Here is a 113,576-nt window from a genome sequence, read left to right as displayed (position 1 = left end):
ATCAACGACGACGGGTCAGCAGCGGCCCACCTTCTGGACCTCGCCACCGAGATCGGTGCCGCCTTGGTCAAGCAGCACGACGACGGAGCCGCCGACGTCGCGGTGGGGGTGCTCGACGAGCTGGCCGAACTGGTGGACGCCGTGGCCGACCGCATCGAGGACGACGGCTGGAGCATCTGCCCCTGCGGAGAGGACCACGACCAGGGGAAGGTCGACGTTGGCACCCTGCCGGTCATGCGTCGGCATGCCGCGCTGGCCCGCGGTCTTGACGACCAGGTAGATGGATAGCGCCGGCTCGCACCACCCCTATCCTCGTCTTCACTTATGAGATGAGGGGGGCGTCAGGTCGATGTCCATAAGTCCGTTCGGCCCTGCGGCAGACAGGGCCCGTGATGAAGGAACCCGCGCCGAGGTGAGCCGCCTGTTGGAGGAGGCTGCCGAGGCGGGCAAGCAGCTCGTCGAGCTCTACAAGAAGGAAGCAGCCAAGTACAAGCGGCTTGCTGAGACGGAGCGAGACCGGCGCCGCGAGGTCGAGGCCCAGTTGCGGGCCTGCACCAAGCTGCTCGACGAAGGGCCGGACCTTGAGGCGAAGCTCAACTCCATGGTCCCCGATCTGGTACGAGCAGCAGCGAGCCTTCCGGCGCCGCCTGAGGTGTCCGAACTTCAGGCGCAGCTTGAGGCAACGGAGAAGGACCGAGACACGTTCGCCGAGTTGCTGGACACCGCGACGAAGGAACGGGACGCGGCACTGCGCGCCCGTGACGCCGCTATTGCCCGGCTGCAGACCCGCCAGAACGACGAGCAACCTCCAGGAGAGGCGGAGGCGTTGAGAGCGCGGCTGGACGCCCCCACTCTCCGTGGCGTGCTTGAACAAGCTCAGTGGCACTGCTCGTCGCTCGTCATTACAGCAGACCTGGACGGGACAAAGAAGCTGGAGCATCACCAGAAGGCTCCGCACTGGCGGAACCGTCTGGCCGCCACGCTGGCCACCATGCAGGCGTACGCCGAGACCAAGGACCTCGCGCGGGCGCGCGGCGGCAAGGCCGGCCCTGAGCTGGCCAATCTCAAGGCGTACTGCGCGACCCAGCCGTTCTCTCTGCTGGCGGAGGGCAAGGTGGTCGTCAGCGAGGGGCAGACCGCCAGCAGCAGCCCGCGAGGCAAGGCCCAGCGAACCCTCCGCGTCCCTGAGCACATCGACCCCTCGGGGAAGGCTGTGATGCTGGAACACATCCGCATCGGCGACGGCGCTCCTCCGGCGCCGCGACTGCACTATCTCGATGACACCGACAGAAGCGGGACGGTCGTCATCGGGTTCTTCGGCGACCACCTGTACAACGCCGGAACCAACTGAGCGCCGAACGCACAGCTCGGACGCAGACGAAGGCCGGGCTCAACCGCGCTGTGGCTGAGCCCGGCCGGAGCTGTCGGAGGGGTGGCGTGCGCGCTATGCCGTGAGCGTCTGACGGTCGGCGGCACCGCACGTGCACGAGCAGGTGCACCCGCTCGTGACCTTGATGGGAGCAGTAGGCCGAGCCGCGTGCTGTTCGATCGCAGAGCGAACCGCACGCGGGGCGCGGGGAACGAGCTTGACGACCGCCGCCGCTGCGGCGTGGGCGAGGTCGTCGAGGACGGACTGGTAGATGTCCCGGGTGATGCGGGAATCGCTGTGCCCGAGAGTCTCCGAGACGACCTTGATGTCGACGCCGGCGGCGAGCATGAGCGTCGCGGCACCGTGGCGCAGGTCGTGGAGTCGGATGGGCGGCAGGCCGGCCTCGGCGACGAGGCGATCGAACAGGTCGGAGATCCTGCCCGGGTGGAGCAGGGAGCCGTCCTCTTCGGTGAAGATGCGGCCAGTGTCCTTCCAAGCGTCACCCCACTTGCGCTTCTCCTCCTCCTGGGCGATCCGGCGTCGCTCGATGAGTTCGACCGTCTCGTCGTCCAACGCGACGGAGCGGATCCCGCTGTTGGTCTTGGGCAGCCCTTCGAGGACCTGCCAGCCGTCTTGGACGAGCTGGGTGGCGATCTCCAGCGAGCGGTTCTTCTTCGAGTAGTCGACCCAGCGAGGTCCGCATCCCTCACCTCGGCGTAGGCCACGGAAGGCGATCATTCGCCACATACCCTCCAGGCGGTCCCCGAAGACGTGGTCAAGGAACGCGCCGGTCTGCTCCGGTGTCCAGACCATCACGGGGCTGGGCTTCTCGCCGGTGGCCCGCCAGCGGGCGACGCGCTCGTCGGTCCACACGAGGGCCTTCGGCTTGGTGCCGGGTTCCAGCTCGACGTGCTCGGCCGGGTTGTAGTTGGGGATGATCCGCTGTGCGATAGCCGTGTTGAGGGCCGCGCGCAGGGTGGCCTTGATGTGGTGCTGGGTATTGACGCTGGTCACCCGGCGGAACGGCGGCATCTGGTCGATGGCCGACTTCAGCCACTTGCGACGAGCTCGATTTTCCAAGCCCTTCCACGGGATGGCGTTCAACTCGTCGAGTGCTGCACGCCGTTGAGCGTTCTGCTCCTGGATCTCGATGTTCGCCTCGTTGATGGCGTCGAACATCCGGTCCAGGTGCGGCACGTTGAGCTTGTCGAGGCGTATCTCGCCCAGGTGCGGCTTGAGGTGAACGCGCACGTCCACGTCGTACCGCTTGTGGCCGCTGACCCGGAGGCGCTTCTTGCCTCCGAGCCACAGGTCGAGCCACTCGGCGACCGCCATCTTGGGGTTGAGGGCCTGGCCGGCCGCCAGACGCCGCCGGGTCTCGTCGTAGTCCGGCAGGGGTTCCTTGTTCTTGGCGCAGGACTCCAGCATGTCGCTGATCGCGAGGTGCCCTGCGGGGTCATCCTCGTCCGGGATAGCCAGCAGGGCCCGGACCTTGCTGAGTTCCTTAGTGGCCTCGGTCGAGGACTCGAAGCCGCTGCGGCGGAACTCCCGGCGGGTGCCGTCGGGTCGGTTGGTCAGTTCGTGGCGTATGGACCAGTTGCCGTGACGCCGGTTGGTCAGCTTGGGGCATGACTTGCCGTAGTTCTTGCCGGTCTCGGGGTTGCGGCAGGAGCAGCGGCGCGTGACGGTGCCGCCGGACGTGGTGGTGCCGCCAGACGTGGTGGTGCTTGGCAACGCTAGTCCTCGGGGTTGTCGACGAACGTGAGGTCGGTGGGGAGAGCGGGGGGAATCAGCCCGCGCTCCCGCATCGCGTCGCGGAACCCACGCAGTTCTCTGCAGTCGTCGAAGGCGAGCTGTTCGTACGAGGCCGCGGCTTCGAGGAGGGCGTCACGGCGGGCGGCGTCGAGGGTGACGCTGGCTTTCCGGCGCCGTTCCTTCGCCAGCCGACTGGACGCCAGGGCGGTGGCCACGGCGTCGCTGTGCGCGCGATAGGTGTCGAGCACGTCCCGGGCGGACCCCTCGGGGGCGGGCTTGTCGAGGGGAGTCTCACCGGTGAACCAGGAGACCGCCTCCCACGTCGGGACCTCCCTGTCGGGGAGCACGGCTACCGAGGCGTCGGTGCCCAGAGGGAACAGCAGACTGACCGGGGGGACCTTGTAGACCTCGGCCAGGACGAGGAACTCCGCCAGGTCGATCGAGCTGCGGCGTCTGGTCTCCAGGTTCGTGATCGTCGTCTTCGGGACCGGGAGCCCCAGGGTGGCGCACGCCTCGCCGGCCTCCGCCACCGTGAGGCCGGCGGCCTTACGGGCCCGGCGCATCTGCTCGGCGACGCGGGCGGTGAAGCTCGGGGACCAATCAGAGTTCGTCATAGCTGCAACTTACGCTGTCAAAATATGTGGCTGCAACATTCGTGATACTCGTTCTGTCGTCAGAACAACTTTTTCCGATGGGATGCGTCATGGGTACGTGTAAGGCTGTCAGGGGGATGGCCCGCGAGGAACTGCTCGCTCTGCCTGTCGCCGTCGACCTCGACACGGCGAACAAGGCACTGACGATCGGCCGCAGCACGGGTTACGCGCTGGCGAAGCGGGGCGAGTACCCGGTCACAGTCCTCAAGCTCGGCAACGCGTATCGCGTGGTCACGGCGGACCTGCACCGCCTGCTGGGTATCACCGTGGGCGGTGGCGCAGGGGAGGCCAGGCTCGCGGCGTGAGCCGGGCGCGCGAGTGGTGCTCGTACGCGCCCCGGCACTCACGCTGAATACCTAGAGGCCGGGCATATGGGACTTTCAGCAGGGCGTCTCACCCAAGAGGAATCGTGACCGCGAGGTCGGCATCAGACTCGTACCCGGCGCCGACATCCGCCGTCGCTCGCACACCCCTGAGTGATTACGCATACGCACGAAGTGACGGGGTGGTGGGCAGGACGTTAGGGCTGCTGACAGCGCGGCCCGCGAGTGCCTGTACGTGTGCTCTGTCAGGCGGATTGACCGCCGGGCCTCAGCGAGACGCCTTCTCCGGCCTCCTGCCGAGGGGTTGTGACAGGTCGTTCTTCGGATGAGCCGGGTTGAGGAACCACTTGCGGGCGGAGACGAGCCACCAGGTCCCGGCGAAGGCGAGCACCACGCCGACCGCGACGGGGGCGTAGTTGAAGGTGTCGACGGTCACCGGGGCGGACTGGGGCAGCATGAACAGCACGGTGATCACCGCGACCCACGCGACTGCGAGCATGCCGACGGGCTTGGACCAGCGGCCCAGGTGCCAGGGGCCGCGCTGGAAGAGCTCGCCTTGGCGAAGGCGGAGGAAGGTGGGGATGACGTAGGCGATGTACAAGCCGATCGTCGCGATCGACGTCACGGCGGCGTAGGCCGTGCTGTTGAAGAGGTAGGGCAGACCGAGGACGAACGCGCCGCCGGCGGCCAGCCAGACCGCGTTGGTCGGCGTGCGCGTCCCGGGGTTGAGCTTGTGCCACACCGTGGAGAAGGGCAGCGCGCCGTCGCGGGAGAAGGCGTAGATCATGCGGGAGTTGGCGGTGACGGAGGCCATGCCGCAGAACAGCTGGGCGCCGATGACGATGAGCAGCATCAGCTTGCCTGTGCTCGCGCCGAGCGCGTCGAGGAAGATCTGTGCGGGAGGCACTCCTGTCCCGGACTCGAGGGCGTCGGTGTACGACTGGATGGCGAAGGTCAGGCCGAAGAGCAGGACGAAGCCGGCGGCCCACGAGGCGAGGATGGAGCGGACGATCCCCTTCGGCCCCTCGACGGAGGCGTTCTTCGTCTCCTCCGTCATGTGAGCGGACGCGTCGTACCCGGTGAACGTGTACTGGGCCATCAGCAGGCCGATGAGAGCGACGTAGACGGCGGAGCCCCAGCCCGTGTTGTTGACGAACTCGGTGAACACGAAGCCGGGGGACTGGTGCCTGTCAGGGACGGCGAGCAGTGCGCTGACGATCACCACCACGCCGATCAGGTGCCACCAGACGGACACGGTGTTGAAGAAGCCCACGATCCGCACGCGGAAGGTGTTCACGACGGCGTGGAGCAGCAGGATGAGGCCGAAGAGGATGATTGTGTGGCCGGGCGTGGCGGCGTAGCCGAATTCGAGGTTCAGGTACGCGTTGAGGAACGAGGCGGCGCCGAAGTCGATGCCCGCGGTGACGGCGACCTGCCCGAGCGTGTTGAACCAGCCGGTGAACCAGGCCCATGCCGGAGCCGACCTGCGCGGGGCGAGCTTGTGGGCCCAGAAGTAGAGGCCGGCGGACGTCGGGTAGGAGGAGCAGACCTCCGCCAAGGACAGCCCGACGAAGAGGGTCATCAGGCCGACGAACGCCCAGCCCCACATGATCAGGGCCGGCCCGCCGGCGTTCATGCCGAACCCGTACATGGTCAGGCAGCCGGACAGGATGCTGATGATCGTGAACGAGACGGCGAAGTTCTGCTTCCCGGACATGGAGCGGTCCAGGGTCTGGGTGATGCCGAGCTCGGCGAGGCGCTCCTCCTCGGAGGGAGTCACGCTGGGTATGTCCAAAGGCATAGGGGTGCCCTCTCGTGTTCGGTGATTCAGGGGATTCGGCGTGAGTGTTGGGTGATCAGCGCCGCTGGGGGTACGGTGCGGACGCTTTCACCGCCCAGCCGCGGTGCCGCGTGAACAGCGTCCGGGCGTCGCCGCAGTAGCTCCACGGCGCATCGGTGGCGTACGGGCCGATGGCGTCGAAGACCTCGGCGGCTTCCCTGTGCCGGTTCGCGAACGACAGTGCGTGGGCGAGGTAGTTGGCGTCCTCGTGGAAGCCGGCGTGTAGGCGGGTGGGGGCCCGGTAGGCCCACCAGTTCTCCCACGCCTGCCAGGTGGACGGGTTGTCCGTCCACGGATGGACGGTCAGCCCGTATCGATGCCCGTCCTTCTCCATCCGTTGCCGGTGGGACTCGGCGAGGGCGACCAAGGGGAGGACGTGCAGCGGCAGCCCCCGGGGCGCGTGCGCGCACCGCTCCTGAGCCCAGTGGAACATTTCCCCGCCCGTGCCGTGCCAGGCGGGGAACATGTAGGTGAGCAGCTCGTGGTGCGCCTCGCGGCTCCACCGGTCCCGTTGCTCCACCTGCTCCCACACCTGCCGCACCGTGGCCCGCCACGCCGGATCGCGGTCGGGAGAGTGGAAGCGGATCAGAGCGAGCATGACGATGTACGGCGACGGGTCCGGCGGCAGGGCGTCGGCAGCGGCGTCGCACGCCTCCCACGCCCGTTCCATCGCCTCGCTGCGGCCACGCCCTCGCCCGCCGGCCATCGACCGCAGGGCCTGAACATGGGCGAGCAGGGCAAAAGCGTGCGGCGAGCGGGGCTCGGCCTGCGCCCACGTGTCCGCGAACGTCAGCCGCGCTCCGGCGCGGGCGAGGACCTGGAGCCGGAAGACACGCCGGTCCCAGTCCGCCCCCGTCGCGGCCAGGAGCTCCCGGGCGCCTTCCCAGCGGCCCATCGCCGCGTCCTCGACCACCCTCCGCAGGGGGCGGTCGTCGAACGCCGGATTCCGGTCAAAGGCGGGTCGGGGGCTCACAGCTGCCTCACTCGGCCGGCCTCGGACGAGCAGGGCAGCGCTTCCGCAGACGCGGCGGTGGTGTCGGCTGTCACCTTCGTACCTCCGGAAAGGGAGTCCGCCGGTCGGGGCGGTAGCTGAGATAGGGCGAGCGGTTCGGGGAAGGGCGGAATGGCCTCTCGCCACGAGATCGGGCACAGCCGAGGTGAGCCCTTCAGAAGCGGATCCCGCCGATCATCCGGGCCACGCTGGTGGCGGCTTCCCCGATCGGCGGAGCGAGCGACGAACCGGCGAGGTAGAAGCCGAGCAGCGTGCAGACGATGGCGTGACCGACCTTGAGCCCCGCCTTCTTGACGAACAGGAAGGTGAGGAACGAGAGAAGCACGACGGCGGAGATGCTGACGGTCACCGTGTCCCCTCCGCCGGGCGCATGCTCCCGCTGCTGGCGACGGACCGTGCGGCACCGAGCCGCGTGGGAACAAATGCTGTCGGCGGCGGGATTCCCGCCAACTCTGCCTGCCTGGCCGAGGACACTCTGGACTCCGTGGAAGAGACGGCGAAGAGCGGATGTTCCACCGCAGGTCCACCCACTCAGGACCGCCCGAATGATCACACTCTCGGGTCGTTCGTCTAAGCCGCTGACCTGCCGTGCGCTCCCAGACTGATGGCCGAATACCCGGTGCACACATTCCCCGGGTGATATCACTGGAGTAATTCCAGCTTCACCAGGGGTAGTTGAATCTGCACGCTCTCGCTCAACGGGGAGGCAAGAGGTGCTCCAGCAGTCGCCGAGGCACTGTGATCGATGCGGCTGCCGTCTGAGCCAGTACAACTCCGACGCCCTGTGCGCCGCATGTGCCCGCGCGCATGCTCTCGATCGCCACACTCCGACCGTGCCGGCCCGCGTATGGCGAGACCCTGATGTGCGCCAGGCGCTCGCGGCCTGGGACTTCGGCCGAGCCAGCCGACTGGTCCGACAGCGAGGATCCCTTCGACAAGAGGATCTCGCGCAACTCACCGGACTCAGCCAGGCGTTCCTGTCCATGCTCGAAGCGGGGAGCCGGCGCCTCACCAACATCGACAAGATCGTCGAGTTCCTGGCCGGCCTCGGCGTACCCGCCGAACTCGTACCGCTCCCACTGCCGCGCCCGGCAACCGCTCTGTCGCCGCTGCCCGACCTGGTCGCCGACGACCTGGACCCGCTCCTGCCGTGGACAGCGGCCCGTATGGTGACGGCACTGGGCGCAGCGGTTGGAGGCAGTGCGATGGACCGTCGTCGATTCCTCGGTGCGAGCGGCATCGCGCTCACTGCCTTCGTGCACCAATGGGACACTGCCGAAGTCGAGCCGCTCGTGCGAGCGGCAGACGGAAGTCAGCTCACGAACGAGCTTCTTGACAGCCTGCAGCGGACGACGGACAGCCTCCGCGTGATGGACGCGAGCACGGGCAGCGGCACCCTCGCCGAGCTCGGCGACGCACACCTCGCGTTCCTCAAGCGCCTCGTCCAGCATGCGTCGTACGACGAGGAGAAAGGCCGACGCCTCGCCTCGATCATCGCCGACACCGCCACCCAGACAGGCTGGTTCACCTTCGACTCCGGGAACCACGACGGCACGCAGGTGTACCTGCTCGCCGCGCTCCGCGCCGCGAAGGCTTCGGGGGATGCCCGGCTGGGAGCCGGCGCACTCTCCTACCTGGCCATCCACGGCTACTCCACTGGATCTCCCCGCAGCGCGGTGATCGCGGCATCAGCGGCACGCGAGAAGATCAGGAACCTGGACGCGCCGGCCCTGGAGGCCATGCTGCTGACCCGCCAAGCGCGGGGGCACGCGAAGCTCGGCGAGCAGGACGAGGCAGTTGCGGCGCTCGACCGCGCCGCGGAACTCTGCGCCCGAGGCCGATCCGACAACGACCCCGCCTGGCTGTACTGGATCAACACAGGCGAGATCCACGGACAGTCCGGCAGCTGCTACCTCGACCTCGGCGAGCCCGACAAGGCCGTGACCAGCTTCGCCCAGGCGCGGAAGGCGCTCAACCCGGCTGACCAGCGCACCCGTGGCCTGTTCCTCACCCGCGCCGCATCCGCCCACCTCCGGGAAGGTGACGTCGACGCCGGATGCGCCACGGCGCACGAAGTACTCGACCTCGCCGAGCAGCTCCAGTCCGCCCGGCTGAACGATCACATCCAGAACATGCTGGCCGAGCTGCAGCCGGTCAGACACACCCCATACGCTCGGGACCTGCAGGAGCGGGCCGCCGCTGTGATGGGAACGAGGAGCCGAACGTGACGCAGGCCGAGCAGGTTCTGATCCTGTGGGACATCGACCGTACGTTGCTGTACGTCGGCGACATCGACCGGCAGGTCTACCGTGAAGCCTTCGCCGAGGTTGTCGGTCGCCCGGCTGAGCACCTCCCGGCTCGCGGTACGGGTGTGACGATGCCCCTCGCGATTCGAGTCCTCCTCCTGGACAACGGCGTCCCGGAGGACGACGTCCCCGAGCTGCTGCCGCGGATGGTGGACCTTGTTCCCCAACGCCTCGCCGCCCATACGGATGACCTGCGGGAGCATGGCGTCCTCATGCCCGGCGCTATCGAGGCGCTGCGATCGGTCCACGAGCGCCCCGAATACGTTCCGACCGTCGTCACGGGCAACCTCAAGCCGAACGCTCTGCTGAAGCTCGCGGCCTTTGACCTCGGAGGCTACGTCGAAACAGAGATCGGCGGGTTCGCCTCAGACGATCAGCACCGGCCGGCGCTCGTCGGCATCGCGCAGAAGCGCGCTCAGGCCAAGCACGGGACGATCTTCACCCGCTCCAACACCGTCATCATCGGCGACTCGCTGGAGGACGTCCGCACAGGTCTCGAAGGCGGCGCCGCGGTCGTCGCGGTCGCCTCTGGGAAGACCGCGGCTCCCGCCCTGAGAGACGCAGGGGCCGATGTGGTTCTCGAGACTCTGGAAGACGTCCAGGAACTGCATGACGCCATAGCAAGCCGGTGTCGGTGAACGCGACAGCGCCCCCCGCCACGCTTGCCGGTGGCGCTGCGCATGGGTGTCCTCCGTACGGTCGGCTGCGGCATGGTGCGCGGTGCGTGAGCGGGTGCCGCAGCCTACCGTCGGCGGTCGATGCTCAGGTGTTCCTGATGAGCTCCTCGGGCAGGAGTGATCCGGTCCAGCAGTCCCGAAGGCGGCCCTGGGATGCGATGCGCAGGCGCAGGGTGCCCTCCATCTTGAAACCGGTCTTCACGGCGACGGCGCGGGAGGCTTCGTTGCCGACGTTGGCGGTCCACACGATGATCGGTGCGCCGAGATCGTCGACGGCCCAGCGGCAGATCCGTGCCAGGGCTTCGGTCGCGATCCCTTGGCCGCGGGCGTTCTTCCCGATCCAGTAGCCCACGCTGGGGGCGTGCTTGGGGCGCTGGTGCAGGCTGATGACGCCCAGGCGCTGTCCGGTGTGGGTGTGGGTGATCACGAACGTCTTGGGCATTTCGTCGGTGTTGGCCTTGTCGACGAAGTGCTCGGCGTCGGTGCGGTGGTAGGGGCTGGGGATGGTGGTGTTCCGCTGGATCTCCGGATCCTGTGCTTCGGCCGTCACCCAGTCGATGTCGTCGGCTTGGGGGCGGCGCAGGGTCAGGCGGCGGCTGGTGAGGATCACAGGGTGTGCCCTACGTACTGGAACTGCCACTGGCCGGCCCGGTAGGTGTCGATCACGGTGGGCAATTCGGTCGGGAAGGTGGTGGGCACCATCAGCAGGGTGGGGACCTTGGTGATGGGGACCCATTCGACGCCGGTCTGTGCCTGGTCGTGGTGGTGGCCGCCGAGGGCGGCGGGCTCGTCGAGGATGTCGCACCAGAACAGGGCATCGACCCTGTGGCTGATCGTGCCGTTGCGGGGCTCGCAGTTGGGGTCGCGGCCCGGGATGTACTCGCGGATACGCATCAGGTCGACGGCGCGGCCTCGGACGCCGGTTTCCTCCAGCAGTTCCCGTTCGACGCATTCGGCCCAGGTCTCGCCAGGTTCCTGTCCGCCGCCAGGTAGCGACCAGGTGCCGGGCCATGGGAAGTCGCCGATGGTCAGCAGGACGTGGTCGTCCTTGACGACGAGGGCGCTGGTGGCGGGGCGTAAGCGGCTGATGTTCACGGTGCCTCCAGATCGGGGAGAGCGGTGAGCGGTGAAGCGTAGTCGCGACCCAGATGGGATGGCATTCGTTTTCCTGGGGCTGTCGGGCCGTACTCCTTCATCGGGTGCTCCGCTTCCCGAGCACTGCATTGCAGGTTCGGCAGGGTCCGCAGACCCTTGGGGGTGGGCAGCCTTGGCTGCCCACCCCCGGTGGAACTGGTGATTCCGTCTACGGACGAACCTGCGGCTCGGGTAACGGCGCCGACCCGGACGGGTGGGTCGGCGCCGGGCTTGATCTCAGACGTCGATGCGGGCGACCTTACGGCCCACCTTGAGGTACAGCTCGGCGCCGTCGAGTGTCCCGAGCTCGCTCACGATCGCGCTGAGCGTCTGCTGGACGGAAGCCTCCGAGAGCTGCGTGGTCTGCTGGTCTCCATCGGATTCGCGGATCAGGCGGAGACCGTTCTGCTGGGCCACGCGGCGCACGGCGGACATGCTGGGAGCGAAGTCCAGCGTGTGGCTGATCAGCGCCCCGAGGGTGTCCTCCGCATGGTCCTTCAGGACGACGACGGGGAGGTTCTGGGTGTCGCCGAAAGAGCGCTTGGAGAAGCGCGCCGTGAACTCGGCGCGGGCGGCGGCAGCGGCGTCGAGGCCGTGGAGGGCAGCCACCACCTCGCCGGCGAGGATCCGCTTGACCGCCATCGGGTGCGCGGTCCCCTCCTCCAGACGCTTGGTGATCACGCGGATTTCGTCGTCGGTCCACTCGGTGAGCAGCTGGAGGTACGGCTCGGTGAGGTGGTCGGGGATGGACATCAGCTGGCCGTAGACGTCATCAGGGGCCGCCGTCAGCCCCACGTAGTTGCCCTTGCTCTTGCTCATCTTCGTGCCCGTGCCGTCGGTGCCCTCGATGAGCGGGGTGGTGATGACCACCTCGGGGGTCTGGTCCGAGATCTCCATGACCTTGCGGCACATCTGGAGGTTCAGCAGCTGATCCACGCCGCCGAGCTCGACGTCGGCGTCGATGGCCACGGAGTCCCACGCCATGACGACGGAGTAGACGAACTCGGCGACGGACAGCCCATGGCCCTCAGCGAGCCGGGTGCGGAAGTCCTCGCGCTGGAGCGACATGGAGACCGGTACCCGGGCGAGGACGCCGACGAGCTCAGGCAGGGTGATCTTGTTCAGCCACTCGCCGTTGAAGCGCAGGTCGGCACGCTCGAAGTCGATGAACGGGGTGACCTGCTGCTGGTAGCCGCTGAGGTTGCGGGCGATGTCCTCGTCGGTGAGGGCCGGCCGTTCCGAGGAGCGGCCGGACGGGTCGCCGATCTTGGCCGTGACGTCGCCGATGATGAAGACGACGTGGTGACCCATCCGCTGGAACCGGCTGGCGATGATGATCGGCACCGCGTGGCCGAGGTGGACATCCGGGGAGGTCGGGTCGATGCCGTACTTGACGACGGACGGCCGTCCCGCCGCCTGCGCGGCCTCGATCTTCTCCGCCAGCACCGCTGCCGAGGGGATCAGGTGATTCGTGCGCCCCTCGACCAGGGCGGCCTGCTCCTTCGGGGAGAGGTCGGAGAGGTCGAGGGAGCGCCGCGCTGTTGTCTCGCCGAGCAGCTGCGCGACCGTATAGTCCGCGCCCAGGTCCGCTCCATCGAGGATGTGCATGACACGCGTGACGGACTCACTCAAACGGCTCATGGCGCCTATACGCTCCTGCGTCGAACAACTGGCCGAACTGGTATGCAGATTGGGAAACGGCGAGTCTATCGTCGCCTCCTTCGGAGCGTAGTTGGATTAATCATGAATGAGCCTGCCGTCCCCAGCCGGCCGCATCAACGGGCGACCCGCGATCATGCTTGAGAGGGAGCCGCACCCGGTGCGTACAGGTGAACGAGGGCCCGAGGGGCAAAGCCCACTGCCGGCCTCACGCAATGCGTGCAAGAAGATCTGGCCGCTGGCCGGCAGGGGCCGAGGGCTGTCTCTGGTGACCGGTCCGGCACGCGGGGTTCCGGGGGTGGCTGCGTGTACCCTGCTAGGTGCCCCGGTGCCGCGTTTCACCTGGGATGGTAGGGCTCACGACAATAGGTATTTCAGCTTGGAGGACGGGTGGCGGTACAGCGGATCACGACCCGCAATGCCCGTTTCCAGCAGCTGGAGACGCTGCTCAACAATCGCACCAAGCGAGGGCGCGCGAAGGAATTCCTGGTTCAGGGCGTGCGGCCGATCACGATGGCTGTGGAACACGGCTGGACGATTCGCTCCCTGCTGTACGACGCCAGCCGCCCGCTGTCGCGCTGGGCCGAGGAACTGCTGCGCGGAAACGGTGCCGAGCGCGTTGCGATGGCACCACAACTCCTCGCGGAGCTCAGCGAGAAGGCCGACGGGGCAGCGGAGATCCTTGCTGTCGTCGAGATGCCGCCGGACAGCCTGTCTCGGATCAAGGTCCACGACTCCTTCCTCGGTCTGGTCTTCGACCGTCCGACGCAGCCCGGCAACATCGGAAGCATCGTGCGGTCGGCCGACGCCTTCGGTGCTGACGGGCTCATCGTGACGGGCCACGCTGCGGATCCGTACGACCCCAAGTCGGTACGTTCCTCCACCGGCTCCTTCTTCTCCGTTCCTGTGGTGCGCAGCCAGTCGCACCACGAAGTCATGGAGTGGCTGGAGAAGGAGCGCGCTCAGGGGCGGCCAGTGGCCATCGTCGGTACGGACGAGAACGGTGACGCCGACGTCTCGGAATTCGACCTGACCCAGCCGGTCATGCTGCTGATCGGCAACGAGACCGCCGGCCTCAGTGCTGCGTGGCGTGAACTCTGTGACCATGTGATCAGCATTCCTATGACCGGCTCGGCCAGCTCCCTGAACGCGTCGAACGCCGCCTCCGTCGTCCTCTACGAGGCGCGCCGCCAGCGTCTCGCGAAGCAGCGCACGACGTAACCCGCCGACGTCACCTCCAGACCTCGCCGCTGACCGCTCTCTTATAGACCGCCAGGTACTGGTGAGCGATGGTGTGGTGACCCCATCGGTCCAACGCTGTCTTGCGGACGGCCTGGGCTGTGGGCAGCGACGCCAGCACCCGCCTCGCGTCGCTGGGTTTGACCTCCCGGCCGGCGGGCAGCACCGCCCCGACGCCGGGGACGATCTCGGGCAGGCAACCGTTGTCGCTGGCGATCACTGGGGTGCCGCTGGCGGCGGCTTCCGAGACGACGGTGGCGCCGGGCTCGATCCATCGTCCGCCGAACGGTCCTCCCCAGGGCTGGGACAGAACGAGCTGCGCTCGGGCGCGTGCGATCAGTCGGGTACGAGCGCTGCCGCCGACCTCGCCCACGTAGCGGACGGTGTGTGGGAAGTCCGCCAGTAGATCGTCAAGGTAGTCCTTCTCCCAGGCTGGTCCGGCGACCGTCAGCGGCAGGCCGGCGGCGTGCGCGAATGCCGCCGCCTCGCGTACGCCCTTGTGTGCGGAGACCCGCCCCAGGAAGAGGAAGTAGTCGTCCTTCGCCTCCTGGAACGGATACCGGGAGGGGTTGACCGGAAGCCGGATCACCGGAGCCGATATGGACCCCGCTGCGGTGCGTTGGGCGCGGGAGAGGTAGATGCCGTTCCTCCGGCGCTCTGGCACGCCGTTGAGGTGGTGCGTGCTTACGGTCGGCCTGAGCCCGCCGGGAGGAAGAGCGGCGGTGTTCGAATGGTCGTGGACGATGTCCGGGGCGAATGCCTCGATGGCGGCGTGAATGTCGGCTGTCTCGACTGCGGCGGACACCGTGACACCTTCCTGGACGGGGCTTCCAGGGGCTCCAAGAAGCAGGATCTCGCACCCGGCCTCCAGCAGCCCGTCCATGAGCGTGGCAACGACCCACTGGATGCCGCCGTAGCCCTGGGGTGGCACGGTAATCCACTGGGTGGGATCGACCCCATACCGATACGGCGGAATGACTATGGCCACCTTCATCAGTCACCCCTTTTGGTCTCGTCATCGATGGCGCTGGCCTGGTGCCCCGTGATGACCTCCCAGCAGACGCCGAGGAGGACGCTGGCGGTGTAGAGCATCGCCAGGGCGGTCCGCACTCGACGGACGCCGTCCCCTGACCGGTTACGGCCCCATTCCTTCGCGATTCCTCGCCGCGCGTCGTTGCGCCGTGCTTCGCTGCGCCCCTGCCAGAAGGCGCGGCGCAGCAGGTAGGACAGGGTCAGCCGGTGGGTGGGGATCAGGTGTTGGACGTCAGCGCCGTGCAGGATCGTCGCGGTGGCGCCGCCTGTGGTCATCTCCCGTACGAAGGTGGTGTCCTCGGCGGAGGTGAGGGAGCTGCCGATCCGGCCGAGACGTTCGTCGAAGCCCACACCCAGCAGCCGGGCGTGCTCTACGTCGATGGCGAAGCTGCCGCCCCAGATCGATGCCGGACGGGAAGGGGCGTGGGAGCCGAGGTAGTGCAGCTGGCCCGAGGTCAGGAACCACGGGCGACGGTGCCCTTGGAGATGGGCGGTGATCCTCGTCCCCGTCACATGTGCCCCAGCAGCCAAGGCCCCCCGCATCTCGTCGAGAGCGTGAGCGTTGGGGACGATGTCGTCGTCGAGGAAGACAAGGTGCCGGGTAGGGGATTCCTTCATGGCCTTGTTGCGGCTGTAAGCAAGCCCACGGTTGGCCTCGTTGCAGATCACGCGGAATCGGGAAGGGGTCGGGGAGACATCCTCGGGCAGTAGGGGCAGTTGGTGCGTCGGCATGTCCGCGATGATCAGCATGGAGTCCCGGGGGCCCATCGCAGGGGTGATGCGGGCGATCGCCCCCGGCAGGCTGTCCGGGCGGTTGCTGCACACGGCGATGGTGAGCGGGAGAGTAGCGCTGGGGGTCACGGGTGCACCTTTCGGTCGCCCCTGGGGCCGTGCTGGTCGCGGTCGAAGGCCTGCAGCACATCGGACAGATCCCCGAGCGTGGCGAGCGCCCAGTACCCCGTGCTTTGGCCTCTCGTACGATCTCGCCGGCCTCGCAGATCGCGGTACGCGGTCACGATCTCGGGAGCCACTTCGGAAGGAGCGCTCCATCCGTCATCCACGCTGACGATCGCGGCCGAGCAGCCGAGGGCCAGTGCGGGAATGGCGTCGTGGTCGAGTCGGTCTCCGACGACCACGGTGTGGTCCAGCTTCCAACCCAGCTGGTCCAGTGCCCACGTGAAGAGACGGGGGTCGGGCTTGGCGTAGCCGACGAGCGAGTCGAGCGCGACGAGGCGGACTTGGCGCTCGATGCCCAGCGTGCGAAGGGCGGCGAGGCATTCCGGGGGCTGGTTGGCGACGACGCACACCTCGTAGGTCCCGGCGAGCCCGGTGAGCGCGTCGACTGCTCCGGGGATCGGCTGGACGAGCGAGGTCCAGCGGGCGCGGACGCGCTGCCAGCTCTTCGTGCCGTTGGGCGGGAAGAGACTGGGCGGCGGCGAGCCGGGCGTGCGGTCCTGGTAGAAGGTGCGCATGGCCTGGAGGAAGGCGTCCATGGTGAGCGCGGGCTCGTCCGCCCGCGAGAGTTCCCAGACGCCTTGGAGCCATGCGAGGTCGAACGGCTCGTCGTAGTAGAGGACTCCGCCGATATCGATGGCGAGGGTGTGCGCGGTCATGACGTGACCGCCCGTCCGGAGGCCCACGTGAGCCACTCGGGCTTGTCCGCTGCGTCGTTCTCGATGGTGAGGGAGGTCGTGGGTTCCACGGGGCCGTGTTCGCGGGCCCAGCCCGCAGTATGGCGCAGCCCTTGGGTGAGCGGGGTGTCGGCCCAGTCGCCGAGCATCGTACGGGCGAGGGTGTTGTCGGTGTAGGCGGCGTGGACCTCGTCGCGGGCAGCCAGGTGAATGATCGGGTGGTCGGGCACGCCCATCGCGGTGCGCACGGCGTGCGCCATTTCCAGCACGGTGGTGGTCTGCGAGGAGCCGACGTTGAACACCTGGCCCCAGGCGCTGGGCTGGTCGGCGGCGGCGAGGAAGGTGCCGACGATGTCCGGGGCGTAGGTGAAGGCACGGATCTGGCTGCCGTCTCCGTACACGCTGATGGGTTCGCCCCGCATGATCTGGTTGAGGAAGATGGCGACGGCGTTGCGGTAGGGATCGCCCATGTTCTGCCGCTCGCCGTAGACGTTGTGCATCCGCATCGCGAAGTACGGCAGGCCCTGCAAATGCATGGTGACGGCGAGCTCACGCTCGACCGCGAGCTTCGCATTGCCGTAACTGTCCGCCGGCGTGGGCTGCTCGTCCTCGCGCATGGGTACGTGCCCGTGTCCGTAGACCGCGACCGACGAGGCGAAGCCGAAGAACTGGACCTTCGCGGCCAGCGAGGCGTTGATCAGGTTGATGCTGCCGAGCAGGTTCACGGAGTAGTTGTGGTGCTTGACGGCGTGGCTGATGCCTTCGGCGGCGAAGGCGGCCAGGTGATAGACGCCGTCGAAGCGGTACGAGGCGAAGAGCTCGGTGACTGCGGCTTGGTCGGCCACCGAGCCGACGACGAGGGTCGCGCCGGCGGGTACGTTCTCGGTCTTGCCGCCGTCGAGGTTGTCCAGGACGACGACGTCGTCGCCGCGCTCGATCAAGGATGCGGCCAGGTGGGACCCGATGAAACCGGCGCCGCCGGTCACCAGATGCGTAGGCATGACTGATCTGTCTCCTCTTGCCTGAGTGGGGTCCACCCGTGGACCGGGATTGTCCATCTGCGGGTGGTCGTACGAGCTACTGCGCCGGCGCCTGGGGGCTTCAGGCACCGAGGAGCTTGCGGATCCGGGCGAAGTCGTCGTGTGCGCGATCGGTGATCAGCGGGAGTCGCTGCCGCAGGATGGCGCGCAGCCCGGCCGCGTCGGTGTCATTGACGAGCCGGTCGATGACGGAGGGGTCCTCGGCAAAGGCCCGGACGTCCATGTGAATGCCGGCCACGTCGACCGAGTCTCCGTAGGTCTCGGCCAGGACGCCGTTGAACTTGTGCGAGTGACCGATGGCGACAGCCGGCACTCCGCTGGACAGCGCGCCGATCGCGGCATGCAGGCGCTCGGAGACGACGAGCTCGGCCCGCGCCAGGATGCCCTTGTAGTCGGATGCGGACAGCGCACCGGGCAGCACCTTGACCTGGGGCGAGCCGAACGCTTCCGCGATGCGGGCGGCGAGGATGCGGTCGTCGTTGTGCGACCGGGAGTCGTGGCAGTGCGGCACGAGCAGGACCGGCATGTCCCAAGTCCGTACGAAGGAGGTGACGAGCCGTGTCAGCGCCGCGAGGTGTCGCGCCTCCTCCAGGGTGCTGAAGCGGGTGATGCCCTGGCTCGGAGCGACGCAGACGTACGGCTCGCCGGGGGTAAGCCCCAGGTGGCTGAGCACGGCGGACACGCCCTCGCTGGTGGCAGCCGACAGCAGGAAGGCGGGGTCGGAGGAGAGACTCACCCTCTGCTCCGGTAGGCCGAGCTTGTCCACGACGTAGCGGTGGGAGACGCTTTCCCGGACGGTGAGAAGCTGGAGGCGGTCGGCCACCGTCAGCCACGCTTCCGCGTCGGAGGAGCCGTCGAAGGGGCCGACGGACTGGCCGATCATCACCGTAGGGATGCCCCGCTGCTGGGCGGCGATCAGGGCGCGGAGGTAGGGCGTGGAGACTCCGTAGTCGGAGGTGTGCAAGTCGCCCCCGGTGGCGATGACCAGGTCCGTGTCGGCGAGCAGTCGTTCGCGGCGGGCGCTCAGCTCGGACGGGCTCTCCTGGGGACGCATCTGCTGCCAGGAGCGGGAGACGACGAACGGATCGGCCGCGCAGTCGGCACCGGTGGGGGCGAGGGCTTCCTTGTCGAGCGCCGGGGTCTGGGTGAGGACGGTGACCTGGTGAGCGCCCATGACGCCGTGGGGATTCAACTGCTCGACGATGGATCGGGCCAGGGCCTCGACACCTCGGCTCTCGCAGCTGGTGATGCCGGTTATGAGGATGTTGGGCACAACGGACCTCCCAGAGGTCATAAGGCGAACTGGATGAGTTCGGCCAGTACGGTGCGGTAGTTGAAGCGCTCGTGCACTCGGCGTTGGATGGCAGCCAGCGGTCTGCGGTACCGACCTGGATCACGGAGCATCTGGGCGAGGGTGTCGGCCGGATCGCCGCCCAGCAGAAACAGCTCGACGTCATCGCCGTAGAGGGCGGAGAGGTGGCCCAAGTCCGGCCAGAGCACGGGGATGCTGCCCGAAGCCAATGTTTCGAACATGCGTGGGGTCAGCAGTTCCATCCGCGCGAGAAGCGGTCGTGCGAGCACGGGCGTGATCGCCGCCTGAGCCATGGCGGAGACCACCTGCCCGAACGGCACGGGCGGCGCCACCTCGACGCCGTGCTCCTCCATCCAGCCGTGCTCGTTGGCGGTCGCGAGAAGGTGGTCGGGATGCGGATCGCCGGTCCACCAGCGTCCGCACACCCGAATGCGGCGGATCGGCGGCCGACTGGCGCCTGCGGCATGCAGCAGGCTGGTCATCTCCTTCCAGCGCCACCAGTTCGCGCCGACGTACTGCAGCTCGTACGGCATCGTCCGCGGGTTCGGGTAGTCGGTGGCGAGGCGGTGGATGTCCGGCATCCCGAAGTAGCTGAAGAACTGGGCGCCGTCGGGGAGGTGCTCGCCGAGGCGCGGCTGGAGGATCACATCGCTCAGGTCGGCGTAGAGCTTGTGCCAGGAATCGATGGTGTCCACGCCGGCGTTGTTGTCGACCCCGGCGCACACCTGCGGCCCCCAGTGACCGTCGGGGTCGAGCACGATTCGCCGCTGGCGCGGCACGACCTCGCACAGTTCACGCTGTTGGAGGGAAAGGAACTGGGCGTTCTCGAAGACGAGGACGAGGTGGGTGGCCCAGGTGATGTCGTCCACGACGGGCAGGTGGGCGTTCACCGTGCCGTCGAGCCGCGACAGCTGGCTCGAGACCCCGACTTCGCATCCGACGGCCTGAGCAACCCGGGCGTACTCGGCGATCATGTGGCTGGAGCCCGCGTTCCAGTGGAAGACACCGGCGAACAGGATCCGGGGCGTGGTCATCGCGTGCTCCTTGCCTGCTGTGCCGCGTAGTCGGCCACCTGTCGGCCGAGCTGGCGGTGGGCACGTCGGCGGGCCCGGATCAGCGGTACGCGCCGCCCAAGCCACCACACGGCCTCGGTGGTCTCCCACGTCCCGCGCCACCAGGTGGTCTCGCCCCCGACGCCGCGTCCGCGCAGATCGTCTCTCAGCCACCGGCTCGCCAACCGCAGCGTGGGAAGTGGGCGCCAGTCGATGTCGGTGAGCAGGTAGTAGTAGCGGTTGCGGCGCATTTGGACGCGCCGGTAGCGGCTGCCCGCAGTTCCCCCGCCGCCGAAGTGCTGGATGCCGACATCAAGCAGGAGGGCAACGCGCCAGCCGGCCCAACGGGCGCGGCGGCACAGGTCGGTCTCCTCGTAGTACGTGTGGAAGACCTCGTCGAAGAGGCCGACGGTACGCAGCAGTGTGGTGCGGACGAAGAAGGCGGCCCCTTGGACGTAGGCGTGCTCCAGGGTGTGCGGGGCCCTGCCTTCGAGCGGGCCGGCAGGTGAGGGGTGGTTCGGCCAGTCCCCGGCGAAGGCGTGCTGCTCGCCCCAGCGCAGTGCGGTCTTCGACCAGTTGTTGTGGGCGCCGAGCGCGGTGTTGCCCGACTCGTCGTACTCGTACTGCATGGGGCCGACCACGCCGTAGCCGGTCCAGGTCTCCATAAACTCGACCAGGTCGCGCAGCAGGGAGTTCGGCGTCTGGGTGTCCGGGTTCACGAGGAAGACATAGTCCGCGCCGTCTTCGAGTGCCGCGCGCATCCCGATGTTGTTGGCGCGGGCGAAGCCGACGTTGCTGTCGTTCTGGATGATCCGCACCCGCGGGAAGCGCTTCTGCACGAAGGCTGCGCTGCCGTCGTGGGAGTCGTTGTCGACGTACCAGATGGTCAGGTCGAACCCCGCGGCGTCACTTTCGAGGAGCGAGGCGAAGCAGGGCTCCAGCCAGCTGAGCTCGTTGGTGCCCACGGTGATCGCCGCCACCCGTACGCGTCGCACTGGTCCGATGGGGGCGGAGCTGGTCACGGCAGCTCCATCTCGACCGGGGCGAACTCGATGACGATGCTGCGCCGGATGCGTGCGGAGGTGTTACGGCGTGATGCGTGGGCGACACGTACGTCATGGACGCCGACGTCGCCGGCCGCGAGCGAGAGCGCGCGGACGGGGCCACGTGCTTGAAGCGCTTCCGTGTCCATCTCGTCGGGCAGCAGGTGCGATCCGGGGACGAACTCCAGACAGCCGTTGGCCGGGTCGGAGTCGTCGAGGAAGAGGCTCAGGTTGCACACGGTGTGGGCAGGCACCGTGGTCCGGTCGCGGTGCCAGGGCACGGGGGCGGCCACCTCAGGCAGTTTGACGATCATGGCGCAGGCGGTGGCGCGGACCGGGCAGCCCAGGATGGCCGCAGCCAAGGGGTGCAGGAGACCGTCGGCACCGTAGAGGCGCGCAGTCGCGGGCGCCTCCTGGTTCTGCAGGTTGTGGATCCGGTAGAGGACGGAGGTACTGGTGCCGGCGGGTGTGAAGTGCCAGTAGTCGGGCGACCGGAAGCCGTCGTGCGTGAAGCGACGGATCAGGTGGTCAGCCTCGGCACGGAGGGTCTTGAGCGCGTCTCCCCCGATCTGCTGGGAGAGGGCGGCGTAGCCGTCCTCACGAAAGTCCCGGAGCACCCCGTCGGCAAGCGGCGCAGAGGGACCGCCAGTCGGGCTCTGTGCCTGCTGTGTCATCGTTCCCCCGCTGCGGTGTGGTGGAGCTGCGTGGCGAACCAGTCGATGGTGGTGCTCAACCCCTTGCGGGGCTCGGTCTCCGGCCTCCAGCCGAACTTGTCCCAGGCCAGGGTGATATCCGGCTTGCGGCGACCCGGATCGTCGACCGGGCGGTCTACGAATTCGATCGGCGAGGCGGAACCGCACAGCTCGCCAACCAGGTGAGCGAGCTCCAGGACCGTGGTCTCGGCGGAGTTGCCCAGGTTCACGGGGCCGGTGTGCCGACCCGAGGCGACGGCGAGGATGCCCCGGACGGTGTCGTCCACGTAGCACAAAGACCGCGTCTGCGAGCCATCGCCGGTGACGGTCAGCGGTTCTCCCGCCAGCGCCTGGCGGACAAAGGTCGGCACCGCTCGCCCGTCGTCGGCCCGCATCCGGGGGCCGAAGGTGTTGAAGATCCGTACGATCGCGGTGTCGACGCCGTGCTCGGTGCGGTAGGCGGTCGTCGCCGCCTCGGCGAACCGCTTCGCCTCGTCGTAGACGCTGCGCGGCCCGACCGGGTTGACGTTGCCCCAGTACGACTCGCGCTGCGGGTGCTGGAGAGGGTCGCCGTACACCTCGGAGGTGGAGGCGAGCACGAAGCGGGCCTTCTTCTGCCTGGCCAGCTCCAGCGCGTTGAACGTTCCCTGCGCCCCGGCCTGAAGGGTCTCGATCGGCAGGCGCAGGTAGTCCTGCGGGGAGGCCGGCGAAGCGAGGTGGAGAACGAGGTCAACCCCACCCGACACCGGGATCGGGGTCGTGACATCGTGCACCAGCAGTTCGAACCGGTCGTCGGCCCGCCGATGCACGACGTTGTCGGCCGTGCCCGTGAGGAAGTTGTCGACGCAGACAACCTCGACGCCGCTGTCGAGCAGCAGGTCACACAGATGGGAGCCGACGAACCCGCAGCCGCCGGTGACGACGGCTCGACGGAAAGGGACCTGGCCCGTTGCCATGGCTGTTCCATGCAAAGAGGTGCTCATAATGCCTCTTTCTCGGCAATTCGAATGAAAATCGACATGCTTGTGCCCTCCTCGGGCGTCACGAGAGGCTGGGATTCAGCAGGGTGTGGCGGAGCTGGTCTCCGAGCAGGCGGAGCTCGCGCTGATGAGTCCCCATACGGCCTTGCCTCCGGGAACCGGGGTCCATCCCCAGTCCCGGGTGAGCTCTTGGACCAGCAGCAGTCCCCGGCCGGTCTCGGCATCCTGGTCGTCGGCTGACTTCTTCGGCTCGCCGTCGGCCTGGTCGATCACCTGGAGGACGACATCCCCGTTGTCCAGCCATGCACCGAACTCCACGGAACCGGAATCCCCCGTTGCCGTGACGGCGTTGGCGACGAGTTCGGTTATGACCAGGCCGACGTCGGCGATGACGCTCGCGCTCAGCTGGCCGGCGAAGCAGGCGCTCACGAGATGGCGCGCCACCCGGGCGGCGACGGGCTCGGCCGCGAGAGCGCAGCGCATTCGGGGCGTCCGTGTGGACTGCCCGGTCGTGATCAACAAGGTCATCGCCTGGCCCTCGCCATGCGTGGTCCCCTGGCCCAACACGGTGTCACCTCCGCTGAGAGCCGCCGCCGTGGCACATGGAGTGCATGCGGTCGGCCCGCACTCCACGATGACGTCGAACCGCGCCCTCGCTTATGAGCGTTTATGAGAGCGCAGCTTCGTCCAGCCCTACTGGCCTTACAGGGGCTCTGGTCTGCCGCTCGGTGGCCCCCATCTCACCTCCTGTGGCGCCGTCGGGGTATCACGTGGGACTGCTCGTTCCGCTCGCCCGACGCCGTCACTTCTTTTCAACATCCGCTTACACATGGGCTCATGAGAGGGAGACTTAGGGTCCGGATCATGTCGAGAAGCGAAGAGGCGGTACGTGGCGTGGGAAAGATCCGCGTCGGCTGGCGGCCGGAGGTTCTCCGGGCGCGGCGTGAGGCACACGGCCTGACGCTCGAGGGTGCGGGCGAGAAACTGCGCGCTGTGGCTGCGGCGGCCGGACTGACCGTCCCGGCCGCGAACTTTCAGACGCTGTGGCAGCACGAGCAGGGCGAGATCTATCCCGGCCCGCACTATCGCCGCGCGTACTGCCTTCTCTACCGGGCTACAGAGCCCGAACTCGGCTTCCGGCAGGCACTACCCGGCGAAACCACGGGCGTGCAGCTCGCCCCCTACTCCGAGCCGCTCGCCGGTGCACACGTCCTGGCGGTGGAGCGCGCTCTGCTGCAGATCGCTCCAGGCCGGCCCGACTCGCCCAGCGACGATCTGCAGCATCGGATAATGGATGCCTGGAAGCGTCGGCACACCGGTGGCGACCCGAATCGCCCCACCCTTGTCCTGGTCGGCGGTCTCGCGGGCAGCGGGAAGTCGGAGTTCGCACGGTTCATCTCGCAGCTGACCGGATGGCCGGTGCTCGACAAGGACCCGATCACGCGCCCCCTCGCGGAGCGGCTGCTCTCCGAGCTCGGGTGCGACCCGAACGACCGGCACAGCGCGCTCTACCGAGAGAAGGTGCGCCCCCTGGAGTACCAGTGCCTCCTGGAGGCCGCGTACGCCAACGTTGACTGCTCGATCAGCACTGTGGTCACCGCGCCGTTCATCGCGGAACTTAGCGACCCGCGGTGGGTTCAGCGCCTGGTGAACCGGTGCGAAGCACGAGGGGTGTCAGTCTCCGTCATGTGGATCCAGTGCGACCTCGACACCATGCGGGAGTACATCACGTTCCGCTCAGCGGCCCGGGACTCGTGGAAGATCCAGAACTGGGACGAGTACGCTGCCACGGTCGATCCGGAGCTGCGTCCCTCCGTCCCGCACCTGGTGGTCGACAACCGCCTGGGCGCTGCTATCTCCCTTACCGACCAGGTACGCCAAGTCTTCGGGACGGTTCACTGATGAACACCGGAATCCTCCTATACGGGCCGCCGGCCTCCGGCAAGGACACCGTCACGGCTGCGCTCACCGCCCTCGATGCGTCGTATGCGCCCTTCGCGAGGCTGAAGATCGGCACCGGTCGTACGCATGGCTACCGCATGGGTACGCGCGACCAGTTGGCCGAGCTGGAGGAACGCGGCGAGGTCATCTACCGCAACGACCGTTACGACAGCACGTACGTCGTCGACCAGCCCGGTCTGGACAAGGCGATGGACGGCGGTCAGGTTCCGATCGTGCACCTGGGCCAGGTCGAAGGCGTACAACGGGTCGCGGACGGCTACGCCGCCCGGTGGTGGCGGGTGCTGTTGTGGTGTCCCCGCGATGTCACGGCACTTCGGTCCGTGGGGCGGGGCGATGCCGATACCCCAGCCCGCCTGGCAGCCTGGGACGCGACCGAGCGCGACCTCGACCTGCACCCCGGTGTCACCTGGGATCTGACGATCCACACCGATCGCGTACAGGTGCAGGACGCCGCCGCTGAGATCCACGCGCTGGTTGGGGCCCGGTCATAGCCCGCGGTCGCCCTCGGACTGCAGCAGGGCCAAGGCGTCCTCGACGGTGAGATCGGCGCCCCGAGCCTCATCCCAAAGGGCAAGGACGGCTACGACGGCATGCATGAGGTCGTCCGGTAGGCCCGCGTCAGCGAGAAGGGCCGCCGCTTCCTCCATCTCCGGCCCCCAGCGCCACGCGCGTGCGGCGGTCTTGGGGATGTAGTCGGTCTCAACGAGGTAGCTGCGGCTTCGCTGGCTGGCGACATCGAGCAGCTCCTCGCCCACGCCGTACGCTTCGGCAAGGCCGTACGAGAGGGCCGCCAGGACGCGTGATGCCTTTTGGTAGCTGGAGTAGGTCAGCTTGAGCGCGGAGGCTCGACCAAGCTCGGTGCCCAGAGACCGTACCCGCACGTCCGTCCCGGCGAAGAGCTTCTCGAGCAGGGCGACAGGATCGGCTGCGCCCGCGACGTAGAGGCGGGGCTGCTTCCCGCCGACCGGCGGGGACCCGATGACCGCCGCGTCGATGACCACGGTGTCCGGCAGGATCTGCGAGATCCACCCCACGCGCTGCGGAGTGATCGCGTTCGCCTCCACATAGATCTTGTCCGCGAAGCCGTACTCCGCGACCATCTCCGCCACGCTCTCGGCGGCGCCCGGCGGGCACAGCGACAGGACGAGATCCGCGCGCTCAAGGAGCTCGCCGAGGTCATCCACGGCCGCCAGATCGGCATCGACCGCCCGCTGTGCTGTGGCGCGGCTTCGCCCGGTCGGGCACCACAAGACGTCCGTCCCCTGTCGACGCAACTGGCCGCCCACCGCGGCTCCCATGCTGCCGGGGTGCAGAAGTCCCACGGTCATGCGGGGACTGGTCATCGTGGCTCCCTTTCTGGGGCTGCGGCCGCCAACAGGTCAATCGCGGCGCGAGCACCGCTCACCTCATGGTCGGGTGCGAGACATCCGTCCGGCCAGACGACGCCCCGGTTGATCCACACTGTCCTGAGACCGGCATCACGGCCGCCGTCGATGTCGGTGACGGGGTTGTCGCCGACTATCCAGCCGGTACCGCCGGCGTCACCCTTGCACCGGCGGATCGCTTCCAGGAAGAAGACTCGGTCCGGCTTGCGGGCGCCGGCCTCCTCGGAGATGCACACGGCGTCGACGCGCCTGGCGATCCCCGTGGCCCGCAGCTTGGCCCACTGGATGTCTGCCGCCCCGTTCGTCGCGATGCCGATGCGCCAGCCCGCAGCCCTGAGCTCGTCCAGGCCGACGAGGACGTCCGAGGGACAGTGCACTGAGGCGGCGATATCAGAGCAGTAATCCCTCCATAGTTGCTCAGCGGGTTCAGCGAAGCCGAACCGTTCACGTACCTCCACGAACTGCCCAGGCCCCGCCCGGTCCTTGAACAACTGGTGGACCCACTCGGCCTCCTGCGTACCGAGGCCCCTCAGAGCGCAGAACTCGGCTGCCCATTCCACGAGGGCGAGCTTGCGGTCGATGAGCGTGTTGTCCAGGTCAAACAGGACGAAGGGCTTCATGATGTCCGTCTGTCATCGGCACGCCAGGACGCCGCCTCTACTCGCCGAAGGTGAGCAGGGGTACGTCGTAGAGTGCGGGGTTGCGTGGCCTAGTCATGGTCGGCGAGACGACCTCCACGACGAAGAGCTCGCTGAGGAACTGGACCTTGGCGCTCAGAAGGTGGCTGGTGCGGCCGTCGGCCGACTGAGCCTTCAGGCCGGCGGACACGTGGATGTGCGGCAGGATGCCGCCGGTCAGAGGATCGTGGGCGAGCGTGCCCGCGCCGAATGCTTCGACGTTAGTGACGTAGGTCTTGGCCCAGACCGGGGCGTCGGGATCTTCGAGTTTCTCGCAAGCGCCGACGATTTCGGCTTCGGCGAACGCGCCGATGAACGAGGGAATGTAGCCCTGTCGTACCCCGTGGTCGCGACAGAACGCGGAGAGTGCGTCGAAGAAGTCCTCGCCGTGGTCGAAGGTAACGCCGAAGGTTCGGCCGATGGTCAGTTCATGGGCGCGCACGGGTGTCCTTTCGAGGGGGTGACGTGTGTGACTCAGTGCGCGAAGACGGCGAACTGCTTGGTGATCGTCTCGCGGTCCGCGTGTTGGGCGAGCAGCGCTTGGAGCAGGAGACGAGCCTGGTAGGGACCGAGGTCGCCGGCCGGGATGAGCCCGCGGTTGATCAGGTCCTTCTCCGAGCCGGGGAAGCCGTACGTGCTGGTGAGGACAGGGCCGTTGCCGATGCGCGAGGCGAGGACCACGGGGATGCTCGCGGCGAGCCGGTCGATACTCTCGACCAGTCGCTGAGGAACATGTCCCACGCCGAACGCGGCGACGACAAGCCCGTCACAACTGCCGTCCCATGCCGCGAGCAGTGTGCCGTCGTCGCCGAGGCAGACCGTGTACAAGCCCACACGCGCGTCACGGTTCGGCGGCGCCAGGGGACCGAATCGGCGGGGCAGCGGCCCGGTCAACCGCACACGGTCCTCCGCAACCCGGCCGATGGGCCCGGTCCCGGGGGACGCGAAGGCGGCGGGGCTGGTGGTGTGGGACTTGCGGACATGTCGCGCGGCGTGGATCTCGTCGTTCAGGACGACCAACGCCCCGGCTCCGTGCAGCTGCGGGTCAGCTGCGGCGACGACCGCCGCGTACAGGTTGGCGGGTCCGTCGGGTCCGGCCATGGTGGGGTTGCGCATGGCGCCGGTAACGATGACCGGCTGGTCGTGACCGTGGTGGAGGTCGAGGTAGAACGCGGTTTCCTCGATAGTGTCGGTGCCCTGAGTGATCACGACCCCGTCGACGCCGCCGCCGTCGAGGGTCCTACCGATCGCCGCCCCGAGCTCCGTGAGGTCCTTGAACGTGAGCGACGCGCCGGGCACCCGGCGAAAGTCGTGCACGCGCAGGTCGATGCCGCGACCGGCCAAGCCGGGGACGGCCGCGAGAAGGTCATGGGCAGAGAGAGCCGGGACGACTCCACCGGTCGCCGGATCGGCAGTCATGGCGATGGTGCCGCCAAGAGAATAGACAGCCACCGTGCGTGTCGCGCCCACCATTGCCCCCAACTTCCCTTCCGTCTCTCACCTATTGGATCTCACGCTCGGAGATCGTTCCCTGCAGGCTATCGGGTAGCCCCCACAAGGTCACCAGCCTCGGACCGCAGCTCGGCGGCCACGTATGCGCAGGCCCGGTCCAAGGCGCCGAGGCTGAGATGCCGGCTCCGGGGCCTGGCGAGTCTGGTGGTCCCCACAGCAGCGAGCTGTCCACAACGGCGAATCAACCAGGGGCGATCGAGGCCCAGATAGTCGGCAGTTGCCGACAGCCGAACCCCAGGCGTGGGGCCCGTGGTCATCGTGTGCGCTTTCGCGTGGCCGGTGATGTCCGCAAAGGCCCGGAGGGAACGCGCCCCGCCGGTAATGGCTGTCTGGGGGACGGGAGCAGCCCGTACCCAGGTCGCGATGGCAGCCCTGTGCCCTGGCACGAGCACGAAGCCATCCGTCTGCTGAAGGTCCGGTTCGTCGGTCAGCCAGGTCGTGACGCCGTACGACTCCATCAGCGCGATAGCGAGGAACAGCAGCACGCGCTCGTATGCGGGCGAAGCAACGACTTCTGGGCCGGGAATGCAGAAGGCGCGCCCCACGCCACTGTGCTCGCGCTCGGGAGCCATCATCTGGAGGTACCGGTGCTTGTGTTCGAAGAGCAGCCAGGTCGCAGCCTCCTCGCCGCGCTGTTCCCGGGTCCAGAAGACCGGATCGCCGGCTAGCTCGTCTCGCTGGTCGAGGATGAACTCCGCGCACGCCCGGGAGCCGACAAGCATCTGGGACCCGTCGGTGAGGTCACCCAGGGCGATCGGCCCACGGCCGTGGCCTAATAGTTGCTGCGGAGGAACGCTGTCTTCTCCGTGAAGCACCGCGTCATCGCCCAGGACAGCGGAGTCGAAACCTGCCGCGGCCCACAGAATCCCGTACGTGAGGTCGTCCAGCTCGTAGGCCACGGGGACGGCAAAGGTGCTCCCCTTTCCGCCACGAACACCCTCTCGCGCGTCCATTACGAAGTGCCGGCGCGTCCCATCCACATTGTGGTGTGCGGCGAGCAGGGCCCTGAGGGGCATCCGACTCCACGTCTCGAACTCTCTGCTCGACCCGAGATGCAGGGCGTCGCTCCGGAAGGACGTGGCCGGTCCAGTCAGCACGGGGAGCGCCGTCGGTGGCAGGTTCCGCCCGGCGGGCAGAAGGAGTTGTCCCGGTCCCTCCCGCAGCGTCAGGCGTCCGCCCAAGCCGTCCGACGTCGACGGGGGCAGGGTGCTGTCGGGCAATGGGCCCAGAAGCCGCCCGGGTACGCCGAGGGCCTCGCTCCATTGTGCGAGTTGGCGACGGTCACCGATCTTTTTCTGACCACGCTCCAGCCGACTGACCTCGGCTTGATCAATACTGACCAGCCTGGCGACAGATGCCTGCGAAAGTCCGGTGTGCTTCCGGAAGAGCCTAACGACCACGCCGAGGTCCCAGGCGCGAACAGCCGCCTCGACGTCCGGGTCCGCCCAGAATTCAGGTGCCACCCTGGGCATCGCGCTCCGCTGGCAGGGCCCGCATCGCGTTCCCGAATTGAACCGGCTGAGCGTCGCACGGCACACCGAACAACGTCGCTCTGCCCCGCCGCCCATCCCCACCTCACCTGTATGTGATCAGGCGAACCCCCAGCGTGCCCAGGCTCCCACATGCGCCACAGTCCTCAGAAGCCGATATTCAACCGATCTTGGAGCGCGTGATCTGGACTGACAGCGGGCATGTGTGGTGCCTTCTCCGTCGGGTCCGACTCACGGAGCGCACGGCTGCACTCTCCATGCCGGGCCTCATTGGCGACGAGAACCGCCTTGTGTCAGCTGCGGCAGACGGGACGGTGCGCGTAGATCGCCAAGGTCGGTCGGCGGCGAAGCCCCCTCTCTGATGGCGGAGGTGTTTGCCGCACTGCGACAACGCGGCCCGCCGTAGTTTTCCGGCACGGCACGCTGGGCCTGGCGCCTCGCCCACGCGGAAAACTGCGGGCGCACGCCGACAGCAGGAGGGATCATGAGGCATGCGCCCGGATGGCTGGCACCTCACTGAAGACCTCGACGGCTTTCTCGCCCGAGCCGGAGACTTCCTGCGCTCGCGTCCCCTCTGCACACCGTCCCGCTGACGGTGACCGAGGCGCTGCGCACACGTGGGGCGAACGCGTACGGCGCCGAAGCGGCCCCCGTCTTCGGCTGGCTGGAGCGGGCGGGCGAGGTCCGCGCGGCCTTCTTCCGCACCCCGCCCCGCCGCCCGTACCTCACCCCCCTCACCCCCGAAGAGGCCGACGGTCTCGCCGCCCACCTAACCGACCTCGGCCACCCCCTTCCCGGCGTCAACGCGGACCACGACACCGCAACCGCCTTCGCCGAGGCTTGGCAGCGGCACACGGGCGCGACGCCGACGCTCCACGAGCGGGAGCGCCTGTACCGCCTCGGCACGCTCACACCACCGGAGCCGCTCCCGGAGGGCCGAGGTCGAACCGCGCGAGCAGGACCGCGAGCAACTCATGCTCTGGCACCGCGAGTTCGTCGCCGATATCGGAGGAAACCCCGCTGCGGACAACAGTTCATGGGCGGACACGCGCATCGCCCACGGACGCGTCAGGTGCTGGGAGACCCCGGACGGCACCCCCGTCTCCATGGCCGGCGTGACCCCGATGGTCGCCGGCCAGATCCGGGTGGCCCCCGTCTACACCCCGGCCCACCTGCGCGGCCGTGGCTACGCGGGCGCCGCGACGGTCGAGGTGAGCCGGGCCGCGCTGGCGGCAGGCGCGGCGGAGGTGCTGCTGTTCGCGGACCTGGCCAACCCCACCAGCAACGGCCTCTACCAGCGGATTGGATACCGCCCGGTCGCCGACTTCGCGGTGTACGACTTCTCGTCTGCCGCGCCGGAGATCCGTTGAAGAATCCCGTGGCGGCAGCACAGCGAACACCTCTGCCATCAGAGGACTTCGCCGCCAGCACCACTTCTCGGTATGGCCTGGCTTTCGTGCCGCCCACAACGACAACGGCTCGATCGGCGGCTTGATCCCTAGGCTGCGGCGTCCGAGACCTTGGACCTGGGTGCATCGACATGCCCCATGGCTCGGTCGATCGTGATCTCGATGACCACGCGCTCTGGGTCCGGAGCCGGCGTGCGCCGGTACCGCTTTCCGTAGCGCGTCACAGCGTCGTCCACTGCGGCTGCGTCCGTGCGCACCTCAGCCGTGCCTTCCAACGTCGCCCAGCGCCCTCCGTCCACCTGGCAGACGGCGACGCGCGCTTGGCCGGGAAGCGCCGCCTGCACGTTGGCGACTTTCCTGCTCGATTTGCGGGTGATAACCCGGGCGACGCCGGCGTCGGCATCCACGGTGACCCCAACCGGCACGACATGAGGGTGGCCGTCTGGGCGGAGCGTGGTCAGAGTGCACAGGTGGTACTCATTCCAGAACTCCAGGTAGCCATTTCCCTTGCGGTGTATCTCTGCATGCATGGCCGGAAGTCTAATCGCGGATGATGTCCCAACTGTCCGAAAGTGATCATGGCCGCACCTCTCCTTTCGTCGCGCAACCCAAGGGTTTCGGTGTCGAACATCCGTATTTGGCGCGTTCGTGTGCGGCGAGAGCGTCTCGGGTTGATAACGAAGGCGGCGCCCTTCGTGGCGCTTGGCGTGGTCGCGACATTCGCGAGAACTGCCAGATCAAAAGCATGATCTAAAACCAGGTGTGCTGATTTAGTGCGATTTGTAGTTGCGGTGCCGCTGTGACCTGATGGGTGTTTTCCAGCCGGATCTTGATGCGGCTTCGCGTAGTGTCCGATGAAGTCCCCACAGCCTGCCTGGGATGCTTTGCGTCGTGTCATTGCTCGTTCGCGTCAGTGACTTAGGCGTCAGAGGAGTCTTGGGCGCGCACCCGTGTGGTTCACGGATCAGGTCCTTCGCGGCCTGGATCGACGTACTGCCCTCGATGCCTGTGATCACTTTCGGCTGTGCCGTGCGGCGGGACTGGACATGGTCGAAACGGGCGCGGCCGTCGCCCGGCTTCGTGCCGGAGCAATCCACGGCTGGCGCGAAGGGGATTACTGATGTGGCCGGGAAGAACTGACCGCGACACGACTGAACACAAGGTGCCTGCGCAGAGCCGTCGCGGCTTGGGTCGGTGGCGTACCGCTCAGAAGCGAACGGTGGAGCGAGACCTGCACCGCCGGCTGCGTCGCGAGCTTCGGGACCTCGGCGTCCAGCCGCCGCTGGACGTGAAGGAGTTGTGCCGGGCGCTCGGCGAGAGACGGGGGCGTCCGATCGTCCTGCGACCTTTCCCGCTCGAGAGGCCCGGACCGTCGGGGCTGTGGGTCGACACGCCCCAGATGGACGTGGTGCTCTACCAGCAGGAGACGACCCCTCTGCATCAGGATCACATCATCCTGCACGAGGTGTTCCACATCATCGTGGCGGAGGACGAGCGGGCCGAGGAGGAGGAAGAAGCTCCGGACGACTTCGTCGAGGGCTGGGCCACGATGATCCCGGTGCTCGATCCAGCGCTGATCCGTCGTGTGGCTCGCCGATGCTCGTACGACGACGGAGAAGAGTGCGCTGTCGAGCTCGCGGCCACGATCATCCTGGAGTGGTCGTCGGTGCTCGACCATGTCGCCCCGATGCCGGAGGACCCCACGGTGCAGCGAGTACAGGCGGCCCTCGGTGACCGACGAGGGTGGCTGTAACCGATGACCGAACTGATCCTCCTGGGGCTCGCCGCCGCCGTGGCGTGGAAGCTCTACCAGTGGTCACGAGCCCCGCAGGACGCGCCGCTGCGTTCTGTCACCCTCTGCCTGCTCACCGCCCTGCTGTCCTATCCCCTGGCCATGCCGGGCGGTGCTTCGGGCGTCGACACCGTGGCCGGGCATGGCACGGCGAAGCTCGTGCAGAACGTGCTGCTCCTGCTGACGGTCTACTTCCTCATGTGCTTCTACCTGTACTCGGCCGACGGGCCGACCGCACGTCGACGGGCCCGGCGAGAAGCCATCGCCGTCGCGCTGGTGGCAGTGGCCATCATCGTGGCCGCGGAGACGGTTCCCCATGACGTCTTCGCCGGGTCCTTCAGCACGGCGGACATGACGATCCCGCAGATCGCCTTCTTCTACGGTGTCACCGGCCTGTATCTCATGTACGCCCTCGGCGTCACCGGTCGGTGGACCCGCCAGTACGCCCGCATGTCGCGGCGCCCGCACGCGACGGGATTGTGGATGGCCGCTGTGGGCCTGAGCGCGATGGCGGTGGCCTGCGCGGTCCGCGCGGTCTTCGTGGCCGTCCGTTGGAGCGGCGGGACGGTACCGCATCCGCTCATGGCCGGCGTCGCGGTGTTCCTCGTCGTGTCCATCCTGCTCTTCGTCGCCGGTGTCACCTACGCGGGAGCCCGCGCGAGGGTCACCTCGGCGCGGCTCTGGCTGCGGCGACGCCGTGATCACCGACGCCTGGCCCCGCTGTGGCAGCTGCTCACCGAGGCGTACCCCGAGAACGTGCTGCGGCCGGCTTCCGCGGCGCTCTGGGATCGTTGGAAGGCGCGTGGCGTGCACCGGCGCTACCACCGGCGGATAGTGGAGTGCCTGGACGGATTGATTGATATCAGCCCGTATCTGGCTCGCGAGGGTGAGGGCACCGAAGTCCTCGCCCTCCCGCCCGCCGTGCTGGCGGACCGCCTTCGCCAGGCCGTGATCGCGATCGGAAAGGACGCCCTTCCAGCACGTCAGGCCGTACCCCTGGCGGTGCCCCAGGCCGATGACCGGGACGCGGACGTACGTCAGCTGATCGCGGTGTCGGACGCGCTCCGTCTGTCCGTCTGACCGTCGACGATCAAGGAGGCCGAGATGCTGATCACCGCCCGCCGAGTCCTCGTGGGCCCCGGAACGTATCTGGACGATGGTGCGGTCCTCGTCGAAGGCGACTCGATCGCGGAGGTGGGGCCGCGCGCGCAGATCGAGGAGCGGCTCGGTGCGGGCGGCACGCACCTCGCGTTCCCCGAGGGCACGGTGGTGCCCGGCCTCATCGACGCCCACGTGCACCTGGTGTTCGACGGCGGTGCGGACCCCGTGGCCACGCTCCACGAGTCGAGCGACGAGACACTGCTGAAGGACATGCGCCGCCGGGCGGAACAACTGCTCTCCAGCGGCGTGACGACAGCGCGCGATCTGGGAGACCGTAACGGCCTCGCCCTCCGTCTGGATGCGGAGATCGCCGGCGGCAGCACTCCCGGTCCCCGGATCATCTCCGCGGGCACACCCGCGACCCCGCCCGGAGGCCACTGCCACTTCCTCGGAGGTGAGGTCTCCGGGGAGGCCGAGGCCCGCGATCTCGTACGGCGCAACGTCGAGGCGGGCGCCACCGTGATCAAGGCGATGGTGACCGGAGGCGGCCTGACCAAGGACGGGCCGAAGAGCTGGCAGAGCCAGTTCTCCCGAGAGGAACTCCAGGCCCTCGTGGACGAGGCCCACCGGGCCGGCCTGCCGGTGGCCGCCCACGCGCACGGCACGGACGGCATCACCGCGGCCGTCGAGGCAGGGGTGGACACGATCGAGCACTGCACGTGGATGACGAGCGACGGCTTCGACCTGCGGCAGGACGTCCTGAAGCAGATCATCGACCGGGGCATCGCGGTCTGCCCGGCTGTGAGTCCCCACTGGCAGATGCTCCCCCGCTTCTTCGGTGAGGAGCGGGCGGCGGCCATGTTCGACCTCGTACGCCAGATGGCGGACGCCGGAGCCAAGCTCATCGCCGGAACCGACGCCGGGGTCCAGCGCACGGGGTTCGACGGCCTGGCCCCTGCCTTGGCGTTCTACGCGCACCTGGGCCTGCCGAACAGCAGGATCCTCGACATGGCGACCGCCGACGCGGCCGACGCGCTGGGGCTGGGCGGCACGACGGGCCGGATCGCAGCGGGGTTCCGCGCGGACCTGCTTGTGATCGACGGAGACCCCCTCGAAGACCTCAGCGTCCTGAAGGAGATCCGCGCCGTGGTCGCCGAGGGACGGCTGCACGAGCCGGGCAATACGTCAGCGCAACAGTAGCCACAGCGCAACAGTAGCCACGCCGCCTGGCCGCGGCCGAGGGCTGCGGACAGGCGCTACTCGCCGGCGTCCGCTTCCTTCTCCTCCAACTCCGCCACCAACTCGTTGACCAGTGCCATCGCCTTCGGCGACAACCCCTGAGAGCCCAGCCCGCGGGCCCTCACCCGGCCCACGGAGCCCTTCTTCGCGGCTGACAGGAGCTGAAGACCTTCATAGACCTGAGCGGCGACGTCGGCGTCTGGCTCGAAGTACATCCGCGAGACGCCGACTACGGCTGCCAGCGCATCCAGAACCGCAGGAGACGCAGTCCCGGTGATGCCCGTACGGAGATCCCGGAAGCCCTCTTCGGTGATGACCCGCGCCCCGGCACGAGCGTTCACCGCGTTCGCCATCTCCGCATCCGAGGGAACCCCTTGGGGGCCGGGATACGAGCTCTCAAGGAGCAGGGTGATCTTCTCGGCCAGCGATTCGGGAGGGGCCCCAGGAGCCGAGGCCCCCGTGGTTCCTGACGGTACGGGTTCGTCAACCTGCACACCCTGCGCCTTGGCGATCGACCGGGCCTCCGCTCGCCGCAGCTCCTCCTCGTTGACCCCGTACGCCGCCGCCAAGGCCGGGACGTACTTGTCCTTGAGGCGTCGCTCTCCGCGTTCGGCCGCCGCTACTGGTCCGGCGCTCTTGGTTCCGATCAGCGCGGCCGTCTCGTACTGGTAGTAGCCGGCGTCACAGCGCAGATCAGTCAGATCGGGCGGCCCAGAGCGTGGGAACAGGTCGTCTACGTCCCGTCCAAGCGCGCGCGCCAGCGCGGGCAGTTTCTCCGGATCGGGAGTCTGCGCGCCGGTCTCCCAGCCGGCGACCGCCGAGTCGGACACTCCCAGCGCCTCGCCAACGGCAACCTGGTAGATCTCGGCGGCTCGCCGTACCGCGCGCAGTCGACCTCGGTCGAAGTGACGAGCAGGCATCGGACCTCGATTTTTTGTGCAAACTGGAGTCGATCCAGTGCGTTGACTTTTTCTTCGGTCGGGAATAGTTTCAGCTTAGCGAAGAGCGGGCGGCGTTGCACACGCTTGCTCGATCTTCGTCTTCGAACCCTTCCGAGGCTCTGGGTCGCGGGAGGGAGAGATCGGAGTCCCCTGCGACATCCAGTGCGCGGAGAACTCTCAGAACGGATCGGTGCCGGGACTCGTCTCTCGGGCTTTGGGAAGTGTTCGGCTTCGGCCCGGAGGGGCACGGAGCCCTCTTCAGCAGCTTGGGCGCCGAGCGGGGGTGCAGTATCCGGGCGGGCCGTGAGTCACGACCGCCCACCACCCTAGCGACATATGTCGAGTTGGCGTCGAATCGGCTCAGCACCCGCTGCCAGCTGGAGTGTTGACCGCCGTCTGCATATGTTGCTGGTCCCTCGGCGGGAAACGCCGACGTCAGGTCAACACGTGGGAGGGAAGTAGGAACCACCCCAAGCGCCACGGACGCGCTTCCTCGAGGGGAAATGAAACCGGCGCCCAGAAGTTAGCCGCTTCCGGACGCCGAGCCCGCCACCCGAAGGGGGCGGATCCATAACTGGAGCGGGTCGGCTGACCTTTTCGACGAGAACGGCCGTCCCACTTCACCTACGAGTGAGGAATTCTCGCATGCCCGAGTCCCGGAACGGAAGGGCACACACCGCCCAGCCCGTCCAGGTCACCGACCCTGCCACCGGATCCCGCCGGCGTCGCCTGGCCACCCTCCTCGCGGACATGGTGCCCGGTGCTCGCACCATCCGCGTCTCGCAGCGTGAACCCGAGCGGACCTGGCCCAGCCCCCATGCCCGCGCCTACGACGAGCAGGGGCGCCCAGTCGCCCTCAACCGGGCCCAGGGCCTGACGGCCGCACGCTGGGTGATGCGCACCCACCCCGAGGTGAACTGGAACGAGGCATACGACCTCGACCTCACCAACGGTGTCCTGCGCCCCGCCGCCGAGGCGTACGCGGTCGCGGACGGGAGGCGTTGACCGTGGCGCGGATCCGAACCTTCAAGCCCGAAGCCTTCACGTCCGAGTCCCTGGCGCAGGTGAGCGTCTACGCCGAGCGGACCTTCTTCGGCCTGATCAGCCGGGCCGACGACCATGGCCGCGTCCGGGACCAGCCCGCCGCGCTCTGCGGAGAGCTGTGGGCCGTTCGCGGCGGACGCACGCCGGTCGACGTCGAGGACGACCTGATCCAGCTCGCCGCCGCCAACCTGATCTGCCGCTACGAGGACGACGAGGGCAAGCGGTACCTGCACATCGTCACCTGGCACCGGCACCAGAAGATCAACCGCGCGAGCCGCAGCCGGCTCCCCGAGTGCTCGCAGCACGGCGCCGGGAAGCCGAAGCCGGACGTGTCGCAGGTCCACGGAGACGTCCCGGAGTCCTCGGCGAAGACTCACGGAGGACTCACTGAGGACGCACGAATCCCCGCCGAATCCTCCGGAGCGCACAAAACCGCAGGTCGCGAGGGACTCAGTGAGTCCTCACTGAATACTCACGGAGGGAGCGCTGAGCCTGCGGTGAGTCCTCACGCCCTGGATCTTGGACCTAGGAACCTGGATCTAGGAACTTCTTCCCCTTCGGGGGGCGCGAGCGCCCACGCACCGGAGACCGCCTCTGCTCAGCAGCTCATCGCCGAGTACGCAGCCGCCTGCGTACACCGCCCGCCCAGCGGCGTCCTCGGTCACCTCGGGCGCGAGACGACGAAGCTCCTCGCGGAGGGCATCGACTCCGGCCACATCCGCGCCGGGCTGGCCCTCCACCGCGCCAAGGGCCTGCACCCCAGCACTCTGCCGAGCCTCGTCCACGAAGCCATGAACGCCACCCGCGCCGGTTTGGTCCGGCCGGAATCCCGGCCTAGCGTGCCGGGTCACCGGGCCTGGGCCAATCCCGCCGACCCTGCCGCCGCCTACGCCGAGGAGCTGTGATGCGCGACTACGACGCCCAGCCCGTCGGAGGCATCGCCCGCCGCCTGGCCGGCATCCTCACCTCCCGGGGCATCGACCCGAGCACCAAGCTCACGGACCCGGCCGAACCCCTTCCCGCCCTCCAGGCGGCACAGGCCCGTATCCCGGCCCGCTACCGAGCCGCCGTCGCCGACCACCCGGCCGTCGCCGCCTGGGTCCGCGAGGTGGCCGAGCGGGGACGCCCCGGACCCGAGGGCGCCCCGGGACTCGCCGAGGGACGCTCGCTGCTGATCGTCGGCACCACCGGGACCGGCAAGACGTACCAGGCGTACGGAGCGGTCCGCTCGCTCCTGATCGCCGGGGTCCGGCTGCGCTGGAAGGCGATCACGGCCGCCGACCTGTACGCCGAGCTGCGACCCCGCCCGGGACACGACGGTGAGCGGGAGCTGCTGGACCTGGCCCGCTGCCCGCTGCTGATCATCGACGACCTCGGCGCCGCGAAGAACAGCGAGTGGACCGAGGAGATCACGATGCGGCTCATCAACCGCCGCTACAACGCGATGCTCCCGACCCTGATCACCACCAACCTCGGCATGGCCGACCTGCGTGCCCACATCGGCGACCGCGTCGCCTCACGGCTCACCGAGATGACCGACCGGGTCATCCTCGACGGCCCCGACCGCAGACGAGCCCTCGCGGCCGAGCGACGCCACATCGCCGCCGCCCGCGCCTAACCCTGCCCACGGCGACCGACACCGTCCGGTCCCTTCCCGCACCAACCCCCAGGTCGCTCCTGCCCGAACGCGCCCTGGGGGACACGGAGACATCCCCATGCACCACACCAAGACCCCGCAGCCCCGCACCCTCGGCGACCACACCTGGCGCGACCAGGCCGCCTGCCGCTCGACCCCGTACCACCAGGTCGACCCCGAGCTCTTCTTCCCCGAGCCCGACGAGGTTGACCGCATAGCCGCCGCCAAGGCCCTGTGCGCGCAGTGCCCGGTCCGCAGCACCTGCCTCGACGCCGCCCTCGAGAACGGCGACCGCGACGGCATCCGGGGCGGCATGACCGAAGAGGAGCGAGAGGCCCTGCACAGCAAGTTGGGGGGCCGCCTCAGCTACTCCCGCGTCAACGAAGCCCTGGCCGGCCGCGACATCCACCTCACCAAGGCCGAGCGCAAGGCAGTCGTCCGCGCCGCCTACCAGGCCGACATCCCCGCCGAGCAGCTCGCCCGGATGCTCAAGGTCACCGAGGCACACGCCGGGAAGCTCTACCGCCGCACCCGCCGCGAGATCCGTAACCGCGCCGTCGACCAGCAGAAGAAGGCGAACGAGGCAGCGAAGACACCCGACAACGCCCCCCAGGTCCTGAAGAATCCCGCCGCCAAACTCCCGGCCCGCGACGACCTCGGGACGGCGGCGTGAGCCACATCGCGCCGATACCGGCGCGGATCAACGCCTGGGACCGGGCCGCCGTCGTCGCCCTCGGCGGCGCGGGATGTGCCCTCTCGTACGACGCCCTCCAACAGATGGCCACCGCGATCCACGTCCGAGGGCTCCTGACCTACCTCTTCCCCCTGGTCATCGACGGATTCATCGCCTACGGAGTGCGTGCCCTCCTGGTCCTGCGTACGGCTCCACTCGCCGCCCGCTGCTACGTGTGGACCCTGTTCGGCACCGCGACCGCCGCCAGTATCTGGGCCAACGCCCTGCACGCCGTTCGGCTCAACCAGCAGCACGGTGGGGCGGGCCTTCGGCTCGGTGACCTCACCGTCGGAGTCTTGTCCACGCTGGCCCCGCTCGCCCTGGCCGGAGCCGTCCACCTGTACATCCTGATCGCCCGGCGGGCCACCGAGGCCGACCTGTCCGGACACCCGGAGACCTCCGGCGTCCGGACGGAGCGGGTCACCGGTGACCGCCCGGACACCCACTTCGGCTGGGGCGGACGAGGCCCAACCCCGGTCACCTCCGGTCACCCCGCCGCGTTGCCCGGCCCGGACACCGACCGCCCGGCGGTCACCCAGCGGCCGGACACCTCGGAGACCCACACCCCGGACACCGTGTCCGGAACGCGGGAGAAGCCGGTCGAACCGGAGCCCCAGCAAGGTGGCCGCGACGCTGACCAGGGCGGACACCCCGCTCCCAGACCCCGCCCGGTCACCCACCCCGTCGATCCGGCCAAGCGTTCGGACGCCGCTTCGGGCCCGGCCCCGGAGGCCGGGCTCACCGCCCGTCCGGACGACGGCGCCCGCAAGTCGGCCCCGGTCACCGACGAGCAGCTTCTCGCGATCGCCCGCCCGGCGGTCACCGAGGCCGGCGACCTGACCCGGAAGGTCGTCGCGGACGCCATCCGCGGTCACGGACACGGCCTCGGCAACGACCGGCTCACCGTCCTGATGCAGCACCTCCGCAAGGAAGCGGACAAGGCTCCGGACACCCGGACCGGCTGACCGGACAGCCCGCTCGGCGGGTGCCCCACCCCGGACATCCGGACCGGCGCACCCGCCGAGCGCACGACTCCCTCCCACTCCACACACGTACTGGAGCCGCCACCATGCGCACCACCACGGCCACCCGAGCCGAAGCCGACGCCTGGATCACCGTGCTCAGCCGGTACGGACACCTCCATCACGCCGAAGCCGGCCCCGACGGAGCCTGGATCGTCCAGCGCGCACCCACGAGCACACCCCGCACCCTCCACCACCCCGTCCTCGCACTCGACTTCGTCGCCGAAGTCCTGCGCGACGTAAGTCGCGACCCCTCCGGACTGCTCCGATGACGCCCACCGATCGGCCCTCCGCCCCCGTTGACCTGGGCGAGGGCCACTGCCCGGCACGAGGCCGAGCAAGCTGTACCTTCCGAAACTCCTCCGCAGCCATGGGCGGCGGAGGAGTTTCGGAAGGGCTTGCCCCCGCCCCCGAAACGGCGGCGGAGGCCCGGCACCAGGGGGAGCCGGACTCTGGGGCTGCGACCGAGGGCGGATCGCAGCCGGAGGGACAAGAAGCCGCGCGTTCCACGCCGCGTACGCGCCCGCGCATGCGCCAGAGCGTCCACCGTGACCAAGTCCGCAGCGTCCGCCTGACCCGCGACGAACTCGACACCGTCAAGCGCGCCGCCGAAACGGTCGGCCTGAAGACCGCCGGGTTCCTCGCCGACGCCGCGGTCGCGGTCGCCCAGGCCCAAGGCGGTCCCAAGGCATGGCTGTTGGACCAGCGCGGACGCGTCGAGGAACTGATGTCCGCCAGCGCCCAGCTCGCCCGCGCCGGCAACAACCTCAACCAGGTGGCCCGCGTCCTCAACTCCGGCGGACATGCCGAGTACGCCGACGACGCCGTTGCCCGAGTCCTGCGCGCCGCCGCCCGCATCGAGGCAGCCGCCATCGAGATGGCGAGGCGCTGACACCGTGGTCCCGGACATCTCCACCGGCAGCCGCACGTACGGACTCCTCGCCTACCTCTACGGCCCCGGCCGCCGGGACGAACACACCGACCCGCACCTCGTCGCAGCCTGGATGCCGGAACTCGCACCCGACCCCGGTCGCGACCCGACCGCCACCCTCAAGCAGCTCACGGACCGGCTCGACCTCCCCGTCCTCGCCCTACCGAAGGACCGCCGCCCTGCCCAGCACGTCTGGCACTGCCCGGTCCGCACCGCCCCCGGCGACCGGCACCTCACCGACGCCGAATGGGCCGAAGTCGCCCGCCGCATCGTCCATGCCACCGGCATCGCCGAGGAAGGCGACGACAAGGCGTGCCGCTGGATCGCCGTCCGCCATGCCGACGACCACATCCACATCGTCGCCACCCTCAAGCGCGAAGACGGACGAAGCCCGCGCCGCCACCAGGACGGCATCCGCGCCCAGGCCGAATGCCGAAAGATCGAAAAGGAATGGGGACTGCAGATCCTCAACGAAGGCGACCGCACCGCCGCCCAGCGCCCCACCAGCGCCGAACGTGCCAAGGCGGAGCGCACCGGCCGAGCCGAGCCGCCCCGCGAGACGCTGCGTGAGCACGTCCGCCAGGCGCTGGCCGGCGCCGCCGACGAGGACGAGTTCTTCCGCCGCCTCACCGAAGCCGGCCTCCGCCTCGACAAGCGCCTCGCGCCCTCCGGCGACGTCCTCGGATACAAGGTCGCCCTCCCCGGCGACCGCAACCGTGACGGCGAACCCATCTGGTTCCCCGGCTCCCGCCTCGCCCCTGACCTCTCCCTCCCCAAGATCCGCCAACGTCTCGCCGCCGGACCGCCCGAGGACGAGCCGACGTCCACCACGGGATCCGCCCCACGCTCTGGGCGCCCGGCCAGCGCGCGTCGCGACGCCACCCACGTCGCCGAACAGGCCGTCACTGTGCTCACCGGGGACGACGACGCGGCAGGCGCCGCCCAGCTCGTCGGCATCGGCGAACTCCTCGACGCCGTAGCCCAGACCGCCCCGGCCTCCACCCGCAAGGAACTCGCCGAGGCCGCCCGCGCCTTCGAACGCGCCACCCGCTCCCACACCCGCGCCGAGCACGCCGACCACCGCGCCCTCCGCTCCGCCGCGCGCGGCGTCGTCCGGGCCGGCAACGCCCTCGGCAAGGGCGAAGACGGCGGCGCCACCGCGATGCTCCTGTCCACGATGGTCCTCGTCACGATCGCCGCCATCCACTGGCACTCCGCTCGCGGCCACGCCCAGCAGGCCGCCGCCGCACGACAAGCCGCGCAGCACCTGCGGGCCGCCTACCAGACCGCGTCCGCCACGCCCATGAAGGCGATGCGCGAACAGGGACGCCGACTCCCCGCCCCCGTACGCGACCGCTACGCCCACACCGTGGAAGCCGCACTGCCCGGACAGGCCGGCCACGTCCTGCGCGAGCCTGGCTGGGACGCGCTCGCCGCCACCCTCGCCCAGGCCGAACGAGCGGGACACAACCCCGACGCACTGCTCCAGCAGGCGATCGAATGGCGCGAGTTGGAGACCGCCGACAACGTCACCGACGTACTCGTCTGGCGCCTGCGGCGCATCGGGAAGCTACCCGCCACAGCGGACCTGTCCCGCACACGAGCGCACCAGCGGACACCGGCGCCGCCCCGAGCCTCGAAACCGCAGGCAGCCGAGCCCACGGTTCGCAACGACACGAACAGCTCCCGCAGGTCGGGCCCCCGGCGCTGACCAGCACCTCAATGGGTTGGACGCCCGCGGCCAGCGGTGTTATGGCTGGTCAACAACAGGACGAGGAGACGATGCCGATGCTCAGCGAAGACCTCCGGACCCGGAGAGCCGTGCTGCCGGAGACGGCAGCCGACGACCCGTTGCTGAGGCTCCAGAGGGAGACGCGGCTCGGCGACGGGATCATCGGTCTCCGTGCCACCACCCACCCCGAGGAAATCCGCATCGGCGGCATCCTGGTGATGTGCCCTACGTGCGGAGCGCGGCGCGACTGGATGGTCATCTGCGACCGGAGCGAGATCAGCATCCGCTGCCGGTGTGCGCACCAGTGGGTCGAGCCCGAGCTGACGCACGCGGACTACGAGGCGATGATCGACGTCGGCGGCCAGGACTACCCAAGCCTGGAGGACGCCGCCCAGGCCGTGGGGTACGACGGCACGCTCGCCGGCACCTATCTGTCGGAGCCGAGGCCCGAATAGAAGTGCGCGTCAGTGATGTCTACGTCCTCTGCCCGGACGAGACGCTTTGGGAGCACACAACGGCACCGTCATCATCGCCATGATCTGGGTAATGTCGAGGAGTTCGGGAGTCACCGTCACAGCCTGGCAAACGACTGGGCCACTCATGGGCAATTCCGTGAGTTGCTCCGTTGCCGTCCCCCTTCGCGATGCGGTCGGCGAGCACGGTGTCGTCGATGTACGGGGTGATGGCGGCGAGGACCAGGCGCTGAAGGCTGCGGTCAGGACAAGCGACGCCGGAGGGTCGGGCTGACAGAGTGAATTCGGCTGCTACCCATGCTCCAGCTGACGGACACTTTGCCCTCGTCCTGCAGGTCACGCAGCAACTGGTCAACAACCAGAGCCGGAGACGCAGTGCGCTCGGCTAGGTCCTCAATGATCTGATTGCTGGTCGGCGGATTGTTGACCAGCTCAGCGATGATCGCCTGGTGGTGCTCCTCCACTCCCGGGAAGACGCCGGCTACGCCCTCGTCGTATCCATATCGGGTCAAGTCGAACTGATCAATGCCGTCTCCGCGGATGGCCACGTTGATGTAATCACCTTCAGCGAGCATGTTCAGGCTCTCGTTCACCGCCTGCTCGCTCAGCCCAGTCTGCTCCACACGTGACTTCACTGCGGGCCAATCCAGCAGCATCAGCTGGCCAGCGTTGAGCGCTTCGCGCACGGTCTCGGTCAGCAGGACGGAATCTGAGGTGGTCAGGCCCGGGATGGATGCCGAGATGCGGGCATAGGCCGGCCGGGGCCCCACGGCCGGACCCGGGTCGTGACCGTGCAATGTCTCGGCGATCCGCTGCGCCGTGTGCGTGACGCCCTCGGGGCTGCGATCAGTGGTGATCCATGCGATGTGCAGCAGCGGAGACGGCATCGTTACCTCGTCGAGCCGGACCGGGATCAGGCGGGTCGTCTCGTTGACCCTTCGAACCGTTGCGGCGTCGAGCTCCTCGCGTACCCACTCCTTTGTCACCGAGTGGTTCGAGACGACGACGACCACCGCGTCGGCCGTATCCAGCCCTTCGTCGAAAAGACGCTGGACCAGGCGATCGCCCGGCCTGATCTCCCACTTATCCAGCCAGGGCTTCACACCTAGCTCGGCGAGCTTGCGAGCAAGCGGCTCGACGAATTCAGCCTTGTCCTCGCTGGCGTGCGACAGGAATGCCTTGGGCGGGTTCTCGGCGTGTCCACCTTGCATAGATCCAGCATGAGCGATCTGGCTTTGGTCAGCGCGCCGAAGTAATTCACGTTCAAGATTCACTCGGCGGGAGGTTGCGCGGGGTTCGATCTCCGGCTGAGCCGGTCACGGATCGTGCGGCGCTCGACTTCCTCACGGGCGAGGGTTCGCCGGTGGACCTCGGGGTCGCGGTGGCCGAGTTCAACCGTCCCCGAGACGCCTCTGCAGCGGGGCTCGCGGAACCAACACATCGAGGGGCTGCCCGGTTGGGGCAGCCCCTCGATGTGTGAAGTGCGTCGTGTCGTCAGACACCAGCGAGGCGGTTGGCGAGGTGGAGAGCGTCGATGGCCACGGACAGCGCGGCGTGCAGATCGATGGTCTCCAGCAGCGTGGGATAGACGACCGGGGTCCAGTCTCCGTGGAGGTTCGGCCAGGTGGCGAGGGTGACGTCCGCCGAGGCCAGGCCAAGGTGGGCGGTGACGTTCATCCCGCCTGAAGGGGCGGATTCCCAGAGCAGCAGAACGGAGCCCGGACGAAGAGGAACGCGGTCTTGCGCGGACACCCAGGTCGTGGGAACCGGCTCGGTGGCGCAGCGGGGCACGGAGCGGACGAGAGCACCACGTACGCCTCGAGGCATCGGGCGTTGGGCGACATCGCCAAGGGACAAGGGCGGGCGCGGAGGCTCCTTCGCGCCCGCCGCGAACTGCGAGAGTGACCGGCGGTTCACACGTCGGCCCAGTCGAGCTGAGCGCGGACCTCAGGTGGCAGCACGCCCTCCTGGCCGTTCTCGGCAAGGTAGACAGCGCCGTCGGGGCCGCTGATCTCGATGACGCGATCGATGCGGTGGGCCTGGGGCCAGTCCGGGTTGACAGCGAGGTACGCGGGGAGATCCGGGTCGACTGCCTGGAGCTGGTGGATCAGTTGGCGAACGGTGATCTCGCGAGGCAAGAGAGACTCCTGGGTTGGTGAAGCGGGGCGGTCGGCGTAGGTCAGACGCAGGCGCAGCAGCGGCTGGGGAAGGCGATGAGTGCCGCGAGGAATCCGGCCACGGCCTGGGCCGGGACACTCGACCCGAAGGTCTGGCTCCATGCCACCCGGCCGTCGGCTCCTTTGACCTGGATGTGCCACAGCTCGCCGCGCGCGGCCTCCTCGGTCTCGGGAAGGAACCCGACGTACACACGCTGGTCGGGGCTGGAGCAGTGGACGTTGGCGGAGAGGTCGGGGATGACGTCCCACCCCTGGCCTTTGAGGAGGTCGATGACTGGGCCCGCACAGTGACAGTCGAGCAGCCACTCGCGGTCGCCGAGTGCCGAGTGACGAGGTGCGGCGGGGACATGGGACGGGGCGGTGACAGAAAGCGTCACGAGTAACAAACCCTTCGTTGACCTGTGGTTTTTCGAAGCGGTCGTACGTTGACATGGTCCAGGAGCAGGTCTCCAGTCCTTCCCGAGGATGGGAGTCTGCCGTGGGCGAACTGGCTGCGGCGGCGTCCGCAGGTGATCACTCGGGGGAATGGATCGGTCGCCCCGGGAGCTGTTTCCGGGGCGACCGATGGAAGGCGGGCAGAGCGGCGTGCTGAATCAGGAGATGGGTACGTACGACGAGACCGTGGACGACGCGGTAGCAGCGTCCGTGGGTCGATCCCGCATGGCGGACGGCAGACGGATCAACCTGACCGTCGAGGCGCTGGCGGAGGCGGTCGGCGCTGGCGGGGGCGACATCACCTGGAGCGTCGTGGGGCCGACGTGAGCTAACGGCGACTCGTGAAGCTGCCGGGCTGGTGGTGCAGGGAGCTGCCGCCCGGCCGTCTACGGCACCCGTAGGGACGCCCACGACCGCTGCGGTTGAGCGGTCGCGAGCGGTCTCCACTCGCGTCGTGGCCGACGGTGCCAGTGAGCGGGAGAGGCCGTCGGCGCGGGCTGGCGTTTACGAGCGCCCCGCCGCGGCCCGCCGTTGGTGGGCGGGGCGGGCCGGCGGGACGGCACTGAGGGTGCCCGTGGTTGCGGATGCCGCCGGTGTGCGGCGGACGAGGTGACCTCCGTGGGAGCGGGCGCGTGCGGCTGTGGCACGCCTGACGTCCAGCGGAGTTGGCACCGGGGGAGGCACGAGACGTGTCCGGGCGGCGCTGCGGTTGCGCTGCGGGATTTCGACCTCGTAGCGAAGCGCAGGGCTGGGGTCGGCCAGGCGGGCGGTGGTCGCCGCGATCAGATCGACGGGGACGGCAGAGGTGAACGTGGCGTACCAGCGTGAGCTGTACCCGTCCTGGCCGCCCCAGAGCAGCCAGCGGTCCTGGTCGCCACGGAGTTCGGCGTGTCGATCCAGGATCCCGCCCCTGTAGGTGAGGCCGGCGAGTCCGTCGGGCGCGGTGAAGAGGGTGGTGAGCCGCCAGCTCCCTCGCTTCCAGCCAGCGCCTTCCAGGGGCCGAAAGCCTTCCTCGGCCGGGCGACGAGGGCCGGTCAAGACGGTGTCCGGATCGTCGGCGTAGCTGGTGGCGAGGGCGGAGGTGAAGGCGGTCACCAACTCCGTCGGTGTGTTGGAGTCGAAGGTGGCCAGCCAGTCGGGCGGCCCGAACGGGTCGTGGTGGGCTGCGACCTTCCACAAGGTGTTGTCCGGGCCCTCGGGCAGGAAGCCGAGCCGGACATGCTGATCGGGGGAGGAGACGTAGACGTTCGCCAGCTCGTCGCTCTGCAGCGTGAAGCCGTGGTCGAGGAGTGGTTGCATCGCCGGGTCGCCGATGGTGGTGGAGCCGGCGAGGTACAGCGGAGTCACGTAGACGTCGCCATCGAGCGTGCGTGCGGGCATGCGGGATCTCCGGGTATGGGCTGCGGCCGTCAGCGCTGACGGCGGGAACGGCCGTGGGCGGCGAGTGGTGCCGACGGGATTGCGGCCTCCGCCCCGAGTGCGGGTGCGTGGGCGGCGTACGGCCGGCGGGCCAGGGCCGCCTGGGCCCGAGGGCGAGCGGCTGTCGGCTTGGCGAGGCGTGCGTGCACCAGGTCGCGGTGGCGTTCGGGTACCTCGCCGGCGAAACGCCGCACGGCGTCGGGGCTGGTGAGAGCTGCGGCGGCAGCGGCACGCAGGTGCTGTGGGGTGCTGCCACTGAAGAAGGCCCTCCAGCTCGGTGCGTGGACGGGGTCGATGCCGCCGGACAGGCGCCACATGGACTTCTCCGGCGTCAGCAGCTCGGTGTGCTCGTCGAGCCACCCGCTGCGCGTGCGCAGGGCCGTGCGGTTGTCCGGCGAGACGATCCAGTACGGCCGACATCCATGCATCGGCTCCCAGTCGCTGCGAAGCAGTACGTCCTCGGGGCCGAGGCCGGTGTGGTGCCTGCCGCCGCCGAGGTAGTCCCGGAAGTGGTTGGGCAGGCTGTGGACGAGCGTCTCGGTGAAGGCGGCGGCGATCTCGTGGGGCGTGTTGCGGTCGAAGGTGGTGATCCAGTCCGGAACGCCGAGTGGGTCCTCGGCGTAGGTGATCGTCCACCCGCCGTAGTGGCTCTCCACGGGGTTGGCGATACGGACTCGCTGGCACGGGCTGGCGTAGTACGCGTCCGTGCCGAAGGCGACGGTCTTCGTCCACCCGGCGGCGTTGTCGAGGATGCTGAAGACGGCCTCCCTCGTTCCGGGGCCCGCGAGGTGGACTGGCGCGACGAGAACCTCGGTATTCGGGGCGAGATCGCCGAGGTCGAGTGGTGGCATGGGGAAGTGCCTCCGGGCTGTGGCGGATGAGGGGCCGGGTGTCATGGCCGGCGGCGCGCTCGCGGCGGAGCAGTGGAGGCGGCGGGGGTCGGCGAACCGGCGTGTTCCGGAGCTGCGCTCCCGCGCGGGGACCGGGACCGTGCCGCCTGGGCACGGCGGCCGTGAAGCGGCGCTGTCCCGGCGGATGCCTCGCGTTCGCGGTCCAGTCGGTGAGCTGCGGTGCGGTACGCGGCCTGGTCCTGGCGCTCCCCGACGGCCAGGAGGTAGATCTCCCGGCGGTGCTGCGAGGACGCCGGCGCGTCGCGGTACTGGATGACCATGCGCCAGCGGGTCTCCGGATCGACGTAGATCTTGTGACAGCCCGCGAGCTCGCGGGTCAGCGCCGCGCCACGTTCGTTCCCGTGGACCAGGTGCTGCAGCTCCAGCAGGGCCAGGTCGCGGATTCGATCCGGGACCGAGCGCAGGTCGGCCAGGGCCTCGGGGTGGGCCGCGAAGGCGTACCGCGCCCGGCTCACCGCGCACCCCGGCCGGAGCGCGGTACGGAAAGAAGCGCCGGTCGTGGAGCCGTGACGGGCGCCGGGGGGACCGCGAGGCCGGCGGTTCCGGCGAGCGGCGAGCGGGTGCGGGCGGCCAGGGCCCTGTGGACGCTCTCCGGGGCCGGGGCCATCGGGAGGGGAGCGTCGCGGTCCATGGCCCAGGCGTCCGCTGCCTCCACGCTGGTGAAGGCGCCTTCGCGCACCGTGTAGGAGCGGAAGTCCTTGGCCGTCTCCTCGAGGAAGAGGCGGTAGGGGGCGTGCGCGGAGGCCGGGTGGCTGTCGTGGAGGAGAGTGCGCACCTCGGTGCCGAAGTCGAAGGAGCCCGGGTTGTCGGTGTGGTGGTCGATCACCTCGTACCGGCCGCCGGGGTTGCTCCGGAGTAGGTCCTCCAGCCGCGAGGTGAGCGCGTCGGCCGGGCGTGGCCCATGGTTGCTGGTCGGCACGGCGGCCTCCGGCGGACAGCCCCGGCGGGTGAGCCAGTTCTGCGCGAGCGGCACGACGGGAACACGCTCGTAGTCGAAGGCGAACGTTCGCTGCTCGACGTCGCGGGTGAGGTGGAGCGCGACGTACTCCGCCGTGCCGGGCGCGTCCCAGATGGCCGCCCGGTCGTAGAACAGCAGGTAGCTGTCGCGTCCGTCGGCGCTGTGGTGCTCGGCGAGGGGGACGAACATGTCGTCCGAGAGCGTGACCGAGAAGAAGTCCTCTTCGATTCGCTCGGTGGCTGCTTCGAAGCCGTCGATCCGGTAGTCCGGCGCCTGGGTTTCGTATGTGTCGGTCACGTCAGACTCCCGCAGGCTCGGGCGAGGCCAGGAGCCGGTGGTTGGGGCGGGTCGGGCTGGTGGTGCAGGCGCCGAACGGGCCGTCTGGCGTGCGGAGTTGGAGCAGAGTCGGGTCGAGGTGGTCGCGGTGCCACGTTGAGGGGCCGGTGAGGCCGGCCTCGACGTCGGTGAGCTGCTGCCAGGCGAGCCACAGGGCGTGCAGGCGGGCGACGGCCTCGGGATGCTCCTGCCACTGCTGGCACCACGGGCGGCCGGTGGTGATCTCCCGCCCATAGACCGGCAGCAGCAGGTCGTGCACCCAGCTCGTCAGCGCCGCGAGCTCCTCGACGTACGCCTTGCCATCGAGCGCCAGGATGAAGATGGACGCCGGGCCCTCCTGCGAGCTGCCGGGCTCGGCCGGCGCCGACGCGGCGACCGAGCCCTCTCCGCCACCGTGCTCGGCTCCGCCGCCCTCGTCGTCCGAAGGCGGGACGTCGTCGGTGAGCCGTGCGAGCGTCTCGCCCTGTTTACGGTTCTCCGCGACCAGCCTGGCGACCGTGGAGACCAGGTCGTCCAGGTCGTGGTCCGGCACGCGTATCGGCTCGCTCTCCTGAGCGGGTTCAGCCATCGCTACCCCTCCGCAAGATCGGGTGGTTGGGGTGGCGAGGATCCGGAGAAATCCGGGTTTTGCCCGGCCGGAAATCCGGTGTAGAAGCCGCCCTTCACCGCGAGCCGTGACGACCACAGAGCGGGATCGGCGGAGCGAGGATCTCCAGCGCGCGAGATGCCTGTTGCGGCACGACTCCGTTGCCCAGAGCGGCCAGTTGGGCGGGGCGTCCCAGTCCCGGAGTGGCCGTCACCCAGCCTGGTTCAAGCCCTTGCATCCACTCCACGAACAGTGGGCTGAGGCGTCCCGCCTCGTCGGTGGGCCGGGGTGCCGGGCGCGTTGCCCTCTCCCATCGGGCGATGGCGGCGGCGTATGGTCCCCACGCCCCTCGTCCGTCGGTGTCGGAGGGGTGAACAAGGGGAGTACCACTGCCGAGAGCGGGGGCCGGAAGCCCGCGCCCGGTCGGCGTCCGGGAGTGCCGGTGTCGCTTGCCCGTGGGGTCGGCAGCAGTCGGGCTGCCGCCGAGGGGAGTGTCAGGTCCCCGTTCCCGTGACGCTGGTTCGGTGATCCTTTTGTGCCGTCCGACGCCTTCGGCGTCGGCAGCAGCCACTCGACCTCGTCCGCCAGATTCGGACCGTGCCCGCCCCGCTTCCTCTTCGTCGGGTGCTGGCTCCCTCCGTTCGTGGCCAGGTTGCTCGTTGGTGTCTTGAGCAGAGCTGAGCCGCCGGGACTGCCAGGCGGTGAGGAAGATCCGCTCGCGACGGTGCGGAGCTCCGACATCAGAGGCGCGAAGCACGCGCCAGCGCGCATCGAACCCGAGGTCGGCCAAGGAGCCGAGTACGGCACCGAGTGCGCGCACAGCAGGCTGGCCTGCGGTGTCTCCCAGACACCACGGGCAGGGTTCCACGTCGCCAGGGGAACCGGCGGGGGAGGTGAGGAGTCCTCGGACATTCTCGATGACCACCAGGCACGGGTTGAGGGCCTCGATGGCACGGACGATGTGCAACCACAGACCGGACCGGGTGCCATCAGCCAGTCCGGCGCGACGGCCGGCGACCGAGACGTCTTTGACAGGGGAATCCAGCCGTCAGGACGCACACCTCCGGGACTTCGGCCCAGTTCACGGCCGTGATGTCGCCGAGGTTCGGCACGGACGGCCAGTGGCGGGACAGGATCCGGGCCGGGCCCGGATCGACCTCGGCATGCCAGGCGACCGTGCCGCCGAGGACGGCCTGCACGCCGAGATCCAGACCGCCGTACCCGGAGCACAGACTCCCGATCGACGGCTGGTGCGGCACCACCGGAAAGTCAGCGCACACGGCGGGACACCGGCATGTAGGCGAGACGGATCGGCTCGGTCGCGGGGAGCTTGGTCGATAGGCGGTAGATCGAGTTCTCTGGGCGTGCCGAGCGGCTCAGCGCGGCGAGGATACGAGGCGGCGTGCCATCGATCCGGTCGGCAGCGTGCCACAGAGTGACGCAGGCTTCCTGCAGCGAGTCCACGGTGAGGTCCAGCCGGTCCTGAGTGACGTTGAAAGCGGCCTGGCGGGCATCGCGAAGGTCCGCCGCCGTCGCTGGGGCTCCCGCGTACCTGCGCAGGAATCCGAGCTGCTTGAAGGCTTCGGTGTAGTTGGTCACGGCGCGTCCCGCGGGCGCGGACGCGCTGGTGTACGCGGCGATGACCGGGCAGAAGTCGAGTCCCGGGTCGTTGTCGTTGGCGCGGAAGAGGACTTCGTCGGACAGGTCCTTCACCAGCCCCGTCAGGGTGCCGAGCTGATGGGACGCGGTGACGAGGTCGGGCAGGGAGTTCGTTGTGTACGACCCGACGATCGCGTGGCGGGCCTCCTCGAACTCCCGGGCCACTGCGTACAGTTCGTCCCTCTCCAGGCCGGCGCGTCCGGTGTGGTCGGTCATGAGGGACTCCGGTGGTTGGGGCGTGCGGCAAGCGCGGGGCGTGCGACAGAGGGCGGTGGTCGGTGCGCTGTGGGGTCCGCGACGCGGCTGCGGGCGCGGGCGGCGTCGACGCGGGCGGCGGGTGGCGGCGCGCCGGGTCGGCTGACTGGTTGCCGTGGTTCTGGTTCGGCTTCGTGCGCATGGCGAAGGCGGCGGCCTACGTCGTCCAGCGGGCCGAGCGCGTGCATGGCGTAGCCGATGAGCTGACCGGGCGCGAGCGCGTCGCGGTCGGCCAGGGCGCTGACCTGTCGCGCAGCCGAGGCGGCAGTGCGGACGAGGGAGGCTTGGACGACCTGTTCGCCGAAGTGCTCGGCGGATCCACCCACGAGCGGATCACAGATCCGCCGCACTCGTTCGGCATCGAGCGTCCCATCGGCGAGAGCGCCGCGACGCTGGGTCTCCCACAGCACGGTCAGCTGGTCGATGGGTTCGCCCCGATGGTGCAGGGCTCCCAAGGCGCGGTAGATCTGCTGATGGCCTGGGTCGGCGAAGTCGCCGGGGCGGAGCCACCGCACCAGTCCGAGCAACTGCTCGGGGCGGGAGGCGAGGCAGCCGAGGAGGTACTCCTCGTCGGCCAGGACCTGCTCGCCCACCGGCTGAAGGCGCTCGGCCCGGGGCGCGTACGTGGCGGGCGGCTGCACGGGACGTGCCTCGGTGCCCCAGCCGCGAGCCAGGTCAGTGAGTACGGCGGTCAGGACCTGGGTGTGGTGCAGCGTCTCCTCCACCGTGCCGGCCCGGCCGTCGGCGAGTGCGGCCTGGTGGAGGCGGACCGCGTGCTGGGCCACACTCCGGTGGATGGCGCCCTCCAGGACCATCCGCCCGTACACCGAGGCATGGTCGGGGCGTGGGCACGCCGACGCGAGGGAGTGTAGGTACGAGGCGGTGAGCCCGCGGGTCCGCGTGTTCGCCTCCCGCAGGGTGTCGGTCACCCAGGCCAGCGGAACGGGATCGCCGGCCCCTGTGGCCGCTGCTGGATGGCCGCCGGCCTTGAGCTTGAGCATCGCGGCGTAGATCGCCGTGTGCGCGGGGCGGGAGAACTGTTCCGGTCGTAGCCAGGGCGAGAGCCGGTCGAGCTGGCCGGGCTCCAGGAGGACCGCGCCCAGTACGGCCTGCTCGGCGTGGACGAGCGGGGTCACGACCGCGCCTCGTGCGCGGCCTTGCTCTCGGAGCGGATCTCGGCGACCGCGCGGTCGGCCGCGGCCAGGTCGGCGGCGAAGCGGTCCAGTTCACCTGTGAACACGGGGTCCTGGGCGAGCAGGGACCCGGTGGGGGACACGAGCCACCAGTCGGCACCACGTCGTACGACGGGTGCGCCGGCGAGGCGTTCGGACCGACGGGACGAAGCCCAGGACGGGGCAGGGTGCGACATGGGAGTACCTCAAGAAGACGGGGCGAGAGCCCGGAGGGATGCGGGGCGGCTGGGGACGTGCGCCGTCGCGTCTCGCCGGCCGGGGGCCTGGAAGTACCGGGCTCATGCGGCCGGGCCGAAGTCGTCTCGGCGTAGGTTCTTGGCCAGCGCTCGCTCGGTGATCGCCGAGGTCGCCTTGGCGGACGCGCCGCCGAGCCGGTCGGCGTCCGGTTCCCGGTACCAGGGCTTGAGGGCGAGGAGCGCGGGGCGGATGCCGGTGGCCAGCAGCAACGCGGAGCCCTTGGGCAGTGCGCGGATCGCGTCAGCCGGGAGGACGCGCTCCTGGCGCATGGAGACCGACGTGGACTTGCCCGACTCGCTGGTGGACACCGAGACGGTACGGACGTCGTGGTCGCCCACCAGGCGGCTGAGCTTGTCCGCGAAGTCGGCATCGTCGATGCCCGAGCCGACGAGCTTGATCGTCGCGGCGGACCACAGGGCGTCCATCCCGGCCTCGCCCCAGACCCGGACGCCCTGGCGGTAGGACTGCAGGATCGTGATCGGGATGACGCCCCGGGAGCCGAGGTGCGAGTACAGGTCTGGCAAGTCGGCGATCTTGCACACGTTGGCGGCCTCGTCGAGGATCGCGAGCAGTGGAGCGTCGAGCCGCCCGCCGTCGCGTTCGGCCTGGATGACGGCCGCGCGCATCACTGCGTCGGCAGCGGCGGCGATGATCGCCGAGGCGGAGCCGCCGCCGTCCTTCGACAGCAGGAACAGGGTGTCCTTGCTGGTGGCGAACGCCTCCGGCTTGAACTCGCGGATCTTGCCGAGGCCGCTGGGCGGTGTGACCCATGCGGCGATGGCCGGGTCGAGCAGGCAACTCGCGTACTGCCGCGCCGTCTCGAAGATGCCATCGCGGGTTTCGACTGCGCCGGCCATAGTGCCCTGGAGCTGGGCGGCGACCGCGTCGAGGCCGGCGTCCTGGAGCAGGTCGATGGGGGTGCGGTCGGCGGGGGAGGCGAGCCAGGCCAGGACGTCGGTGATCGGACGATGGTCGCGGGCTGCGGCGAGGAACAGTGCGGTGAGCGTGTTCGCGGCGGCGGTGGACCAGAAGTCGCCCGCGCTCGACTCGTCCACGGAGGCGGTCACGAAGTGGCCTGCCAGACGGCGGGCCCCGGCGAGGTCGTGGGCGTCGGCGAGGACGTCCCACCACATCGTCTGTGGCGCGTGGGCGATCTGCTGCGGATCGAGCGTCCAGACCGTGCCTGCGTCGGCGCGGGCCGCGAGCGTGGCGGTGTAGGCATCGCGTGCGGCCTTGTTCGAGGTCAGCAGCACTGGTCCAGGCGCGCGCAGGATCGCCGGGATCGCCAGACCGGAGGTCTTCCCGGACCGGGGCGCCATGATCGCCAGGATCACGTCCTCCCACGAGGAGCGAACCTCGCGCGCACCGGGCGCGAGCGTGCCGAGCAGAACGCCGCGGTCGTCGGGTACGACGTCTTTGGGCCGGGTGCCCTTGAGGCTCGGACGAAGATCGATCGCCTTGGCCGCGATCTTCTTCGGCATCAGGTCGGCCAGATCGCGCTGATCGGCCAGCCCCTGGGGATTGCCGCGTAGCCGCAGCCACACCTTCACGCCGAGCAGCGCGGCGGCTAGGAGGACGAGTGCGGGCAGGACGTAGCAGGCGAGGAAGAGGGCGGGCTGTGCGAGGTGCGGCCAGACCTCATGGGGGTGCAGCAACGCTTCGGTCGGCTCGTACGGGGTCCAAGGGCCGGACATCGTGAGGGTGTTGGCGACGTTGCCGAACAACCAGGCCAAAGTCCCGGCGCCCATGCCGAGGGCGGCGACGGACAGCATCAGGTACAGCAGGAAGTCGGTGCCGGTGGTGGTCGAGGGCGTGCTGGTGCGTGCAGGAGACAAAGCGCGGTCCCGATACGTGGTGCGAGAGGAATGGTGTGCGGGGGCCGACGGGATCTTCTGGTGATCACGAGGGGGCTCCTAGCGGCTGCGGTGGACGGAGGCGGAGGGAGCCGCGGGCGCGGCCGGGGCCGTGGTGTCCGGGCCTGCCGGTGGCGTGACCGCATTGGCGGTCGGCGAGGATGACGTGGCCGCGCCGCTGATCCGGTGTCGCCGCACCTCGTCGAGCGCGTCAGAGAGCGCCTCATCGGAGATCAGGTCCTCGGCGACGTTCGCGTCGAAGCCCCGGGCGCGGAGCAGGCACGCGGCGCGCGTGGCCCGCTGCTTCTGCTCCTTCTCCGACAGGCCGTCGGGTAGCTGGTGCCAGACGTAGTGCGGCGGAACGTTCTTCTCCACGAAGCCGCACGCGACGAGCACCTCGTGGGCACGCCGATCGCCGCAGTCGGCGATCACCTCGGTGCTGAACGGCTTGCGGTAGATCTCGGCGTCGGTTCCGTACTCTTCGTGCCGGAAGGACATGAAACGGCCTCTCTGGTGAAGGGGATTGGTCAGCGCTTCCGGTTCGGCCTGGACGCCGATGGTGGAGTGGCAGTAGATGCCTCGGGTGCGGCGGCGGGCGCTCCGGTCCGCCTGGTGGTCGGGGCGGTCGCGTAGTAGTCGGCGACCCGCGCCTGCCAGCCTGGCTTCGCTGGACGATCGAGTGCCCGCAGCCGGTCGGCGGCGACGTGCAGGTCCTCGCCGACGGAGGTGAGCTTCGCGGCGGCTTCCGCGAACTCGTATGACAGATCCCAACCGACGTCGGTCTCGGATGCCTTGGCCTGCTCGGCGGCGGCTTCGAAGAACTCGCTGAGGCGGACGAGCACACCATCGAGGGGGTCGAGGACGTGCTCCGTGAGCTCGGCGGCCGTGTCGTACGCCTCGGCGCCGTTGAGCTCGTCGGTCGGCAGCAGGATCTGATGCCCGTGGACGCGTTTGCCCTGGGGGTCGGAGGGCGTGGTGAAGGGGCCGACGCGCAGATCGGGGCCGAGGCCGACGCGGTAGCCGGCGGCGGTGAGCATGGTGGCCGCGTGGCTGGCCATCTGGTTCTCGCGGGCTTCGCCCATGTCCCAGGGCAGGCGGTACCAGAAGGACCGAGGCGTCGTTTCGATAACGAAGCCCGCGCGCTTGAGGAGAGTGAAGGCGAGTTCGTCTCCACCTTCGGCGGTGACGTTGCCGGTCGGATGGCGTGTGATGACGACGTCGGGTGGGGTGGGCATCGTAGGGGTTCCATTCAGAAGTGGGGGTTCTCGGTCGGCCGGTCGCTCGAGGAGGCGGCTTCCAGCAGCTCGGGCAGGTCCGCGGGGTCGGCGTCGCGCTGGTCAAGCCACCAGCCGGCGCGGGTCAGGGGCCGTACGGCGTCCTCGATGGCCTCCCACTCCGCCGCACTCGTCGTCCCCTCGACGACGAGCGCGGTGTACGCGGCGGACACGAGCTGCCGACGACAACGGGTGGCCCAGGCGACCGCGCGGTCGGTGCCGTCCAGCGGGGGCATGCGGTACTGCTCGGACCACGCCTCGGCCTCGGCCTGGTCGGTCGCCCGCTGCTTCGCGAGCCACTCGACCTTGGTCTTGATGTCCTCCTCGCGGGAGGCCCGCCAGCAGCCAGAGCAGTCCCGGCTGGCGAGCCAGCGGGCATAGCTGGCACGGCGGTCGGCCGGACGGTCGGACAGATCGGACTCGACGGTGTGACCGCAGGCGTGGTCGATGGTCCAGAACTTCTTCACGGCCATGAGCCGGACTCCTTGAACGTCGAGAAAGGGAGGATCAGCGCGTACGACTCGGGGCGGTCGGCGCGGCCTGGGAGCGGGGCACTGCCTCGTCCTGATGCTTCAGGGCAGTGGCCGGGCGGTTGGGGGAGGACGCCACGGCGGCGCGCGCTCGCGTGGTGTGCGTGACCCGGAGCCACTCTTGCCGGTCCGGCAGCGGCACCTCGGCCAGGGGAGGGGCGTTCTCCGGAGTCGCGTCGGGCATGACGGCGAGTTCGAGCTGGGCTCCGAGGAGTTGATCGCCGAGGAAGGCGACGTGATGGGCGATGTTGCGTAGGTGAAGGCCCAGTTCGTGTCCATTGGGGGTGTCGAGCCGCTCGCACCAGGCGGCGGCCGTGTCGATGAACTCCTCCAGGTCGAGCACGACGCCGTGGTGCTCGTCGAGGATCTCGCCCAGGACCTCGGAGACGTCCGCCGCGCGGCGGAGCTCGTGCAGTTCGCCGGTCAACGCGGTCAGTGACTGGCCTGGCTGCGTCGCCCGCGCCGCGACTCCGTCCGGAGTCGGGACGGGCGGCGGAATCACGATCCTGGGATCGGCTGCGACGGAGAGACCGGCATCCTGGAAGTCCCGGGTCGCCCGGGCCACAGTCCGCACCGCCGTGTTGTGGGGAGTGCCGTCCGGCAGCAGGTAGACGTCGAGGTACTCGCTGTAGCGGAAGTGGTGCTTGCGCAGGACCTCGTCCAGGAACGGGCGGTCATCCGTGACGGCGGCGGCCACCCCGAAGTCGGGGTGCATCCCGAAGGCGACGTCCAGTTCGAGTCGCAGAGTCATCGCGAGGGCTCCTTCGTGTGCGGTCTAGCGGGTGCGGACCGGCTGCGGGGCGGAGGGGGCAGGGCGGTAATCGACCGCGACGGCGGGCTGCCGCGTCGCAGGCAGTCCGGCCCGGGCCGGAGAGACGGCGGTGGCGGCCTGGGACCTGCGCTGCTGGGCCGAGGCCGACGCGGCTTCCCCAACCGTCGGGACCGCCGGGGCGGAAGGTTTCTCCAGTCGTTCGAGGAGACGCCGGCCCGTGCCGAGCCGGGTATAGGGCTGGAGGTTGTATGCGACGTCGGAAGTGACGCTGTACTGCGCGGCCCGCAAGGACTGGACCGCCTGCGACCCACGTCGTGCAGGGTCACGGTGCGGATCGGTCAGGCCGTACAGCGTGCTGCCGGGCAGTCGCTCGAAGCCGACGAGCCGCAGGATGTGTTCGGCGACGTGGTTGTCGTGCGACGTCGCCGCCACAACGCCGTACCGGTCGTGGTGGCCGACGGTGATGTGCGGGCGGGTTTCCGCCACGAAGATGCACCTCGCAGAGGTCGGGGCCATGCGGAGGACGAGGATGCGGCCGGAAGCCGGATTTGGTGTGGCCGGAGATCCGCGCTAGTCAGCGGGTTCGCGGTGGCCTGCTGGAGTTGAAGAAGCGGATGGCCGGCGGACCGGCGTTCGTCTCGATCGCCGTGGTGATCTGGCGAGCGGCGTGCGGTGACCAGGCGCGGGCGGCCTCGGCCCGTACCGACCGGGCCGGCCGCACACGGAGGGGGCGGGGCGGTGGTGTGGGCAGTGCCTTCTCGGCTCGCGCCATGTCGACGAGGACGCCGGCGTTGTCCGTCCAGGTCAGGGCGTAGTGCCAGCCCTCGGCGTTGCGCATGCTCACGGCGTCCGCGAAGACCGCCTTGGAGCGCGGGTGGTCGGGCAGCAGTGCTTCGGCGACCACCTGGAATTCCGCCTGTACGCGGGTGCCGCCCGTCAGCGCCTCGCGCAGGCTCCGAAGCCGGTACGTCCAGTGCCCGGCCGCACGCTCGGCGGGGTCAAGGAGCGGAAGGGCCTGTTCGGCGTGCGCGACCAGGGCGGGACCGTGCTCGAGGAAGGGAGCGAACTGCACCCACATCTCCGCGTCCCGCACCTGCTGGCGCAGGCCGTACCGCTCGTCGAGCGGCCAGTGATCGGCATCGCACAGGCTGTCCGAGACCGCGTCCCATTCGGCCAGGACGCGCTGGCCGGCAGCCACCGACTTGGCGACCTGACTGAGCCGGGTCTCGCGGACGGCCTCCTGGTACCGGGGCAGCAGGCGGTTTGTCACTCGGGAGGCCGCTCGCACAGGGTCGTTGCTCACGACGATGCCGTTGGGTGTCTTGGTGGTCGTGTCGACCCCGGTGCCTCGTGGCTCGAACGCGGCGACGAGGAACTCGTGCTTGCGCAGGGGGCGGTCGGTGATCAGGAGCTCGATGCCCGAGTCACTGGTGAGCACCGCGCTTCGACGCGGGGTGAATTCGGAGAGGACCCAGCTCACGTGTCCGTAGTCCCAGACCCGTTCGCTGAGCGGGATCTGGCCTTCGTCCGCCGCCTGATGCTCGTGGCGGGCGACAGTCCAGGAGCCGGGGAGCCGGGCCGACAGCTCCTCGGTGAACTCCGCGAGATCGGCCCGCGCGTCCGGCTGGCGCGGTGACGGGGCCGACTGGTGCCCGGGCTCTGAACCACGCGGCGGCGCCAGGTTCGTGGGCACAGCTTCGTCAAGCGAGGCGTCGTCGATGGCGACGTAGTGGCTGGCCACGGTGTCGTAGAGCTGCTGGAGCGTCGCTCGGACCTCGTCCGGATGGTTGTCGCCGAGGACATAGGCGAAGTCGGGATGCCCGGTAGAGAAACCGGCATCGAGCAACAGCCGGTGCGCGGAGCCGAAGTCGTCGTTGACGGTGGAGGCGGTGAGTCCGAGCTGCGGGTGCTTGCCCAGCGTGATCCAGGCCAGCTCAGCCACAGCGGGTCTCGCCCTCGTCGTGCACGTCAGGGCGTCGGTCGGTACCTCGTCGCGTCGCGTCCACGGGATCGGGCGGGATGGTGACCACGGAGGCGCGGCCGTGCGCGGTGTGGGCGCGGGCGGCGTCGGCGTAGAGCTGGACGAGGCGGCGCAGGCCGCGACGGATCGTGCGCTTCAGATGCATGGTGGGGCGACTTCCAGTGCGGAGGGCGTGATGTGACGACGGGGGAGGGGAGCCGGGGCGGGCCGGCTCCCCCGGGGGGATGGCGTGAACGGGAGCGGACGGCTCATGTCTGTAGGCCGCTGAGTTCGTTCAGGGCTGGGGGCGGTGGGAGTGGGCTGCAGGCCAGGTGGCATGGGATGCCCAGCCTGGATGGGGAACTTTGATGGTTCGTCGGAAATCCTGAAGTTCTGCCAGTAATCTCGACTCAGTCGTTGTCTCGCTGAACTGAGCGGCCCATGGCACTGGCAGTCATCCGGAACATCTCCTCGGCTCGCGCGCTGCGGACGCAGCGCGACGTCGAGGACTTCGAGCAAGAGATCGTTGATCAGTTCGCGCTGTCCATGGCTGCGGCCAACCTGACCGACAGTCACATCGGCAACGCGCGGACGGCCATCTTCGAGTTCGCACAGGCCCTCAGCGGCCCGCTGTGGACTGCATCGTGCGACGACGCCGACCGCTTCCTGACGAGTCAGCGTCTGGAGGGGCGGGCCCACAGCACGCGGGCGGGCAAGGCCGGCATGCTCGCCCACTTCTACGACTTCGTGATCAGCCGGTACCAGGGCGACATCCACGCCTTGACCGGCTCCGTGGTCCAGCAGCCGATCGACGAGTACAACCGTCCCAGGAGTCCGGTCTTCGCCAACCTGCGGATCCCGCCCTCCGACGCGGAGGTCGATCAGCTCTTCGGGCAGTGGCGGACGTCGGTCGCCGAGGCCCGCAAGTACCTGCCGGCCGCCCGGAACTACTTCGCGGCCTCGCTGTGGCGCCGCCTGGGGCTGCGGATCAACGAGGCACGCATGCTCGACATCCGCGACTGGCGCCCCGACCTGGGTACGTTCGGCAAGCTCCACGTCCGCCACGGCAAGGGCAGCCGTGGCCGCGGGCCCAAGCCCCGGCTGGTCCCGGCGATCAACGGTGCAGACCGCCTGATCGACTGGTGGCTCACCGACGTACGCCATCAGTTCGGACCCGACTGGGCCCATCCCGACGCCCCGCTGCTGCCCAGCGAACGCCGCGACGAGCTCACCAGGAACTGTACGCGGATCAACCACAGTTCCCTGCGTGCCGGCTTGGCTGGCGCGACCGAGTTGTGGCTGCCGGCCTGGGCGGGAAGGCTCACGCCCCATGTCCTGCGGCATTACTGTGCCTCCTCTCTCTACGGGGACGGGATGGATCTGAAGGCTCTGCAAGAACTCCTCGGCCACGAGTGGTTGTCGACGACCACGCGCTACATCCACGTCCACAGCGAGCACGTCGAGAGAGCCTGGATGAGTGCGAACGAGCGGCTCGAAGCACGTCTGGGAGAGGTGTGAACCCGTGCAGTGGAACCTGCGGCTGAAGGCCGCCGAGCGCGGCATCTGGAAGTCCACCGAGATGCGCCGACTCCTGGCGGAGGCCGGGCTCGAGATCAGTGCGGGCAAGATGTCGGCGCTGTGGACCGGCACACCGACCTCGATCCGCCTGGACGACCTGGACGTGATCTGTGCGGTCCTGGACTGCGATCCGACCGCGCTGCTGATCCGCGAACCGGAGAAGGTCGCGGCCCGCCGGCCGCCGCAGCAGGACAGCGCCGCGGCCTCCGACGCGGGTCCGGTCGTCGCGCCGCGGTTCGGCCGTCCGCGCTCGCAGCCGCCGCTATGAGCACCCCACCGCCCCCGAAGTGCGCGGTGTGCCAGGTCAACCGCGTCGCCTGGACCAAGCCGAGGATGGACTTCTGCTACTTCTGCCTTCCCGGCGGACCGATCACACCGCCGCCGTGCCGGGCCTGCGACAGCCTGGACTACTTCAGCCAGGGACTGTGCATCCGCTGCCATCCCGGAGCCCCGCTCCACGTCGGCTCCTGCCGGGGCTGTCTGGCCTGGGGCGTTTACCGCTCCAACAGCTGGCAGTGCTGGAGCTGCCGCTGGTGGTTCACCCACTATCCCGTCGACGCCTGCGAGTTCTGCGGGCGCGAGAGCCGGATCAACGGCCAGGGCGCCTGCCGGCTGTGCTGGGAGAACGCCCGACTGCATCAGCAACCTGGCCGGGCCCCCAACCTGGAGACCTCCAACCATCACGGGCAGCAGCTCTTCCTCGCCAACCTCCAGTACGACAAGACCGGAGCCGCCCGGCGGCGGGCCGCCCGAGCTCGCGAGCTGCACATGAATCGGCCGCCGGCGCTGCCCCGGACCATCACCGACGCACGCCAGCTGCTGCTGTTCCGCATGCCTCCCGGCCAGGGTGCCATCAAGGACCGAGCGTTGACCGGCGACTCCAGGCTGCTGCGATACTGCGAGCCCGTCCTGCGCGACCATGCCGAGCGGCACGCGTGGACGCGACGCCAGACCAACAGCGTCGTCCACACGCTCAAACTGCTGGATGCTCTGCAGGACTGGCCGGGCGCGAAGATCCTGGCCAGCGACGTCGCCGCCAGCATCCGGTACGGCGGCACCCAGACCTCGACATTGGAGATCCTCGCCGCCGCTGGCCTCCTGGTCGACGACCGGATCACGGCCGTCGAGCGGTACTTCGCGAAGAAGACCACCGGCCTGCCCCTGGAGATGGCCGGGCAACTGCAGCTGTGGTTCGGCATCATGCTGAAGGGCAGTGCCACCGCCCCGCGGCGACGTCCCCGCCACGAGCAGACCATTCACCTCCACATCCAGGGCATGGCCCCGATCTGGCATCGATGGGCCGACCAGGGACACGCCTCGCTCGCCGAGATCAGCAGACAGGACTTCATCGAGGCACTTCCGCCCGAAGGGGCCAACCGCCTCTTCGCCGATCAGGGCCTTCGCTCGCTCTTCGCCATCCTCAAGGCCCGCAAGAAGGTCTTCACCAACCCCACCAGAGGTGTCCCTGTCGCCCGAAGCAACATCACCATCCCCACGCCTCTCGACACCGCGAAGATCCGCGACGCGCTCAACTCGCCCGACATCACCGTTGCCCTGGCCGTCGCGCTGGTCGCCTTCCACGGACTCACCGGCCCGCAACTCGCCGCGATCCAGCTCACGGACATCAGCGACGGCAAACTCACCCTCGGAGAGAAGATCATTCCGCTCGCAGGGCCGGTCCTGACCCGACTCACCGGCTACCTCGACCACCGGGCACGGACCTGGCCCAGCACCCTGAACCCCCACCTGATCATCAACCGCAAGACCGCCCCGCGGACCACTCCCACCAGCAAGCTCTACGCCTGGCGGAGCCTCGGTGTGAAACCACAGGCTCTCCGCGAGGACCGCATCCTTCAGGAGATCTTCGCGACCGGCGGCGACGTCCGCCGCATCTGCGACTTTTTCGGCATCGGAATCGACGCGGCCATGCGTTACACCCTGGCCCTCGCCAAGGCCGACCCCGAAACCGAGTCCGAGCGGTTGCCGACTGGAACTCAGGACCTCACCTAGACTCATCACCGCACCTCACGGCGCCGGACGGGCACCAACGGCGCTTCAGTTTTCGTGAACTCGGCGCTTTTGGTATGCATCCGGGCGTCCGTGTCGAACAGCTCACGCTCGTGCGGGTGGAGCAGATGTTGAGTGATGAACGACCGGCTCGCGACTTTCCACAGGCCGCGCCCCTTGGTGAGGGCGGAGACGGCCTGGGTCTCGACGCCGGTAAGGCCCAGCAGGGCGGCAGCGGAACCGAGTTGGTCGGCTTCCTGGCGGTAGATGATGCGGGTGGAGCAGTCAGTGAGAAGGCCCTCGGCGAGCGCGCGGCCCCGGGAGCCGGCGTCGCCCGCGGTGAGCAGGTCGCTGAGGCGGTGGATCACCATCATGTTGGCGATGCCGAGTCCTCGGCTGAGCTTCCACTGGCTCTGCATGCGTTCCAACAGGGCCACGTGGCGCATCACGCGCCATGCCTCGTCGTAGATCACCCAGCGTCGGCCGCCGGTGGGGTCGGCGAGCGCGGACTCCATCCACGCGGAGGCGCAGGTCATCGCCAGGACGAGCGCGGTGTCGTCGCCGGCGCCGCCGAGCCGGGACAGGTCGATGGAGAGCATCGGCGCGGCCGGGTCGAAAGCGACGGTGCTCGGCGCGTCGAACATGCCGGCCAGGTCGCCGTGCACGAGGCGTCGAAGCGCGTGGGCCAGGTCCTCGGCCGCCCGCCCGAGGCGTCCGGACAGGTCACCGAGCGCGACGTCGAGCCGCTCGGGCGATCCGAGTACGTACGCCACGTCACCGAGCAGCGGGGTGGTCCCGGCTGCTTCGGCGCGTGCGACGGCGTGGTCGAGTGCCACGTCCAGGGCAGTGTGCTCCATGGGGTGCAGGTCGCGCCGCAGGACCGTCTTCGCGAGCGAGCCGAGGAGAAGCAGGCGCCGCTTGCGGACCTCGCCCGCCCAGTCTTCCTGGCTGACGCCGTATGGCTGGGCGGGAGCGTCCAGCGGATTCAGCCGGCCGGGAAGGCCGGGGCCCAGCGCGATGGTCTGCCCGCCCAGGGCCTGCGCGACCACGGTCCATTCGCCCTTGGGGTCGCAGGGCACGTAGATGCGGTAGCCGAAGGCCACGGCGCGTACGGCGAGGGACTTGGCCAGGGCGGACTTGCCCATGCCGATGACACCGGCGAGCAGGATGTTCGGATTCGTGAAGCCGTCGAGCCGCCCGTAGAGCGCGAACGGGTCGTAGGTGAAGGCGGCTTCGGCGTGCACGTCGCGGCCGACGTAGATGCCCTGGGCGCCCAGTCCGCCCTCGGCGAGGAAGGGGTAGGCGCCGGACGCGGTGGCGGTGGTCATCCGGTGGGCGGGGAGTTTGAGACGGCCGCCGCGAGTGGAGGCGGGACCGGGGCGGCCAGCGGCCGGGTAGGTGGCGCGCAGCTCGGGATCGATGCCGGTCTCGACGCGGCGCGCTTCGGGCCGGGCGGCGTGGCGGGCCTTGTCGCGGGCGGCGGCGAACTGGTCGCGGGCGGCGCGGGCCGTGCGGCGGTCGGTCTTGCGGGGGACGAACAGCGGGCTGGCGCTGGCGCGGGTGGTTCGGGTGTGCATGGCGGTGGTGCTCCGGTGGTCAGTGGCGGGTGAGGCCGGTGAAGGGGTCGCGCAGGTCGGCCGGGGTGTGGTCACGGCGGACGCGGGCGGCGGTGGCCAGGTGGCGCTGGCACACGGTGAGGTCGGGGGCGCCCTCGGGCAGACGGGCCCGGCACGCCTCGCGCGTGGGGAGGCGGCCGGTGACCGGCTGCGGGGCCGCGTGGTAGGCGGCGTGGAGGTGCTCGGCTGCCTGCCACAGCCGGATGCGGCAGGCCCTCAGGTGGTCACCTTCGGCGGCGGCCACGGGAGAGGTCCGCGCGGTGTGCGCGTCCAGCAGCCCGTACAGGGCGACCAGGTGGGTGTGCAGGGAGTCCAGTTCGGTGCGGCTGGCGGCGACCGGGGCGACGGGCATGTTGAGGGCCCGGTGGAAGTCGAGTGCGGCGGTGGCGAACGGGACGAAGTCCGGAGCTAGTTCGGGCAGGGGCTCGGTCGGCATGGGGGTGCCCTTCGGTAGAGCGCGGTCGGTGGTGCTTGGCTGCGCTACGGGCGGGCGAGCGGCAGGGCGGCGTTGGTGAAGGCTTCGGCCTGCTGCCAGGTCAGCAGGCGCAGGTCGACGAGGGCGGCGACGGCCGCGGTCTCGATGGCGGCGCAGGCGGCGTTGAGTTCTTCGCTGGTGTCCGCGCTCACGGTGAGCAGGCCGGTGAGTGCGACATCGGCGTGTCCGGCGATGAGCTGGCGCTCGCGCTGCTTGATGTCGGCGTACTCGACCGAGTCCTCCTCGGAGTCGACCTGGCCCTTGCGGGCCCGCTCGGCGGCGTCCGCGATCACGGTGGCCTTCTTGCGCTGTACGTCCTTGAGGGCGGCGTCCAGTCCCTTGGGCTCGTAGGTCAGCGAGAGGGTGCGGCGCACGCCGGTGGTGAACAGGAGCTGGTGGAGGAAGCCGGGGCTGGTCTCGATGCGCGGCCAGTTCTCGATCCAGAAGGTGGCGTGGTGGGCGGAGTCGGTCTGGATTCGGTCGGCCTTCTCGACGAGGACGACCGGCCCGGCGGCAGCGGGGTCGGCCTGCGGACGGCCCGAGGCGGACCACCGGTCGAGGGCGGGCGACGCCTTGGGGTCGTAGGCGGTGCGGATCACGGCGGCGATCTCGTGCGCGGGCAGCCAGCCCCCGGGCATCAGGCCGGAGGTACGGGCGGACTGGTCGAAAGTCGAGGCGAGCTGGCCCAGAACGGCGAAGGCACCCGTGAGCCCGCCGCCGGCCTGGTTGACCAGGCGCCGGGCCGCCTTGAGATCGAGGGCGAGAGCGACGTACGCCTCGTGGGGTGCGGCGGCAGGGCCGGCGGCGGCCAGCAGGTCGCCGTAGATCGGTCCGGCGAGCGGGGCCTGGGCATTTCCGTGCTCGTGCCAATAGCGGTTGAGCGCATCGCCGGAGTCGGGGACAGTGCGCTCCAGGACCTGGACGCGGGCGATGTGCCCGGTGCGTGCGAGCGCGGCCAGGGTGCGGCCCCAGCCGGAAACATTGCCGGTCTGGGTGGCGGGGTCGAGCAGGGCGAAGGCACGGGAGGAGACCTTCACCACGGCGGTCAAGGTGGCCTGGTGCGGATCGTGAACCGCGCCGAGGTGGCCGTCCGGCGAGGTGACCACCCGCAGGGACGCGGCCGTGCCGGGCAGGTGGAGAAGACCTTCTCGCCGCGGTCGGCGGGAGGGGCGGGTGAGCCAGATCAGCTGACCGCGGAAGCGACGGAGCGCGTATCGGGTCGCGATCGGGGCCCAGTCGGCGAGCGCGCGCCCGCGGTGGCGGACGAAGACCGCCGCGAGGACGAGGGCCCACAGAGGTACGAGCTTGAGTGCCCCCGTCACGCCGGAGGTGAGCAGCACCCCGAGCAGGAGCAGACCGCAGGCCGCGACGGCGATCAGCTGAGGGGCCGAGAGGCCGAGCAGCACGCCCCGGCGCGAGCGGTGAGGGAACTTGACCGTGGCCGGACCATCAGGGTGGGAAGCGTCAGGGAGCATGGCGAAGCCGTCCTTGGAATGTGAAGAGAAGGAAGAGGAGGAAGACGGGGCGGGCCGGGCCGAAGCTCGGCCCGCCCCGTCAGCCGCGGGCTACGAGCCCGACTGATCCGCTGGTCCGGGATAGATCCACCGCTGCGGGGTGGCGCCACCCTGGGGAGGCGGACCGCTGCGCTGCGGTGCGGGCGGGTCCAGGTGTGTGACCTGCGGCGGCGTGACCGAGGCGCCCTGTGGTGTCGGCCCGGAGACCGCCGGCGCCGAGTCGGCCGCCTGGCTCTCACCGGCGCGCCGGATGAGCGGGACTCCGCGGTCGCCGTCCGTCGGAGGGCGACGGATCAACGCACGGCCCTTGTCGCCGGTCGCGCCCGGGTCCTCACCGAAGCGGAAGTGGGTCTGCTTCGGCTCGGCGTCCCCACCGGACCCGCCGGTCGGATCGATCCCGGACGCGACACCGCCCGAGCCCTGGCCAGGCACCTTCGCCGGCCCCTGCGGAGCCCGCATCCCCGTGCCCGCCTGCACCGCGAGCTGCCCCGCCGTCTTCGCCGCACCTGCGGCGACCGCCATACCCGCGACACCGGTGCGGTGCAGATCGTCGTGGCCGCCGCCATCGGCCGCCCAGTGCACGAACTTGTACGTGGCGTAGGGGCAGAGCAGCACCAGCACCATCACGACGATGCCCGCGATCGCGTCCGATAGGGCGCTGAGCCCGTCGCTCGCATCGGTCTTGCCCATGGCCGAGACACCCAGCAGGAACACGATCGTCATCAGGAGCTTGGAGACGATCAGGGTGCTGGTCGCCTCGATCCAGCCGCGCCGCCAGCGCCGCGCGACCTCCCAGCCGCCGCCGGCCCCGGCGAACACGGCCAGGGTAACCAGGACCAGGATGCCGACCTTGCGGGCGACCATCACCGCCCAGTAGAGGAACGCGCCCACCGCGCAGCCGAGTGCGACGATTGCGGGGACGCCCCAGCCCAGGCCGTACATCGCCCCCAGCTCGTTGACCTTGATGATGCGGCGCACCGCGTCGTCCACGGAGCTGTTGGCCGCCTTGAACAGGCCCGCGCTGAGCGCGTCGACCACGGTGATCGCGACGGTCGTGCAGGCGATGGCGGCGAAGGCGAACAGAACTCCGGCCACGGTGCCGTACACCGCCTGCGCGAGGGCGCGTTCGTCCCGGCGCCATGCGGCGCGGGTGAGCTGCAGGCAGAACGTGCCGACGGTCAGGATGAGGCCGATGGGCAGGATCAGCTCGTAGTTGCTCCTGAACCACTCGGCGTTGAGATCGATGGCCGTGGTCTTGTCGACGGCCTTCGAGGCCAGGTCCGCCGCGGCCTGGGCCATCTCGCCCATCGACTTGGCGATCCAGGCACCGATGCCGTCGGTGACGGCTTCGCCGGTCGCGCCGACCACGCCGCCGACGGTGTCGCAGACCGTACTCATCAGAGGAAGGTCACAAGCCCCCATGAGGGAACCTCCTTACACAGGTTGAGGACGATCACGGCGCGACGCTCGGCAGGACCCCGACGAGGGCACAGTCGCGGTCCGGTCGGCACTGGACTGCGAGGGTCGTCGAGCGGGACTCGGCTCCGGCACCGGAGCCCTTCCAGGTGATGGCCTGCTTGCCGGTGACCGTGACGGCGTAGACGTACGCCTCGGTGATCGCACCGGGGTCCTGAGCCAGGGCGGTCTTGAACGCCTGCGGGAAGTGGCCCTCGCCGACCGTGGCGCTGGCGTACTGCCCGTTGTCGTGCATCCGCGACCACAGCACCGGGCTGGGCACCTGGTCCGAGACCGACTTCCAGTCGGCGTACTTCTTCTCGTCGGTCATCCACCGCTTGAGGCCGGCCATGTGCTCGGCCTGAGAGAAGGACCGGGTGTCGTACGTCCACAGGACTTTGGTGGCGGTCTTGGCGAACTCGATCGGATCGGTCGTCCTGGGCGGGGAGGCCATCGCCACCTCGGCGTGCGCGGTGGCGGCCGGGGAGGGAGAGACCGAGGAGGACGCCGGCGCGGGGGTGGACTTCGGTGCGGCCGGGCTCTCCGCACGGGTGACGTACGCGATCAGGCCAGCGACGGCCAGCAGGACGGCGAGGACGATGCCGCCTATCGCGGCGCGGCGCAGGACCGAGGACGTGGTGCCATGCCGCCGAGCCCTGGCGGAAGAGAAGCGTTCCTTCGGCATTAGTGAACCTGCGTTCCCATCGCCGAGAAGAACGCGACGACGCCGTTGGCCGCGCCAAGCAGCAGAGCGCAGCCGGCGGCGACGACCGTGCCCTTCTTGCCGTTCGCCTCGGCCTGGTGGCCGCCACTGTGGTGGCCCCAGGCCCAGACGATGGCGGAGATCGCGAGAGCGCCGACCGTGGCGATGATGCCGAACAGGTTGATGCTGCCCATGACCTTCTTCAGGACGTCGAGACCAGGCAGGCCGCCCTCGCTCGGCGTGACGCCGGGGTTGTACGCCAGCATCTGGGCGTGCTGAATGAGCTTCATTGGAACTCCAGTACGAATTTGGGCACGCGAGGGCCCGGAAGGGTGGAGAGGAAGGGGAGGGGAACGGCCAGGTGTCAGATGACCCGGCGAGCGGCGAGGACGTCCGGCCGCCAGTCGGCGAGGGTCGAGATCTTGACCACGTCACCAGTGCGCGGCGCGTGCAGGATCAGGCCATCACCGATGAACATCCCTACGTGCTCAGGGACCTGGGCCGTGCCGCGGGTGAAGAGGAGATCGCCCGGCTTGAGGGCGTCGACGCTGACCGCCTTGCCCTCCTTGACCTGCGTGTACGTCGTCCGGGAGATCGAGATACCGCCGGCCTTGTACGACATCTGCATCAGGGACGAGCAGTCGCAGCGGCCCATCGGGTCCTGGCCGTGCGGATCGTTGCACGCGCCGCCCCACTGATACGGAGTGCCGAGCTGGCCCAGACCCCAGCGGATGGCGGTGCGGACCGACTTGGGTGCATCGGCTGGAATCTTGTAGCCCTTGGGGACGGAGCCCGCGGGGATTGGACCGAACTTGGCCCCGTCCTCGCCGGTGCCGCACCCGCCGGGCACCGCGTCCGTCTGCTCGCCCTTGTCGCCCCCGCCGGAACTCGACTCCGCCGACAGCGACGTGGCGATGGCCTTCTGCAGGGCCGTGGCCAGTGGCTCCCACTTGGCGTACGCGTCGGGGAAGCCGCTCTTCTGGACCGCCTGTGCCGCCTGCGTGACGGTCATGGACTGCCAGCCCGAGACCTTCAGCAGCGCCTCGTAGAACTTCGTGGAGGCGTGCACCGGATCGCGAACCTGCTGGGCCGTTCCCCAGCCCTGGCTGGGACGCTGCTGGAAGAGACCGAGCGAATCCCGGTCGCCGTAGTCCAGATTCCGCAGCCCCGACTCCTGTAGGGCCGTGGCCAGGGCAACGAGCTGGCCCCTGGCCGACACCTTCATGGCGACGCCGGTGGCCTGGATCGTCTTGGCGTTCGGGATCTGCTCCGCGGGATCGTCCAGGCCCGGGACCGACACCGTGGCCTTGCCGTCTCCCTTGAGGATCGACTCCACCTGCTTGGCGACCGCTGCGGAATCCACAGCCTGTGCATCGCCGCCCACGCAGGCGGCCTGGGCGCTGCCCGCGCCGGCCAGAGCCATCGCGAGCGGGGCGATCAGCAGCAGCGGGCCGAGAGCCACGGTTCCGACTATCGCCGCGCCCGCCTTCACAGTCGCGGGCCGTCCGCCAAGCGGAGGGCGCGGGAGTCGGACTCCGGGGAAGGGCGTGCCTGGGCATGCTGCATCAGCAGCTCCTTACTCGTAGGCAGCGCGGCACCAGCGTTCTCGTCGAAAAGGTCACCGGCACCGCACCGGTCAGAAATTCACAACCCTGAGGTCAGGGAATGGGGAACCCAGGGTCGGGAGCGGCTAACTCCCGACCCGTGGAAACCCTTTACTGGAGAACGGCAGCCAGCCGCGCTCTTAATCTCACACGCCACACGGAGAAACCCCATCACCGAAAAGTCAGGCCGATTCGCGACTGCCGTCCGTGTCACCACTTGGACGAGGCGACACGCATCAGCACAGCTCAACAGGCCGGGAGCTGAGCCCCGTCCGTCGAACAAGGCGAGACTGTAGGGACGAATTCCGGCCGCACCAAACGACGCCTCACCTGGCAGTCGTGGCCCGTCATATGGCGGCAGAGCGTCATTAGGTGCGGCCGGGGATGGTGGCTACTCTCCAGCCCATCGCTCTCCTCAGGCGGCTTCTGCTGCCTCCGGGAGCGACTCACGCCGACGTGCGCAGAATTCCGGGAGCACGGAATCACGCGCACGACCGTTCCTGCGGAAAGAGAGAACCGCGCAATGCCGTACACCCTGCATCGAGGCGACGCGCTGACCGCCCTCGCCGGCATCCCCGACAACAGCGTCGATGCCGTCATCACGGACCCGCCCTACAACAGCGGTGGCCGAACCAGCGGCGAACGAACCGGCCGCAGCGCCCGCGCGAAGTACACCTCGGGCGACGCCGAGCACGACCTCGCCAACTTCCCGGGCGAGAACCGTGACCAGCGTTCGTACGCCTTCTGGCTCACCCTCCTGCTCACCGAGTCCTACCGGGCCACCGCCGAGTCCGGCGCCGCGCTCGTCTTCACCGACTGGAGGCAACTTCCCACCACCACCGACGCGCTCCAGGCCGCCGGCTGGACCTGGCGCGGCATCGCCTCGTGGCACAAGCCGGTCTCCCGACCGCAGAAGGGCCGACTCAAGCAGTCCTGCGAGTACATCGTCTGGGGCACAAAGGGCCCTGTCGACCCCGACCGGAACCCCGTCTATCTGCCCGGCCTCTACACCGCGAGCCAGCCCCGGAAGGACCGCGTGCACATCACACAGAAGCCCGTGGAGGTGATGCGGGAGCTGGTGCGGATCTGCCCGCCGGGCGGAACCGTCCTCGACCCCTTCACCGGCTCCGGTACGACCGGCGTCGCAGCCCTGCGTGAGGGCCGCAAGTTCATCGGCGTCGAACTCTCCGAGCACTACGCGAACATCGCCGAGCAGCGGCTGCGAGGCGCGCTGACCCAGGACGACTTCGAACTCGCCGGGCCCGAGGAATGAGACTGAGACGCCCCAGACGGCAGGCCCAGAACACAGCGAAGGGCGGTTGTTCCACCACGCTGGTGGAACAACCGCCCTTCGCCGTACGGGGGACCTACGTCGCCTCGATGCTTCGCTGGATCAGGTCGGTCGCTCGTGCGAGGTCCTCGCGCGAGCCGATCCGCACCTCGACGCCGTCACGGATTCCGAGGGCCCCCAGGCCGCGCATGTCCCGGGAAAAGCCCTCCCGCAGCTCGACCTCTTTCGGGTCTAGCCTCAGGTTGACCACGATGTGTCTCTTGCGCGGCTGCAGGCGCACCGTGGCGACGTTCATGATCCGCCGGTAGGCGATGTAGTGGAGCTGGGGCTCCTTGAGTACGTCCCGGTGCGACAGCAGCAGCTCGTCGAGGTCCGCGTACAGCTCCTTCAGTTCCTCGGGCGACTCGTCGAGGTACTGCTGGACCGATTTCGGCGCCGCCGACGCGGCGCGGACCGATCCCGACGCTCCACCCCGCGCAGAGGTGCGGGTGCTGCCGGCCGACGCGATGAGCTGCAGTGTGAGAACGTCCTCGAAGACCCGGTACGTCACCAGGTCGATCCGGTGGCCGATCATCTCCACCGCCACGGTGTCATGGCGTGTGAAGGCCCCGGCGACACAGACGATCCGAGGCGCGCTCCAGTCGATCTCGCCGGCAACCTGGTCTCCGAGCCTCTCCCGGACCAGGCTCTCGAACTCGTGGTGGTGGTCGTGGAGCCACCACAGGTACGAGAGCCCCTGGTTGATGACGTTCTGGTCCCGGTTGCGCTTGTACTCGACGATGACCGGCGTACCGTTCTCGTCCAGGCCAAGGGAGTCGATCCGTCCACCGTGACGGCCGGTGCGGTACTCGGTCGCCAGGAATCGGATGCCGAGCATCGCCTCCATGTTGGCCTCGATCAACCGCTGCAGCTCGACCTCCACCCCCACGGCCGCCCCCGGTACCTCCGTCGCCTGCCCGCCGCTCACCCTGAAGACCTTCAAGTTGCTCACGAGCCTCCCCGCCCCACCTTGATCACTGCGAACGAACAATCGAGGCCAGGAGGTATTTATTCCGGTGATCCGGAGCGGACAGCGCCTCTCCCCTGTCCCAGAGTCACAGACCCCGCGGTGCGTGTTCGGGTGCAGGCTCCAGCGGAGGGCGGCTTGAACAGGGGACGGCTTTGTGCTTGATCGCCTGGATGGGCGCGATGCCGTGCCTCACATGGGTCAGTTCGTCTTGCCGATGGTGCTGCGGGCTGCAAGGCGGAAGTCCTTGACTGCTTGATAGAGGACTCGCTCTCGTTCAGCGGCGAGGGCGGAGTCTTCGGCTTTGCGGGCGGTGTCTCCCGCGTGGGCGTTCTCGGCCATCCGTCGCATGACGTATGAGAGATCGCTGGAGGCGTGGGTGACTCGTTCCGCGACTTCCGCGAGCGCAGCCGGCCCTTCGAGGATGACGACTTCGCCAGCGCGGTGGACCTCGCGGGCCAGGGTGATGAAGCGGCGTATCTTCTCGTCGATGTCGGTCAAGTCGGGCTCGCCTGAACGCAGGGCATCGAGGACGGCGTCCATGGCGATGTCGCGGTCATGAAGGGCGCTGAGGTAACCGGCGTATGCGTCGCGGCGGTGCTGGCGGCTCCACTGGGCGTGCTGGGACCGTGCCTGAGCACGGCCGTTCACGATCGCGGCCCCGAGGGTGGTGGCGGAACCGACGGCGGCGCCTAACAGTGCGGCGAGTCCTGAGTCCATGGATCCCAGTCTGCCGTTCTTGTCATCCATCAAGCAGTGAGATCAGGACTTGTCCATCGAGCTTCTGAGGCTAGCCATGAGCTGTCGGTTCGCGGTGCAGGCGGCGTCCAGGTCGTCGTCGCGTTCGCCCGCCAGGCCATCGGCTCCTGCTCTGCGGGCCCGGGCTGCGGCAGCCGGCGCAGGAGGTAGTGGCCGATCGCGGCGTCCAGGGCGCCACCTCGGCCCGCAGCAGTAGGCGGCAGAGCGTGGCCGCCTACGGAGCGCGGATGATCCCGGTCAGCGGGTCGGGCCGGAACCCGAGGCGGGCCAGGACATGCTGCGGGGCGTCTGCCGCCCGTTCCCCGATCGCGAGCAACGACTTCGCCCCGGCCAGGATCGCGGCTGCCGCACAGGCCAGCAGCTGCGGCAGCCGGGTAGCAGGACCCGCGTCTTTCCCGTGGATCGGGCACTTGTTCCAGATGGCAGCGCAGGTCAGCGGCGGGTGTCCTCGTTATCAGGCGTGAGGGCAGCCCGCAGTTGATTGAGGGCAGGCGGTATCCGGGATGATGAAGGACGGTGCTCTCCTTCATCGGACTCGATTCCCGAGTCCCACGGGATGAATCAGCTTGAAACGGAGTCTGTCTCGGCCGGCAAGAGGCTGTTGAACTCTTCGACGGTGATGGGGTACTTGGACTTCATGAGGTCAGAGTACGAACGGAGCGCCCTGCTGATTTGAGCCTTTGACCGTGGGGCGAGATGGATGAGAAGGAGATCGTAAAGCAACTGAGTGTAGTCCTTGCCGCTGGCCATCTTGCCCTGCTGGCGGCCTTCGGGAGTCTCGATCCACATCGACGAGAACGGCGCTTCTGCCATTTTCCAGTTCAGGGCTGAGAGACGCTTCATCAGCTCGTCCCATGCGAGTGTCTCCTGCTCCAGGATGTGGTGTACGGCCTTCGCGATCTGTACCTGGACTGCTGGCCGCATGAACGGGTGCCCCGACCCATCCCGGCCTTTTGGCGCACGTACATCCTTCGGGGATTGGGCGGCGAGGTAGCGCTGGCGCAGATTCCCGCACGCGTCCAGGAGGTCCTGAATGCGAGTCGAGAGGAGATCGTAGCTCTGATCGAGGAGCTCATCTGTGGCTCGCTGCTTCGACTCGTTCAGGGTGCACGGCAGGTCGAAGCCGATCTCCTTGACGATGTCGTAGAGAACACCAATCGTGCTCCAGGCCGGACTCGAAGCGTTGATCGAGCGAGGAGCGAGCACCAGCTCGCCGTCCTGACCGACCTTGCTGAACACGAGGACGACCTTGTCGCGGCTTAGGAACGAGTGATCGTCGAGGAGCTGACGGGTAAGGATGGCGAAGCTGTCGTCCTCGTCGAGCGCGATATTTTCCTGCGGGTTAGTACTCTTGGCGTTGCGATTGATGTTAGTGAACAACCGCCTGGTGCGGCGACGTCCGTCGGGGGTGTCGAAGTGAGGCACGACAATGACGTTGATGTCTTCGCCGCCCAGTTCAGGGTCGCGCTTAACGGCATCCTTAATTGCCTTGAGCCGGTGCTGACCGTCCAGGGCAAAGAACTGCTGGGTTCCATCGAAGGTGAGTACGCCGAAGTTGCGATCGAGGCCGGCGAGTACTGCCTGATTGTCGGCATCCGCATCCATGGTCAGTTCAAGATAGTTGGGGTCCCCACCCCAGACCGCGATGATGATAGCTCCGAGGAAGCGGTTCTCGTTGGTGAGCAGGTAATCGGTGATCTGCGCGGTGCGGGTGCCGACGCCGCGCTGGATCATGGTGCCGAGGTCCTGGTTCCCTCCGAGTTCATGCGCGAAGTTGATCTCGCGGGCTACCTGCGCGTAGCTCATGAGGCAGGAGAAGTAAGTCCAGTTCCCCACCTGTGCCTTGAAGGCGGGGACGAATGTCTTGGATGCCATGTCATACCTCGATATTGGGGCTGGGATCAGTTATCGGCGCGCAGGGTGGGCTGGGGGATGGTGCTCAGGCGGGCACGGAGTTTGGGCCGGTTCTGGTTGTTGAGCGGAGGGTTGTACAAGTTGATCAGCCGAGCTTCAAGATTCTTGATCTTGGTCCGGTCTTCAACAGTGGCAAACCAGAACTCCAGAGGGCGGAGGGCGAGGTAGTACGTGAGTCGGCCAGCCCGGGTGGTCGGCGGTTCTTCGGTCCAGAGGTGCTCAGGGTTGCCTCGGAGGTGCTTCTTGTAGTCCTTGTACCTATTTCTCAGCGTGTTGCCCTGCTGGCCGGATCCGCCCGCCTGGCCGATGTAGAGGACCTGATGGAAGCTGCTCTGTGAGTCGTCAGCCATCACGAGCTTGATCGATGGGCGCCAGACGAACATGTAGAGCCCCGCCTCGTGAGGCAGGGAGTCGCCGAGGCTTTCGACCGCCAGGGCTTGTTCCCAGGGGGATGCATGCTCGCTCAGGTCGTCCTGTAAGACCTTGTGGGCTGGGACATCGAGCATCGTGGCGATGCCGAGCTGAAGCTCCAGGGCTGGGCTGGCCTCGGCGCGGTGACGGATGACGGAGCGCTCGTGCATGTTGGGTGACGCCATTCCTCAAGGCACTCCGGCTGCAGTGACGGTAGACGAAGGGAACATCCTTGCACGTGGCACTGACATCCGGTGCGATGAGACGACAGTAGGCCCCGCTGATGATGATCCATCACCAGCAGGGCCTATGAGGGCACTTCAGGTCATCAGAGATGGCAGACCGAGCAGCCCGCCTCGTCGTCGTCGCTGTCGAGAGCGTCTGACAGGACATCCAGAAGCGGCCGGTTCGGCTTGACTCGCTTGGCCGCTCGCTCCATGGCGGCCTCGTGCTTCGCCTGGATCTCCTCGCGGCGCGCTATCAACTCGGGGAGAGACTCCCCCTGTGACCAGGTGTAGTCACGGCCCTGCATCGCCGTGTGCCGATACCGGACCTTGTCTTCGTAAGCGACGGCCTTGTCGTACAGCTCTGGGTGCCGGTCCTTGAGGCCGACCCACTCGTGCTTGCGCTGGAAGAAGCAGAAGTAGCAGCCCGAGCGGGTGCGCCACTCGTAGTAGCCGGGCAGCCCGATGCCAGCCTCGTCGAGGATGCGCATGACGCCATCTTTGTCGATGCCGTCCTCGCGGAAGGGGAACACGGCCTCGATGTTGGGCTTGGTGCTGACGTAGCCGAGCCGGTTCTCATCCGCGCGGATGGCGACGTAGGAGATCACCTCGTCGTCGCCGACCCACTCCTCCAGCGGCTTGATCTTCAGATTCTTGGTGCACCAGCGCATCTGCGGACTCGGCAGGGTGCCCTGGTACACCTCCATCCAGTGATCGAAGTCGCGATCGGCGTTAAGCCGCACGATGGGCTTGCCGAGGGCTGCTTCGAGGCGGTTGAGGTACTCGTAGGTCTCCGGAAGCTCCGCTCCCGTGTCACAGAAGAAGTACTCCATCTCCGGAACCCGGTCGCGCATGTGGATCGCGAGGGCCGAGGAGTCCTTGCCCCCGGAAATGCCTAGGACGTGGCGGACCTTCTTGGGGTTTGTATCGTCAGGCATGGTCACTCAGTCCTTTCTGCTGCCATCGTTGTCGCGGGCTCGGTGACGCGCTGGGCGAGGGCGGCGAGCAGGATGCGGGCGCCGTCGGGACCGAGCATCTTCTCAGCTTGCTCCAGGACACTGACAGCGAGGTCCTCGGCCTCCTGCCGGGATTGCTCCGGAACGTAGATCAGCGTTCGCTGTTCGGCGCCGTCCTTGTCGGTCAGGGTGAGGAGCCGCGCTTCGAGCGCCTCGCCCCTGTCGCCATCCGTCGGGCTTTGGTACAGGTGGCTCACTCGGTCGAGGGCCGCGGCCATCTCCTTCACCCGGCGGGGGAAGATGGTTGCGTCTGTGTCGGACCAGTCGCCGAGAGCGGAGTTCGACAGCCGTACGATCACCGGGTCGAGCCAGTCCTCGTCAGCCAATACTGAGTTGAGGGCGATGGCAACGAATCCCTTGAGCTCCAGGCTCAGGGAGACGCCGGCGAAGCCCTCCAAGCGGGTGGCGAGTGCACGCCGTAGCGCTGGCAGCGAAGCCGGCAGGCGGAATTCCCTGCTGATGGTCTCAATAACCTCTGCTCGCAGCGCTTGTTCGGCACCAGAGATCTCGTCGACTGCAGCCGCGAGCCGGTCCGCATAGCCCTTGTTCCCCGGGGTGGCCCGGCGCGCCTCTGTGGTGATCGGGTCCATGCCGAGAGCCCTGGGCAGCGCATTGAACAGCAGGTCGTCGGGGTCCTGCGCCACGAGCAGTGCTGAACGCACGGCGACTGCATCCGCGCTGATGCGCCGAGTACGCCTGGCGTACGGGGTAAGCACCATCACCCTTTCCAGCAAGGCCCTAGTGACCGCGAGCAGGGCCGGGTTGCGCAGGGCTTGGGAACGAGGCGATTCGACCTTGAGGGCAACAGACAAGCTCTTCACGACGCTCTGGCGCAGGCCGTCCCCGAGAGGGGTGGATTTCACGGCGAATCGCTGGGGAGCCTTGACCATGCGCTCAACGATGTCCGGCGTCAGCCGTGGCAGGTAAGAGCCGTCTTCGAAGAGCGCCACATCCTCGCTGCGCACGATGAGTGCCGTGACGACAAGCAGGGGCACCACGCCTGCCTTGACCCCGTAAGGCGGCACCATGACGACACGGATGATCTCATCGAGCCCGGTGCGCTGGTGCGCCTCTGTGAGCGCGGTCTCCAGGGCATTCCAGACAGGGAGGGTGTGAGGGTGCGCTTCGCTGGGCCGCGAGAACCCGTAAGGGAGGAAGGAGGTCGACGCGTCGTCGGGTGCACTGCGGTTTTCCCTGTGCAGGCCCATGTACTCCAGCGCACCGCTGTACATGGCCCGCTCGGCGGGGTACTTCTCGATCCCGAGGTGCCGTTCTCCAGACTTGAGGAGCATCGCGGTCAGCAGCTCGCGGCGAGACTTTGCGCCCTGGCTCGTGAGCTCGTGTCGGCCGAGCATCTCGTTGCGGATGTGTGGGGCGGCGGAGAACACCTGGTCGCAGGCAAACGACACGAGACCGCTGAGGCTTCGACCTCGAATCGTCTCGCCCTCAGAGGAGTCGGCCGGCATGCCGGTGCGCCACAGCCGCCAGGTGGCGCTCGCGGACAGCGGGAAGAACGCTGCATCAAGCAGTTCTGTCAGCTCGCGTTGAGCGGCTGCCGCGCGTCCCTTGACCTCGCGTGTAGCGACGGGGTCCAACGATGAGTCCAGCAGCAGTTCTTGCAGCGCGACTAGGTAGCTCGCGGCGTTCAGGATGATCTCCGGCTCTTCCGTGACTCCTAGGATCACGGGAAGCGTGGAGTTCACCACCGGTCGGTTGCTGACCTTGCCCAGGTGGAAGAGAAGCAGACCGTCGGCCTGGTCGTTGAGCTCGTCCGGACCTTGGATGTTCTTCGTCTCAGGGCTGGAGACGCGGACGAAGAACGCCCGCAGCATGCCTGTGACCTGGTTGTGGCGGCCAGCGGCGACGGCAAGCGGGAGATAGTCGCCCAGTCTCTTGATGACCGAGGGCGTGTCGAGGTGGTTGATGATCTCCTTGACACGGCCGTCGATGTCGAAGTCCGTGCCTCGCCACACCCGGTACTCGCCGCTGAATTGTCGATGAACGAGGAACCCTCGTGTCACCAAGTTCTGCAGCTGCTTCTCCAGGGCTGCGAATGCCTCGGGGTCTGCGCTCTCGGTGGGCTCGTGCAGGGCGAAATAGATCATCGCCGCAGTGGCACGCAGAGCGCCGTCGGCGTCGATGAGGTTGAGCATGCCAACGGTGCGCAGAAGCTTCTGGTCCGCGGGGGACATGCCGGCGGCTTCGTTGATGCGCGATTCGATCTCGATCCAGCGGCTGGCGTTGCTGGAGGCCAGCAGCGAGGTACGGCCGGAGTTGAGGAAGAAGTCGTACAGCTGCGGGAGCTGAATGGTGTCAGCCCGGCTGGGCTCGCGACTTGAGAACTGCTCCAGAGCGCGGCGCACCGTGTCGGGTTCGTCGCTGTTCAGGAAACCCGACAGGCTGCGGTCGTGCTGGCCGATCTGGGCAGCGAGCAGGGGGGCCGCGACGGCGGTCAGCGGGTGCAGGGGATAGAGGTCCTCGAAGTCTTGTGCCTTGAGGTCGACGAAGGCGTTGAGTCCGTGGTCGAGCCATGCAGCTTCTGCAGCTGCGGCCTGCGCCCGGATGAGCGTGCGCCCGGCATCGGATACACCGGACCGGTCGAGCCGGCGGCGCATCAGCTGGACCGCGTCGCCGAGATGCGGCGTGAAGGTGATGTCCTCGAACCGGCCCTGGATTTTGGCCCACTCGCGGGTCTGGAGCTGGCTGGAATGGGCGGCGTAGTCCATGAACGACATGTGCTGCAGCGTCATCATGAACAGCGGGAGTCCCTGGGGGCCGGCGCTCTTCTCAGCCAGTTCCTGCAGCAGGAACAGGTCGTCTTTGGCGCTGGTCAGATCGCTGTTTCCGGAGAGGTGCTCCAGCGTCTTGCCGAACTCGTCGATGATCAGCAGGAGTGGCTGCTGTTCGCAGAGGGCGACCACAGCGTCCAGGATGTCCTGTGACGTGGCGGTGGCGGGATCCGCGCAAGCGGCGAGGGCAGCTGTGACTGCCTTGGGCGTGCGGGTCTTCCAACGGCGCCGTGCCGCGGTGTGAAGGGCCCGGGAAAGGGTGGCGACTAGAGGCTCACGACGCGCGGTGGCAACGGCACCAAGGAAGCCCATAGGGGCGAGTTCCCCGCGACTGGCCGTGAGTCGCTGAACGAGGCCGATGCTGGTCGCACCGAGCACCGACTCAGCCTCGGTACGGCGGGCACTGTCAGTACCCAGGAGGGCTTCGATGAAGTTTGCCAAGGTGGACTTACCGGATCCGTAGGGTCCAGTGAACGACCACGATCGGGGGCGGCGAAGGTCACCGAGCGCGTTGGTGACGCGATCGACGACATCGACGGCCCGCGCTCCGACGTAGGGGGTGTGCAGCCCGTCCTCGACGTCGCGCTCCAGGTTGGTGGAGCGCATCTGGGAGCCAACGAGGCTGATGCCGTACGGGAACTGCGGAGCGGCGGGGGCCTTCTGAACAGAGCCAGGCCGCGTGGGGGTTGCGGTGGTCACACGGTCTCCTCGGTCAGGGCGAGCTGCGGGTCGATGATGTCCAGCTGCTTGAGCTCGCGCTTTTCAGCCTCGGCGAGCTTGGGGTACCTGCGAGCCCAGTCCTCACGGGTGGGGAAATTCGGCCTGTCGCGGACGTTGTCGTACTGCTCGTCCAGCACGTCCCAGGCAAGATCGAATGGGTTAGCGGTGAACGTCAAGCTCCGTTGGCCCACTGCCTCTACGAGCTGCAGTTCCTGGTGGCTAGCGGCGACCTTCCCCAGGGCCGCCGCGATGTCGGCCTCGCGGATGCGGAAGGCTCGTCCAGGAGCGCCGGGCTCGTTTGCCAAGCGCGCCAAGGAGATCGAGCCTGCATTGCGCGTCGTGCGGGCTGCGTAGTCCAGGCACGCGTAGGCGATGATGCGGGCCGGCAGGGAGGGGCGGGAACCGCTCGTGAATTCCCATTCGCTGCTGCCACGTTGGCCCACCTGCTCCATCAGCCCGAGCTCACGGAACGGGCAGGAGAGAAGATCCTCGAATGCCCCCGGCGCCCCGCCCCTCAGTCGCTGAGCAGGGACGTACATCTTGGTGATGCAGTCGACGTCCTTGGCGATGGAGGCTTCCACCGGGCCTTCAGGGAAGGAGAGGTTGACATGCCGCACGATGACCTGGGTCAGGTCCGCCAGCGTGAACCGGGAGAAGGGAGCCAGGTGGAACGCGACATACCACGAAGGTGCCCAACTCTTCGCCCCCGGCCGGGAAGACAGAAGCCACCAGTGAAGAAGCCACAGGCTGCCGAGCTCTTCCAGGTAGGGGTCGGCTCCATCCTCGTCAAGCAGCCACCGCGCCTCCCAGGTTGGGTAGGACAGCATGGCCCTGGAGTTGGTGTCGTCGCCGTAGTGCTCCCGGGTGAGCTTGAAGGCACGGGACCAGTAGCGCATGGCGTAGACCATGTTTTTGCCAACGCCGAGCTGCACGGGGGCATCATCCGCGAGGAATGCCTCGGGGTTGCTTTGCACCTGCATGTACGCCTTGTGGAGCCACCCGAAGCGCGGCGCGAAGGTCTCGTGGCGCGCGAAGGAGGAATGGGCGGCTTCGGCGAGCCGACTGTCTGACATGCGAGGAATCTCCGTGTACGTTCAGATTTTGGTGGGCGTCAGGACTGAATGCTTCGGGTCAGATCGGGATCGCCAAGGTGGCGCGCACCTGCCGGACTGCGCGGATCGTGGAGGCGATGGCCTGATCGACATCGGCGCGTGTTGACGCGTACCCAAGAGAGAACCGGACAGTGGAGTCTGCCTCTTCCCGGCTACGCCCCATGGCCAGGAGCACGTGGCTCGGGCTCGGTGCACCGGATGAGCACGCACTTCCTTCGGAGGCAGCGACATCTGGCATCGCGGTGAGGACAGCGTCGGCAAGGGCGCCGTGGAATGTGATGCTGGTAACACCAGGTAGCCGGTAGTCGAGCGCACCGTTGATCCGGCAGTCGCCGAGCTGCTCAACGAGAGCACTCTCCAGCAAGTCACGGAGGTGTGTGACCCGTGCGATCTCTTCCGCCAGGCCGCGGTGTGCTGCTGCCGCTGCTGCTCCCGCCCCCGTGATGCCAGCGACGTTGAGTGTCCCGGCTCGCCAGCCGCGTTCTTGCCCTCCGCCGAAGATCAGCGGGTGGTACGGGAGCGAGATGCCACGGCGGACAAAGAGGGCCCCCACTCCTTGCGGGCCGCCGAATTTGTGAGCTGACAGAGACAGCAAGTCCACGTCGACCTCGGCGAGGTCGATCGGCAGTCGGCCAACCATTTGCGTGGCGTCGGTGTGGAAAAGGGCCCCCGCCGCATGTGCCGCTTCCGCAAGCGGTGCGAGGTCGGTCAGGACGCCCGTCTCGTTGTTCGCGGCCATCAGGGAAACGATCGCCACGTCACCCGCAGACAGGGCGGCATGGAGGCCGTCTAGATCCACCAGGCCGTCCGCATCCACCGCCAACAGTCTGAGCGCGTCGGGCGCGGTTGCCGTAAGGTTCTTGGCGGTTTCCAGCACTGCGGGGTGCTCGACTGTGCTCGTAATCACAGTCCCGCCGACGCTGTGGGCAGCTCGCAGCGCGAGGTTGTTGGCTTCGGTGGCTCCAGAGGTGAAGATGATCTCGCCAGGGGAGCAGTTCAACAGATCAGCGACTTGGCGGCGAGCCTCGTCTACCCGTTGCGCGGCGTCGCGGCCGGAACGGTGCGTGCTTGACGCATTACCCACCGTCTGCATCGAGGCGAGCGCGGCCTCTCGCGCTTCGGGTCGCATGGGTGCCGTGGCGTTGTAATCGAGATAGGCCAGACCTGAACTAAGCGTCCGTTCTGTCACTATCCACCCCGCTTCTCTGTGATCCGTCTGCGCAACTGGTGGCTGCTCGCGGCGGTGCGGCAGCTTCCACCAGTTGTCAACGGAGATCCTAGCTGCCGGTGGATGCGGGTGAGACGCAGGCGCGGTTTTCGCGCGTTTGGTGAGCGCATGCGACCGTCGCTGATTGAACATATGTTCGCATCATGACTGCTTCGTGACCACCGGTAAAAGCCATGAGAGGCCGGGGAGTTGAGTCACACGGCCGCGGTCCGCCCGGCAGCTTCGACTGCCAATCGACGTGGATTGCGCCGAGCCGGCTTCGGCTGTCGGTGGTCAGGACTAGGGTTGATCACGCGCTGAACCCCCACTGAATGGGGTGTGGCGGATGAGGGGTAATCGATCTGGTGGGGGGATGGGGTTGCACGCGGTAGGGGCGCGGCGAGTAGATGCGACGCAGACGAACTGGGGGGCGTTGTGATCGGGTCCCCGGGCATCGCGTTTCAGGCAGTCCTTGATGCGGCCCCTCTGACGTACATACGGCGCCTGCTTGGCGAGCACGCCTGTGAACTCCTCGCATTGCTGCGGGAGGGGTCCGTTGAGGATGCCATCCGGAAGGTCGCAGCCTCGGCCGTCTCTCCCGAGCAGTTGATCGGCGATCCCGAGGAGCGCGCTCAGCTGCTGGAGCTGCTTCCCGAGGGCAAGAAGGCGGAACTAGCAGAACGCCTTGGCTGGGACACGTCTTCGTCGCCGGCGGTATTCCTGTCTGCTCTGCCTTGGGCGCTTGAAGAGCGCCGCGCATTCCTTGGCTTCCTTGGGCTCGTCGTTGATCGAGCGCCCGAGGCTCCCGTGTCCTCACGGAGACCGTCCGAACCGAACTATGGCCTCTTCCCGCATCAGCGGCGTGCTGCCGGCAAAGTACGGCGTCTGCTCTACTCCAGTGAACGTCGCACGGTATTGCACCTGCCGACCGGGGTCGGCAAGACGCGCACCGGCATGGACCTGATCTGTGACCACCTTCGGCAGCATGAGCCCACTCTGGTCGTGTGGCTGGCCCGGGGCCGCGAGCTCCTCGAACAGGCCGCGCTCGAGTTCGAGCGCGCATGGGCCTCTCTCGGTAATCGGGAGGTCACCGTAGCCCGGATGTGGGGGGACGCTCCCACCGATCTTGACGACATAACCGACGGCATTGTCGTACTCGGACTGGAGAAGGCGGGTGCCGCGGCAAAGAGTACGCCGGGCTTTCTCGACCAACTTGCGCTCCGCACGACGCTCACAGTCTTCGACGAGGCTCATCAGGCCATCGCGCCCACTTACCGCCGGGTGGTCGAAGCCCTCACGCTGCGTAGCGATTCGAGCCTCTTGGGGCTGACCGCCACGCCGGGAAGGACGTGGGCTGACATCTCGGAGGACGAGAAGCTCGCGGACTTCTTCGCACGCCAGAAGGTGATGCTGGAGATCGACGGGTACGACAACCCCGTCACCGCTCTCATCGAGCAGGGGTACCTCGCCCGCCCAGACTTTCGCACGGTTGCGGCTGACTCCGGGATGAAGCTCAGCGCACGGGACAAGCAGGCTCTCGCTGCGTCCTTTGACATACCCGATGAACTGATCGCAGGTCTTGCCGACAACGTGCAGTGGAACCTTCAGGTCGTCCGCACTGTGCTCGATCTCAGCGAGCAGCACAGGCGCATCCTGCTGTTTGCCGCCTCGATCGAGCACAGCCGCCTGATCGTCGCCATCCTGAGCATGTTCGGAATCGATGCCGAGCAGGTCACGGGTGAATCCTCAACGCGTCATCGCGATCGAGTGATCAACCGCTTCAAGGGCCCTGGAACCCGACCGATGGTCCTCTCGAACTACGGCGTGCTCACCACTGGCTTCGATGCCCCCGCGGCGAGCGCCGCCGTGATTGCCCGCCCTACTCGCTCACTCGTGCTGTACAGCCAGATGGTGGGCCGCGTGATCCGCGGGCCCAAGGCCGGCGGCACCTCCACATGCGACGTCGTGACCGTCGTCGACCCCGCGCTCCCGGGCTTCGGAGACGTGGCAGAGGCATTCACCAACTGGGAAGACGTATGGAAGGCTCGATGACATCCAAGTACTCGATCGTCACATCCGATCTGACGGTCAAAGCCTTGCAGGACAGCGGATACAAGTCGACGGCGCACGCCATCGCCGAACTGATCGACAACGGCATTGAAGCCGGGGCCGACCTCGTCGAGCTGTTCGTTGTTGAGTCGACTGACCGTCCGTCGCAGCGCTCGCGCCACCGAGTCGAGAAGATCGCCGTACTCGACAACGGTAGTGGCATGGACCCCGAGACGCTCCGACAATCCCTCCGCTTCGGTGCGGGAACGCGGCAACAGCGGAAGGGGATAGGACGCTTCGGAGTTGGCCTGCCCAACTCCAGCATCTCCCAGTGTGACCGCGTCGACGTCTGGTCCTGGACCAACGGACCCGACAATGCACTGCACACGTACCTTGATCTGACGGAGGTGCGCGGCGGGCTCGAAGAGGTCCCCGAGCCCAAGCTCGACGGCGTTCCGGACGAATGGCAAGCACTGGCCGAAGGGCTCGGCACCAGTGGCACCTTGGTGCAGTGGACACAGTTGGAACGGGTCCAGTGGCGTGGCGCGGAGGCAACTCTGGCCAATACCGAGAGCTTGATCGGCCGCATCTACCGTCGGCTGATCGCCGAGGGAACGCGGATCAAGCTGGTACCTGCTCGCGGGTGGGCTCCCTTGCCCGGCGTTCGTGATGCACGCCCAAACGATCCGCTCTACCTGATGTCCCCCAGTGCGACGCCGGCCCCGTTCGACACCAAGCCGATGTTCCGCCCATTCGGTGCCGGCAACGTCGGCGAGATCGGCGTCGAGCGGTTCATGGTCCATGGAGCCGACGGCAACGAGTACCCCGTCTTCGTCCGTTCCTCGATCGCTGTCGATGCAGCGCGACGTCCGGACATCGGAGGCGAGGAATGGCCCAAAGCCGTATCTCCGAGTCTCAACCCCGGTGAAGCTCCGTGGGGCAAGCACGCCGCCAAGAACCTCGGTATCTCGCTGATCCGCGCCAACCGCGAACTCGACCTCGACACGGGCTGGACGAACTCCTATGACCCTGTGGAACGCTGGTGGGGCGTAGAGATCGATTTCCCACCCGCATTGGACGAAGTCTTCGGGGTCACCAACAACAAGCAAGCCGCGACGATCTTCTCGGACCTTGCCCACTTCAACTGGCGGGAAGAGGCCGCTGGCCTTACCTGGGACGAGTTCCGGGAGCAGCTCCGCGAGGAGGGGGACCGGCGGCTCCCACTCATCGAGATCGTCTATCACATCCGTGAGAAGCTGCTCGGCAAGCTGCGCTCCGACCTTGCTGACCAGACCCGGGGCACGCGCGCCAACCGGAAGCGGCACGAGGACGTGGAGACTAAGGCCGAGGAAGCGGTCAAGCGACGGCGTGTGGAGACGAAACCCAGCTTCACCGACACGCTCGCCGAGCAGGTCACCGAGGAAGAGAGCAAGGAGATTCAGCTCGAAAACCTCGTGGAGACTCATAAGTACACGCCTGCCGACGCTCAGCGGATCATTGAGGAGTCGATCCAACAGGGCAAGCACATCCGTCTGCTGACAAGCCGCAACCCCGACTCGCCGGCCTTCTTCAACATCGACTACATCCCCAACCTGCTGCAGGTCACCCTCAACCAGGACCACCCGGTCTACGCCGACCTCATCGCCGTGCTTGACGGCGACATCGACGGCGCCAGCAAAGAAGAACTCGCAGAGCGGCTGCGGGGCGCGGCTGGAGCCTTCAAGCTCCTACTCATGTCCTGGGCCAGGTTCGAGGACGAGCTTCCGGACAAGCCTCGGGAGCGAGCCAAGAAGATGCGCCAGGACTGGGGCCGCATCGCCAGCGATTTCCTCGGCGCGGACGAGGCCGACGACGAGGACGATGAGTGACTCGAGATCACGTCTGGCGACAGGTTGAGCAGCTCCTCCTCGGCGCGACTCGCGAAGTGCTCCTGGTGGCCCCCTTCATCAAGCGGGAAACCTTCCAGGCAGCGCTCGCGGCCGTGCCGGACAGCGTGGGACGCATTCACTGCGTCACACGCTGGTCCGTCGCCGAGGTGGCGGCGGGAGTGTCCGATCCGGAAATCGCGGAACTGGCCGAAGCGGACGGGCGGGTGGACATCTCGCTTTGCCATAACCTGCACGCCAAGTTGTATGCCGCTGATGGCCGTTGCCTTGTCGGGTCTGCCAACCTGACCGGCAAGGCGACTGGACGAGTACCGGCTCCGAACATCGAGCTGCTCATCGAAGCCGAGCTTGCGCACCCTGAAGTGTGTCGGGTCCTGGACGCCATCGATGAAGTCTCCGTACCCGGTACGGTGCAGCTCGCTCGCCAGATCCGCGAGCAGGCTGACCTCGTGCGGGCCGACGAGGACGCCCCGCCGATGCTGGTGGTGGGCGAGAGCGAGGCGCAGTCTCGCTGGTTGCCAGAGACCCGGAACCCTGAGCGCCTCTACCGGGTATACAACGGTCGACACGGGAACATCTCCAGCGACGTGCTCGCCGGTGTCCTGCGAGATCTCGTCCATATGGACATCCCTCCAGGGCTGTCCGAGCAGGACTTCGGGGCCGCAGTTCTCCTCCGACTGCGGTCCCTGACCGAAGTCCGCACACTGAACGAGAGCGGGGCCCTGAATCTTGACGACGCGAAGCGGGCACTGATCGCCGGCGGGCTCCACACGCCAGATCAGGCGCAGCGGGCGGTGGAAACGATCGCCAAATGGCTGAGCTACTTCGACGAGGTCTACCTCGTGCCCGTCGGCCCCTGGGAGATCCGCCAGGGCAAAGAGATCAGGTGACGAAAGCCCCGGGCTGGTGCGCGCGGAAGCGCCTGCACCAACCAGCGGCACGACCCTCGGCAGCCCATCAGTGCCCGGCTCCGAGGGACGAGTGAGCGATATCCTTAGCAGCCCCCGTGTTCAGCTGCGGGGCCCTGACTCGCCAGGATGATCGAAAAGGTGCGGCGCATGACGGCGGTACGCAAGCCGTATCTCCTCGGACACGCCGAGATTGCCGCGCTGTACGGGGTGGAACGCCAGACCTCTCAGAAGTGGAGGGCCGACGGCACACTGCCCGACCCGGATCTGCTGGTCTCCGGGAACCCATACTGGCTGTTGACCACGGTGCTCAAGCTCAATGGTGTTGGTGGCCGGGAGGCCACGGCGCAGCGGTTGGCCGCGTTCGAAGCCGGCACTCCCGGCGGCTACCGCGCCAAACCGAAGGCTTCGCTGCCGGTCATCCTCGGAATCACGGAGGTGGCTCAGGTCCTCGGACGAGATAAGCAAGCGGTCTCCCGCTGGCGTCACCGCAAGCAGCTGGCGGACGCCGACTATGTGCTGTCCGGGTCGCCGCTGTGGCTATTGGACACCGTCTTGGCTGACGCAAGGGCACGCGACCGTGCCGTGCGACACGAAGAGGTCGAGCGACTTCGTACGAGAGAGCGTGGCTCCCAGAAGCCACGCGGGCGGACGAGCAAGCCGCCGGAGGCGCGTACTCAGCCGAGCCCGCCGCCAGTTCCTCGGACCTTTACACGCGACCAGGGCGATGAAGCCGAAGCGTTCTTGGCCGCCGTCTTTGCCCAGGGATTCTCGGTCGTCATCCGACCCAAGCGTCAGAAGCCTTAGCGCTCCCAACGGCGAGCAGCGCGCTGCGTCGCTGTGGCAACAGGGCATGGGCGTGTCTCGCGTGGAATAAACAGTTGATTGTGTGGTTGGCATCCATAGAAACTCCCACGGCCGGACCTCCTCAACTGACGGGATACCCCATGCCAGATGACAGCCTGCACCGCGACGCGAGCGCCCGCCTTCGAGGGGTGAGCGCATGAAGGTCATCTCGTACGGGGGCGGGGTCCAGTCGACCGCCCTCCTCGTGCTCGCGGCCCAAGGAGAAATTGACTATCCCACCTGCCTGTTCGCCAACGTCGGCGACGACAGCGAGCACCCAGCGACCTTGGCCTACATCCAGGAGGTCGCCGTTCCGTACGCCACTCGCGCCGGGATTGACCTCCAACAGCTGAAGCGTGTGCGGCGCGACGGAAGTTCTGAGACCCTCATGCAGAGGCTGAACAGGCCGGACACCCGATCGATCCCGATCCCGGTCCGGATGGCTAACGGGGCTCCGGGGCGCCGCTCCTGCACTGCTGACTTCAAGATCAGAGTCGTGGGCCGGTGGCTTCGTGAGCATGGCGCCACGGCCGCCGAGCCTGCCACGGTGGGCATCGGTATATCCCTCGACGAAATCCACCGGGCCAACCGCCGGCGGTGCGAACCCCACGAACGGATCGAGTATCCCCTCCTCGACCTCCGGCTTCGCAGAACAGACTGCGAGCACATCATCAAGGAAGCAGGGCTGCCCGTCCCGCCCAAGAGTTCCTGCTTTTTCTGCCCCTTTCGTACCGTCGGAGCATGGCGGCAGCAGCGGCAGGACGAACCAGAGCTGTTCATCAAGTCGGTGCAACTGGAGGAAACGATCAACGAGCGCCGCGCCGCGCTCGGGCGGGATCCCGTCTACCTCAGCCGGTACGGTCGTCCTCTCGCCGAGGCCATCACGGACCCCGGCAAGGCGCGCGGCCCCGATGACACCGGAGACGGAAGCTGCGACTCCGGCTGGTGCATGACCTGACTTCTGTAAGGGAGTGCAGCACTGTGGAAGGGCGGGGCCGGACAAGCCCCGCCCTTCCACGCATCGACCGTCTGCTTCGGAAGCGGCGCCCCTCTCCGCCTGTCAGCTACAGATCCGGTGGATCCCCGTGATCCAGCTGCAGCACGGCGAGGTAGTCACCGTAGGCAATCTCCTGATCCACCCACCGGCTGCCTCCCGCAGCGTCAGGGACCCACATCCCTTCGTACAAGAACTTGTCCTCGTTGGGGGCAACGATGTGCTGCTCCTCCACCGCCCAGGCGAGGAGAGCCTGAGTGCCCAGGAGAAGGATGGAAGTCGCCTCCTTGGCCGCACAGATCTCGTCGTGGCCAGCGGGGAACGCCTGCATATCGGCGTCGTGTGCTGGCTGGGGAATATGAGTGAACCCGTGAGCTGCCAGCTCGTGTACGCCGATGGCCTGGGTGACCGCGGCGGCGAGCGAAGCGGGCTCGGAGCTTCCCATGGCGTGGTCCAGGAAGTGCCGGGTCACCTCGGGGGCATGCAGCGGGGGCTCCTGGCCCCCCTGCGCGAGGCGCTGCTCTGCAGCTTCAATGGCCGGGCCGGGAGTGGGAAGATCCGGACGGAGGACTCGTACGAGCGCTTCCAGCGCTGCCCGGGTGTAGCCGAGGCGTACCTGGTGCAACTGCCACTCGCCCATCATGTTCGACCAGACGTAGTCGAAGTCATCGCCCGCTGCGCACATGCCGCCGTCTTCATACGCCATGTCGAACGTGACAGCGCGGAGGCCGCTCGCCAGGCGGAGCCAGGTGTAGACGTTGTCCCACGCCTTGCGCTCGGCCGGCTCGGACGACGCAGGGATTCGTTCCACCCAGTCTGCGAGTTCGGAGGCGTGTTCTTGGGGGTCGAGGAGCGCCATCGCTGACCGGGCGCGGTATGGGGGCAGGCAAGGGCCCGGGATCTGTGTGGATGCCATGTGTGGGAGCGTCTCACGCCGGTCTGACAACCCGTCCTGGAACGAGGGCCGTTCACCACGTGTGGCCCTGCCGGGCCTCTTGATCCCTGCGGGAATCTGGGGTCGAGAGCGCACAGGGGACATGGTCTCAGCTAGGACCTGTCCGGCCGATCTTGAAACTCCACAGGAGCGGACGCCGGCCCCGCCGCCATAGCAGCCCGGTAGCTCTCATCCACCAGGCGAACGAACACACGGTCACGGCGATCACCAGCCGCCATGGTGCGGCGCCACCCCGGCCCTTCGCGTTCCCACTGTTCACGAGCGATCTCCCCGCGGAAATGCCCGTCGAGTTTCACCGCGAGCTTCTCGACGGACAGGTGGCCGATACGGAAGCGCTGCAACAGCTCTCCGAGAGCGAGAGACGTGATCAGATGCTGCTGATGCCGCTTCAAGGTCACGGGTGCTACGGGCGGTGACCATGCCTGGAGCAGATTCGGGTCGCTCAGCGCGAGCGTCGCGAGCTGGAGATGGCTGTCCCTGATTGCCTGCTCGTTGCTCGTGCGCGTCTGCCGGACCTGGTAGAGGAGCGAGAGAGCCACACCGGCCAAAGCGATGGCTGAGAGCACGACGGACACGGCCCCGTACGTCTGGCTGATGTCACTGAGCTTTCCCCAGTCCGTGCTCGCCGGAGCCACAGCGGCCAGTACGAATGGCGTGGAAACGATCAGCCCTAACAGTCCGAGCCCGAGCAGGCCATACGCCAAGGCCGTCCGTACCCATTTCGTGCGCTGCGCCCTGCCGCTACCAGTTGACACGTTCCCCCCCCGAAACACTGACTGCCAGTTCGCTGACCAGAATGAAGCTGGCGTTGACGCCCGGCAAGAGGCACTCAATCCGGCCCCACATGATCGGCCGGACAGGTCCTATGCCATCACCTCAGCCGTCGGAACGTCGGACCAGCCGGTGTCCCCGCAACGCACGGCCGCAACGGGCAAGCGCTCGCTCCCAGCCCTCCTCGTTACCAATGAGGTGAGGCTCCTCGTAGAGGCCGGCTCTTACCTCGGCATCGGTGAGACGTTGGTACTTCGGCACGTCGGGGTCGTCCGGCGCGAGGAACTCATGCTTACGGTGGAGGAGAGGACGGTTCGTCGAATCCGCGTAAGACATGAAAGACGACTTTAGGGTTTGCAGGTCAACGCTGTACGACGATGCCAAACGAGGATGGGGGTCGGTATCGAACGCGGGGTAGTCCAGCCAGCTGGCTCCGCGCCCCTGGTGGCGAAGCTTCAGGACGGACCATTCTTCCGGCCGGCCAGCAGCGATGCTGGCGCACTGCTCGTACAGGCGGAGCACGGTCGGGAGCCGATGGACGGCCCGGCGGTGCACATACAGCGCGGTTGCCGTGAACTTGCCCGCAGCCGACCCGGTCATGGCGCGCCGTACGTACGCGTCATCGCGGAGCTTGAACAGAAGCCGATCCGCACGTTTGCACGCTTCTGCGTAGGAAGAGAAGAAGGCCCGGATATCCAGTTGGGCGGGAAGTGGCAGGCTGCTCGCGGGTCCGCGCCCGTGGAAGAGTTCGACGGCGAGGAAGAGAAGGGTGTCGAGGGTGGTGCGCTTCCCGCCCTCCTCGACCTTCAGTGGGTCGGCGGACTGCTCGGCGAGTCGCCTGAGCTCGGTTGTCCGCAGGTGGCCGAGAAGGCTGATGATCGGCTGCGGCATTTCTTCGAGGTTCGGTAGCCGGCCGCGGTGTTCGAGATGATCGACGACTGCTGCGATGGCCGATGCTACGTCCTGGGAAGCAAGCCACCCGGCTTCGGGCGTGATCTGCCGGGCAAGATAGCCGAGTCGCGCTTCGTCGCTCTTGAATGCGTACACGATCCCCGGAGCAGCTGAGAGACAGCGGACGCCAGTGATCTCCTGGACGTAGTCCCGAAGCTCGCTCGCCGCGAACAAGTGCTGGAACGTATTGCGACTGGTCAGGATGCCATCGCCGTACTCGGTGCCCCTGATCTGGTTCCGCTCCCAACGGAGCCTCGCGGACACCACGAGCGCCGACCTCGCGTTGTTCCAGGCGTCCAGGAGGGTCTGTCGTCGTTCGGCGGGGTCTTCGATCACGTTGAGGACGTAGGTGAGGAGCACGATGTCCGCGGGTTTGAGATCACCGTCCGGGTGGTGAACGGGGTCCCAGCCGGAAACGTCGAGCCCGATGTTCTGAAGACCGCGTACGTCGCCACCGCGGCCGCAACCGTAGTCCAGGACCCGCATCCTCGGTTCGAGTTGAAGGTCGACCACGGCCCGACGCGCCGGGACGGACAAACCGACACGGCCGATGGCCGTCCGGTGGCGTTGGCTACTCCAGAGCTGCTCTGACATGAACGTTTCCTGGGATTCGACCGGCGAATCTACATACGGCAGCACCGAACCTTACGCTGTAGCCGCATCAGCCCGCTCGCCGCTGTGCGGGGAGCGGGCGGCTGTCCAGCGGCTCCTCGCGGAACCGACATGCTGTCTGCGACTCCAGAACCCACAGGCAGCTCAGGCATTGCCGGTCCACACGACTCTGCCAGCGAAACCACCCCTCGACGCAGCCTTCTGTGCTCGCCGTTCTTCCAAGCGGCTCGGCGTCATGCCCAGGTCGAGGGCAAGTGCGTGAACCACTTCGAGGATGTCTGCCAGCTCCTCGGCAGCAGCAGAGTCGGCCGCGGTGAGGAACTCGGCTACCTCCTCGCTGAGCTTGTGGCGCAGCCGCTCCCGGTACTCTTCCGGGCCGGCGACGTAGACCATCGGCTCCGCACCGCTCTCGCGGATGATCTGGGGAATCAGGTCTCGTACGAGCTTGCCGTCTGCCATCAGACATCCTCAAATGTGGTCCTACGAGGCGCTTCCCCTCGCCTGTTGATTGTGTCGGATGCCGACAAGAGGCGCTCAGCGCTGGTCATCGGATTGCTGTCCGGGGTTGTAGCCTCGCTGAAGGCGACCAGGGGAGCGCAAGGGGAGCGCGGACGCCTTTGGACAGTGCAGGATGGGACGCGAGCAGCGGGACCGCCATAGGTGCTCTGATCTGGGAAAACGGGATCTGACACGATCGCGCGGTACAGGGCGTCATGATCCCTAGCGGGCTCGTAATGCGTAGGTCTCGGGTTCGAATCCCGAAGGCGGCTCAGAGAAACCCCAGGTCACCTAGCCCGTGACCTGGGGTTTTCTGTTGCTCGGGGCATGATGCGTCACACGGCCGAAGCGTCGTGGATTTGCTTGCGTGAGCGATGCGTGAGCGGCCCGGTGCCCTACTTCTTGGGCTTCTTCCGCTTGCCCTTCTTCTTGGCCCTGGCCGCGGCTTTCGCCTTGGCCGCCGCCTTCTTGGCCACCTTGCGGGCCTCCTCCGCCTCGGTCTTCCGCTGAAGCGGGACCAGTTTGGCGGTGGCCTCGGCGGCGGTCTTGCCTACTTGGGGCAGGACGCTCTGGGAGATGTCCCGCGTGATCCGGGTGTCGCTGTGCCCGAGGGTGTCAGAGACGACCTTCACGTCGACGCCGGCGAGCATCAACGTCGCCGCTCCGTGGCGCAGATCATGCAGACGGACCGGAGGAAGACCCGATGCGGCCACGAGCCGTTCGAAGAGGTCGGTCACCTTGCCGGGGTGAAGCCAGGAGCCGTCCTCCTGGGTGAAGACCATGTCCGTCTCCACCCAAGCCGATCCCCACTCCTCACGGGCCGCGCCCTGGCGTTCGCGGTGTCGCTTCAGGACCCCGACGGTGTCGTCGTCGAGCGCGACCACGCGGAATCCGCTGTCCGTCTTCGGCTCGGACGTCTCGACATCCCACCCGTCCTGTACGAGCTGGGAGGAGACGGTGAGGGAATGGGTGTCGAGGTTGGTCTCCGACCACGGTTGCCACACGCCTCGCCTCGGCGCAGACCACGGAACGCGATCAGGTGCCACATCGCGTACAGCCGGTCCTCGGCGACGAAGTCGAGGAACGAGCCCGTTTGCGCCGGCGTCCAGACCATGACCGGTGAGGCTTCTCGCCGGCAGGGTGGCCTTGCCGGTTATGCCAATGCCGGTGCCCTGTCCGCCGCCCGCCGCGACCACAGCATCGGTCTGCACGGACCGCTGAAGGCGGTGACTGTCCCCCATGCCCGCGGGGATGCCGCCTTCGGCCAGAACGCCTTCACCATCGACTGGGACAACCAGTACGTGACCTGCCCGAATGGCGCTGTCAGCACGCAATGGGCCGAGCACCCCTCCAAGGAGGGCCTGCCGGAGGTCCGGGTCCGGTTCTCTCCGGCCGACTGCGGCACCTGCCCCCAGCTGCCCGAATGCGTCAACTCCCCTAGACTCAACGCCGTTCAGTTAGGGCGGTGGCTGGGGTGTCAAGGGCTGTCCGTGACCATGGTGATGCTGACCGCACCGGTCTGCGCCAGCACCTCGTCGACCATCTCGAACGGGACAATGGGGAGCGCTATCGGAGCATGGGCGACGAGTACGACTGTCTGATGATGGAGCTGATCGTCAGCGCGATTGTCCTTGGTGAGCCAGCCGCCGACCCCAGGGCCGCACGCGTGACCTGGCGCAGCCTCGCGAACATCGCAGTGACCTGGACCGAGCATCCCCAGCTGCCCGCCGACCTCCGCGAAGTCCTCGCCGCCGCCCGGCCCGTGGCCGCCGACGCGTAGCGTCAGAGTGTCCGGGCGGGGAGCGTGACGGCCTCGCCCGGACACCCGCCCGCCCGGAACCCGCGAACGTCACCGGGGCCCCGCCGCCTTCTTCGCCACCAGGGTCCGCTCGCGATGAGAGATCTTCGCCGTCGAGGTCCTCGGCGGGTTCTCAGCCGAAAGCGGAGAAGGCGCGCTCCTTCCTCTCCTGCGCACGCCCCAACCCGCTCCAGTCCAGTGCCCGCTGTGCTTGGGCTTGCGCTTGTTCGGCCGCCTTCCTCGTCTCGGCCAGCACGTCGCCACGTTCCCGGACCAGCCGGTCGTAGATCGGCGGATGCTCAGATATCCCTGCGGTGCTCATGGCACCTGATCCTCCCCGCTCCCACGCGATCTGTCAGGCCCCGGTAGGGAGCCGGCCCATTGGTGGATCGCGCGGTGAGCCTGAGTGCGCTGTACCTGGGCAGACGACGGCCTGGTTGCCGCTGCCGGATGGGCTGAGGCTGATGTCATCACCCACCCGGCACGGGCCCTCCGCCCTGGCTTGATGAACAGGACTTTTCCTTTGTCTTCCTCCGACACCACCAGTCCGGCTGTGCTCGGAGACTTCAGCGCAGGTCCGCCGACCCGAGGCGCCACCGGGTGGTCGGCGTCGGGCATTTTCGAGAACGCGTGAGACGTGGGAAGGTCACTGTAGAGACGCGCGTGAATGCTGTCACGCTCGAAGGGCTGCCACCGAAGGGAATCGACCAACTCCCCACCACGCGGCGTACTTTCGCGAGCCGCGCCGGTCGGGGCGGCCGGGGACGGCTCATCCCTCCGGCGGCGGCAGGGCGACGGTGTACGTATGGGCGCCCAGGCCCGCCGTCATGGGACCGGATACCGGGAGGCGGATCTCGGATTGGGTGCCCGGCAGGACCTCCATGGTCGGTGTGAACTCGTTGCCGCGGTGCCGCCAATCGCACGCGATGAGGCCGTGCGGTGAGATGCGGCGGGCCGATGCCCAGGTGAGGCCGGCGCCCGGCCGTGGGGCGATGATGAAGCGGCGGTATCCCGCCTCGGCCGCGCCCGGGGCCCGGGGTGGCTGGAGGCCTGCGACGTACTGGTGGAGGAAGGAGACGACGGCGCCCTTGCTGTAGTGGTTGTACGACATCCTGGGACGGCCCTTCGCCGAGCGCTACAGGCGCGCCGTCGACGAACTCGCTCGGCAACCGCACAACGCCATGGACGGTGGCACGCTGCGGGAGGGGACCGGCTGTCAGGCGGTGGCCCGCGAGTGCATCGCCGTCAGTGACGGCCTCCAACCACAGTGGGTGATCTCCGGCGGCACGCTGGATCTCCCCGAGCCGTCCGCACCCACGCCGACCGCATCGCCCGGACCGTCCTGCCCGATGGCCGGGGACTCCGACCGCGCCCCCGAGGCCTTTGACCCGCTCCGGTTGTGAGCGAGTCTGCTGTGATCGCCCTCCGGCTGCGGTGGCGGACGGGCTGCGACAGGGCTTCAGGTCCGGGCGTACACCGTCGCACAGGGGAACGCGGGGTCACGGCCGTGTGAACGCCCGCTTCTCCCGCATGCCGAACTGGCAGGTGGACGCCGGGAGCTGGGATGTACCTGCCGTGCCTCCTGGTCCCTGTCCAGCCCGTTTCGACCCGTCGTACAAACCGTCGAAGATCCGCTCCGCGCTTTAGCGAGACGTAGTCGGTCCTTTAGCTGCACCTGTTTCCATGGTGCGGACCGTTGCCCTCGTGAGCAGGAGAATGATGTGCCTACACAGGCCACGCGTGATTTGGTCGAGGAATTCGTTGTCGAAACCCTGGTGGACTGTGGGGCCGAGAGGGATCTCATCAACCTGAGCGCCACCTTCGAGAATCTGGAAATCGATTCCCTCGACATGGTCGATCTCGGCCAGTCGGCGAACAAGGAATTTCAGATAAGGCTGCGTCCCAAGGATTTCGACGGTGTCAAGACCGTGGGTGAGGCCGTCGACGTCATCTGTGCCACCGCAGGCCTGCAGTGACCCGACGGCGGGTGGTGGTCACCGGTGTCGGTGCGGTTACCGCGCTGGGTACCGGCGCGGCGCTGCTGCACGACCGCGCCGTCGCCGGGGAGTCGGGCATCGAGGGTGGCGAGGGCCGCTGCCGTGACTTCGTACCCGAGGAGACGCTGACGCGCCGGGAACGGCGCCGTATGGACCGGTGCTGCCAACTAGCCGTGGTGGCAGGCCAGGAGGCCGTGAGCCAGGCCGGATGGGGCGACACCCCGCCGTATCGGGCAGAGCGTGTCGGCTGCATCATCGGCACCGGGATCGGCGGTCTAGAAAGCCTCGAGCAGCAGCTGGACGTGTTGCGTATCGAGGGTGCGCAGGACGTCTCCGCTCTCACCATCCCGATGATGATGGCCAATTCCGTACCCGCCCAGCTCGCGATCAGGTTCGGTCTCAGGGGCGAGACCTACAGCGTGATGTCGGCGTGCGCCGGCGGTACGCAGGCGATCGGCGCCGGAGTGCGCCTCATCCGCAACGGTGAGGCCGACGCCGTCGTCGTGGGGGGCGCCGAGGCGGGGCTCACCGACTTCATACGGGCGGCCTTCCTGAACGCCGGAGCACTCTCGCCGACCGGCACCTCCGTGCCGTTCTCCCGCGACCGCGACGGCTTCCTGATGGGTGAGGGAGCCGGTGTCCTTGTCCTCGAGGACGGCGACGCCGCCGCCGGGCGCGGAGCGGAGGTGCTCGCCGAGATCAGCGGATACGGCTCCACCACCGACGCCCACCACCTCACCGCGCCCGAACCCACCGGGGCCGCGGCCGCACAGGCCGTGCGACGCGCCCTGGAGGACGCCGGCACTCCCGAGGACGAGGTCACGTACATCAACGCGCACGGCACTGGCACCGAACTCAACGACTTGGCCGAGGCCTCCGCGCTGGCGCAGGCTCTGGGCGGGTGCCTGGCGGACGTGCCGATCTCGTCCACCAAGTCGGCGGTCGGCCATCTGCTGGGTGCGGCGGGCGCGGTCGAGGCGATCGCCACGCTGCAGGCGCTGCGCCACCGCCTCGCGCCTCCGACCGCCGGGCTGCACGACCCCGACCCCCGGCTCGACGGCCTCCGTCACCTCTCCCGCGCTTGCCCTCTCGGGGACGGGGCCGACGGCCCGGTGGTGGGGATCTCCACCTCCTTCGGCTTCGGCGGCCACAACGCGGCCTTGGTGCTGCGCGCCTGACCGGTACGGTCCCTCGATCGACGATGGAGTTCCACGTGACACAGACACGCCGGCCCGGGCCCACTGCGCCCGCGACCGGGCTCGAAGCCGCGGAAGCGCGGCTCTCGGCCGAGCGGACGGTGCCCTGCGGATGGGTGCACAAGCACGCCGTGGAGCAGGTGCTGGTCACCGACGTACGGGAGATCGACGGCCGTTTCTTCGCGCTCGCGCAACTGCCGCGTACGCACCGGCTCTACAACGACTCGCACGATGCCGGCTACGACGTCCTCCTGCTCGGTGAGGTGGCCCGGCAGGCCTCCGAGGCGATGGTTCACCGGCTGATGGGCGTCCCCCTCGACCGGCCGTTCGTCATCGGCACCATGCGAGTGGAGGTGCTGGACCGGGCTGCGGTCGCGGTCACCCGTGCCGCCACCACGGTGCTGGCCGAATTCGTGGTGAAGCGGGCGAAGCGGTGGCCCGACGGCACCCCCCGCCATCTGCTGAGCTCCACGATCCTGCACATCGGCGGCGTCCCCGCTGCCGACTTCAGCGGGACGCTGATGATGCTCAAGGGGGACACCTACCGCGCGCTGCGCGAGGACGGCGCCGTGCCGTCGGCCGGCGCCCCCGCGCACCGCCGTACGGGCGAGCCACGCGCCACGCCGGAGGAGGTCGGCCGCAACGACCCGCGCAACGTGGTCGTCGGCGGCCTGCGCGAGGAGAACGAGGGCATCACGGCGGACCTCGTGGTGGACCTCGACGACCCCGTCTTCTTCGACCACGAACTGGACCATCTGCCCGCCATGCTCCTGCTGGAAGGGGCGCGGCAGAGCGCACTGGCGGCCCTGGCGCGGCGGGACGGCGTTCCCGCCCGCTCGCTGAGCGCCGTCGACTGCACCGTGAACTTCCACCAGTTCGCCGAACTCGGCGCCCCGGTGACGTGCACGGCCGTGCCGGACGGTGCCGGGACCGTCGCGGTCCAGTTGGTACAGGGCGACGATGTGATCGCAGAGGGAGGAATCACGCTGGTCACCGGCAACGGACCGGCCACCGGAACAGCTGACTGACCGCAACACACGCACCGATCCGAGGGAGCAGCAGTGTCGAAGACCAGGCCGACCGAGCCGTACTACCTGGGCGAGAACCCTTCGCAGCCCGTGCCGTTCGACGGCGTGATAACGGCGTCGCACTACATCATGCCGCTCTTCGCGACGATGGACTGGCACCAGGTCCCGCGCGAGAAGGTCATCGAGAACATCCACAGCCTGCAGAACCCGGGCGGGAACATCAATGACGAGATCATGATGTATATCCACGTCCCGTACTGCAAGTCGTTCTGCCATTACTGCAATTTCAACCGGTTCCACTATCCGAAGCAGGACTCGGAGCGGCTTGAGACGTACACGGATTACTTGATCAAGGAAATCGACTGGTACATGCGCCAGCCGTACGTACAGGAGCGCACGTTCACCGGCATCTACATCGGCGGCGGCAGCCCCTCCACGCTGCCCACCTCCGCGGTGGAGCGACTGAGCGAGCACCTGAGCAAGGTCGTGCCGAACTACGACTCGATCGAGAAGAGCTTCACCGGCGAGCCGCGCACCCTGCGCAGGCCGGGGCTGCTGGACGTCCTCAAGGACCACGGCTGGGACCGGATCACCTTCGGCGTCGAGACCCTCGACCCGGTGATCCACAAGAAGATCGGCCGGCACGACACCCGCGAGGACGTCGACGCGGTCTTCGACCGCATGCGCAGCATCGGCTTCGAAGCCGACACCTGTGTCGACATGATGTATGACCTCCCCGGGCAGTCCCTGGTCGGCTTCCAGGACGAACTGGCGGAGCTGGTCCGCTGCTACGATCCGAGCGAGATCGACCTCTTCACCACCATCTACCTGCCGTACCGGCCGCTCCACAAGATGATCCTGGACGGTCGTGTCGCGCAGCCCGGAAGCCCCTGGCAGTTGCTCTCCATGCGTGAGCACCTGTACGACTTCCTCACGGAGAAGGGTTACCACAACACCATCGCCGAAACCTGGTCGAAGCACCCGGAGCCGTCGCAGTACCAGACGGCGCACTGCGCCCGCCAGGACATCATCGGCATCGGCTGCGCCGCGCGCGGCAACCTGAGGGACATGGTCTCGGTCAACCCGGAGAAGGTCGACGACTGGCAGAAGAACGTCGACGAGCACGGTGCCTCGACGGAGACCCTCCAGTCCATCGGGTACGACGGGGTGCTGGACCGGGTCATGGTGATGTTCCCCCGCTTCAAGCAGCTGGACAAGAGTTACCTGGCCGACTTCGGCGAGAAGGTCGAGCCGGAGGTGACGAGCGGGTCCTCAACGTCATCGACGGCCACCTCGACCGGAACGTGATCGAGGACGAGGGCGACAAGTTCAGCGTCACGAAGCTGGGCGTGATCTGGCACGGAAACCTGCAGACCGACTATCTGCGGCACGCCCTCAACACCCAGGGCGAGGTCCTCATCGAGCATCTGACCGAAACGAAGGAGAACTTCGACCGGGAGGACCGCTTCCAGGTCAACGAGGAGACGGTTTTCATCAAGGAGAACGACGTGCTGTACCCCAAGCTGATGAAGTGACAGCGGACCACGGACGCCCGCTCCTTCCCCACCGGCCACGGAGGGGCCCCGGGTTCCCCGGGGCACGGCGTCGGCATCGATGAGAGGACGAGCACGGACATGACGGATCAGGAGCGACACACCGCACCGGACGGGGCGATCCCGGAGAACGCGCGGGGGGACGGTGCGGGACCGGCGGCGGGCCCGGAGCAGGAGTGGGCGGCCGAGGAGTCCGTACGGGTACGGTCGTCGGGCGGCGCCGAATTCTTGGTCCGTCTTTTGCATGCGGAGCGGCCGGACGCCCCGGTGGCGCTCGTGGTCCCCGCGATGGGGGCACGGGCACGGTTCTACGCCCCCTTCGCCCGCCGTCTGCACCGGGCCGGCCTGCACGTGGCCGTCACGGACCTGCGTGGCCAGGGCGACAGCACCCCGGTGGCGCGCCGCGGAGTGGCGTACGGGTACCGGGAGACGGTCGAGGACGACCTCCCCGCTGTCGTCCGGGCGGTCTCCGCGGAGTTCCCGTGTTCGCCGGTGGTGCTCGTCGGGCACAGCCTCGGCGGCCAGCTCGCGCTGCTCAGCGCGACGGGGCTCACCGGGGTGCACGCCGTCGTGCTTACGGCGGCCGGGTCCGTCTGGTGGCGGGGGTTCGGCCCGGTGCGCGGGCTCCGCAACCTGGTCGGCAGCCAGCTGTTCGCGGCGCTCGCCACGGTGCTGGGCTACTGGCCCGGGGAACGGCTCGGCTTCGGTGGCACCCAGGCCACCGGGGTGATGCGGGACTGGGCCCGGCAGGGCCGCACCGGCCGTTACACACTGCCGGGCAGCGACACCGACTACGAGGTGGCGCTCGCGCGGATGAAGCTCCCCGTCCTCGCGGTCGATGTGGACAACGACATTCTGGCGCCGCCGGCTGCGACGGACCACCTGCTGCGGAAGGTCCCGGCCGCCCCGGTGAGCCGGTGGCGCTACACCGCCGCCCTCGCCGGCGGTCGCCGGGTGGACCACTTCCGCTGGGTCAAGCACAGCGACGGCATGAGCGCGTACATCGCCGACTGGATCTCCGGCACGCTCACCCCGCGGCAGGACGGCACTGCCCAGCAGGGCACGCAACAGGACCCGGCCGATGACGGCCGCCCCGACAGAGGAGGAGACTGAGGTGACCGCTGGCGCTACACCGGCGCCCGGCGCGGAGCTGGGCGACGAGCGAAAGGGCGACGGCCCCGACATAGCCGTGGTCGGAGGTGGTTGGTCCGGCATCGCCGCGGCATGGCGTCTGCACTGCGCGGGCGCGTCGGTCACTCTCTACGACGAGCAGGAGGAGCTGGGCGGGCGTTCGGCCGGGGTACCCGTCGGCCCGCGCACACTCACCGCGGGCGGCAAGAACATCGGCCGCAAGTACGCGAACTTCCGTGCCTTCACCGATGCGCTGGGCTGCGGCGACTTCGAGTTCTTCGGCATCAACTCCGCCCGCAGCGAGGGCGGCAAGCTGCGCACGATCGACAGCACCCGCCGTTTCTCCAGCATCTTCCACCTGCTGCGCAAGCTGCCCGCCAGGGACGTCTACCGCATGCTGCGGCTCGTGCGAGCCATCCGCAGCCGCCGGGAGAACAGCTTCTGCGGCGGCCCGGACATGGTGCGGATCGCCCGGAAGGCCGGCGACCCGCCGCTGTCCGAGTACTTCGGCAGGGGCATCCAGGAGAAGCTGGTCCGCTCGCTGACAGTCCGGATGAACGGCGCCGAGGCCGACGAGGTGCACCTGGAGTGCTTCGGTACGCACCTGGGGATGGTGCTGGACACCTTCGAGCAGCTGAGCGCCGGCTTCGACGAGCTGTTCGCGGGACTCGCCAAGCAGATCACGGTGCGGAGCGGGACCCGGGTGACCGGACTGACCGTGGACGGCGGGCGGGTGACCGGCGTGGTCGCCCGCGAGCGCGGCGGGGAGTCGGTGCGCACCGGCCACGACGCCGTCGTGGTGGCGCTGCCCGGGCCTGCCGCCGCGGCGCTGCTGGAACCGCTGTCCGCCCGGCTGGCCGCCGAGCTCGGCGGCATCAGCTACTTCCCGGCGGCGGTCATCCTCGCGGAGTACGACCGGCCCGTCTTCGGCGAGCAAGTGCGGGCGGTCGTCCAGCCCGCCGACAGCCCGCTGAGCAACGCCGGCGCGTACGGGATCAACGACCGCCACATCATCCGGTACACCTTCAGCGGGCGTGCCTACCGAGCGGCCCACCGGGAGGACGACGAGCTCCTGGACCTCGCCGAGAAGCAGCTCGCGCAGCACGTGGACCTCGACGGCATCAACCGGGTCCGCGCGGTGACCAAGCGATGGGAGCACGCGTACGTCGGCTACAGCCGGTACCACAGCTCCACCATCGCGCGGATCGACCAGGAGCTGAAGCCCTTCGAGGCCCTCGCCCTGACCGGCGACTATCTGCGAGGCGCCTCCATCGAGGCCTGCTTCCGGGCCGCCTACGAGCGCACCGACGCGCTGCTGGCCCGGCTGGGCACCCGGTCCGGAGGACGCTGATGGCCGACTTGGTGCTGCTGGAGACCCGGGGAGCCGTCGCGGTGGTCACGCTCAACCGGCCAGACGCGGGCAACGCGTTGGACCACGCGATGCTCACCGAGCTGCGCGAGGTGACCGAAAGGCTGGTGCGCACACCGGAGTTGTGCGGAGTACTGCTCACCGGGGCCGGAAAGGACTTCTGCCGCGGCGGTGACCTCCTCGAGATGCGGGAGCGGCTGGAGGATCCGTCGGTCGACTCGGCGGCCTACAGTGACGAGCTGACCGGACTGCTCTCCGCCGCCGTACGGAATCTCCGAGCGCTCCCGTGCCCCGTGATCGGCGCGGTCAACGGGCAGGCGGCGGGCGCCGGGATGTCCCTGGCCCTCGCCTGCGACCTGCGGATCGTCTCCCGCAAGGCCGTGTTCCACTTCGCCTACGGGGCGATCGGTGCCTCGACGGACGGTGGGATGGCCTGGTTCCTGCCACGGATCGTGGGCTACGCGCGCGCCCTCGAACTCCTTCTGGAACAGCCGATGATCCGGCCCCGCGCTGCCCTCGACATGGGCCTGGTGTCCGCGGTCACCGAGCCCGGCGAACTGCTGGACACCGCGCTGCGCCGGCTCGAGGTGCTGGCGGACGCCGCCCCGCACAGCATCCGTAGCGCGAAGCGGCTGCTCGACTCCAGTCTGGATTCCTCGCTTGAGGAGCATCTGGCGGAGGAGAGCGGGATGTTCGCGGCCGGAGCGGTCTCCGCGGACCTGCGGACCGGCATCGGCGCCCTGCTCGCGGGAGGGTCCCCTGAGTTCGTCGGCCGGTGACGGCCGGCACGGGCCCGAGGCGCGGGTGTGGTTCACCCGCGTCTGCGCCGACCCGCCCGGCCGGATGCCGCAGGAGACCAAGCGCCGGGTGCGTGACGCCACCCGGCGCTGGGTCCGTGCGGTGGTCGCCCGACGGCTCGCCGTCCCGGGCGAGGCGCTGCGCTGGGAACGGGACGACGAGGGCAAGCCGTTCGTCGTCACCGGCGGACGTATCGTCCACCTCAGCTACAGCCACTCCGACGGCGTCGCCGGGCTCGCCCTCTCGGAAGCCGCCCCGGTCGGCATGGACGTGGAGCGGGTGCGGGAGCGCACGCATTTGGAGGCGCTGGCACACGGATGCCTGTCCGCCGACGAGTTCGCGCAGTGGCGACGACGTCCGGAGCGCACGGGGCCGGAGGGCTTCTGCCGGCTGTGGACGCGCAAGGAGGCCGTGCTCAAGGCGTGGGGGAGCGGGGTGCCCGCGCTCCTGGACCAGGTCGGCACGGCGCTCGGCCCGTACGCCGCCCGGGCCCACGGGGGAACTCCGGTCCGGATCGCGCGGCTCCCCCCGGAGCTCGGCCCCGCAGCCGACTGGACGGTGTACGACGTGCCGGCCCCCCGAGGTCATCTCGCCGCCGTGGCCGTCCACGCGGCGGGGGCCCGCCTGCGCCTGGCCCGTACGCCGCCGAGTACGACCGAGCACGACCACACGGAAAGGTCATCCCCCGATGTCGCCCACCGTTAAGAACGCTTCCGAGGACGCCTCCGCGAACGCCGCCGCTCCGCTGCGCCGGGCCATGGAGACGATCCGCTCGCTCCGCGCCCAACTGGAAGCCGCGCACGGCACGCGGCGGGTGGCCGTCGTCGGCGCGGGTCTGCGGGCACCCGGCGGCATCACCGACCGCGAGACGTACTGGCAGGCCGTGTCGGAGGGCCGCGACCTGACCGGCGAACTCCCCGCCCAGCGACGGCCCGCCGGGGACTGGGACGGGCTGCAGACCCGAGGCGGCTATCTGGATGACGTCCTCGGTTTCGACGCGGACTTCTTCGGTGTCTCCCCCCGGGAGGCACGCAATCTGGACCCGCAGCACCGGCTGCTGCTGGAGGTCGCGTGGGAGGCGTTCGAGGACGCGGCCATACCGCCGGCCGCGGTCGCCGAGCGGGCGGGCGTTTTCGTCGGCATCACCGGCCAGGACTACCGGACTTGGGCGGCGGACGACCCCAGCCCCTCCTGGCTGATCGGCAACGGACACTGCTTCTCGGCCGGCCGGATCGCCCACACGCTCGGCCTCCAGGGTCCGGTTCTGGCCATCGACACCGCCTGCTCCTCCTCGCTGGTCGCCGTGCACCAAGCATGCCGCGCGCTGGCCGCGGGCGACTGCGACGTGGCCGCCGCCGGGGGTGTGAACCTGGTGCTCTCACCGCGCTCGACAGCGGAGATCCAGCGCACATCGGCGCTCTCCCCGGACGGCCGCTGCCGCCCGTTCGACGCGCAGGCCAACGGGTTCGTACGGGGCGAGGGGTGCGGGCTTCTCGTGCTGAAGCGGCTGGCCGACGCCGAGCGGGACGGTGACCGGATCCTCGGAGTGATCGAGGGCACCGGCGTCAACCACGACGGCGGCTCCACGGGCTTCACCGCGCCCAACATGCTGGCGCAGGCCCGGCTCATCGAGTCCGTGCTGAAGACAGCCGGACTCTCCGCCTCCGACATCGGCTACCTGGAGGCGCACGGCACAGGGACCCCGCTGGGCGACCCCATCGAGCTGGAGGCCGCCCGGATGGCGCTGGGCACCACCGGCCGCACCTGGCACGTCGGTTCGGTGAAGGCCAACCTCGGGCACACCGAGGCGGCAGCGGGCGTGTTGGGGCTCCTCAAGGCGCTGCTGTGCCTGCACCACCGCCGGATCCCGCCGCAGGCACGGTTCGAGACGCTGAACCCGAGGATCGAGCTGGGCGACGGGCTGACGGTGCCCCGCGAGGCGGTGAACTGGGATCCGTCCGCAGGCCGGTGCGCGGGCGTCAGCTCGTTCGGCATGAGCGGGACCAACGCCCATGCCGTGCTCTCCCCGTACGAGAACATCCCGCACGGGCGCACCGTGCGTCCCGCGCCGGCAAGCGGCTTTCCGGTGTCCGCGCACACGGAATCGGCCCTGCTCACCCTGGCGTCCCGCTACGCGGACCGGCTCCCGGACGTCGGCTACGAGGAGTTCGCGCACACCGCTGCCCACGGCCGTACCCGTCTGCGGCACACCGCGTGGATCAAGGCGGACGGAGTGCGGGAGGCCCGCGAGGTACTGAAGGCGCTGGCCGCGGGCGTGGACGACGGCCGGATCCAGCGGCTCACCCCGCAGGACCCGCTGCCGGAAGAGGCCGCAGGCACCGGGCGCGCGGTGGTCTCGCTCCCGGGGTACCCCTGGGAGCGGCGTGTCCATTCCATCCGCCCGCTCCCCACGGCCTGAGTCACGCCGCCGCCCCGGCCCCCCGTCCGCGCGCACACCCGTGGGCCGGGCCGCTCCCGCACAACGCGTCCTGGCCCGCCGACGCGGAACCCCCGGAGGGGCCGCACCGGCGGGCCAGGCGGGTATCGGCTCAGGCCGGTGCGGGACCGGCGGGGGCGGCTTCCGCCGCCTGCGGATCCGCCTCCTCGATCAGCTCCGACAGCGCCGCGCCGAGGCGGGCGAGGCTGCCGTACTTCCACAGCAGCGTCGGGCTCAACCGGAGGCCCAGCGCGGCCTCCAGCCGGTTCCGCAGCTCCAGCGACATCAGCGAGTCCATGCCGAGCGACCTCAGCGGTACGTCCCGGACCAGCCGGTCTGAGGAGAGGCGGAGCACCTGCGAGGCCTCGGTGCGCACCAGCTCCTCCACCAGCTCGCGCCGGTGCTCCGCGGGCACGTTCCACAGCCCGGTCTCGGCGGCCGGCCCGTCCGTCTGCGCCAGTTGCCGCCAGCTCGCCAGCGCCGCGGCGGCCGGATAGGTCTCCAGCCAGCGCTGCACGTCGAGCGCCACGTAGGCGACCACGTCCTCGTCCGCCTCGATGAACCGGCGCAGCGCCCGCCAGCACTCCTCGGCGGTCACGCTGCCCATGCCCCGGTCCGCGAGCCGGCCGCCGCGTGCCGCGTCGAGGGCCGCGAGGCCGATGCCGGCCACCGGCCCCCACTGCACGCTCAGGGCGGGCAGCCCGGCCCGGCGGCGCTCCTGCGCGAGCGTGTCCAGTCCGCTGTTGGCCGCGGCGTAGGAGGCCTGGCCCGCGGTGCCGACGAAGGCCGCCGCCGAGGAGAACAGCACGAACAGATCCAGCCCGTCGGCGGCGGTCAGTTCGTGCAGCACCCGGGAGCCGTCCGTCTTGGGACGCAGCACCCGGTCGGTGCCCGCGGGATCGAGCCGCTCCACGGTGGCGTCGTCCAGGACGCCCGCCGCGTGGAAGACCCCCCGCAGTGGCGGCATCGTCTCCCGGATCCGCGCCAGCACGGTGCTCATCCGCTGCCGGTCCGTCACGTCCGCGGACCACACCTCGACCTGGGTGCCGGTCGCGCGCAGCGCCTCGATCCGCTCGGGCTCACCCGGCTCCGACCGGCCGAGCAGCGCGATCGCGCCCGCGCCGGACGCGGCCAGGAACTCGGCCAGCGACATGCCGAGCGCACCGAGCCCACCGGTGATGAGATACGTGCCGCGCTCGCGGAAGCGCCCGCCGGGCAGTGGCTCGGGTGTCACAGCGGTGCCGTTCGACGGGTCGGTGAGCACGAGCTTCCCGATGTGTTCGCCCCGCGACATCGTGCGGAAGGCCGCCGGGGCCTCGGCGAACGGTGACGTCCGCACGGGAAGCGGTTCCAGCTCCCCGGCCCGCAGAAGCTCCCACACCGTGCCGAGCGCCCGGGTGAATCGCTCGGGGCGTCGCCGCAGCAGGCCGGCGATGTCCACGGCGCTCACGGAGACCGACTTCTTGAACGCGCCGAGCTCGACGGAGGTGCCGTCGTGGATGTCCCGCTTGCCGACCTCGACGAAGCGGCCGTCCTCGGCCAGTATCTCCAGGCCGAGCGGGATGGCCGCGCCCGACAGTGAGTTGAGTACGACGTCCACGCCGCGCCCTCCGGTCGCCTCGCGCACGCCCTCGGCCCAGTCCAGACCTCGTGAGTCGAAGACGTGCCGTACCCCGAGCGCGCGCAGATGCCGCCGCTTCTCCGGGGTGCCCGCGGTGGCGAGGACCTCGGCCCCGGCCCGCCGGGCTATCTGCAGGGCCGCCAGGCCGAGACCGCCGGTCGCGGAGTGGACGAGCACCGTCTCGCCGGGCTCCACCCGTGCCAGGTGGACGAGTGAGTACCAGGCGGTGACCATCACCATGGGCAGCGCTGCCGCCTCCGGCAGGCTCAGCCCGGCGGGCACCGGCAGCACCTGGCGCGCGTCCACCGTGATCTGCGAGGCGAGCGCCCCGAAGCCGCACGCCACCACTTGGTCGCCCACGGCGAGACCCGTGACCCCGGGCCCCACGGCCGCCACGGTGCCCGCGCATTCCAGGCCCAGCACATCGCGGTCCGGCGAGGTGTCCGGATACACCCCCAGCGCCTTCATCACATCGATGAAGTTGAGCGAGGCGGCGGCCACGTCCACCGTCACCTGCCCCTCCGCGGGTGGTGCCGGGTCCAGCGGCAGGGCACACAGCGAATCAAGGCTGCCCGCCCGGGAGACGCCCAGCCGGTAGGGCTGCGGGCCCGCGCTGGTGCGGTGCGGCGGGGGAGCGGCCGGTGTACCGCTGCGGACACGCTGCCCGACGAGGCGCTCGCCGCCCCGCAGGGCGACCCGGTCCTCGGTGGCACCGAGCTCCTCCAGCACCTCCGCGGAAAAGGCGTCCACCGTAATCAACCGGGCGCCGATATGCGGGTGTTCGGCCTGAAGGACGGCCACGTACCCGTCGTAGAGCCCAGCTCCCGCATCGCCCTCCCGTACCACCACCGTCAGCCGTACGGAGGGATTCTCGGCGAGGCAGCGGCGCACCAGCTCCGTCAGTTCCGCGAGCCCCTGCCGGCCGTCCTCGGGTGCGACGAAGACCACCGTGCCCGCCTCGGCCAGTTCCCGCGGACCGGTCACCTCCGGGAGCACGCCGGCACGCCCGCGTACGACCACCGGGCCCGGGTCTCCTGCTTCCCGGGGCTGCGCCGCGTACCGCATGCGGAACACGTTCCCGGCCAGGTCGTCCTCGTCCTCGCGGACCGGCAGATCCGCGAGGACCACGCCGTCGAGCTTGCCGACCAGTGCGTGCGAGGCGTCGAAGACCCGCAGATCGAAGCCCTTTTCGGTGCGCCGGGCGTGGACCCACAGCCCGGGTGCGTCGACCGCGTCGAGGGCCGCCGACCTGATCGCGACCGGCAGCGAGGGACCGTCGCTCACCACGAGGGCGGCCTGCAAGATTCCGTCCCAGAGCACCGGGTGCAGCGCCCCCTCCAGCCGCCCCGAGGGGCTGCCGGCCGGCAACTCCAGGCGGACCAGGGCCTCGCCCTCGCCGAGCCGGGCGCCGGTCACCGAGCGGAAGGCCGGCCCGTAGCCGAGATTCCGCGCCGAGCAGCGCCGGTAGAACTCCTCCGCTGACAGGCGGTCATTGTCGAGCAGATGGTCCGGAAAGGCCGCGTGGTCCAGCGGTGCGCCCCAGGAGGCCACCGCCCGGCAGTGCCGGGTCCAGCCGGTCTCGCCGCCCGAGGCCGCCGTCACGACCCCCGCCGAACCCGCGCCGGGGCGCCAGGTCACGCCGAGCCGCACCAGCTCCTCGCCCACGGTCAGCGCCGCCGGCAGTTCGACGTCGCGCAGCGCGAGGGGGCCCTCCGCCCGGTCGCGCAGGGCGTGTTGCAGCAGTGCCAGACAGCCGCCCGCGGGGAAGACCGCGGCGTCGTGCACGCGGTGGTCGGCCAGCCAGGGATGGTCCTGGACGGTGAGCCCGACGGAGTCCTCCCAGAGGCCGTTCGCTGTGGACGGGTTCAGCCGCAGTCCCAGCTGCCCGTCGTGCGAGGCGGGCCGCCGACGAGCCGGCACCCAGTAGCGCTCGCGCTGGAACGGATACGGCGGTGGCACCGCCGAGGGCCGCGCGGCAGGGCGCGGACCGTACGCGGGCAGCCCGGACACATACGCCTCGCCGAACGCCCGGACCAGGTCCTCGGGCCGCCCCTCGCCGCGGCGGAGCGTGCCCAGCACCACCGGCGGCTCGCCGCGGCCGTCGCCCAGCTGCCGCAGCGCCGTGCCGAGCCCCGGGTGCGGGCTGATCTCGACGAGGTGGCTGACGCCGTCGTCGAGCAGCTGATCCACGGCCTCGGCGAACCGCACCCTGCTCCGCAGGTTGGCTGCCCAGTACGCGGCGTCGGTCTCGGTGCCGTCGAGCCACTTCAGGCCGACGGTGGACAGCATCGGCGTGTGCGCGGTGCGGGGGACCACCGGGGCCAGCGCCTCGTGGATGGCCGGTCCGATCGCGTCCATCTGCGGGCTGTGCGACCCGTAGTCGACGTCGACCAGCCGGCAGAACACGTCGTCGGCCTCCAGGATCTCCTTCAGCAGAAGCACGGGGTCGGTATCTCCGGCCAGCACACAGGAGCGCGGCCCGTTGTGCACCGCCAGCTCGACCAGCCCCTCGAAGCCCGCGAGCGCCTGCCGCGCGGCGGCCGGATCCAGGTCGACGGCGAGCATCCTGCCCCGCCCGGCGACCCGCCGCAGCAGGCTGCTGCGCCTGCTCACCACCAGTGCACCGTCCGCCAGCGAGAGCGCACCGGCGACGGTGGCGGCGGCGATCTCACCCTGGCTGTGGCCGACGACGACATCGGGCCGTACGCCTGCCCGTTCCCAAGCCGCCGCCAGTGACACCGAGGTGGCCCACAGCGCGGGCTGCACCCGGTCCACGCCGACCAGCTCCGCGCGGCCGGTCACCAGGTCGCGTACGTCCCAGGAGACATGGAGGGAGAGCGCCTCGGCGCACCGGTCCATGGTCTCGGTGAAGGCGGCGTCGTGCCCATACAGTCCGGCGCCCATGCCCGCCCACTGCGCGCCCTGGCCCGGGAAGACGAACGCGACCTTGCCGGGTTCCCTGGCCCGGCCCGCCGCCGCCTCGGTGAGTCCGGGGCCGAGCAGGGCGCGGCGCTCCGGAAAGTGGTCGCGGTGCCAGGCGAGCGCCCACGCCGTCTCCCTGGCGGAGGCGCCGGCCCCCAGCTGCTCCTCGATCTGCTCGCCACGGCGGGCCAGCGCCTGCGTGGTGTGACCGCTCAGCGGGATTAGGAAGGGCTCGGCGGAAGGTTCCGCGGCCTCCGCCGCGGACTCCGCCCGGCCCGTCGCGGGCGGCAGCGCGACGACGGCGTGCGCGTTCGTCCCGCCCCAGCCGAAGGAGTTGACGCCGATCAGGCTGTCCGGCTCCAGCGGCAGCGGCTCCCTCGTCACGGCCAGGTTCAGCCCGTCGAAGTCGATGTCCGGGCTGAGCTCCTTGGCGTGCAGGCTCGCCGGCACGACGCCGTGCTCCAGCGCGAGCACCGCCTTGAAGAGCCCGGCCAGCCCTGCCGCCGGTTCCAGGTGGCCGATGTTGGTCTTCACCGAGCCGATGTGCAGCGGCCCGCCGGTTCGGGCCGTGCCCAGCACCTCCCCGAGCGCCCCCGCCTCCGCGGCGTCACCGCGCACGGTGCCCGTGCCGTGCGCCTCCACGTAGGCCAGCCGCTCGGACGGCACGCCGCCGGTGCGGTAGACCCGCCGCAGCAGCTCACGCTGCGCCTGCGGGTTAGGGGTGACCAGGCTCTGGCCGCCGCCGTCGTTGTTGACCGCGCTGGCGGCGATCACCGCGCGCACCCGGTCGCCGTCCCGCACGGCACGCTCGTACGACTTCAGGTAGACCGCGGCGACGCCCTCACCGCGCACGAAACCGTCGGCCCCCGCCCCGAAGGCGTGGCAGCGGCCGGTCGGCGACAGGCCGCCGAAGTGGCTCAGCCCGATGGTGACTTCTGGGGTCAGCATGAGGTTCGATCCGCCGACCAGTGCCGCGTCGACCTCACCGGACTTTAGCGCCTGGCAGGCCTGGTGGAGCGCCACCAGCGAGGAGGAGCAGCTGCTTTCGATGGTCAGGCTGGGGCCGGTCAGCCCCAGGAAGTACGAGAGCCGGGCCGAGAGGATGTCGAGCGAGTTGCCGACGATGCTGTGCTGGGTCGCGCCGGCGCCGCTGTCCTTGCGGAGCAGCTCGTAGTCGTGCCAGAGCCCGCCCACGTACACCCCGGTGCGCGAGCCGCGTAGCCCCGCCGCCACCTCGCCAGCGTCCTCCAGGGTATGCCAGACGGTCTCCAGCATCAGCCGCTGCTGAGGGTCCAGGACTTGGGCTTCGCGCGGTGATATACCGAAGAACTCGGCGTCGAATTCATCGACCCCGCCGATGAATCCACCGACCTTCTGTATGTCCCGTGTCGGATCGATCACCCGGTCCGGATCCCAGCGTTCCCGTGGCACCGGACCGACCGCGTCCCCACCTGTGACGAGCAGTTCCCAGA

At 68.8% G+C, this 113,576-nt stretch carries 112 protein-coding genes and 2 pseudogenes (2 of these 114 cut by a window edge); 44 read left to right on the top strand and 70 right to left on the bottom strand.

Translation table 11 applies throughout. From position 1 onward, the window contains the following. Together BKD26_RS14475 and BKD26_RS14470 are read left to right on the top strand one after the other, a co-directional pair. Nucleotides 1–288: the 3' end of a hypothetical protein gene (locus tag BKD26_RS14475; protein WP_143662649.1), read on the top strand. The gene continues 354 nt to the left of window position 1, outside the view; only the last 288 of its 642 coding nucleotides appear in the window; its start codon lies beyond the left edge, outside the window; it ends in the stop codon at nt 286–288. A gap of 124 nt (nt 289–412) precedes the next feature. Next, nucleotides 413–1,351 carry a hypothetical protein gene (locus tag BKD26_RS14470; RefSeq protein WP_084898239.1) on the top strand — a complete coding sequence of 313 codons (939 nt, stop codon included), beginning with the start codon at nt 413–415 and terminating at the stop codon, nt 1,349–1,351. A 93-nt stretch (nt 1,352–1,444) separates the two neighbouring features. On the opposite strand, the gene BKD26_RS14465 is transcribed toward BKD26_RS14470, so the two are convergent. After that, nucleotides 1,445–3,103, bottom strand: a complete 1,659-nt coding sequence (locus tag BKD26_RS14465) for a site-specific integrase (RefSeq protein ID WP_084898238.1) — start codon at nt 3,101–3,103, stop codon at nt 1,445–1,447. A gap of 2 nt (nt 3,104–3,105) precedes the next feature. Next, nucleotides 3,106–3,738: a helix-turn-helix transcriptional regulator gene (locus BKD26_RS14460; RefSeq protein WP_084898237.1), complete on the bottom strand. Its 633-nt coding sequence runs from the start codon at nt 3,736–3,738 to the stop codon at nt 3,106–3,108. An 89-nt stretch (nt 3,739–3,827) separates the two neighbouring features. On the opposite strand from BKD26_RS14460, the gene BKD26_RS14455 reads away from it, so the two are divergent. Further along, entirely contained in the window at nt 3,828–4,082 is a 255-nt protein-coding gene (locus tag BKD26_RS14455) for an integrase (protein ID WP_084898236.1), read from the top strand. Between the two features lie 286 nt (nt 4,083–4,368). Here BKD26_RS14455 and BKD26_RS14450 read toward each other — a convergent pair whose 3' ends face one another. The 3 genes from BKD26_RS14450 to BKD26_RS14440 all read right to left on the bottom strand — a co-directional run bounded on the left by BKD26_RS14450 (nt 4,369) and on the right by BKD26_RS14440 (nt 7,301). Next, entirely contained in the window at nt 4,369–5,901 is a 1,533-nt protein-coding gene (locus BKD26_RS14450) for an amino acid permease (protein WP_084898235.1), read from the bottom strand. A gap of 55 nt (nt 5,902–5,956) precedes the next feature. Next, nucleotides 5,957–6,913, bottom strand: a complete 957-nt coding sequence (locus BKD26_RS14445; protein WP_241518655.1) for a hypothetical protein — start codon at nt 6,911–6,913, stop codon at nt 5,957–5,959. Nucleotides 6,914–7,106: 193 nt separating this feature from the next. Beyond that, nucleotides 7,107–7,301, bottom strand: coding sequence for a hypothetical protein (locus BKD26_RS14440; protein WP_084898234.1), 195 nt, complete (start codon nt 7,299–7,301; stop codon nt 7,107–7,109). A gap of 484 nt (nt 7,302–7,785) precedes the next feature. On the opposite strand from BKD26_RS14440, the gene BKD26_RS14435 reads away from it, so the two are divergent. Then, nucleotides 7,786–9,180 carry a helix-turn-helix transcriptional regulator gene (locus BKD26_RS14435; protein ID WP_241518654.1) on the top strand — a complete coding sequence of 465 codons (1,395 nt, stop codon included), beginning with the start codon at nt 7,786–7,788 and terminating at the stop codon, nt 9,178–9,180. Next, complete coding sequence (locus BKD26_RS14430; RefSeq protein WP_084898232.1) at nt 9,177–9,896, top strand: haloacid dehalogenase-like hydrolase; 720 nt, start codon at nt 9,177–9,179, stop codon at nt 9,894–9,896. Before BKD26_RS14435 ends, BKD26_RS14430 begins: the two co-directional genes overlap by 4 nt. A 124-nt stretch (nt 9,897–10,020) precedes the next feature. On the opposite strand, the gene BKD26_RS14425 is transcribed toward BKD26_RS14430, so the two are convergent. From BKD26_RS14425 to tyrS, 3 genes are all read right to left on the bottom strand, one after another. Beyond that, nucleotides 10,021–10,545, bottom strand: coding sequence for a GNAT family N-acetyltransferase (locus tag BKD26_RS14425; protein WP_179166538.1), 525 nt, complete (start codon nt 10,543–10,545; stop codon nt 10,021–10,023). Further along, the gene (locus BKD26_RS14420; protein WP_179166537.1) at nt 10,542–11,030 is read right to left on the bottom strand and encodes an NUDIX domain-containing protein; all 489 of its coding nucleotides are present in this window, start codon (nt 11,028–11,030) and stop codon (nt 10,542–10,544) included. The genes BKD26_RS14425 and BKD26_RS14420 overlap by 4 nt, the downstream gene beginning before the upstream one ends. A gap of 276 nt (nt 11,031–11,306) precedes the next feature. Beyond that, nucleotides 11,307–12,710, bottom strand: coding sequence for a tyrosine--tRNA ligase (tyrS, locus tag BKD26_RS14415; RefSeq protein WP_084898230.1), 1,404 nt, complete (start codon nt 12,708–12,710; stop codon nt 11,307–11,309). 408 nt (nt 12,711–13,118) lie between these two features. Here tyrS and BKD26_RS14410 point away from each other — a divergent pair, with 408 nt between their 5' ends. Further along, on the top strand, nt 13,119–13,949 hold the full coding sequence (locus tag BKD26_RS14410) for an RNA methyltransferase (RefSeq protein ID WP_084898229.1): 831 nt from the start codon (nt 13,119–13,121) through the stop codon (nt 13,947–13,949). Nucleotides 13,950–13,959: 10 nt separating this feature from the next. Here the strand turns inward: BKD26_RS14410 and BKD26_RS14405 are convergent, their stop codons facing one another. The 10 genes from BKD26_RS14405 to BKD26_RS14360 form a co-directional block, all read right to left on the bottom strand. Next, a complete protein-coding gene (locus tag BKD26_RS14405) occupies nt 13,960–14,961 on the bottom strand; it encodes a glycosyltransferase (RefSeq protein ID WP_084898228.1) in 1,002 nt (333 codons plus the stop codon). Next, complete coding sequence (locus BKD26_RS14400) at nt 14,961–15,860, bottom strand: glycosyltransferase (protein WP_179166536.1); 900 nt, start codon at nt 15,858–15,860, stop codon at nt 14,961–14,963. The genes BKD26_RS14405 and BKD26_RS14400 overlap by 1 nt, the downstream gene beginning before the upstream one ends. Beyond that, the gene (locus BKD26_RS14395) at nt 15,857–16,612 is read right to left on the bottom strand and encodes an HAD family hydrolase (RefSeq protein WP_143662648.1); all 756 of its coding nucleotides are present in this window, start codon (nt 16,610–16,612) and stop codon (nt 15,857–15,859) included. Before BKD26_RS14395 ends, BKD26_RS14400 begins: the two co-directional genes overlap by 4 nt. Beyond that, nucleotides 16,609–17,631: an NAD-dependent epimerase/dehydratase family protein gene (locus tag BKD26_RS14390; RefSeq protein ID WP_084898225.1), complete on the bottom strand. Its 1,023-nt coding sequence runs from the start codon at nt 17,629–17,631 to the stop codon at nt 16,609–16,611. The genes BKD26_RS14395 and BKD26_RS14390 overlap by 4 nt, the downstream gene beginning before the upstream one ends. Before the next feature lie 100 nt (nt 17,632–17,731). Next, a complete protein-coding gene (locus BKD26_RS14385; RefSeq protein ID WP_179166535.1) occupies nt 17,732–18,943 on the bottom strand; it encodes a polysaccharide pyruvyl transferase family protein in 1,212 nt (403 codons plus the stop codon). Between the two features lie 17 nt (nt 18,944–18,960). Beyond that, entirely contained in the window at nt 18,961–20,016 is a 1,056-nt protein-coding gene (locus BKD26_RS14380; protein ID WP_084898223.1) for a glycosyltransferase, read from the bottom strand. After that, nucleotides 20,013–21,056 carry a glycosyltransferase family 2 protein gene (locus tag BKD26_RS14375; RefSeq protein WP_241518653.1) on the bottom strand — a complete coding sequence of 348 codons (1,044 nt, stop codon included), beginning with the start codon at nt 21,054–21,056 and terminating at the stop codon, nt 20,013–20,015. Before BKD26_RS14375 ends, BKD26_RS14380 begins: the two co-directional genes overlap by 4 nt. Further along, the gene (locus BKD26_RS14370) at nt 21,053–21,751 is read right to left on the bottom strand and encodes a phytanoyl-CoA dioxygenase family protein (protein ID WP_084898221.1); all 699 of its coding nucleotides are present in this window, start codon (nt 21,749–21,751) and stop codon (nt 21,053–21,055) included. The genes BKD26_RS14375 and BKD26_RS14370 overlap by 4 nt, the downstream gene beginning before the upstream one ends. Beyond that, nucleotides 21,748–22,725 carry an NAD-dependent epimerase/dehydratase family protein gene (locus tag BKD26_RS14365; RefSeq protein ID WP_241518652.1) on the bottom strand — a complete coding sequence of 326 codons (978 nt, stop codon included), beginning with the start codon at nt 22,723–22,725 and terminating at the stop codon, nt 21,748–21,750. The genes BKD26_RS14370 and BKD26_RS14365 overlap by 4 nt, the downstream gene beginning before the upstream one ends. Before the next feature lie 102 nt (nt 22,726–22,827). Then, entirely contained in the window at nt 22,828–23,232 is a 405-nt protein-coding gene (locus BKD26_RS14360; RefSeq protein WP_179166534.1) for an ATP-binding protein, read from the bottom strand. Between the two features lie 381 nt (nt 23,233–23,613). Here BKD26_RS14360 and BKD26_RS14355 point away from each other — a divergent pair, with 381 nt between their 5' ends. Both BKD26_RS14355 and BKD26_RS14350 read left to right on the top strand, forming a co-directional pair. After that, nucleotides 23,614–24,651, top strand: coding sequence for an AAA family ATPase (locus BKD26_RS14355; RefSeq protein ID WP_084898218.1), 1,038 nt, complete (start codon nt 23,614–23,616; stop codon nt 24,649–24,651). Then, complete coding sequence (locus BKD26_RS14350; RefSeq protein WP_084898217.1) at nt 24,651–25,202, top strand: guanylate kinase; 552 nt, start codon at nt 24,651–24,653, stop codon at nt 25,200–25,202. The genes BKD26_RS14355 and BKD26_RS14350 overlap by 1 nt, the downstream gene beginning before the upstream one ends. Here the strand turns inward: BKD26_RS14350 and BKD26_RS14345 are convergent. The 5 genes from BKD26_RS14345 to BKD26_RS14325 all read right to left on the bottom strand — a co-directional run bounded on the left by BKD26_RS14345 (nt 25,197) and on the right by BKD26_RS14325 (nt 29,748). Beyond that, nucleotides 25,197–26,054, bottom strand: a complete 858-nt coding sequence (locus BKD26_RS14345; protein WP_084898216.1) for an NAD(P)-dependent oxidoreductase — start codon at nt 26,052–26,054, stop codon at nt 25,197–25,199. The genes BKD26_RS14350 and BKD26_RS14345 overlap by 6 nt on opposite strands. Next, nucleotides 26,051–26,716 (bottom strand): HAD-IA family hydrolase, encoded by a 666-nt coding sequence (locus BKD26_RS14340; protein WP_084898215.1) that lies wholly within the window; start codon nt 26,714–26,716, stop codon nt 26,051–26,053. The genes BKD26_RS14345 and BKD26_RS14340 overlap by 4 nt, the downstream gene beginning before the upstream one ends. A gap of 37 nt (nt 26,717–26,753) precedes the next feature. Beyond that, nucleotides 26,754–27,215 (bottom strand): PPC domain-containing DNA-binding protein, encoded by a 462-nt coding sequence (locus BKD26_RS14335; RefSeq protein WP_084898214.1) that lies wholly within the window; start codon nt 27,213–27,215, stop codon nt 26,754–26,756. Nucleotides 27,216–27,247: 32 nt separating this feature from the next. Then, nucleotides 27,248–28,246: an asparaginase gene (locus BKD26_RS14330; RefSeq protein ID WP_084898213.1), complete on the bottom strand. Its 999-nt coding sequence runs from the start codon at nt 28,244–28,246 to the stop codon at nt 27,248–27,250. Nucleotides 28,247–28,311: 65 nt separating this feature from the next. After that, the gene (locus BKD26_RS14325; protein ID WP_179166533.1) at nt 28,312–29,748 is read right to left on the bottom strand and encodes a helix-turn-helix transcriptional regulator; all 1,437 of its coding nucleotides are present in this window, start codon (nt 29,746–29,748) and stop codon (nt 28,312–28,314) included. 518 nt (nt 29,749–30,266) lie between these two features. Here BKD26_RS14325 and BKD26_RS14320 point away from each other — a divergent pair. Beyond that, a pseudogene (locus BKD26_RS14320) lies at nt 30,267–31,145 on the top strand (GNAT family N-acetyltransferase). 128 nt (nt 31,146–31,273) lie between these two features. Here the strand turns inward: BKD26_RS14320 and BKD26_RS14315 are convergent. Continuing rightward, nucleotides 31,274–31,714, bottom strand: coding sequence for a PPOX class F420-dependent oxidoreductase (locus BKD26_RS14315; protein ID WP_084898211.1), 441 nt, complete (start codon nt 31,712–31,714; stop codon nt 31,274–31,276). Between the two features lie 689 nt (nt 31,715–32,403). On the opposite strand from BKD26_RS14315, the gene BKD26_RS14310 reads away from it, so the two are divergent. From BKD26_RS14310 to BKD26_RS14300, 3 genes are read left to right on the top strand one after another with little or no spacing between them, the layout of a single operon-like run. Next, nucleotides 32,404–32,937, top strand: a complete 534-nt coding sequence (locus tag BKD26_RS14310; protein WP_084898210.1) for a hypothetical protein — start codon at nt 32,404–32,406, stop codon at nt 32,935–32,937. A 3-nt stretch (nt 32,938–32,940) separates the two neighbouring features. After that, nucleotides 32,941–34,056, top strand: a complete 1,116-nt coding sequence (locus BKD26_RS14305) for an MAB_1171c family putative transporter (RefSeq protein ID WP_084898209.1) — start codon at nt 32,941–32,943, stop codon at nt 34,054–34,056. Nucleotides 34,057–34,080: 24 nt separating this feature from the next. After that, nucleotides 34,081–35,277 (top strand): amidohydrolase family protein, encoded by a 1,197-nt coding sequence (locus BKD26_RS14300; protein ID WP_084898208.1) that lies wholly within the window; start codon nt 34,081–34,083, stop codon nt 35,275–35,277. Nucleotides 35,278–35,333: 56 nt separating this feature from the next. On the opposite strand, the gene BKD26_RS14295 is transcribed toward BKD26_RS14300, so the two are convergent. After that, a complete protein-coding gene (locus BKD26_RS14295; RefSeq protein WP_084898207.1) occupies nt 35,334–36,236 on the bottom strand; it encodes a helix-turn-helix transcriptional regulator in 903 nt (300 codons plus the stop codon). Nucleotides 36,237–36,902: 666 nt separating this feature from the next. Between BKD26_RS14295 and BKD26_RS14290 the strand changes: the two genes are divergently transcribed. From BKD26_RS14290 to BKD26_RS14250, 9 genes are all read left to right on the top strand, one after another. After that, the gene (locus BKD26_RS14290) at nt 36,903–37,262 is read left to right on the top strand and encodes a hypothetical protein (RefSeq protein ID WP_241518650.1); all 360 of its coding nucleotides are present in this window, start codon (nt 36,903–36,905) and stop codon (nt 37,260–37,262) included. Between the two features lie 2 nt (nt 37,263–37,264). Next, on the top strand, nt 37,265–38,206 hold the full coding sequence (locus BKD26_RS14285; RefSeq protein WP_084898205.1) for a hypothetical protein: 942 nt from the start codon (nt 37,265–37,267) through the stop codon (nt 38,204–38,206). Then, a complete protein-coding gene (locus BKD26_RS14280) occupies nt 38,206–38,919 on the top strand; it encodes an ATP-binding protein (RefSeq protein WP_084898204.1) in 714 nt (237 codons plus the stop codon). The genes BKD26_RS14285 and BKD26_RS14280 overlap by 1 nt, the downstream gene beginning before the upstream one ends. Nucleotides 38,920–39,016: 97 nt before the next feature. Continuing rightward, nucleotides 39,017–39,610, top strand: coding sequence for a WhiB family transcriptional regulator (locus BKD26_RS14275; RefSeq protein WP_084898203.1), 594 nt, complete (start codon nt 39,017–39,019; stop codon nt 39,608–39,610). Beyond that, complete coding sequence (locus BKD26_RS14270; protein ID WP_084898202.1) at nt 39,607–40,635, top strand: DUF2637 domain-containing protein; 1,029 nt, start codon at nt 39,607–39,609, stop codon at nt 40,633–40,635. Before BKD26_RS14275 ends, BKD26_RS14270 begins: the two co-directional genes overlap by 4 nt. A 104-nt stretch (nt 40,636–40,739) precedes the next feature. Continuing rightward, the gene (locus BKD26_RS14265) at nt 40,740–40,964 is read left to right on the top strand and encodes a hypothetical protein (RefSeq protein WP_084898201.1); all 225 of its coding nucleotides are present in this window, start codon (nt 40,740–40,742) and stop codon (nt 40,962–40,964) included. Nucleotides 40,965–41,221: 257 nt separating this feature from the next. Next, nucleotides 41,222–41,584: a plasmid mobilization relaxosome protein MobC gene (gene mobC, locus BKD26_RS41290; protein WP_241518649.1), complete on the top strand. Its 363-nt coding sequence runs from the start codon at nt 41,222–41,224 to the stop codon at nt 41,582–41,584. Nucleotides 41,585–41,588: 4 nt separating this feature from the next. Beyond that, on the top strand, nt 41,589–43,334 hold the full coding sequence (locus BKD26_RS14255) for a relaxase/mobilization nuclease domain-containing protein (RefSeq protein WP_084898199.1): 1,746 nt from the start codon (nt 41,589–41,591) through the stop codon (nt 43,332–43,334). A 77-nt stretch (nt 43,335–43,411) separates the two neighbouring features. Then, complete coding sequence (locus BKD26_RS14250; RefSeq protein ID WP_084898494.1) at nt 43,412–43,810, top strand: hypothetical protein; 399 nt, start codon at nt 43,412–43,414, stop codon at nt 43,808–43,810. A gap of 260 nt (nt 43,811–44,070) precedes the next feature. Here BKD26_RS14250 and BKD26_RS14245 read toward each other — a convergent pair whose 3' ends face one another. From BKD26_RS14245 to BKD26_RS14230, 4 genes are all read right to left on the bottom strand, one after another. Then, nucleotides 44,071–45,102, bottom strand: coding sequence for a toll/interleukin-1 receptor domain-containing protein (locus BKD26_RS14245; protein ID WP_143662646.1), 1,032 nt, complete (start codon nt 45,100–45,102; stop codon nt 44,071–44,073). A gap of 220 nt (nt 45,103–45,322) precedes the next feature. Next, nucleotides 45,323–45,505, bottom strand: coding sequence for a hypothetical protein (locus BKD26_RS41285; protein ID WP_241518648.1), 183 nt, complete (start codon nt 45,503–45,505; stop codon nt 45,323–45,325). Between the two features lie 236 nt (nt 45,506–45,741). After that, nucleotides 45,742–45,966 carry a hypothetical protein gene (locus BKD26_RS14235; RefSeq protein ID WP_084898196.1) on the bottom strand — a complete coding sequence of 75 codons (225 nt, stop codon included), beginning with the start codon at nt 45,964–45,966 and terminating at the stop codon, nt 45,742–45,744. A 41-nt stretch (nt 45,967–46,007) separates the two neighbouring features. Beyond that, a complete protein-coding gene (locus tag BKD26_RS14230) occupies nt 46,008–46,382 on the bottom strand; it encodes a DUF317 domain-containing protein (RefSeq protein WP_084898195.1) in 375 nt (124 codons plus the stop codon). A 208-nt stretch (nt 46,383–46,590) separates the two neighbouring features. Between BKD26_RS14230 and BKD26_RS40225 the strand changes: the two genes are divergently transcribed. After that, entirely contained in the window at nt 46,591–46,767 is a 177-nt protein-coding gene (locus BKD26_RS40225) for a hypothetical protein (protein WP_159026763.1), read from the top strand. A gap of 177 nt (nt 46,768–46,944) precedes the next feature. Here the strand turns inward: BKD26_RS40225 and BKD26_RS39090 are convergent, their stop codons facing one another. From BKD26_RS39090 to BKD26_RS14135, 18 genes are all read right to left on the bottom strand, one after another. Next, nucleotides 46,945–47,820, bottom strand: a complete 876-nt coding sequence (locus BKD26_RS39090; RefSeq protein WP_107417848.1) for a DUF317 domain-containing protein — start codon at nt 47,818–47,820, stop codon at nt 46,945–46,947. A gap of 29 nt (nt 47,821–47,849) precedes the next feature. After that, a complete protein-coding gene (locus BKD26_RS14215; protein WP_179166532.1) occupies nt 47,850–48,710 on the bottom strand; it encodes a DUF317 domain-containing protein in 861 nt (286 codons plus the stop codon). Between the two features lie 41 nt (nt 48,711–48,751). Then, the gene (locus BKD26_RS14210; protein WP_084898192.1) at nt 48,752–49,225 is read right to left on the bottom strand and encodes a hypothetical protein; all 474 of its coding nucleotides are present in this window, start codon (nt 49,223–49,225) and stop codon (nt 48,752–48,754) included. After that, a complete protein-coding gene (locus tag BKD26_RS14205; RefSeq protein WP_241518647.1) occupies nt 49,222–50,025 on the bottom strand; it encodes a hypothetical protein in 804 nt (267 codons plus the stop codon). The genes BKD26_RS14210 and BKD26_RS14205 overlap by 4 nt, the downstream gene beginning before the upstream one ends. 1 nt (nt 50,026) lies before the next feature. Beyond that, nucleotides 50,027–50,632, bottom strand: coding sequence for a DUF4913 domain-containing protein (locus BKD26_RS14200; RefSeq protein WP_084898191.1), 606 nt, complete (start codon nt 50,630–50,632; stop codon nt 50,027–50,029). Nucleotides 50,633–50,726: 94 nt separating this feature from the next. After that, entirely contained in the window at nt 50,727–51,623 is an 897-nt protein-coding gene (locus BKD26_RS40220) for a DNA cytosine methyltransferase (protein ID WP_277622387.1), read from the bottom strand. Between the two features lie 16 nt (nt 51,624–51,639). Beyond that, the gene (locus BKD26_RS42005; protein WP_277622381.1) at nt 51,640–51,909 is read right to left on the bottom strand and encodes a DNA cytosine methyltransferase; all 270 of its coding nucleotides are present in this window, start codon (nt 51,907–51,909) and stop codon (nt 51,640–51,642) included. A 10-nt stretch (nt 51,910–51,919) separates the two neighbouring features. Next, nucleotides 51,920–52,525 carry a hypothetical protein gene (locus BKD26_RS14185; protein WP_084898190.1) on the bottom strand — a complete coding sequence of 202 codons (606 nt, stop codon included), beginning with the start codon at nt 52,523–52,525 and terminating at the stop codon, nt 51,920–51,922. Continuing rightward, nucleotides 52,522–53,700, bottom strand: a complete 1,179-nt coding sequence (locus BKD26_RS14180) for a DnaB-like helicase N-terminal domain-containing protein (RefSeq protein WP_084898189.1) — start codon at nt 53,698–53,700, stop codon at nt 52,522–52,524. The genes BKD26_RS14185 and BKD26_RS14180 overlap by 4 nt, the downstream gene beginning before the upstream one ends. Continuing rightward, entirely contained in the window at nt 53,697–53,933 is a 237-nt protein-coding gene (locus tag BKD26_RS14175; protein WP_084898188.1) for a hypothetical protein, read from the bottom strand. The genes BKD26_RS14180 and BKD26_RS14175 overlap by 4 nt, the downstream gene beginning before the upstream one ends. Before the next feature lie 102 nt (nt 53,934–54,035). Continuing rightward, nucleotides 54,036–55,829, bottom strand: coding sequence for a type IV secretory system conjugative DNA transfer family protein (locus BKD26_RS14170; RefSeq protein WP_084898187.1), 1,794 nt, complete (start codon nt 55,827–55,829; stop codon nt 54,036–54,038). A 78-nt stretch (nt 55,830–55,907) separates the two neighbouring features. Continuing rightward, complete coding sequence (locus tag BKD26_RS14165) at nt 55,908–56,345, bottom strand: hypothetical protein (protein WP_084898186.1); 438 nt, start codon at nt 56,343–56,345, stop codon at nt 55,908–55,910. Nucleotides 56,346–56,374: 29 nt separating this feature from the next. Then, nucleotides 56,375–57,082 carry a hypothetical protein gene (locus tag BKD26_RS14160; RefSeq protein ID WP_084898185.1) on the bottom strand — a complete coding sequence of 236 codons (708 nt, stop codon included), beginning with the start codon at nt 57,080–57,082 and terminating at the stop codon, nt 56,375–56,377. A gap of 14 nt (nt 57,083–57,096) precedes the next feature. After that, entirely contained in the window at nt 57,097–57,594 is a 498-nt protein-coding gene (locus tag BKD26_RS14155) for a hypothetical protein (protein ID WP_084898184.1), read from the bottom strand. A 34-nt stretch (nt 57,595–57,628) separates the two neighbouring features. Next, on the bottom strand, nt 57,629–58,402 hold the full coding sequence (locus tag BKD26_RS14150; RefSeq protein ID WP_084898183.1) for a hypothetical protein: 774 nt from the start codon (nt 58,400–58,402) through the stop codon (nt 57,629–57,631). 24 nt (nt 58,403–58,426) lie between these two features. Next, nucleotides 58,427–58,909, bottom strand: coding sequence for a hypothetical protein (locus BKD26_RS14145; RefSeq protein ID WP_084898182.1), 483 nt, complete (start codon nt 58,907–58,909; stop codon nt 58,427–58,429). An 88-nt stretch (nt 58,910–58,997) separates the two neighbouring features. Beyond that, a complete protein-coding gene (locus BKD26_RS14140; RefSeq protein WP_084898181.1) occupies nt 58,998–60,365 on the bottom strand; it encodes a hypothetical protein in 1,368 nt (455 codons plus the stop codon). Further along, nucleotides 60,358–60,549, bottom strand: a complete 192-nt coding sequence (locus tag BKD26_RS14135; protein ID WP_084898180.1) for a hypothetical protein — start codon at nt 60,547–60,549, stop codon at nt 60,358–60,360. Before BKD26_RS14135 ends, BKD26_RS14140 begins: the two co-directional genes overlap by 8 nt. 275 nt (nt 60,550–60,824) lie before the next feature. On the opposite strand from BKD26_RS14135, the gene BKD26_RS14130 reads away from it, so the two are divergent. From BKD26_RS14130 to BKD26_RS14120, 3 genes are read left to right on the top strand one after another with little or no spacing between them, the layout of a single operon-like run. Further along, nucleotides 60,825–61,901 (top strand): tyrosine-type recombinase/integrase, encoded by a 1,077-nt coding sequence (locus tag BKD26_RS14130; protein WP_084898179.1) that lies wholly within the window; start codon nt 60,825–60,827, stop codon nt 61,899–61,901. Between the two features lie 4 nt (nt 61,902–61,905). Continuing rightward, nucleotides 61,906–62,229: a helix-turn-helix transcriptional regulator gene (locus BKD26_RS14125; protein WP_084898178.1), complete on the top strand. Its 324-nt coding sequence runs from the start codon at nt 61,906–61,908 to the stop codon at nt 62,227–62,229. Continuing rightward, nucleotides 62,226–63,971: a hypothetical protein gene (locus BKD26_RS14120; RefSeq protein WP_179166531.1), complete on the top strand. Its 1,746-nt coding sequence runs from the start codon at nt 62,226–62,228 to the stop codon at nt 63,969–63,971. Before BKD26_RS14125 ends, BKD26_RS14120 begins: the two co-directional genes overlap by 4 nt. Nucleotides 63,972–63,976: 5 nt before the next feature. On the opposite strand, the gene BKD26_RS14115 is transcribed toward BKD26_RS14120, so the two are convergent. The 7 genes from BKD26_RS14115 to BKD26_RS14085 form a co-directional block, all read right to left on the bottom strand. Next, nucleotides 63,977–65,545 carry an ATP-binding protein gene (locus BKD26_RS14115; RefSeq protein ID WP_084898177.1) on the bottom strand — a complete coding sequence of 523 codons (1,569 nt, stop codon included), beginning with the start codon at nt 65,543–65,545 and terminating at the stop codon, nt 63,977–63,979. 19 nt (nt 65,546–65,564) lie between these two features. Beyond that, nucleotides 65,565–66,020, bottom strand: coding sequence for a DUF6238 family protein (locus tag BKD26_RS14110; protein ID WP_084898176.1), 456 nt, complete (start codon nt 66,018–66,020; stop codon nt 65,565–65,567). Nucleotides 66,021–66,064: 44 nt separating this feature from the next. Then, the gene (locus BKD26_RS14105; protein ID WP_084898175.1) at nt 66,065–67,534 is read right to left on the bottom strand and encodes an SCO6880 family protein; all 1,470 of its coding nucleotides are present in this window, start codon (nt 67,532–67,534) and stop codon (nt 66,065–66,067) included. A gap of 90 nt (nt 67,535–67,624) precedes the next feature. Next, complete coding sequence (locus BKD26_RS14100) at nt 67,625–68,995, bottom strand: ATP-binding protein (protein WP_084898174.1); 1,371 nt, start codon at nt 68,993–68,995, stop codon at nt 67,625–67,627. Nucleotides 68,996–69,026: 31 nt separating this feature from the next. Continuing rightward, nucleotides 69,027–69,713, bottom strand: a complete 687-nt coding sequence (locus BKD26_RS14095) for a hypothetical protein (RefSeq protein ID WP_084898173.1) — start codon at nt 69,711–69,713, stop codon at nt 69,027–69,029. Further along, entirely contained in the window at nt 69,713–70,021 is a 309-nt protein-coding gene (locus BKD26_RS14090; protein WP_039649441.1) for a DUF6112 family protein, read from the bottom strand. The genes BKD26_RS14095 and BKD26_RS14090 overlap by 1 nt, the downstream gene beginning before the upstream one ends. A gap of 74 nt (nt 70,022–70,095) precedes the next feature. Then, a complete protein-coding gene (locus BKD26_RS14085) occupies nt 70,096–71,223 on the bottom strand; it encodes a C40 family peptidase (RefSeq protein WP_107417847.1) in 1,128 nt (375 codons plus the stop codon). Between the two features lie 635 nt (nt 71,224–71,858). Between BKD26_RS14085 and BKD26_RS14080 the strand changes: the two genes are divergently transcribed. Next, nucleotides 71,859–72,608, top strand: a complete 750-nt coding sequence (locus tag BKD26_RS14080) for a site-specific DNA-methyltransferase (protein WP_084898172.1) — start codon at nt 71,859–71,861, stop codon at nt 72,606–72,608. Nucleotides 72,609–72,702: 94 nt separating this feature from the next. Here the strand turns inward: BKD26_RS14080 and BKD26_RS14075 are convergent, their stop codons facing one another. The 8 genes from BKD26_RS14075 to BKD26_RS14040 all read right to left on the bottom strand — a co-directional run bounded on the left by BKD26_RS14075 (nt 72,703) and on the right by BKD26_RS14040 (nt 83,766). Continuing rightward, complete coding sequence (locus BKD26_RS14075; RefSeq protein ID WP_084898171.1) at nt 72,703–73,617, bottom strand: DUF5655 domain-containing protein; 915 nt, start codon at nt 73,615–73,617, stop codon at nt 72,703–72,705. Nucleotides 73,618–73,833: 216 nt separating this feature from the next. After that, entirely contained in the window at nt 73,834–74,352 is a 519-nt protein-coding gene (locus BKD26_RS14070; protein ID WP_084898490.1) for a proline dehydrogenase, read from the bottom strand. A 600-nt stretch (nt 74,353–74,952) separates the two neighbouring features. Beyond that, complete coding sequence (locus BKD26_RS14065) at nt 74,953–76,266, bottom strand: DNA sulfur modification protein DndB (RefSeq protein ID WP_084898170.1); 1,314 nt, start codon at nt 76,264–76,266, stop codon at nt 74,953–74,955. A gap of 26 nt (nt 76,267–76,292) precedes the next feature. Further along, nucleotides 76,293–76,886, bottom strand: a complete 594-nt coding sequence (locus tag BKD26_RS14060) for a hypothetical protein (protein WP_241518646.1) — start codon at nt 76,884–76,886, stop codon at nt 76,293–76,295. A gap of 158 nt (nt 76,887–77,044) precedes the next feature. Next, the gene (locus BKD26_RS14055; RefSeq protein ID WP_084898168.1) at nt 77,045–77,878 is read right to left on the bottom strand and encodes a phosphoadenosine phosphosulfate reductase family protein; all 834 of its coding nucleotides are present in this window, start codon (nt 77,876–77,878) and stop codon (nt 77,045–77,047) included. Nucleotides 77,879–77,880: 2 nt separating this feature from the next. Next, nucleotides 77,881–81,444, bottom strand: a complete 3,564-nt coding sequence (locus BKD26_RS14050) for an ATP-binding protein (protein ID WP_084898167.1) — start codon at nt 81,442–81,444, stop codon at nt 77,881–77,883. Continuing rightward, entirely contained in the window at nt 81,441–82,538 is a 1,098-nt protein-coding gene (locus tag BKD26_RS14045; RefSeq protein ID WP_084898166.1) for a DUF4007 family protein, read from the bottom strand. Before BKD26_RS14045 ends, BKD26_RS14050 begins: the two co-directional genes overlap by 4 nt. A 58-nt stretch (nt 82,539–82,596) precedes the next feature. Continuing rightward, complete coding sequence (locus BKD26_RS14040) at nt 82,597–83,766, bottom strand: cysteine desulfurase family protein (RefSeq protein ID WP_241518645.1); 1,170 nt, start codon at nt 83,764–83,766, stop codon at nt 82,597–82,599. Nucleotides 83,767–84,219: 453 nt separating this feature from the next. On the opposite strand from BKD26_RS14040, the gene BKD26_RS14035 reads away from it, so the two are divergent. The 5 genes from BKD26_RS14035 to BKD26_RS14015 all read left to right on the top strand — a co-directional run bounded on the left by BKD26_RS14035 (nt 84,220) and on the right by BKD26_RS14015 (nt 90,431). Further along, entirely contained in the window at nt 84,220–85,836 is a 1,617-nt protein-coding gene (locus BKD26_RS14035; protein WP_084898165.1) for a DEAD/DEAH box helicase family protein, read from the top strand. After that, a complete protein-coding gene (locus tag BKD26_RS14030; protein WP_084898164.1) occupies nt 85,833–87,701 on the top strand; it encodes an ATP-binding protein in 1,869 nt (622 codons plus the stop codon). Before BKD26_RS14035 ends, BKD26_RS14030 begins: the two co-directional genes overlap by 4 nt. Then, on the top strand, nt 87,698–88,609 hold the full coding sequence (locus tag BKD26_RS14025) for a phospholipase D family protein (protein ID WP_084898163.1): 912 nt from the start codon (nt 87,698–87,700) through the stop codon (nt 88,607–88,609). Before BKD26_RS14030 ends, BKD26_RS14025 begins: the two co-directional genes overlap by 4 nt. A 147-nt stretch (nt 88,610–88,756) precedes the next feature. Continuing rightward, nucleotides 88,757–89,434, top strand: a complete 678-nt coding sequence (locus BKD26_RS14020) for a hypothetical protein (protein ID WP_084898162.1) — start codon at nt 88,757–88,759, stop codon at nt 89,432–89,434. Between the two features lie 196 nt (nt 89,435–89,630). Continuing rightward, entirely contained in the window at nt 89,631–90,431 is an 801-nt protein-coding gene (locus BKD26_RS14015; protein WP_084898161.1) for a phosphoadenosine phosphosulfate reductase, read from the top strand. Between the two features lie 106 nt (nt 90,432–90,537). Here BKD26_RS14015 and BKD26_RS14010 read toward each other — a convergent pair whose 3' ends face one another. The 5 genes and pseudogenes from BKD26_RS14010 to BKD26_RS13990 all read right to left on the bottom strand — a co-directional run. Continuing rightward, nucleotides 90,538–91,326 (bottom strand): hypothetical protein, encoded by a 789-nt coding sequence (locus BKD26_RS14010; RefSeq protein ID WP_241518644.1) that lies wholly within the window; start codon nt 91,324–91,326, stop codon nt 90,538–90,540. Between the two features lie 188 nt (nt 91,327–91,514). After that, nucleotides 91,515–92,126, bottom strand: a complete 612-nt coding sequence (locus BKD26_RS14005; protein WP_084898159.1) for a DUF6082 family protein — start codon at nt 92,124–92,126, stop codon at nt 91,515–91,517. A 172-nt stretch (nt 92,127–92,298) separates the two neighbouring features. Further along, a complete protein-coding gene (locus BKD26_RS14000) occupies nt 92,299–93,738 on the bottom strand; it encodes a DNA phosphorothioation-associated putative methyltransferase (protein WP_084898158.1) in 1,440 nt (479 codons plus the stop codon). 162 nt (nt 93,739–93,900) lie between these two features. Continuing rightward, nucleotides 93,901–94,215, bottom strand: a complete 315-nt coding sequence (locus BKD26_RS13995; protein ID WP_084898157.1) for a nucleoside triphosphate pyrophosphohydrolase — start codon at nt 94,213–94,215, stop codon at nt 93,901–93,903. Between the two features lie 434 nt (nt 94,216–94,649). Then, nucleotides 94,650–95,377 (bottom strand): annotated as a pseudogene (locus BKD26_RS13990) (site-specific integrase); the annotation flags it as partial. Here BKD26_RS13990 and BKD26_RS40215 point away from each other — a divergent pair. Beyond that, entirely contained in the window at nt 95,367–95,855 is a 489-nt protein-coding gene (locus BKD26_RS40215; RefSeq protein WP_179166521.1) for a hypothetical protein, read from the top strand. The pseudogene BKD26_RS13990 and the gene BKD26_RS40215 sit on opposite strands and share 11 nt — an antisense overlap. Next, the gene (locus tag BKD26_RS13985) at nt 95,831–96,034 is read left to right on the top strand and encodes a hypothetical protein (protein ID WP_179166520.1); all 204 of its coding nucleotides are present in this window, start codon (nt 95,831–95,833) and stop codon (nt 96,032–96,034) included. Before BKD26_RS40215 ends, BKD26_RS13985 begins: the two co-directional genes overlap by 25 nt. Before the next feature lie 151 nt (nt 96,035–96,185). Here the strand turns inward: BKD26_RS13985 and BKD26_RS13980 are convergent, their stop codons facing one another. Beyond that, nucleotides 96,186–96,374, bottom strand: a complete 189-nt coding sequence (locus BKD26_RS13980) for a hypothetical protein (protein WP_084898155.1) — start codon at nt 96,372–96,374, stop codon at nt 96,186–96,188. A gap of 447 nt (nt 96,375–96,821) precedes the next feature. Continuing rightward, complete coding sequence (locus BKD26_RS13975) at nt 96,822–97,163, bottom strand: alpha-L-rhamnosidase C-terminal domain-containing protein (protein WP_084898154.1); 342 nt, start codon at nt 97,161–97,163, stop codon at nt 96,822–96,824. Here BKD26_RS13975 and BKD26_RS13970 point away from each other — a divergent pair. The 11 genes from BKD26_RS13970 (at nt 97,153) to BKD26_RS13920 (ending at nt 107,543) form a co-directional block, all read left to right on the top strand. After that, on the top strand, nt 97,153–97,455 hold the full coding sequence (locus BKD26_RS13970) for a hypothetical protein (RefSeq protein ID WP_084898153.1): 303 nt from the start codon (nt 97,153–97,155) through the stop codon (nt 97,453–97,455). The genes BKD26_RS13975 and BKD26_RS13970 overlap by 11 nt on opposite strands. Nucleotides 97,456–97,773: 318 nt before the next feature. Continuing rightward, nucleotides 97,774–98,028, top strand: coding sequence for an acyl carrier protein (locus tag BKD26_RS40210; RefSeq protein WP_179166530.1), 255 nt, complete (start codon nt 97,774–97,776; stop codon nt 98,026–98,028). Continuing rightward, nucleotides 98,025–99,227 carry a beta-ketoacyl-[acyl-carrier-protein] synthase family protein gene (locus tag BKD26_RS13960; RefSeq protein WP_241518643.1) on the top strand — a complete coding sequence of 401 codons (1,203 nt, stop codon included), beginning with the start codon at nt 98,025–98,027 and terminating at the stop codon, nt 99,225–99,227. The genes BKD26_RS40210 and BKD26_RS13960 overlap by 4 nt, the downstream gene beginning before the upstream one ends. A 35-nt stretch (nt 99,228–99,262) precedes the next feature. Beyond that, nucleotides 99,263–100,273 carry an AfsA-related hotdog domain-containing protein gene (locus BKD26_RS13955; RefSeq protein ID WP_179166529.1) on the top strand — a complete coding sequence of 337 codons (1,011 nt, stop codon included), beginning with the start codon at nt 99,263–99,265 and terminating at the stop codon, nt 100,271–100,273. 33 nt (nt 100,274–100,306) lie between these two features. After that, nucleotides 100,307–101,581, top strand: coding sequence for a radical SAM protein (locus tag BKD26_RS13950; protein WP_084898150.1), 1,275 nt, complete (start codon nt 100,307–100,309; stop codon nt 101,579–101,581). Next, nucleotides 101,578–101,808 (top strand): hypothetical protein, encoded by a 231-nt coding sequence (locus BKD26_RS13945; RefSeq protein ID WP_084898149.1) that lies wholly within the window; start codon nt 101,578–101,580, stop codon nt 101,806–101,808. Before BKD26_RS13950 ends, BKD26_RS13945 begins: the two co-directional genes overlap by 4 nt. Before the next feature lie 99 nt (nt 101,809–101,907). Then, a complete protein-coding gene (locus tag BKD26_RS13940; protein WP_084898148.1) occupies nt 101,908–102,939 on the top strand; it encodes an alpha/beta fold hydrolase in 1,032 nt (343 codons plus the stop codon). A 1-nt stretch (nt 102,940) separates the two neighbouring features. Then, nucleotides 102,941–104,308 carry an FAD-dependent oxidoreductase gene (locus tag BKD26_RS13935; RefSeq protein ID WP_179166528.1) on the top strand — a complete coding sequence of 456 codons (1,368 nt, stop codon included), beginning with the start codon at nt 102,941–102,943 and terminating at the stop codon, nt 104,306–104,308. Beyond that, nucleotides 104,308–105,105: an enoyl-CoA hydratase/isomerase family protein gene (locus BKD26_RS13930; RefSeq protein ID WP_084898146.1), complete on the top strand. Its 798-nt coding sequence runs from the start codon at nt 104,308–104,310 to the stop codon at nt 105,103–105,105. Before BKD26_RS13935 ends, BKD26_RS13930 begins: the two co-directional genes overlap by 1 nt. A 25-nt stretch (nt 105,106–105,130) precedes the next feature. Next, on the top strand, nt 105,131–105,829 hold the full coding sequence (locus BKD26_RS13925) for a 4'-phosphopantetheinyl transferase superfamily protein (protein WP_084898145.1): 699 nt from the start codon (nt 105,131–105,133) through the stop codon (nt 105,827–105,829). Then, a complete protein-coding gene (locus BKD26_RS13920) occupies nt 105,813–107,543 on the top strand; it encodes a polyketide synthase (protein WP_241518642.1) in 1,731 nt (576 codons plus the stop codon). The genes BKD26_RS13925 and BKD26_RS13920 overlap by 17 nt, the downstream gene beginning before the upstream one ends. A 130-nt stretch (nt 107,544–107,673) precedes the next feature. Here BKD26_RS13920 and BKD26_RS13915 read toward each other — a convergent pair whose 3' ends face one another. Next, nucleotides 107,674–113,576 carry the 3' portion of a type I polyketide synthase gene (locus tag BKD26_RS13915; protein WP_206603685.1) on the bottom strand. 94 nt of this gene lie beyond the right edge of the window, so the window shows 5,903 of its 5,997 coding nt (coding positions 95–5,997); its start codon lies off the right edge, out of view; it ends in the stop codon at nt 107,674–107,676.

The organism is Streptomyces sp. CB03238 (assembly GCF_002099185.1).
Lineage (GTDB): Bacteria > Actinomycetota > Actinomycetes > Streptomycetales > Streptomycetaceae > Streptomyces.
The sequence above is the reverse complement of the archived record's forward strand: the minus strand, read 5'-3'. Positions and strand labels throughout refer to the sequence as shown.

Bases quoted from the DNA above. Each gene is read 5' to 3' on its own strand.
- BKD26_RS14020 (WP_084898162.1), top strand. From the start codon at position 88,757: ATGATCGAAAAGGTGCGGCGCATGACGGCGGTACGCAAGCCGTATCTC.
- BKD26_RS40215 (WP_179166521.1), top strand. From the start codon at position 95,367: ATGACCGGTGAGGCTTCTCGCCGGCAGGGTGGCCTTGCCGGTTATGCC.
- BKD26_RS14380 (WP_084898223.1), bottom strand. From the start codon at position 20,016: ATGACCACGCCCCGGATCCTGTTCGCCGGTGTCTTCCACTGGAACGCG.
- BKD26_RS13980 (WP_084898155.1), bottom strand. From the start codon at position 96,374: ATGAGCACCGCAGGGATATCTGAGCATCCGCCGATCTACGACCGGCTG.
- BKD26_RS14395 (WP_143662648.1), bottom strand. From the start codon at position 16,612: ATGACCGCGCACACCCTCGCCATCGATATCGGCGGAGTCCTCTACTAC.
- BKD26_RS14130 (WP_084898179.1), top strand. From the start codon at position 60,825: ATGGCACTGGCAGTCATCCGGAACATCTCCTCGGCTCGCGCGCTGCGG.
- BKD26_RS14045 (WP_084898166.1), bottom strand. From the start codon at position 82,538: ATGTCAGACAGTCGGCTCGCCGAAGCCGCCCATTCCTCCTTCGCGCGC.
- BKD26_RS14350 (WP_084898217.1), top strand. From the start codon at position 24,651: ATGAACACCGGAATCCTCCTATACGGGCCGCCGGCCTCCGGCAAGGAC.
- BKD26_RS14305 (WP_084898209.1), top strand. From the start codon at position 32,941: ATGACCGAACTGATCCTCCTGGGGCTCGCCGCCGCCGTGGCGTGGAAG.
- BKD26_RS14460 (WP_084898237.1), bottom strand. From the start codon at position 3,738: ATGACGAACTCTGATTGGTCCCCGAGCTTCACCGCCCGCGTCGCCGAG.
- BKD26_RS14450 (WP_084898235.1), bottom strand. From the start codon at position 5,901: ATGCCTTTGGACATACCCAGCGTGACTCCCTCCGAGGAGGAGCGCCTC.
- BKD26_RS14105 (WP_084898175.1), bottom strand. From the start codon at position 67,534: ATGCTCCCTGACGCTTCCCACCCTGATGGTCCGGCCACGGTCAAGTTC.
- BKD26_RS14290 (WP_241518650.1), top strand. From the start codon at position 36,903: ATGCCCGAGTCCCGGAACGGAAGGGCACACACCGCCCAGCCCGTCCAG.
- BKD26_RS14390 (WP_084898225.1), bottom strand. From the start codon at position 17,631: ATGCCTACGCATCTGGTGACCGGCGGCGCCGGTTTCATCGGGTCCCAC.
- BKD26_RS14215 (WP_179166532.1), bottom strand. From the start codon at position 48,710: ATGCCACCACTCGACCTCGGCGATCTCGCCCCGAATACCGAGGTTCTC.
- BKD26_RS39090 (WP_107417848.1), bottom strand. From the start codon at position 47,820: ATGCCCGCACGCACGCTCGATGGCGACGTCTACGTGACTCCGCTGTAC.
- BKD26_RS14405 (WP_084898228.1), bottom strand. From the start codon at position 14,961: ATGAAGGTGGCCATAGTCATTCCGCCGTATCGGTATGGGGTCGATCCC.
- BKD26_RS14175 (WP_084898188.1), bottom strand. From the start codon at position 53,933: ATGTCGCACCCTGCCCCGTCCTGGGCTTCGTCCCGTCGGTCCGAACGC.
- BKD26_RS14275 (WP_084898203.1), top strand. From the start codon at position 39,017: ATGCACCACACCAAGACCCCGCAGCCCCGCACCCTCGGCGACCACACC.
- BKD26_RS13940 (WP_084898148.1), top strand. From the start codon at position 101,908: ATGACGGATCAGGAGCGACACACCGCACCGGACGGGGCGATCCCGGAG.
- BKD26_RS13985 (WP_179166520.1), top strand. From the start codon at position 95,831: ATGGGCGACGAGTACGACTGTCTGATGATGGAGCTGATCGTCAGCGCG.
- BKD26_RS14165 (WP_084898186.1), bottom strand. From the start codon at position 56,345: ATGTCCTTCCGGCACGAAGAGTACGGAACCGACGCCGAGATCTACCGC.
- BKD26_RS14295 (WP_084898207.1), bottom strand. From the start codon at position 36,236: ATGCCTGCTCGTCACTTCGACCGAGGTCGACTGCGCGCGGTACGGCGA.
- BKD26_RS14330 (WP_084898213.1), bottom strand. From the start codon at position 28,246: ATGGTGGGCGCGACACGCACGGTGGCTGTCTATTCTCTTGGCGGCACC.
- BKD26_RS14080 (WP_084898172.1), top strand. From the start codon at position 71,859: ATGCCGTACACCCTGCATCGAGGCGACGCGCTGACCGCCCTCGCCGGC.
- BKD26_RS13930 (WP_084898146.1), top strand. From the start codon at position 104,308: ATGGCCGACTTGGTGCTGCTGGAGACCCGGGGAGCCGTCGCGGTGGTC.
- BKD26_RS14300 (WP_084898208.1), top strand. From the start codon at position 34,081: ATGCTGATCACCGCCCGCCGAGTCCTCGTGGGCCCCGGAACGTATCTG.
- BKD26_RS14360 (WP_179166534.1), bottom strand. From the start codon at position 23,232: ATGCGCTGCGCTCTCGCGGCCGAGCCCGTCGCCGCCCGGGTGGCGCGC.
- BKD26_RS14030 (WP_084898164.1), top strand. From the start codon at position 85,833: ATGACATCCAAGTACTCGATCGTCACATCCGATCTGACGGTCAAAGCC.
- BKD26_RS14115 (WP_084898177.1), bottom strand. From the start codon at position 65,545: ATGCACACCCGAACCACCCGCGCCAGCGCCAGCCCGCTGTTCGTCCCC.
- BKD26_RS14250 (WP_084898494.1), top strand. From the start codon at position 43,412: ATGCTCAGCGAAGACCTCCGGACCCGGAGAGCCGTGCTGCCGGAGACG.
- BKD26_RS13920 (WP_241518642.1), top strand. From the start codon at position 105,813: ATGTCGCCCACCGTTAAGAACGCTTCCGAGGACGCCTCCGCGAACGCC.
- BKD26_RS14095 (WP_084898173.1), bottom strand. From the start codon at position 69,713: ATGCCGAAGGAACGCTTCTCTTCCGCCAGGGCTCGGCGGCATGGCACC.
- BKD26_RS14155 (WP_084898184.1), bottom strand. From the start codon at position 57,594: ATGGCCGTGAAGAAGTTCTGGACCATCGACCACGCCTGCGGTCACACC.
- BKD26_RS14345 (WP_084898216.1), bottom strand. From the start codon at position 26,054: ATGACCAGTCCCCGCATGACCGTGGGACTTCTGCACCCCGGCAGCATG.
- BKD26_RS14055 (WP_084898168.1), bottom strand. From the start codon at position 77,878: ATGCCTGACGATACAAACCCCAAGAAGGTCCGCCACGTCCTAGGCATT.
- tyrS (WP_084898230.1), bottom strand. From the start codon at position 12,710: ATGAGCCGTTTGAGTGAGTCCGTCACGCGTGTCATGCACATCCTCGAT.
- BKD26_RS14160 (WP_084898185.1), bottom strand. From the start codon at position 57,082: ATGCCCACCCCACCCGACGTCGTCATCACACGCCATCCGACCGGCAAC.
- BKD26_RS14000 (WP_084898158.1), bottom strand. From the start codon at position 93,738: ATGTCAGAGCAGCTCTGGAGTAGCCAACGCCACCGGACGGCCATCGGC.
- BKD26_RS13975 (WP_084898154.1), bottom strand. From the start codon at position 97,163: ATGTCGTACAACCACTACAGCAAGGGCGCCGTCGTCTCCTTCCTCCAC.
- BKD26_RS14150 (WP_084898183.1), bottom strand. From the start codon at position 58,402: ATGACTCTGCGACTCGAACTGGACGTCGCCTTCGGGATGCACCCCGAC.
- BKD26_RS14070 (WP_084898490.1), bottom strand. From the start codon at position 74,352: ATGGACTCAGGACTCGCCGCACTGTTAGGCGCCGCCGTCGGTTCCGCC.
- BKD26_RS14060 (WP_241518646.1), bottom strand. From the start codon at position 76,886: ATGCACGAGCGCTCCGTCATCCGTCACCGCGCCGAGGCCAGCCCAGCC.
- BKD26_RS14010 (WP_241518644.1), bottom strand. From the start codon at position 91,326: ATGGCGCTCCTCGACCCCCAAGAACACGCCTCCGAACTCGCAGACTGG.
- BKD26_RS14185 (WP_084898190.1), bottom strand. From the start codon at position 52,525: ATGACCGACCACACCGGACGCGCCGGCCTGGAGAGGGACGAACTGTAC.
- BKD26_RS14200 (WP_084898191.1), bottom strand. From the start codon at position 50,632: ATGGCTGAACCCGCTCAGGAGAGCGAGCCGATACGCGTGCCGGACCAC.
- BKD26_RS14135 (WP_084898180.1), bottom strand. From the start codon at position 60,549: ATGCATCTGAAGCGCACGATCCGTCGCGGCCTGCGCCGCCTCGTCCAG.
- BKD26_RS14315 (WP_084898211.1), bottom strand. From the start codon at position 31,714: ATGCATGCAGAGATACACCGCAAGGGAAATGGCTACCTGGAGTTCTGG.
- BKD26_RS14340 (WP_084898215.1), bottom strand. From the start codon at position 26,716: ATGAAGCCCTTCGTCCTGTTTGACCTGGACAACACGCTCATCGACCGC.
- BKD26_RS14015 (WP_084898161.1), top strand. From the start codon at position 89,631: ATGAAGGTCATCTCGTACGGGGGCGGGGTCCAGTCGACCGCCCTCCTC.
- BKD26_RS14370 (WP_084898221.1), bottom strand. From the start codon at position 21,751: ATGACACAGCAGGCACAGAGCCCGACTGGCGGTCCCTCTGCGCCGCTT.
- BKD26_RS14090 (WP_039649441.1), bottom strand. From the start codon at position 70,021: ATGAAGCTCATTCAGCACGCCCAGATGCTGGCGTACAACCCCGGCGTC.
- BKD26_RS14280 (WP_084898204.1), top strand. From the start codon at position 38,206: ATGCGCGACTACGACGCCCAGCCCGTCGGAGGCATCGCCCGCCGCCTG.
- BKD26_RS14265 (WP_084898201.1), top strand. From the start codon at position 40,740: ATGCGCACCACCACGGCCACCCGAGCCGAAGCCGACGCCTGGATCACC.
- BKD26_RS41285 (WP_241518648.1), bottom strand. From the start codon at position 45,505: ATGAACGTCACCGCCCACCTTGGCCTGGCCTCGGCGGACGTCACCCTC.
- BKD26_RS14355 (WP_084898218.1), top strand. From the start codon at position 23,614: ATGTCGAGAAGCGAAGAGGCGGTACGTGGCGTGGGAAAGATCCGCGTC.
- BKD26_RS14110 (WP_084898176.1), bottom strand. From the start codon at position 66,020: ATGCCGACCGAGCCCCTGCCCGAACTAGCTCCGGACTTCGTCCCGTTC.
- mobC (WP_241518649.1), top strand. From the start codon at position 41,222: ATGCGCCAGAGCGTCCACCGTGACCAAGTCCGCAGCGTCCGCCTGACC.
- BKD26_RS14455 (WP_084898236.1), top strand. From the start codon at position 3,828: ATGGGTACGTGTAAGGCTGTCAGGGGGATGGCCCGCGAGGAACTGCTC.
- BKD26_RS13995 (WP_084898157.1), bottom strand. From the start codon at position 94,215: ATGGCAGACGGCAAGCTCGTACGAGACCTGATTCCCCAGATCATCCGC.
- BKD26_RS14365 (WP_241518652.1), bottom strand. From the start codon at position 22,725: ATGGCAACGGGCCAGGTCCCTTTCCGTCGAGCCGTCGTCACCGGCGGC.
- BKD26_RS14120 (WP_179166531.1), top strand. From the start codon at position 62,226: ATGAGCACCCCACCGCCCCCGAAGTGCGCGGTGTGCCAGGTCAACCGC.
- BKD26_RS14100 (WP_084898174.1), bottom strand. From the start codon at position 68,995: ATGGGGGCTTGTGACCTTCCTCTGATGAGTACGGTCTGCGACACCGTC.
- BKD26_RS14065 (WP_084898170.1), bottom strand. From the start codon at position 76,266: ATGGCATCCAAGACATTCGTCCCCGCCTTCAAGGCACAGGTGGGGAAC.